Here is a 109,959-nt window from a genome sequence, read left to right on the forward strand (position 1 = left end):
GCGGCCGCGGTTCGAGCGCCGCGACCCGCTCGACGATCTTCTCCAGCCCTTGGCGCAGCAACGGTTCGCCGCCGGTGAGCCGGATGTCGGTGATGCCGAGCCGTTCGACGGCGATCCGCAGCAGCAGCACGAGCTCGTCGTCGGTCAGCACGTCCGCGCTCGGCATCCATTCGAGCCCTTCGGCGGGCATGCAGTAGGTGCAGCGCAGATTGCACTTGTCGGTGAGCGACACCCGCAGGTCGGTCGCCACGCGGCCGAAGGTGTCGATCAGAGCGGGGTTGTCCGGCCTGGGCACGCTGGGGCGACCGCGTGTACCGGGGACACGGGGAAACCCGAGATCGACTGCTGTCATTGACACCAGACTAACCCCGGAACGGCCGAAAACCGACTGTCTAGAATCTCTTTTCGCACCGAATCGGAGGGGTTTCCGGATGGCGAAATATCCGCTCTCGGCGGAGGAATTGGCCCGGTTCGCCCATCTCGGCAGGGAAAGCAGCACCCTGACCGTTCTCCGGCACGCGCGCATCGCCGAGCGGATGGGCCTGTCCGCCACCGACCACAAGGTGCTCGAACTCGCCGGACAGGCGCCGGGACCGTTGACAGCGGGCAGGATCGCCGAGCTGACCGGGCTGTCGACGGGCGCTGTGACCGGCGTCATGGACAGGCTCGAAAAGGCGGGTCTCGCCCGCCGCGTCCGCGACACCGCCGACCGCCGGAAGGTGCTGATAGAGGTCGTTCCCGGTGCCATGGAGCGGTACGCGCCGCTCTTCGAATCCGCGTACACGAACATGAAGACGGTGCTCGAACAGTTCTCCCCCGAGGAGCGGAAAGTGCTGGAGCGATTCCAGAGCGCGTTGCTCGATGGCCTCCGGGACGAGTTGCCTGGCACCGCATAGCTTTTCCGCATCTGCGGAAGTAATCTGCCAGGCATGCCGCAATTCCGGTTGTCTGAGGCCGCTCGTCTGCTCGGCGTCAGCGACGACACCGTCCGCCGCTGGGTCCGTGCCGGCCAGCTGACCGCGTTCGACGACACGGCGGGCCGCAAGGTCGTCGACGGCGCCGAGCTCGCCGCGTTCGCCAAGGCGCAGGCCGAACAGCCCGAGGATCCCTCGGCCGTCGGCCGCTCCGCGCGCAACCGCTTCGTCGGCCTCGTCACCGAGGTCGTCACGGACAAGGTGATGGCGCAGGTCGAGCTGCAGTGCGGTCCGCATCGCGTGGTCTCCCTCATGAGTGCCGAAGCCGTCCGCGAGCTCGGGCTGCGGCCCGGCGTGCTCGCGGTCGCCGTCGTCAAGGCGACCACCGTCGTGATCGAAACCCCGGAAGGAAGCCGATGAGGAGAGTCGTCCCCGCCCTGCTCGCGCTGGCGCTGGCCGCGACGGCGTGTGGTTCGGATCAGCCCGTCACCGCGACCATCGAGCAGAGGACGCTGACCGTGTTCGCGGCGGCGTCGCTCACCGAGTCGTTCGGGGCGCTGGGCAAGCGGTTCGAGGCGCAGAACTCCGGGGTGAGCGTGAAGTTCAGCTTCGAGGGCTCCTCGGCGCTGGTCCAGAAGCTGACCCAGGGCGCGAAAGCGGACGTCTTCGCTTCCGCCGACAAGACCAATATGGACAAGGCCGCCAAGGGCGAGGTACTCGACGGGCAGCCGTCGGTGTTCGCCACGAACCGGCTCGCCATCGCGGTCGGGAAGGGCAACCCCAAGGGCATCAAGGGGCTGGCCGACCTCGCGAAGGACGGGCTGACCGTGGTCGTCTGCGCGCCGCAGGTGCCCTGCGGGTCGGCGGCGAAGAAGGTCCAGCAGTCGTCCGGGGTCACGCTCAAGCCCGCCAGCGAGGAGCAGGACGTCAAGTCCGTACTCGCGAAGGTGCAGTCGGGCGACGCCGACGCCGGGCTCGTCTACGTCACCGACGCGACCTCGGCGGCCGCGAAGGTGGACAAAGTGGACTTCCCCGAGGCCGCGGGCGCGATCAACGAGTACCCGATCGCGGTGGTGAAGGACGCTCCGCAGGCTCAGCTCGCCGGGCTCTTCAGGAGCTTCGTCCTCGGCGAGGAAGGCAAGAAGGAACTCGCGAAGGTCGGTTTTGGCACGCCCTGACCCCGCGTTTCGTCCTCTGAATGCGGTAGATGCACGCGCAACGACCGCATTCAGAGGACGAAACGCGCGTGGTGGGGTCCCCTGGATCCTCTGGCCGCCGGCGATCTGCGCGCTGGCGCTGGTGGTGCTGCCGGTCGTCGGCCTGCTGGTGCGTTCGGATCTGACGCGCTTCCCGAGCCTCATCACCTCGCCGTCGTCGCTGAACGCGCTCAAGCTCTCGCTGCTCACCGCCGGACTGTCCACTGTGGCCTGTGTGCTGCTGGGTGTCCCGCTCGCGGTGGTGCTCGCCCGCTCGGGGGCGCGCGGTGTCCGCGTGCTGCGCGCGGTGGTGCTGCTGCCGCTGGTCCTGCCGCCGGTGGTCGGCGGGCTGGCGCTGCTGTACCTGCTGGGCCGCAAGGGTTTCCTCGGCATCCTGGTGACCACGCTGACCGGTGAGCAGGTGCCGTTCACCACGGCCGCGGTGGTCATCGCGCAGACGTTCGTCGCGATGCCGTTCCTGGTGGTCAGCCTCGAAGGAGCCCTGCGCGGCGCCGGTGACCGGTACGAACGGGTCGCCGCGACGCTGGGCGCCAAGCCGTGGACGGTGTTCCGCCGGGTCACGCTGCCGCTGCTGTTGCCCGCGCTCGGATCGGGCATCGTGCTCAGCTTCGCGCGGGCGCTGGGCGAGTTCGGCGCGACGATCACCTTCGCGGGAAGCCTCGAAGGGGTGACGAGGACCTTGCCGCTGGAGGTCTACACCCAGGCCGAGGTCGACGTCGACAGCGCCGTGGCGCTCGCGCTGCTGCTCATCCTGGTCGCCGTCGCGGTGATCGCGCTCGCCCGGCCGCGTGCGCTCGAAGGAGTCCGGTCGTGACCCTTTCGGCCGAGATAGCCCTCCGGCGCGGCGAGTTCACCTTGGACGTCGGGTTCGAAGTCCCCGACGCCCGCGTGCTCGCGCTGCTCGGCCCGAACGGCTCGGGGAAGTCCAGTGTGCTCGGCTGCCTCGCCGGTCTGCTCCGGCCGGACCGGGCACGGATCACGCTCGGCGGGCGCGGCCTGGCGGGCCTGCCGCCGCACGCGCGCGGGATCGGCCTGCTCTCCCAGGACGCCCTGCTCTTCCCCCATCTGTCCGCTTTGGACAACGTCGCCTTCGCGCCGCGCTCGACCGGAGCCGGCCGCGCCGAGGCGAAGCGGCGCGCGCGGGAGTGGCTGACCGAAGTGGACGCGCTCGAACTGGCCGGACGACGGCCCGCGCAGCTCTCCGGCGGGCAGGCGCAACGGGTCGCGATCGCGCGGGCGCTGGCCGCCGAGCCAGGGCTACTGCTGCTCGATGAGCCCTTCGCGGCTCTGGACGTCGACGCGGCACCTGCCATCCGAGGGCTGCTTCGCCGGGTGTTGCGGTCCGGACCGCCGACCGTCCTGGTCACGCACGACCCGCTCGACGCGCTGGCGCTGGCCGATCACGTCGCCGTCCTCGACGGCGGCCGGATCGTCGAACGCGGCGAGACCCGCAAGGTCCTTTCCGCGCCGCGCACGGCGTTCACCGCGCGGATCGCCGGGCTGAACCTGGTGCCCGGCGTCGCCGTCGAAGGCGGTTTGCGCACGTCAGGCGGGCAGCTGGCCGGAATCCCGTCCGAGGACGTCGTCGAAGGTGAAGCGGCCGTCGCCGTCTTCGCGCCCAGCGCCGTCGCCGTCTACCTGCGCGACGGCGAGCACCGGGGCAGCCCGCGCAACACCGTCGAGGGAATCGTCGACGCGCTCGAACCACACGGGCCGGTGATCCGCGTCCGGGCCCGCGGTGACGACTGGGCGGCCGGTCTCGCCGCCGACCTCACCCCGGCCGCGGTCGCAGAACTGGCGCTCGAACCCGGGACACCGGTCAATCTTTCGGTCAAGGCGGCGTCCGTGGCTGTTCACGCCGTCTCCGATCATTAGGGTGGGACCCATGAACGAGCGCCGTTGGACATACCTCAGCGACATGGATGGCGTGCTGGTCCAGGAGGAGCACCTCGTGCCCGGCGCGGACGAGTTCCTCAAGGAGCTGCGTGCCAACGACATCGGCTTCCTGGTGCTGACCAACAACTCGATCTACACCCCGCGCGACCTGCGGGCGAGGCTCGAGCGGACCGGTCTCGACATCCCCGAGGAGGCCATCTGGACCTCCGCGCTGGCGACCGCGAAGTTCCTCGCGTCGCAGCGGCCGAACGGCTCGGCGTTCGTGATCGGCGAGGCCGGGCTCACCACGGCGCTGCACGAGGTCGGCTACGTGCTGACCGAACGCGACCCGGACTACGTCGTCCTCGGCGAGACGCGCACGTACAGCTTCAGCGCGATAACCCGCGCGATCAGGCTGATCGAGGGCGGCGCGAAGTTCATCGCCACCAACCCGGACGCCACCGGCCCGAGCATGGAGGGCTCGATGCCCGCCACCGGTTCGGTCGCCGCGCTGATCGAGAAGGCGACCGGCCGCTCGCCCTACTACGTCGGCAAGCCGAACCCGCTGATGATGCGCTCCGCGCTGCGGCGGCTCGGCGCGCATTCGGAGTCGACGCTGATGATCGGCGACCGGATGGACACCGACGTCCACTCGGGAATCGAGGCCGGATTGCAGACGATCCTGGTGCTCACCGGCATCTCCACGCGGGAGAGCGCGGAGCACTACCCGTACCGGCCGACCAAGATCATCGACTCGATCGCCGATCTCGTCGGGCGCACCGGCGACCCGTTCGGCGAAGGCTGAGCGACACGACGGCGGGCGGAGGGCTTATCGTCAGACGATGCACGACGATCAGCCCACGTCCCCGACCTATGTGGTCGGTGACGTGCACGGACACCGGGACGAGCTGGCCGAGGCGCTCCGGGAGAAGGGGCTGCTCGACTCCGACGACGACTGGGCCGGCGGTGAAGCGACGCTCTGGTTCCTCGGCGACTTCGTCGACCGGGGGCCCGACGGCGTCGGCGTCATCGACCTGGTGATGCGGCTGGAACGCCAGGCCGCGACGGCAGGCGGGCACTGCGGGACGCTGCTGGGCAACCACGAGATCCTGCTGCTCGGGATGTACCACTTCGGCGACACCGAGGTGCCGTCCGACTTCGGGCCGCGCAGCTTCGCCCGCAGCTGGGAGATCAACGGCGGGCTGCTCGAAGACCAGGACAGGCTCACCCCTCAGCACATCGAATGGCTGACTTCGCGCCCGATGCTCACGCTGGCCGCGGACCACCTGCTGATGCATTCGGACACGCTCGAGTACCTCGGCTGGGGCGAGGACATCGACGGGATCAACGCGCGTGGCCGCGAGATCCTCGAAGGCAGCGACATCGAGGCCTGGTGGGACGTGTGGCGGCGGATGACCACGCGGTACGCCTTCCGCGGCCCGGAGGGCGCCGACGTCGCGCAACAGCTCATGGACCGCCTCGGCGGCGAGCGGATCGTGCATGGGCACAGCGTCATCGCGGACCAGCTGGGGATCCACCCCGCGCAGATCGAGGGACCGTATCTCTACGCGGGCGGGAAGGCGCTGGGGATCGACGGCGGGTTGTTCGTCGGCGGCCCGTGCTTGATCATTCCGCTGCCGTGGGAGCCCGAGGACTGAGCCTTACGGCAGCTCGACGATCTCCTTGCCCAGCGGCATCAGCGACACCGGGATCATCTTGAAGTTCGCCACGCCCAGCGGGATCCCGATGATCGTGATGCAGAGCGCGACCCCGGTCAGCACATGCCCGATGGCGAGCCAAAGCCCGGCGAAGAGGAACCAGATGACGTTGCCGATCGTCGACGCGGCCCCGGCGTCGCGCCGGTCCACCACGGTGCGGCCGAACGGCCAGAGCGCGTACGCCGCGATCCGGAACGACGCCAGCCCGAACGGGATGGTGACGATCAGGATGCAGCAGATGATGCCGGCCACGACGTAGCCGAGCGCCATCCACAGGCCGCACAGCACGAGCCAGATGACGTTCAGGATCAGGCGCATCAGACGTGCAACTCCCCGCTGGCCACGGTGACCGCCTGCCCCGAAAGCAGGGCACGGTCGCCTTCGAGACTCGTCCGGACGATGCCGCCGCGGGCCGAGGCCTGCTCGCCGACCAGCTTGTCGCGGCCGAGCCGGGCGGCCCAGTACGGCGCGAGGACACAGTGCGCGGAGCCGGTGACCGGGTCTTCGTCGATGCCGACACCCGGCGCGAAGAACCGGGTCACGAAGTCGATCCCGGCCACGTCACCCGGTGCGGTGACCATGAGCCGTCCGTTCCAGTGCGCGCGCAGCGCGGCCAGGTCCGGGGCGAGCGAGCGCACCACGGAAGCGTCGTCGACCACCGCGAACAGGTTGTGCTTGCTGCGCCCGACGTACTCGAACTCCAGGCCCGGCAGGATCGACGACAGATCGTCGTCCGACTCGCGGGGCGGATCCGACGGGAAGTCCATCGACACCCAGCCGTCTTCGGCGCGACAGCGCAACTCGCCGCTTTTCGTCATGAAGGTCTGCTCGCCGCCGAGGACGTGCGTGGTCGCCAGCGTCGCGTGCCCGCACAGGTCGACTTCGGTCTCCGGCGTGAACCAGCGAAGCGGCTTCGGCCCTTCAGCGTTGACCTCGACGAAGGCCGTCTCGGCGTGCTTCAGCTCGGCGGCGACGGACTGCATCCAGCCCGCGTCGCCCGGCGAGTCCAGCAGCACCACGCCGGCGGAGTTACCGGCGAAGGCTTCGGAGGTGAAGGCGTCGACGATGTAGAGGCGCATGTCCTCGACGATATCGGCCACCGCCGGAGCGGGCCTCCGGGTTTCCCCTGAGGTGGTCTCCACTTGCAGGTGGCCGCCGTCACGCGACGTTCCTAAACTCGACGCGTCGATGCCGCCGAACGCAGGAGTTCTCCATGTCCGACGCCCCCGCAGTACCGAGCTACGCATCGGGAATCTCGGACACCCCGCTGCTGGGGGACACCATCGGCGACAACTTCGATCGCACCGTCGCCGCCTTCGGTGACCGGGACGCGCTCGTCGACCGCGCGGCCGGGAAACGCTGGACCTACACCGAACTCGCGGCCGAAGTGGACGCGCTCGCGCTGGGCCTGCTCGACCTCGGGATCGCCAAGGGCGACCGCGTCGGCATCTGGTCGCCGAACCGGTGGGAGTGGACCTGCGTCCAGTACGCGACCGCGAAGATCGGCGCGATCCTGGTCAACATCAACCCGGCGTACCGCTCGCACGAACTCGAATACGTGCTGAACCAGGCCGGGATCAAGCTCGTCGTGGCCGCGAACTCGTTCAAGACCTCGGATTACGCGGGCATGATCGCCGAAGCGGGCCCGAAATGCCCGGCGCTGGAACATGTCGTGCTGCTGGACGGCCCCGAGTGGCCGTCGATCCTGGAGATCGGCCACAAGGCCGACCGCGCGCCGCTGGTGAAACGGCAGGCCGAACTCTCCGCGGACGACCCGATCAACATCCAGTACACGTCCGGCACCACGGGGTTCCCCAAGGGGGCCACGCTCAGCCACCACAACATCCTCAACAACGGCTACTTCGTCGGCGAACTCTGCAACTACACCGAAGCCGACAAGATCTGCATCCCCGTGCCCTTCTATCACTGCTTCGGCATGGTGATGGGCAATCTCGCGGCGACGAGCCACGGCGCCTGCATGGTCATCCCGGCGCCCGCGTTCGAGCCGAAGGCCACCCTCGAAGCCGTCGCGGCCGAGAAATGCACGTCCCTGTACGGGGTTCCGACGATGTTCATCGCCGAACTGGCCGACCCGGACTTCGCTTCCCACGACCTGTCGTCGCTGCGCACCGGGATCATGGCGGGCTCGCCGTGCCCGGTCGAGGTGATGAAGCAGGTCATCGACCGGATGGGCATGGCGGAGGTGTCGATCTGCTACGGCATGACCGAGACGTCGCCGGTTTCGACGCAGACCCGCGCGGACGATTCGGTGGAGCGGCGGGTGTCGACGGTCGGCCGGGTCGGACCGCATCTGGAGGTCAAGGTCGTCGATCCGGAGACCGGGCTGACCGTGCCGCGCGGCGAACCGGGCGAACTCTGCACCCGCGGCTACTCGGTGATGCTGGGCTACTGGGAACAGGCCGACAAGACGGCCGAGGCGATCGACGCGGCGCGGTGGATGCACACCGGCGACCTCGCGATCATGGACGCCGACGGCTACGTCAACATCACCGGCCGCATCAAGGACATGGTCATCCGCGGCGGCGAGAACCTGTACCCGCGTGAGATCGAGGAGTTCCTCTACACCCACCCGGACATCCTCGACGCGCAGGTGATCGGTGTCCCGGACGAGAAATACGGCGAGGAACTCATGGCCTGGGTCCGCATGCGCGAGGGTGCGGAGCCGCTGACGGCCGAAGCGGTGCGGGAGTTCTGCGAGGGCAAGCTGGCGCGCTACAAGATCCCGCGCTACGTCCACGTCGTCGAGGAGTTCCCGATGACGGTGACCGGCAAGGTGCGCAAGGTCGAGATGCGGGCGGAATCGATCAGCATCCTCGGGCTGGAAAAGGCGGCGTCGACCAAACACGCCTGACACTTCGAGGCAACCTGTCACAGCTTTGTCGCGTGTTCCCTTCGCGGTGGACCCGAACCACCGCGAAGGGGAGAAAGTCATGACACTCAAGCGAAGCAGAAGAGTTCTCGCTCTGGCCGGCTCGCTCGCGGTGCTGCCGCTGACGCTGCCCGGCGTCGCGGTCGCCGCCACCGCCCCGATCGATCTGGGAACGCTGCCCGGGGATCAGTACAGCCAGGTCGAAGCGATCAACGACGACGGCGTGATGGTCGGTTCGTCGACGCCGCTGGAAGGCCAGATCAAGTACCACGCGGCGAAATGGGACGCGCTGGGCCGGATCTCCGCGTTGCCCGGTCTCGGCGGCGAGCAGAGCAAGGCGACGGACGTCAACCGCGGTGGGGTCGCGGTCGGCTGGGCCCACAAGGACGCGGACTGGAACCAGGCGGCGGTCAAGTGGGCACCCGACGGCACGGTGACCGCGTTGCCGTACCTGCCCGGCGGGGATTACGCGATCGCGAACGCGATCACCGACGGTGGCGTGATCGTCGGCGCCGGGCGGGCCGCGGACGGGACGACGCACGCCGTCCGGTGGAACCCGGACGGCAAGGTGGTGGACCTCGGCGGGCTGCCGGGCGGCGCCTACGCGAACGCGGAATGGATCACCCCGGACGGCAGGACCGTCGCGGGGATGGCATCCGACGCCGCCGGGAACAACCACGTCGTGCGCTGGGATCTCGCCGGTGCCATCACCGATCTTTCGCCCGGCAATCCGTACAGCACGCCGGAGGGCATGAACGATTTCGGCGTGATCGTCGGAAGCGCCGACGTGAACGGCAACCCGAAACCCGTGCGGTGGGAACGGGACGGCCGGATGACCTGGCTCGACTGGCCGGAACGGGATCCGGGCTGGGCGCGTGCGGTGAACAACGCCGGTGTCGCGGCCGGCGGCGGCTACCTGGTGTTCGGCACGGAGAGCCCGGTCAAGTGGAACCGCGCGGGGACCCGTACGACGCTTTCGACCGCGCGCGGACTGGGTTACGACATCGACCGGCTCGGCACGGTCGTGGGCCTGGAGAACAACATCGCGACGAAGTGGTCGGCCGGCGGCACTCCGACGGTCCTCGGCGCGTTGCCGGGCGGTTCCTACAGCGTCGCCACCCACATCGCGGCGAACGGGACCATCGTCGGCTTGTCCGACAACGAGAACGGCCGCACGCACGCCGTGTACTGGCCCGCGGGGTAGGGGCTGAAGGACGCTTTCCTCGCATCGCACGCGGCGAAGGACGCTTTCACTGCATCACATGCGGTGAAAGCGTCCTTCAGCTCTCCCTAGGCCGCGGTGTTGGCGGCGGCCGCGGCGATCGCCTTCGCGTCTTCTTCGCCGAAGGTCTCTTCGAGGTTCTCCGGCGAGTAGTCGAGGTCGATCTGCTCCACCGGCATCCCGCGCGCGGACTCGATCGCGCCGAGGCGCCGCTGTGCCCGGTCCGCCGCGTACTGGATGATCTCCTCGGGATCGTTGTCGAACGGGATCTCCTCGAACTGGTCCTGCACCCACTGGATCATGCCCAGCGCGTGGGGGAGCAGTTCGCCCATCCGCTGCTGCACCGCGTCCCACAGCGAATCGTCCGCGGCCACGTGACGGCGGCAGGTGAAGGTGCCCCAAGCCATGTGGCGGCGTTCGTCGTCGCCGATCCGGCGCACCAGTTCCTGCATCCCCGGCAGGATGTCGTGCTGGGTGCAGATCAGCTGCCACGAGTAGTACCCGGTCAGCGCGAGACTGCCTTCGATGACGTGGTTGTAGGTGACGCTCGCGCGGATCTGGTTGAGCGGGCTGGGATCGTCCTCCAGCGCCCGCAAGGACTGCGGCAGCTCTTCGTAGAAAAGCTTGCGGTAGTGGGGATTCTCCGCGACGTACGGATGCAGGTCCTCGGTCAGCCCGACGGCGTCCATCCAGCGGCGGAACACCTCGGTGTGCTTGGCCTCCTCGAAACAGAACTGCGTCAGGTACATCTCGTCGCCGAAACGGCCGGTCGCGGACATCGCCCGCATGAACGGCTGGATGTCTTCGGTGACCGCCTCTTCCCCGGCGATGAACTGCGCCACCAGATAGGTCGTCGACCGCTGCTGTTCCGGGTTGAGGGAGTCCCAGCCCTCGCGTTCACGGGAGAAGTCGATGTCGGCCGGGTTCCAGAACTTCTTGTTCCCCTTGACGAACAGCCGCAGCGGGAACGAGTCCCAGTTCAGCCCGCCCTTGCGCAGCGAGGAGAAACCGGTCCGCAGTTCGGAGAGCGTGTCGGTCATGATGTCCCCTTCGAATCGGTGGTCAGCGCCCGTATCGCGGGTGCCAGCACGGCGACGACCGCCGCCGCCGCCTCGTCGGCCGAATGCGTCGGCATGACGAGATGGGACAGGGAAAGCCGCACGACGGTCTCCGCCAGCAGCGTGGCGGATTCCCGGGAGAGCGACGGCTCGAACTCGCGGTACTGCCCGGCCGCGACCTCGGTGGCCGCGGTCAGGATCGGTTCGCCCTTGGTGGTGAGCAGGGGAAGAAGGTCCTCGCCCGCTTCGGTGCCCAGCGTGGTGGCGACGAGCCGGTTCTCGCGGGCGTGCTCGATCGTGTACACGACCGCCTCGCGGATCCCGTCGCGCAGGTCCGGCGCGTCCTGGACGCGCAGGCGGATGCCTTCCAGGAACTCCGAGGTCGTCCGGAGGACCACGGCCTCGGCGAGCGTGCTCTTGTTGCCGAACTCGTTGTAGACGGTCTGCCTGCTCACGCCGGCGCGGGCGGCGACGTCCGCCATCCGCAGGGCCGTGTAGCCGTGTTCGGTGAGCAGTTCGGTGGCCGCGTCGAGCAGCGCCTCTCGCAGAGAGGCCTTGGTCCGATCGGAGAAGCTAGTGATCTCGCCCACACTGTCAGCTTGACACAGATCATGCTCATGTCAAAGAAGTTGACGGGTGTCCGTCCGGTGTAAATCTGTCGGTGGTGGCGGCTACCGTGATCGTGTGGGCATCACCGTGGGGTTCGACCTCGACATGACACTGATCGATCCGCGGCCGGGCATGGTCGCGGTGATGAACGCGCTCGGCGTGGAATCCGGCCTGCCGCTGGACGGCGAATACTTCGCGGCCAACCTCGGCCCGCCCCTCGACGCCAGCCTGCGGGGTTTCGGCGCGCCGGAGGAGCGCATCCCGGAGCTGGTGGCGCGCTTCCGCGCGATGTATCCGGACACGGTCGTGCCGGTGACGGTCGCGATGCCCGGCGCGGCCGAAGCACTGCACGCGGTCCGTGCGGCGGGCGGGCGCACCGTCGTCGTCACCGGCAAATACGCGCCCAACGCGAAACTCCACCTGGACGCGCTCGGGATGGAGGTCGACGTCCTGGTCGGGGAGCTGTGGTCGACGGAGAAGGCCGCGGCGCTCACCGAGCACGGCGCCCGCGTCTACGTCGGGGATCACCTCGGCGACATCCGCGGCGCGCTGGCCGCGGGCGCGGTCCCAGTCGGGGTCACGACCGGCCCGTGCTCCAAGGAAGAGCTGCTCGCGGAAGGAGCCGACGTGGTGTTCGACTCGCTGACCGAGTTCCCCGGCTGGTTCAGCTCTTTCGGCGAGCCTCGCGGATCAGGGCGATCAGGCCGAGGGCCAGCCCCAGCGGAGTGATCACGCCCGCCGCGGCGGACAGCCACACCGGCAGGTTCTCGAGCCCGGCGGCGAACATGACGAAAACCGCTGTGACGGCGATCATGCCGAGCGCGAACAGGCCGATGCCGACGCGCATGAGGATCGGTTTGCCGGGCTTTTCGGGGACGGCCACAGCGGCCTCCTTTACTGCGGTCTCCATGACGGAGAGGGTATCCGCCGGTATCCGCTTCTCCACAGGGCCTGTGGCGAGATACGCTTATGGGACGCGCGCCCTGGGTACGCCCCCGGGCGCGTTCGTTGTGAGCGGGACAGCAAAGGATTGGTGAGAGAAGTGCCGACCGGCAAGGTCAAGTGGTACGACGCGGAGAAGGGTTTCGGTTTCGTCACCCAGGATGGGGGCGCCGACGTCTACATCCGCAAAGCCGCGCTGCCGCAGGGCGTCGAAGGGCTCAAGGCGGGCCAGCGCCTCGAGTTCGGTGTCGCCGACGGCCGCCGCGGCCCGCAAGCGCTCTCCGTCCGGCTGCTGGACCCGCCGCCCTCGGTCGCCGAGGCGCGCCGCCGCCCCGCCGAGGAGCTGCACGGGCTCGTCGAGGACATGATCAAGCTGCTCGAGCTCAAGGTGCAGCCGGATCTGCGGCGCAACCGCTACCCGGACCGCAAGAACACGAAGCAGATCGCCGAGATCATGCGCGCCGTCGCGCGGGACCTCGATCCCTGATCCGGCACCCCCTCCCGATGGTCGGTCGGGACAGTCCGTGAAGGCCTCCCTGAGGGACCCAGAGTCCCTCAAGGAGGCCTTCACTACCTCTCGGGTTGCCACCCGCGCTACAGCAGAGGCCCGCGTGGTAGCAAAGGTCCCTTGCTCCCTCAGGCGGACGGCGGCTCGACCTGCAGCGACCAGATCGCCGTCGTGAGCGCCTCCGCGTCCTCCGGACGCCCGGTCCGGCTGACCACCGAAGCCTGCGCCACCTCGACGACGAGGATCTGGTCGTCGGGCCGCGGCGTCGTCACGGTGTAGGCGAACCGGTCCAGCGACGTGATGATGTCCTGCTTGAGCTCCTGCGGCTCGCCCTTGCCGTTCACGTACTGCACCGTGACCTTCCACGGCGTTTCCGCGATCGCGCTCGGCACCGAGATCTGCACCGGCTTCCCCGGCCGGATCCGCAGCTTGCCCGCGGCGTCGGGCTTGGTGGTGCACTGGGCGGTCTTGATGTCGCACGACGCCAGCGGGGCGACGTTCACCGTCTTGCCGTCGGCGAAGAAGGTCACCTCTTCGGGGCCGGGGGCCGTGCAACCGGCCACCACGAAACCACCCGCCGCGAGCAGGGCCAAAATACGAAGTCGCCGCATACGGTGAAGATTACGAGCCCGGCCGCCACCGGGAGTCACCGGGCTGCGAGGGGACCGGCGATTCGCTGGTCGGCTCCGGACGCAGCGGCCGGTCGCCGCCGAGACCCGGGACCAGCGAAGTCCCGCGCCGGACCATGAACGTCTGCGTGAACCCGACGGCCAGCAGGATCGAAAGCACCAGGAAGCCGATCCAGTACGTCGGCGGCAGCAGCAGGCCGACGGCACCGCCGAAGCACCAGGACATCTGCAGCACCGTCTCCGACCGCCCGAACGCCGAAGCGCGCGACTCTTCCGGCAGGTCCTCCTGGATGACGGCGTCGAGGCTGATCTTCGCCAGCGCGCTCGCGGTCGCGCCGACGAGCGCCACGATCGCCGCCGTCGCCAGACCCGCCGCCACGGTGGCGATGATCGCGATGCCGAGACAGGCTCCGACACACGCCAGGATCACCTGATCCGGTTTGCCGAAGTGCAGCCGCGAACCCAGCGCGTTGCCGAGGAAACCGCCGACCCCGGCCGCGGCGCCGATGATGCCGAGCAGCAGCAGCTGCTCGAACGGGCTCTGCCCGCTGCCTTCGGCCTGCGCCTTCACCGCGAACGCGGAGAACATCATCAGGAAGCCGGTCAGCACGCGGACGGTGCCGTTGCCCCACAACGAGACGACGATCTGCCGTCCCATCGGCTGCCGCTGTTTCTTGACCCGTCGCTCGGGATGCGCGGACAGCGACGCCGGCACCTCGCCCTCGGTCTTCTCGACCCACGACGGGATGCGCATCGACTGCACCGCGGCGGCGACACAGATCAGCATGGTGAACCACAGCGCGCCCTGCGAACCCCAGATCGCGTTGACCCCGCTCGCCAGCGCGCCGAACGCGCCGGCCGCGATCAGGCCGAACACGGTCAGTCGCGCGTTGGTCTTGGACAGCGTGATCTCGGGCGGCAGCACCCGTGGTGTCACGGCGGCCTTGAGCACGGTGAACGACTTCGAGAGCACCATCATGCCCAGCGCCGCCGGGTACAGGAGCCAGTCGTCGAAGTGCAGCGCCATCACGATCGCCATCATCGCCTGCCCCGCCGACGACACGCACATCGCCAGCCGCCGTCCGCGCTGGATCTTGTCCAGCGCCGGGCCGATCACCGGCGCGACCAGCGCGAACGGGGCGATCGTGATGAGCAGGTAGAGCGCGACCTTGCCCTTGCTCTCCCCGCTGGTGGCGGCGAAGAACAAGGTGTTCGCCAGCGCGATCGCCATCGCGGCGTCGCTGGCGTAGTTCAGCATCACCGCGTACGTCAGCGAAGTGAGGCCCGACTTGTCGGCGCCGTCCGCCTTCGTCGCGCGCTGGAAGGCGCCGACGGCCTGCCCGGTGAGCTGACGGCTGCGCATCGCCGCGACCCGGGTGACCGTGATCTTCTTCGGCATCTTCGGCAGGGCGCCCGCCCGCGGCGGCGCCGCGGGCGTCGGATGCTCGTGGGGCTGTTCTTCGGCGACCCGGGGCTCGCCCGCGTAGCCGCCGGTGTCGTAGTGCTCGTACTCGCCGCTTCCCGGCGGGTGCTCGTCGTAGAACCCGCCCGGACGACGCCGGACGGGTTCGGTCTGACGCTGCGAAGGATCCGGGTACGGCCGCGCGCCACGGGGAGGCGTCCTCGGCGGCGGCGGAGGCGGCGGTGGCTGGTGGTGTCCCATCGGGATCGCGCTCGTGCGCGCTTCGTCGGCGGTGGGCCCGGCCGGATGCGGCTGGTACTGGGGCTGGTGCGGCGGCTGGGGGCGCGCCGCGCGCGGCGCGGGCGGCGGCACCGGCTGCTGATCGACCCTGGTCGGCGGCGGTGCGGACCAGCTGCGAGCCTGGGCGGCGCCGGGCTCCGGCGTCCACTTCCGCTTGCTCTTGCGGCCACGCTCCTTGCCCGGCCGGCCGGAACGCGTGCCGTCGGGTCCAGAGTTCGAGCCGAAGATTCCCACGCTTCAATCCTGCCTTACGCGAGGTCCGCTTCGCGCGTTCACCACTGCTTTCTAGGGGTTCGCGACGAACTTCACCCGGAACATCCTCGGCCAGAGCTTGCCGGTGATCAGGAATTCGTCGGTCCCGGGCACCGCCGCGATGCCGTTGAGGACGTCCGCGGAACCACGCTCGGCCTGGTCGAGCAGCCCGGAAGCGTCGATTTCGCCGGTGACCCGCCCGGTCGCGGCGTCGATCCGCAGGATCCGGTCGGTCTGCCAGACGTTGGCGTACACGGAGTCGCCGACGCATTCGAGCTCGTTCAGCCGGTCACGGCCGACATCGACGCCGCCTGTCGGCGCGAAGGACACAGGGTCGCGGAAGGTCAGCTTCGACGAGCCGTCGCTCATCACCAGCTTCCCGTCGCGATGGCACAGCCCCCAGCCCTCGCCGGTGTACGTCACCCGCCTCAGCTCGGCCAGCGTCTTGGCGTCGCGTTCGATCGCGACCCCGTCCTGCCACGTGATCTGCCAGGCCGTCGCCCCGAGCACGGTGATGCCCTCGCCGAACAGGCCGGGCAGCTCCTGCCGGACCGTCGGCGCCGCGCCCGCGGGCCCGGCCAGCATCGACGACTTCCCGACCAGGCCGGTGCCCTCGTACAGCGTCTCGCCGGAGAACTCGAGGCCCTGGGTGAAGGCGGCCGGGTCGTGGGGCAACGTCGAGAGCACCCGCACCTTGAGTTTCTCCGGCGCGGGCGGCGCGGCGTCGCTCACCGGCGCGGCGGCGCAGCCACCGAGGACGGCGGCCAGCAGGAGCGAGGTGGTCATCAGCGTGCGCACGCGGACAGCCTGACACGGACCGCGATATCGCGTGCGGCAGAATGGGGGTATGACCCTGCTGTTGACCCTGGACGACGGCTCCATCCAGCGCAAACTCGCCGAGGCGGTCGATCTGGCCCGCGCGGCGGTGCTGGAGGACGCCGGTGCCGAACAGGTCGGCGCGCACGTCGGCGTCGACCGGGAGGACGCGGTCTCCGCGAGCCACCTGTTCGAGGCGACCGTGACGGGGTATCGAGGCTGGCGCTGGTCGGTGACGGTCGCGCTCGCCGGTGAGGACGAGCCGATCACGGTCAGCGAGGTCGTGCTGATCCCGGGCCCGGACGCGCGGGTCGCCCCGGCTTGGGTGCCGTGGGACCGCCGGGTGCAGGCGGGCGACCTCGGCGTCGGCGACATCTTCCCGGTGGAGAAGGACGACCCGCGGCTCGCCCCGGCGTATCTGGAGTCCGACGACCCGGCGGTCGAAGCGGTCGCCAAGGAGACCGGTCTCGGCCGGGTCCACGTGCTGTCCCGGCACGGCAGGCTCGACGCCGCCGCCCGCTGGCACGGCGGCGAGTTCGGCCCGCGGTCGGATATGGCGCGCAGCGCGCCGGACGTCTGCGGGAGCTGCGGGTTCTTCGTGCCGCTCGCCGGGTCGCTCAGCGCGGCCTTCGGCGCGTGCACCAACGACATCTCCCCGGCGGACGGCCACGTCGTCGACGTCGAGTACGGCTGCGGCGCGCATTCCGAGATCGAGGTCGAGGTGACCTCTTCGGTGCCGGTGGCGGAACTGGTCTACGACGACTCTCTGATGGACTTCGAGCCGGCGCCGGAGGCCCCTGCCGAGGCTCCCGAACCCGAGCCCGCCGAAGCCACGGTCGTCGACGAGTCCGAGGCCCCGGTCGCCGAGGCGCCCGAGACCGCCGAGGTCCAGCCGGAGGTCGAGCCCGAGGCCGCCACTGTCGAGACCACCGAGACCGCCGACGAAGCGCAGGTCGAGGCCGAAAGCGCCAGTGAGCACTGACCCGTTCGGCACCGAGCGGCTCCGCGCCGCCGTCCTGCGGGCGTGGGCCGATTCGCCGACGCGGTTCACCGAGGACACGAACACCGAGAACGATCTGCGGGTCGGTGGCTACCGTGACCGGCTGTTCGTCGAGCTGGCGCAGAACGCCGCCGACGCCGCGCTGGCCGCCGGTGACCGCGGCAGGCTCCGGGTGTCCGTTGTGGATGGTGAGCTGAGGTTCGCCAACACGGGGGCGCCCCTGGACGCCCGCGGGGTCGAATCCCTTGCCTCCCTTCGCGCTTCCGGCAAGGGGGAGGAGACCGTCGGCCGGTTCGGCGTCGGGTTCGCCGCCGTGCTCACGGTTTCCGCCGAGCCGAGGATCGTTTCGGTGACCGGCGGGGTCGCGTTCTCCGCGGACCGCACGCGCGCCGAAGCCGGCCGCGACGGCGACGTTCCCGTGCTGCGGCTTCCGTGGCCGGTCGGCCACGACGAGCCTCCCGTGCCCGAGGGTTTCACCACCGAGGTCCGGCTTCCGCTGCGCGAGGGTGTCGACGCCCAGGCCCTGCTGGCGGACCTGAAGAACGACATCGGCGATCTCCTGCTCACCTTGCCCTGGCTGGAGAGCGTGGAGGTCGAAGGCGGTCTCTGGCGCCGCTCCGATCTCGGTGACGGCGTTGTCGAGCTCGCGTCGCCCGACGGTTCCGAGCACTGGCAGGTGCATCGCGGCGAGGTCGTCTGGGCTGTCCCGCTGGACGGATCCGGTTCGCCCCGGCCGCTCGGCGAAGACGTCCTGCACGCGCCGACCCCGACCGACGACGAGCTTTCCCTGCCCGCGAGGCTGATCGCGACGCTCCCGATCGAGCCGTCCCGGCGCCGCGCGCTGCCGGGGCCGGAGCTGACCGCGGCGTTGAAGAACGCCGCGCGGGAATACGTCGATCTCGTCTGTTCCTTGCCCGGCAAGGAACGGCTGGCGCTCGTGCCCGGCGCGGGCTTCCCTCGTTCCACTGTGGACGGAACGCTGCGCGAGGCCATCCTCGAAAACCTCGCCGATTCGCCCTGGCTTCCCGCGCAAGCGGGCGACGACTTGCCGGGGCGTCAGGCGCGTGTCCTGTCGGTGGACGTCCCCGGGCTGGCTCCGTTGCTGGCCGACCTCGTGCCGGGGCTGATCTCACTGTCCGGTGTGGACCTTCGCGCGGTCGGCGCGCGGTCGCTTTCGCCGGCCGAAGCCATCGAGCTGCTGACCGGGGCGCAACGCGAGCCCTCGTGGTGGCGTTCGCTCTACGACGTGCTGCTCCCGGCGCTCGAAGCCCACGACCTCACCAAGGACGATCTCGGCGCGTTGCCGGTGCCGATGTCGGACGGCCGCACCTTGCCCGGCGTCCGCGACGCGTTGCTCGTCGGCGGTTCGGCCGAACTGCTCGAACTTCTGTCCGATGTGGACATCATCGGTTTGCGGCTGGTGCACCCCGCCGCCGCGCATCCGCTGCTGGAACGCTTGGGAGCCAAGCACGCCGAGGCGGGCGATCTGCTGGAAGCCGACGCGCTGAGCGCGGCCGTCGAGCGCAGTGTCGAAGACGTCCGGTCCGGTTTGGACGGTATGGCGCTCGCGGGCGCGGTGCTGCGCCTGATCGCCGAGGTCGGCGACGAAGCCCCGGAATGGGCGGGCGCGCTGGCCCTGCCGAGCGAGGACGGCTGGCGTCGCGCGGACGAGCTCGTCCTCCCGGCGTCGCCGCTGGGCGACATCTTCGACCCCGAGGTGTTCGAAGAAGACGGCGCCTTGTCCGTGCTGGACGAGGAATTCGCCGAAGACTGGCCGGTGGGCACGCTGGTGGCGGTCGGCGTGCTCGATTCGTTCGCGGTCATCACCGACGACGAACCGCTCGAACCCGAACACGGCCTGCCCGAGGAACACGAGTGGTGGGACTCCCGGGAACGGCCGCCGTCGCGGGTGCTCGCCGTGCGCGACCTCGACCTCGTCGGCGACGACGCGTGGCCGGAGGCGCTGCGCCTGCTCGCGGCGCGGCCGGAGACCTGGCGTGCCCTCACCGAACCTGGTGGGCACACCGGCTGGTGGCTGGCGCGCTACGCGTTGCTGGACGGGCACGCGCCGCTCGATTGGCGGATGCCGGAAGCGTCCGCGCTGGCCGGGCTCTACGACGTCGTCCCGGATTCGGGGCTGAGTAAGGAGATCCTGCTCGCCGCCGGGGTCCGGACGGAGCTGGGAGCGGACGCCGAAGACGTCGAGGACCTCCTGGAGCGGCTCGGGGACCCCGAGCGCAAGGTGAGTCCCGGGCTCGCTTCCCGGGCGCACGCGGCGCTCGCCGAGTACACAGTGGACGTTCCCGCGCCGGATCGGGTCCGCGCCGCGGACGGCTCGGCCGTCGACGCTCGCGATGCCGTCGTGCTCGACGTGCCGTGGTTCGCGGCCGTGCTGGCGCCGGAGCGGATGGTCGTCTCGGCGAGCGGCGCCGCCGCGCTGGCGGAACTGCTGGACCTGCCCGTGGCGAGCGGTCTCGACGCCAAGGTCACCGAAGACGGTGAGTACGTGCCGTGGACGGAGCTGTCCGCGCTCCGGCTGGCCGCCGATCAGCTGGGCGTCGAACTGCCCGAGGGCGGTGTGCTGCTGCACGAGGCGCTGACGGTGACCTTCGAGGACGCGGAGCACGAAGTCGCCTGGTGGTCCGACGGCAGGCTGCACGCCGCCGACACCCCGGAAGGCCTCGGCCGGGCCTTCGCCTGGGCCACGGACCGTTGGGCCGACCGCCACGTCCTGACGGCCCTGCTCGACGACCCCTCGCCCTCCTCGCTCCTGAACTGACCGCGTTTCGTCCTCTGAATGCGGTACTTGCGTGTGCAACTACCGCATCCAGAGGACGAAACGCGGACGGGGCCTAGAGGCGCTGGGCGCTCTTCGAGCCCCGGCGGGCGGCTGCGCGCTGCCAGGCGATGATCGCGAGACCGATGAAGCCGAGCACGACGCCGGAGAACGCCGTCTGCACCCAGATGCCGTCGGTCACAAAGAACAGGACCACGGTCGCGACCGCCCACAGCGAGGTACCTACGATCACGACCGGCGTCAGGTCGGTCAGCCGCTTCGGCAGCTCCGGCGTTGGCCGCAATGAACCGTTTACTTCCCCGGAATTGATCGATTCGCCCACGTGGGGAAGGGTACCCGGCAACGGGCGAAGGGTGGTACGCGATGGCGGAGCAGCGCACCCGGTCCACACTGGACCGGTTCTTCAAGATCAGCGAGCGCGGCTCGACACCGGGGCGTGAGATCCGCGGCGGGATCGTCACCTTCTTCACGATGGCCTACATCGTGGTGCTGAATCCGCTGATCCTCGGCAGTTTCTCCGCCGAAGACGCGGGCGCGCACAAGGACGTCCTCGGCAACATCCTCCCGGTGCCGCAGGTCGCCGCGGTGACCGCGCTGGTCGCCGGGGTGCTGACGATCATCATGGGCCTGGTCGCGAACTACCCGTTCGCCATCGCCACCGGCCTCGGCATCAACAGCCTGATCGCGGTCACCTTCGCCTCCCAGATGACCTGGCCGGAGGCGATGGGCCTGGTGGTGATCGAGGGTCTGGTCATCGTCCTGCTGGTGTTCGCCGGCATCCGGACGGCGGTGTTCAACGCCGTGCCGCCGCCGCTGAAATCCGCGATCGCGGTCGGCATCGGCCTGTTCATCTGCCTGATCGGCCTGGTCGACGCCGGCTTCGTCCGCCGCGTCCCGGACGACGCGAAGACGACGGTGCCGGTCGGGCTGGGCATCAACGGTTCGATCGCCACGTGGCCGACGCTGGTGTTCGTCGTCGGTCTGCTGGTCACCGGCATCCTGGTGGCGAAGCGGGTCAAGGGCGCGATCCTGATCGGTGTCCTCGCGTCGACCGTGCTGGCGATCGTCGTCGAGGCGATCACCAAGGTCGGCCCGTCGAAGGGCGTGAACCCGCAGGGCTGGAACCTCGGCTACCCGGCGCTGCCGGATCAGGTCCTCGGCCTGCCGGATCTCTCGCTGGTCGGCGACATCTCCTTCGGCGCCTGGACGCGGCTGCCGATCATCACCGTGGTGCTGCTGGTGTTCACCCTGGTGCTGGCGGACTTCTTCGACACCATGGGCTCGATGACCGGCCTGGCGAAGGAAGGCGGCCTGCTCCCGGCGGACGGCAAACTCCCGAACGTCGGCAAGGCCCTGTTCGTCGACGGCACCGCCGCCGTGGCGGGCGGGTTCGCGTCTTCGAGTTCGAACACCGTCTTCGTCGAATCCGCGTCCGGTATCGCCGAGGGCGCCAGGACCGGGCTCGCGAACGTCGTCACCGGCGTGCTCTTCATCGCGGCGATGTTCCTGACCCCGCTCTACCAGGTCGTCCCGGTCGAGGCCGCCGCTCCGGCGCTGGTCGTCGTCGGCGCGCTGATGATGAGCCAGGTCAAGGAGATCGACTTCGCCGACTTCACCGTCGCGCTGCCCGCGTTCCTGACCATCGTGGTCATGCCGTTCACCTACTCGATCGCGAACGGCATCGGCGCCGGCTTCGTCAGCTACGTCGTCATCCGCGCGGTCACCGGGAAGGCCAAGGGCGTGCACCCGCTGATGTGGGGTATCGCGGCCATGTTCGTGGCCTATTTCGCGGTCGGCCCGATCCAGGCCGCGTTCAGCTGACCAGCGGTTATGTCATCCGTGGGCGATCTCACGGGCCGATGATCCGATCGTGAGGTATGCTAACTATATGTCCGGAGACACGCACGAGCGCTCACTGGCGAGCCGCCTGCGTCTCGCGGTGGTGCGGCTCAATCGACGGCTACGGGCCCAGCGTGCCGGCGACGGCATCTCGCTGACCCAGGTTTCCGCGTTGTCGACGTTGCACAAATGCGGTGCGCTGACCCCCGGCCAGCTCGCCGCGAAGGAAGGCGTCCAGCCGCCTTCGATGACGAGGGTGATCGCCGCGCTCGAGGAGATGGGTTACGTCGAGCGCAGGCCGCATCCGACGGACGGCCGCCAGGCCATCGTCGAACTGTCCGACCGCGGCCGGGCCTACGTGATAGAGCAGATCACCGCACGGGAGATCTGGCTGGACAAGCAATTGGCGGAGTTGAGCGCCGAAGAACGTGAAGTGCTCTCTCGCGCCTCCGAGATCATCGACAGGATGGCGGGGAACTAACAGCGGTGACGACCACGGGTAACGAAACACAGTGTCCTTCCAAGACCACCGTTACCCGGGAACCCGCTCCACCGCCACCACCCGCGCGCGAGAAGCCGCGCGGGAGCATGTTCTCCTCGTTGAAGGTGCGCAACTACCGGCTCTTCTTCACCGGCCAGGTCATCTCGAACATCGGCACCTGGATGCAGCGCATCGCGCAGGACTGGCTGGTGTTCACCCTCAGCGGCAACGACCCGATCGCGCTCGGCATCGCGGTCGCGCTGCAGTTCGCGCCGACGCTGTTCCTCTCGCTGTGGGCGGGCGTGCTGGCCGACCGCGTCGACAAACGGCGGCTGCTGATCGGGATCCAGATCGCCGTGCTGGCGCAGGCGGTGATCCTCGGCGCGCTCGATCTCGGCGGGATCGCGGCCCTCTGGCACGTGTACCTGCTTTGCTTCACCCTCGGCGTGACGGCCTCGCTGGAGGTGCCCGCGCGGCAGTCGTTCGTCGCCGAGATGGTCGGCCGGGACAAGGTCACCAACGCCGTCGCGCTCAACTCGTCGATCTTCAACATGGCCCGCATCATCGGCCCGGCCATCGCGGGTTTCGCGATCACCTGGGTCGGCACCGGCTGGCTGTTCATGGCGAACGCGGTGAGCACGGGCGCCGTCATTGCCGCGCTGGTGCTGATGAACCCGGACAAGCTCTTCCGCGGCCCCGCCATCCCGCGTGAGAAGGGGCAGCTCGTCGAGGGGCTGCGGTACGTCCGGCGGCGCAGTGACCTGATGACCGTGATGGTGCTGGTGTTCTTCGTGAGCACGTTCGGCATCACGTACTTCACGTCGCTGCCGATCGTCGCCGCGAACGTCTTCCACACCAACGCCGACGGCTACGGCCTGCTGTCGACGCTGGTCGCCGTCGGCACCTTCACCGGCGCGCTGATGTCGGCCCGCCGCAACACCCGCGGCGGTCCGCGCGTGCGGCTGCTGCTGATCTCGGCGTTCCTGCTCGGCGCGTTCGAGGTGATCACCGCGTTCATGCCGACGTACCTGACCTTCGGCCTCGCGCTGATCCCGCTCGGCTTCGCCACGATCACCTTCCTCAACACGGCGAACGCGCTCGTGCAGACCGCGGTCAGCCCGGAGATGCGTGGCCGCGTGATGGGCCTGTACGTGCTGGTGCTGATCGGCGGCAACCCCATCGGCGGCCCGATGACCGGCTGGATGGCCGACGCTTTCGGCGGCCGGTCGCCGTTCTACATCGGTGGCGCGATCTCGGCGGTCGCCGCGGTGGTGTGCGCCGTCGTGCTGATCCGGCGCGGCGGGGTGAGCCTGCCGGTGCGGCGGTTCGGGAACGGCCTGCGGGTGCTGAAGCGGGAACGGGTGTGAACCGGCTCGGCGTCGAACCGTCGGTGACCCGGTGGAACGACGGCGAGGCCCGGTTCCTCGACTGGACGATCGACGGCGTCGCGCTGCGCGAGATGGTGCCCACTCAGCATCTGACGCCACTGTTCATGGACGACGAGCGGTGGCGGGAGGCGGCGGTCGAGACGCTTTCCCGTCTCCTGGGCGGTCTGCCGGGCGATTTCGACGACGGCAGGGTCGCGCTGCTGATGTGTCCGCTGTGCGGCGATCTCGGCTGCGGTGGATTCAGCGTCGAGATCGTCTTCGGCGACGACGTGGTCGAGTGGCGGGCCTTCGGCTGGCAAACCGACTACGAGCCGTTCGACGACCCGGAGGAGTACCGGTTCACCGGCGCCCGTTTCGAGCGGAAGGCGTACGAGACGCTTCTCGGCGACCTGCTGTCGAACTACCGCGCCTAACGGCCGAGCAGCGGCGGCACCATCTTCTCGGCGAGCGCCACGAGATCGCCGGTGCCCTTGAATTTGAGCGTCTGCCCGGCCGGATCGTCGGTGAGCTGCACGACGACGCCTCGTCCGTCGACTTGGGTCGGCAGCCCGGCGACGGTCGTGGTCGGGGCGACGGCGGTGGACCGCTCGCTGTAATCCGCGGTCACGCCGTTCAGCTCGCATCCGGCGAAGAACGTCGGCTTCGCCGTGTCGGCCGGAACGCCGAGCGCACGGCCGAGTTCTCCGCACAGCAGCCACGAGATCACCGGGAGCGGCTTGTCCTTGATCGGGCCGGGTTCGGTCTTCTCCAACGGGATCTCGCCGTTCTCGCCGATTTTCGGCAACTTCGATCCCGGTGGCGTCGCGCCCGCGATCAGCGCTTCGGCGAGCGCTCTCGCCTTCGTCTCGGTTTCAGGGCCCCGCACGATCCGGCTGCGGATCGAGACGTGCAGCACCGGCGAGGCGCCGTTGTGCGGCGCGACCTCGACGAGTTCGACGCCGAGGCTGGTGCCGTCCTTGTCCGTGGCGATGACCGCGAGCTTGCCCGCGACCGTGGTCTTCGTGGGCACGCCCCGGCTCGTGTCCTCGGGCAGCGCGGGGATCATGTGCGCGCTGACGTCGAGCTGAGCGGTGACCGCGTGGCAGGACTGGCCGGCCTCGCGAAGCGTGGGACCGCCGAGGATCTCCTCCCAGCGTTGCTCCGGGATCGCCTGGCACAGCACCTGCGCGCCGGTTTCGTCCGTCAGCGCGGCCACCATCTCGCCCGTCGGCATCGTGACCGGGCGGAGCTCCTGGCCGGGCTTGGACGGCCAGACCGAGGGGAGCTCGGCTTCGGGCTCATCGTCCTGGCTCAGCATGGTGATCGCGACGACGATGCCGGCACCGAACAGCAGCAGGACGCTGACCAGCGCGCAGCCCGCCCAGATCCACATCGGACGGTCGGTCTTGCGCGCGATGGCGCGGTAGTCGTTCGGGGTGGCCACGGGGTGAAGTTAGTCCGTCGGGCGCCCGCTGTCCGGCGAAACGCCAACCCGATGGGCGGATCCAGGGAGTGGGCGTTCGGGGAGGGGTGCGGTAAACTTCGAATCAGCGCTGGTTAGTAAACCGGCGAAGTGGACCCGGCAGCCTTCCGGACGGTGGGTGGGCCGGGTTTCGCGTATCCGGACCTCATACGGTTCTGACCTCTTCCGCCATTTCCCGCACTCTGGCCTTCCAGTGGCCGCCACGTTGCCAGCACCAGGCGAGGGCGTCCGGTACGGCCAGCAATGGTTCTTCGAAGGCACGTAAGTGCCGGTATTCGAGAGTCTCGTGGCATCCGTGCCGTCGGACAGAGCGATACAGCGTCTTCCTGTCCAGCTCCACGATCGACTCGTCGCTCTCCAGGACCAGCATCCGTGTCCCGGTGCTCGAAAGGTCCTCGACCAGCGCGTCGAGGCACGCTTCGCGCTGACAACGTCGATGATGTGCGGAAGCGTCGTAGATCGTCACCGTCGGCCCGAGCCCGGCGATGGTGTCCAGGATCCGTTTCCGGCGTCCGTCGTTCTCGTGGGTGAAATGCAGGCGCCGTTGCCCTGGAAGTACCAGACCGTGGATGGCGCGCCGGGCGGACGTGAGGTCGCCGGAAAGCAGCGCGGCGGCGGTCACCAAGTAGCCGCGCTCTTTGCTTTCGTCGACGAACACGTGGCTGGTCATCCGTTCATTGTTCCGGCGGGTGCCGACAAGAAGATCATCGGCCGAGTGTGATGCAGTTGCTTGTACGCAAGGAAGACGATCTCGTTCCCCTCCCGTGGGGGAGGCCGAAGGACCGCAGGAGGGAATCGTCCCGAAGCGCATCCGGCGATGCTTCGAACCATGAACACCACAACGTTTCGCAGCGTCCCAGGCGTGCCCGGCTGGGCGAAGTCGGCGGCGCACACCGTCGCGCTGGTGAACGTCCCGTCCGGCCTGTGGCGGCTGGGGCTCGCGGCCGGGATCCCGTTCGGCCTGGCACAGTCCGAAATGGACGTCATGATGACGCCCGGCTGGGGCTCGCTGTATCTCGTGTTCCTCGCCGTGTTCTCCGAGGCCGTCGCCTTCCTGGCGCTCGGTCTCATCCAGCCGTGGGGCGAGACCTGGCCGAGATGGCTTCCGTTCGTCGGCGGCAAACCCGTTTCCGCCCGCAAGGTGGTAGTCGTCTCGTCGCTCGGTGCGCTGGCCACGACGGTTTACGGCGGCTTGTTCGTGTACACGACCTTCAACGCCGACCTGGCGGGCGAGCCTTGGGCGTACTGGCTGGTCATCGTCCTCTACGCGCCGTTGCTGCTTTGGGGGCCGCTGCTCGCGGCGGTGACGTGGCATTACCACCGGCGCCGTGCACAGGGTTCGTGAGCGTTCCCTCGACGATGGAGGATTTGGGACACTCAACGTCCCAAATCCTCCATCGTCGACACCGGCACGCCATGCGGACCTCGCCGCGGCCGTCCACCGACGCCGCGATGCCTTCGACGGACCAGCACGGGGTCCTCCATCGTCGACACCGGCACGCCCGGGACCTCGCCGCGGAACCGCAGGATCTGCCCGCCGAGCCCCGTGAACAAGTCCGCCGTCACCCGGAAGGGTGAGATCGGCATCTCTCGGCCGAACCCCTTGTCCGGGAAGATGAGGTTAGGCTAACCTCATACATGTCCGCTTCGTGGTGGGAGCGGCAGTCAGTTCGGGAACGGACGAAGCCCCGCAACCGGGTTACCCCCGGAGGCGGGGCTTCGTTCATTCCGGAAGGGTTCATGGTCGATGACCGCGCCGGTCAGGTCAAGGCACCCGGTCGAGTGCGATCCCGAACTCCTTCCGATAGGCGTTCAGGATCTCCTGATCACCCGAAAGCCTGGTCTCCTCGCGGATGCCGTGGGTGGTGACGATCAGCTTGTCACCCGCGAGCGTGACGCGGCCGTGTTTCGTCGGCAGCGAGCAGGTCGGCCCCTGCGTGAAATGCGAGTCCGGGGAGGTCGCCTGCCAGAACGCCGTCGGGACGAACTCGTCCAGCGCCCGCGGCCGCCGCTCGATCCGGTACTGGGGTTTGCCGTCCATGAGGACGTCGATGTCGCCGTGGGGCGCGTCGAGCACCAGGAACTCGCCGTCCGGGTCGGCCTGCGCCTCGGTGGCGGACAGCCGCAGCGGGAACCGGCTGAACCGGCCGAAGCCGACATCGGCCAGGCACGGCTCGTCCAGCTCGACGCGGACGACGGCGTGGTCGAACGGCGGCCCGAGGGTGCCGTCCGGCCGGAAGACCTTCGCCGCCTGCAGGGTGACGTCGAAGCCCAGCTCTCCCAGCAACGCGGCGAAGAGCCCGTTCAGCTCGTAACAGAAGCCGCCACGGCGCCGCCGCACGATCTTGCCGAACAGCGCCTCGGTGTCCAGGACGATCGGTTCGCCGAGGTGGATGCTCAGATTCTCGAACGGCACCACCGCGAGGTGGCGTTCCTGCAGTGTCCGCAGCGCGGCGACGTCCGCGGCGGCGGGGCGGTCGAGCCCGAGTCGGTCGAGGTATGCGGCGACGTCCATGCGTCCACCTTGACACCTCGACTTCGCTGGAGGTCAAGAAACGAAGAACGGGGCCCTCCCGGAAGGAGAGCCCCGCTTCGTGGCGAGAAGTCAGCCGAGCAGCAGGCCGTTGCCACCGGCGACGGCGTTGTCGAACCGCTTGGAGATCTCGGCCCAGTTGAAGATGTTCCAGAGCGCCTTGACGTAGTCCGGCTTCACGTTCTTGTAGTCCAGGTAGAACGCGTGCTCCCAGACGTCGACCAGCAGGATCGGCGTGGTCGGGAGGACCAGGTTGTTGTGGTGGTCGCGCAGCTGCTGGGTGATCAGCGTCTTGCCGATCGGGTCCCAGGAGAGCGCGGCCCAGCCGTTGCCCTGGATCGTGGTGGCGACCGCGGTGAACTGCGCCTTGAACTTGTCGAAGGAGCCGAACGCCTCGTCGATCGCGGAGGCCAGCTCGCCGGTCGGCTTGTCGCCGCCTTCCGGGGAGAGGATCTTCCACCACACGACGTGGTTGGCGTGCCCGGCGAGGTGGAACGCCAGCGTGGTCTGCAGGCCGACGATGTCACCGAAGTTGCCGGCCTCGCGGGCCTCGGCGATCTTGTCGAGCGTGTCGTTCGCGCCCTTGACGTAGGTCGCGTGGTGCTTGCTGTGGTGCAGCTCGTTGATCTCGCCGGAGATGTGCGGCGCCAGGGCGCCGTAGTCGTAGTCGAGATCGGGGAGCACGTAGCGGGCCATCGGCCCTCCTTCTGTCTTCGACACAAGTTTCCAAGGACGAACTTAGTCGTCTTCACCCGTTTGCGGCGACCGGGGGCGCCGCGTTTCTCCCCAGGTGGAACGACCCGTTCGTAGCGGCTGTACCCGGTGGGGCCACCGCCTGAAACCCACCTTGCTAGCTCCAGTTAGCTGGAGGTCAAGGCGATGTGACGGCGGTCATCACGCCAGATAGGGCAGCCCGACCAGGTGATAGGAGGCGATTACCCCGAGGAAGGCGAGCAGGGCGACGGAAACCACCGTGTAGGTGATCCTGGCGGGGTGTTCCACCAGCCGCGGACCCAGGCGAGCACCGCGCAGACGACGGCGGCACCGGTCAGGAGCAGGACGGCGTTCGGCAGGAGCAAGGTGACGCTCAGCAACGGGGAGTGCCCGGACGTCAACGCCACGGCGGCGGCGCTCAGATCGCTCATGAGCAGGGCGAAACCGGCCGTGAACAGCAGCACCGACAGCGCCGCGGACCAGGCGGCGACGGTCGCGAACCGGGCGCCCGAAGGGTTCCGCTCCCGGCCGCGCCGGACGAACGCGCGGATCGGCCACCACACCAGCGCGCCCAGCAGGAGCAGCAGCGCGATACCGAGGATCAGCAGATGCGTGGAAGGCGAGCCGAGCCACGACACGCGTTCGTAGGAGGAGTTCGGGTCGTCGCCCGCGAAGAGCAGGACCTCCCCGCCTGCCTCGCGGAACGCGATCCGCTCACCGGCGGCGTCGGCGAACAGGCCGGGTTCGGTCTGCGTCCAGCGCCGCGTCCCCTCGCCGAGACCGGAGGTCGTCAACGCGCCGTCGCCGTCCGCGGTCACCGTGACGCCGCCCGCGAGCGCACGGACCTTCGTGAAGCTGTCGTAGTCCAGACGGGTGTTGCCGTAGCTGCCTTCGAACCTCGAGACGTCGCCCGCGAGCGTCACGGGCGCGGGAACGGGAGTGGCGGGCTGTAGCCGGTCGACGAAGGCCTTCAGCACCTCGGCGGTCACCGCGGCGGCGTCGCCGGAGAACGCGCCACCGTTGAACGCCAGGTACACGCCGGTGTTCTTCTCCGGCACGAGTTCCAGCACGCTGAAGAAACCCGGCGAGTCACCGGTCTTCTCCACCAGGCGCAGGCCGTTCAGGTACCGCTCGGAGAAGCCGAACCCCATCGCGGGCAGCCGCGGGTCGTTGCGGAACCGCGCGCCGTGCAGCTGGTCGAGCAACGGGCGGCCGAACACGCCGGGGACGAGGTTCGCGGACAGGTAGCGGCCCATGTCGGCCGGGGTGGCGACGTTCCCGTCACCGGCGGGCGGTTCGGGGCCGAAATTGGCGGGCGGGACGACCTGCGCGGAGCCGTCCCAGCGGTACCCGGTCGCCAGCGGGACATCGGGGGTGGGCTGGGCGACGCTGCTGTCCTTCATACCCGCCGGTTCGAAGATGTGTCGCCGCACATAGTCCGAATAGGACTGTCCAGAGGCGAGTTCCACCAGATGCCCGGCCAGCGCGTAGCCGTAGTTCGAGTAGAGGGCGACCTCGCCGGGCGGGCGGATCCGGGTGGGCATCTCGGTCGCGAGGTGCTCCGCGAGCGCGGGCAGCTTCTCGTCCCGTGGCGTGAACATCCGGTACACGCGGTCTTCGAAACCGGCGGTGTGGGTCAGCAGGGAGGACAGGGTGACCGGCCGGCCATGGAAGGTTTCGGGGATCTTGAACGATTTCAGGTATGTGTTGACGTCGGCGTCCAGTGCGAGCTTGCCCTGCTCGACCAGCTGCATCGCGGCGGTCGCGGCGATCGACTTGCCGACGGAGTTGATCAGGAACCCGGTGCGCGCGGGGTCCACTTTGGCTTGAGTGTCCACTGAGGACACTCCGTAGCCCGCCGAGAACACGGTCTTCCCGCCTTCGACGACCACTACGGCGGCGCCGGGGATGTGGTGCTCGGCAAGGCTTCGCGGAAGGATCTCGTCGAAGACGCCGGCCGCGGACGCGGGAGTCGTCGCCGCTTGGGCGGTGGGCGCGGTCAGGACCGTCGCGATGGTCAGCAGGGCGGCGGTGGCCGCGATTCGGAACATACCTGGAAAGTTAGGGATTTCCCCGGGCGAGGGGATCCGGCGGGCCGCCGATCGCGGGGTGGGGTCGTCCCTACCCCGCGACCGGCCCGCCATCAGGAGAAGGAGACCGGGATGAAGACGTCCGAGTTCCGGTCGTTCGAGGCGAAGTGGTCGCGGCGCGAGACGATCGCGCACGTCACCGAAGGATTCGAGCAGTCGAGACCGGAGTTGACCTCGGCGATCCGGATCTGCGTGGTGAAGGTGCCGTTCGAGGCGATCGGCGAGGAGCCGCCGGGGAAGTTGGTGACCCAGGCGGACGGCCCGACGCCGGTGCCGCCCTGGCCGTCGCCGCCCGCGCAGGGGCTCGGCTTGGTGCCGTAGCTGTAGTCCTCGGGAACGGCGCACAGCGCGACGTAGTAGCCCTCGGCGGAGCTGTAGCCGCTGCCCGTGATGGTGATGGTCTCGCCGGCCGCGGCGAGGCCCGTGGCGTTGGAGGCGGAGAGGGTCTTGCCGTTGTTGGTCGCACTGCCCGGCGCGGCCGAGGCGGGGGCGGCGAGCGTGGCGACGGCCGCGGTCGCGGCGGTCGTGACGAGTGCGGCGCGGAGCAGGACCGATCTCTTCGACATGAAGGTTCCCTTCGATCACAAGGAGGTCACAGGCTTAGGTGAGCCTTACCTATCTGTCGGTAAATATGGTTAGCCTTGCCTAATGTTGTCAAGGGGGTCGCTGCCCACGGTCGCTCTGCTCCTGGCCATCGTTGTCACCGGATGTTCGGCACCGCCGCTGGCGGCCACGAAAGCCGCCGAGACCGGCGCGGACCTCCGCCCGCTTTCGCAGGTCAAGCCGTTGGCGGAGCCCAAGAATCACGCCGGACCGACCACCGCGCGGCTCGCGCGGGCCGACATCACGGGCGACAAACCGGTGGTCCAGCGCCTCCCGGCGACCATCACCGATCACCAAGGCACCCAGGTCACCGTCGCCGACACCAGCCGGATCCTCGCCTTCGACATGTCCGGCACGCTCGCCGCGACCGTGTTCGGGCTCGGCCTCGGCGGCAACGTCGTCGGACGGGACGTCTCCACCGGCTTCCCGTCGGCCCGGAACCTTCCGCTGGTCACCGTGAACGGCCACCGGCTCAACGCCGAGGCGATCCTGGCGCTGCGGCCGACCGTGGTGATCACCGACACGACACTGGGCCCCTGGGACGTGGTGCTGCAGTTGCGCGCGTCCGGCGTTCCCGTGGTCGTCGTCGACGCGAAACGCTCGATGGAGAACGTCGGAGACATCGTCCGCCAGGTCGCCGCCGCGCTCGGCGTGCCCGAAGCGGGTGAAAGCCTCGCGACCCGGCTCGCGGCCGACGTCGAGGCCAAGAAGGCGGAGATCGCGAAGCTCGCCCCCGCCGATCCGGGCCGCAAACTCCGTGTCGTCTTCCTGTACATGCGCGGACAGGCGGGGGTGTATCACCTGTTCGGCAAGGGATCGGGCGCCGATTCGCTGATCGGCGCGCTCGACGCGGTCGACGTCGCCACCGAGGCGGGGATCGAGGGTATGCGCCCCGTCAATCCGGAGGCGCTGGCCAAGGCCAGGCCCGACGTGATCCTCATGATGACCAAGGGGCTCGAATCCGTCGGCGGGGTCGACGGCGCGCTCCAGGTGCCGGGTGTGGCGCAGACACCGGCGGGGTGGCATCGCCGCATCGTCGACATGGAGGATTCGCAGATCCTGAGCTTCGGCCCGCTCACCGCCGGCGTGCTCGACGCGCTGGCACGGGCCCTCTACGCCCCCGGCGACGCCGGATGAACCGCGGTTTCCGGGTGACGGCGGTCTTCGCCGTGCTCATCGCCGGTGTCGTGGCGATCTCCCTCGTCTCCGCGGGCAGCGGGCAATACGGCATTCCGCTCTCGCAGGTTTTCGATTCGGTGCTGCACCGGCTCGGGCTCTCGGAAACGCGGCTGGACCCGTTCGCCGAGGGCGCGCTATGGCAGGTCCGGTTCCCGCGTGTGGTGATGACCCTGCTGGTCGGCGGGGTCCTCGGCGTCTGCGGCGCGCTGATGCAGGGTGTGTTCGGCAACCCGCTCGCCGAGCCGGCCGTGGTCGGCGTCTCGTCCGGTGCGGCCGTCGGCGCGAGTCTGTCCATTGTGGCCGGTTGGACGTTCTTCGGTGCCTTCACCACACCGGCGCTGGGTTTCGCGGGCGGGCTCGTCACCACCCTGCTGGTCTACGCGCTTTCGCGGTCGCGCGGGCGCTCCGAGGTGGTCACGCTGATCCTGACCGGCGTCGCGGTCAACGCGGTCGCGATGGCGATCATCTCGTTCCTGATGTTCGCCGCCGATCAGGCCGCCCGCGAGCAGATCGTGTTCTGGCAGCTGGGTTCCCTCGCCGGTTCGCGCTGGCCGTACGTGGTGACCGTGCTGCCGCTGGTCGCGGTCGGCGTCGTCGTTTCCCTCGTGCTGGCCCGGAAGCTCGACCTTCTCGCGCTCGGGGAACGGCAGGCCAGGCATCTCGGCGTGGACGTCGAGAAGCTGCGGCTCGGCGCGGTGGTGGTCGTCGCGCTGATGGCGGCCGCGGCCGTTTCGTATTCGGGGATCATCGGGTTCGTCGGCCTGATCGTGCCGCACGGGCTGCGCATGCTGCTCGGCCCAGGACATCGCGTGCTGATCCCGGCGAGCCTCTTCGGCGGCGCGTTGCTGCTCGCCGCGGCGGATCTCGGCGCCAGGACCCTGTTCACCTACGCCGATCTCCCGATCGGCATGCTGACCGCGCTCGTCGGCGGGCCGTTCTTCTTCTGGCTGCTGCTGCGCACCCGGCGTCGTTCGGGAGGCTGGGCATGAATGGTGCCGAACTCGACCACGTTTCCTATACGGTCGACGGAAAGACGCTGCTTCGCGAAGTATCGCTGCAGGTGCGCCCTGGTGAGGTCCTCGTGGTCGTCGGACCGAACGGCGCGGGCAAGTCGACCACGCTCGGTCTGCTCGCCGGAGACCTTCGCCCGGATTCGGGACGGGTCCTCGTCGCCGGAGCCGAACTCGGTACCTGGAGCGGGATCGAACTCGCGCGACGGCGCGCCGTCCTGCTCCAGCAGAACACCGTGACCTTCCCGTTCACCGTCGCCGAGGTCGTGCGGATGGGGCGGACCCCTTGGCGGGGAACGGAAGCCGAGGACTTCGACGACACCGAGGTCGAAGCCGCGCTGAAGGCGACCGGCATGACCGAATTCGCCGAGCGCCGGTTCACCACGCTGTCCGGTGGCGAGCAGGCACGGGCCGCGCTCTCGCGGGTGCTCGCCCAGCGGACGGGAATCCTGCTGCTCGACGAACCCACCGCGGCGCTGGATCTCCGGCACAGCGAGGAAATCCTGACGCTCGCGACCGCGCGGGCCGAAGCGGGGGACGCGGTGCTCGTCGTCCTGCACGACCTCGGGCTCGCCGCCGCGTACGCGGACCGTGTCGCGGTGCTGTCCGAGGGGCGGCTCGCCGCCGAGGGCGCGCCCGCCGAAGTGTTGACGGAGTCGTTGCTCAGCGAGGTCTACCGGCATCCCGTGGAGGTCTTAGTCCATCCCCGCACCGGGAAACCGATCGTCCTGCCCCACCGAGCGGCCGAGGAGCGCCGATGAAACAGCTGATGAGAGTGGCCGTCGCAGCCGGGCTGCTCGTGATCGCCGCACCCGTGCCCGCCTCCGCCGCGGGCGCGGCCGTGACGTTCTCGCCCGGCTCCGCGGATCCGGAGTACGCGACCTCCTTGCAGGTCGAGGGAACCGGATTCCAGTCCGTGCCGAAGGGATACGGCGGGATCTACCTGCTGTTCGGCTGGGTCGCCGACGGCGCGTGGCAGCCGAGCCAGGGCGGCGCGGCCGGCGCGACCTACCGGTACGTCAAAGACAAGGAAGCCAAGGACAACAACGGTTTCCAGCGGTTCCTGGCCTTTCCTGGCAGTGACACGGCGTCCGCGGCCAACGGCGAGATCGCCGCGGACGGGACGTGGTCGGCGAAACTGGTGATCCCCGGCGCGCGGTTCAAGGCCGCCGACCGGACCGGGAAGATCGTCGACGTCGACTGCCTGAAGGTCCGATGTGGACTGATCACGGTCGGTGCGCACGGAGTCGTCAACGCGAACAACGAGACCTTCACGCCGGTGGCGTTCGCGGTGCCGAAGGCGCCCACGACACAGGCCGTCGCCCCGCCGCCGCCCCCTTCGTCTTCGCCGGTGCCGCCGCCCTCCTCCAGCGCGGCACCGGCGTCCTCTTCGGCACCCCTTGTGTCCACTGTGGAGTCCCCGGAAGCGGTGCCGGTCGCCAAGCCCGCCGCGCGGAGCGGGGAAACCGGCTCGTGGTGGTGGATCGCCGTCGTGGCGGGTGTGGCGCTGATCGCCGCGCTCGCCGTCCCCCTGATCCGGGCCCGCAAGCGGACCCGCAACGCGGAAGGTGAATGAAGTGTCCTTGCGAAGATGGGGCGCCGTGCTGGCGGGCGCCGCGCTGGTGGCGGGAGTCGCCGTCACCCCGGCGCTCGCCGCCGACCCGGTCACGCCCAAGGTGACCGTGACCCCGAGCGCCGGACTCGACCCGGCGGGCGCGAAGATCGTCGTCAAGGGCACCGGCTTCGATCCGGCGGCCAACGACGGCAAGGGCTTCGGCCTCCGCGTGGGCCCGGCGAAGGCCGACGTCCGCGACCGGGCCGGTAAGGACTTCCAGGTCAGCCGTCTGATCAAGAAGGGCGCCGTCGGCAGCCAGATCCCGGTGGACGACAACGGGAACTGGGAGTATTCGGTCACCGTCAAGGCCGAGTACGTCGCGAGCGGGACGACCTACAGCGCGAAGACGCAGCCGTTCAGCGTCTTCGTCTTCGGCTGGGACACCCCGGTGCTCACCTGGGACAGCACGACCCCGTTGAAGTTCACCGAAGCCGGCGACGCCGCGACCGGTCTCGCCTGGGGGCTGCGGCATTCCTGGCGGAACTACATCACCCGGGGCGGCGGCACCGTGACGCCGTCGAACGGGGCGACGCTGGACGCCGCGGCGCCGAATGTCGAGCCGTACCCGTACAAATGGAAGTACGGATCGTCCACAGTAGACTCAGGCAAGGGCACGGTCTCCTACACCGGCCAGGTCACGTACACCTTCGAGGCGCATACGATCTGGGACTTCACCATCGCCGACCTGCGGATCACCTTCGGCGGCGACGGCACCGGGACGCTCACCGCGAAGATCGGCTATGCCTTCTACGGGACCAAAACCGCGCCCGAGAAGGTGCGGGCGCCGTCCGACGTCGTGCTGGCGGACCTCAAGCTGAAGGCTCCGGCGCAGGCGGGGGACAACGTCGCCGTCGACATCGAGTCGGCGAAACTGACCGCCGCGGGCGCCGCCGCGTTCGCCGACTTCTACAAGGCGGGCGAGGCCCTCGACACCGGGCGGCTCGTCTTCCCCGGCAAGAGCGGGCCAGCTCCCACGTCGAGCACGGTTCCTTCGAGTTCGGCTCCGGCCCCGACGACGACGACCTCCGCGGCGTGCGTGCTCACCCCGGACTCGGTGAAGCAGGGAAACCTGTTGTGGGGCTTCAAACAGAGCTTCCGCCGCTATGTCGGGACCGGATCGGGCACGTCGATCACCGCCTCGGACGGTGTCGAGATCACCGACATCGACAAGATCGAAGGAACGGGGCCGCCGAGCGGTGCGTACCGGTGGGGTTTCGAAAGCGCTCAGTACAAGTCGGCGACCGAGTTCACGACGCAGTTCCGGGGCAAGGTGACCTTCGCCTACCCGAGCCATTCCTTCGAGTTGTCGATCGGACGGCCGAAGGTGGTCGTGGCGCAGGGGAAGGGCAAGCTCTACGCCGATGTGGAACTGAAGACGACCAGCGGGGCGCCGTCACCGCCGATCAGCCAGCCGGGTGTCGAGCTCGCTTCGCTGGACCTCGCAGCGGCGAAGACGACCGAAGGGACGGGGCGCTGAGCGTCGCCGGGATCAAGGTCACCTTGGGCAACGCGGAGGCGTTCGCGAAGTTCTACAAGGTCGGCGAGGTGCTCGACGAGGCGACGGTGAGCCTGGGTGCCTCGTGTGCTCACCTGCCGGCGCCGGGTGGCTCCGGGCCCGGAGCCGGGCCGGGTGCCTCCGATGACCTGGTGCCGGACGTGAAGTACCGGCCGAATTCGGCGCTGGCTTCGACCGGTGTCGACGGCGGCGTCTGGCTGCTGTGGGGTCTGGTGCTGCTGGGTGCCGGGGTGGGCCTGGTGACGGTGGTGACGCGACGCAGGAGGGCATAGGGGCACGTCTCGTGAGTGGTAAGGATGGTTAGAACCGTCCTTACCACTCACGAGGTCAGGCGGCCCGGTACTCGTCCAGCTCGCTCGCCAGCTCGTCGAACACCGCGATGTTGCACTCGAAGGCCACGATCGCCTCCTCGATCAGCCGCGCGCGTTCGTCCTCGGTCCACGGTGCCGCGTTCAGCTGTTCGCGGTAGTTGTCCCGGAACTTGGGCGCGCTGCCCAGCTGGTCGAAGTGGTAGAACAGCGAACCCGCTTCGTCGAGCTGGTACTTGCGCTCCAGCAGCCGCCGGATGACCTGCCCGCCGGCGATGTCGCCGAGGTAGCGCGTGTAGTGGTGGGCGACGAACCCGCCGGACCAGTCCGACGCCTCGGCCACGCGCCGCGCGTAGCGCTCCGTCGACGGCAGCGGCCGGATGGTCTCGCGCCAGTCCGGGCCGACGAGGTGTTCGAGGTCGCGTTCGAGGCTGGGCAGCCGACGCAGCTCCTCGAAGACGAACTTGCCCGCCACCGGGTCCTTCGCCAGCCTGTCGGCGGCCTGCTCGATGGCCTGGTAGATGAAGTAGTACTGGATCGCCAGCCGCGTGTACCCGTCGCGCGTGAGCTCGCCGCCGAGCAGCGCGTTCATGTACTCGGAGTGGTTGGCCCGCTCGTGGGCGGGCAGGGTGGAGGCGCGCAGGGCCGCGGAGAACGGCCCGGATTCGACGTCGGTGGTCACCGGCATGGACAGAGCCTCCAAGCATCGATCTGACATGCTGTCAGAAAGAGCGTAAGGCACAATCACGGGTTAGGCTACCCTAATTTACGGGTTTCCGTCATCCCGACCGCTCTGAGCACGAAGCGGACGGCTCCTTCGATCGCGTCGTCCAGCCGTTCGGGTGGCACGTCGACGACCTGACGGCTGCCCAGCGCGGCGGTGATCATCGGGATCAGGACGTCGGGATCCTCGTCCGGTACGCCCGCGGCGAGGATCTCGCGCAGCTGGCCGGTGATGGGGTCGGCGTGCGCGCTGATCCGCCGGTACGCGGCCGGCGCCAGCGCCGACGCGAGCGCCGTCCCCGGCGGCAGGTGGTACTCGGCCAGCACCCGCAGCTGGAGCCGGACGAACGTCGAAAGCTTCTCGACCGGGGTGTCGGCGGTGGCGACGGCCGCCGTCAGCCGTTCGACGTACCGCGTCGCCTCGTCCTCGACGAAGGCCACCAGCAGGCTTTCCTTGTCGGGGAAGTGGTTGTACATCGCCGTCCGGCCGAGGCCCGCTTCGGCGGCGACACCCGCGAGCGTGATCGCGTCGAACCCGCGCTCGTACAGCTGGCCGCGCAGGACTTCGAACACCCTGCTGCGGACCTCGCGCCGGTGCTCCTCCAGCGAACGGCCGATGATCTTGGGCACGAGCCACCTCCCTGGGAGGAAACTCTAGGCCTCCAGCGACCAGGTGTGCACCGGTGTCTCCGTGGCGGACAGCTCCAGGTACCGGCCCAGCATCCGGTTCAGCGCGGTCTCCCGTTCGGCGCCGCGCTCCTCCGCGCGCAGGACGTACTCCCGCTGCCACGCCGCGCCGGTCCGCCTGGTGAGACACCGCTGCTCGATGATGCCCAGATAGCGCTCTCTGGCCTCGTCCGAAACGTCCGACCGGCGCAGTCCCTCGTGCGCGAGCGGCAGCAGGATCCGCAGCACCAGCTCGTCCGGCGGGATCCAGCCGATCCCCGGCCAGTACAGCTGCGCGTCGAAACCCCGGCGCGCGCCCGCGTACATGTTCTCCTCGGCCGCCTGGAACGACATCTGTGTCCACACTGGACGGTCAGCCTCGGCGAGCGCCCGCTGCGCGCCGTAGAAGAAGGCGGCGTTCGCGACCATGTCGACGACGGTCGGGCCCGCGGGCAGCACGCGGTTCTCCACCCGCAGATGCGGCAGGCCGTCGACCACGTCGTACACCGGCCGGTTCCAGCGCCAGACGGTGCCGTTGTGCATCCGCAGCTCGGTGAGTTTCGGCGCCTGCCCGGAATCGAGCGCCTCGATCGGATCCTCCCGGTCGGTCTCGGGCAGGAGACCGGGGAAGTACCGGACGTTCTCCTCGAACAGGTCGAAGATCGACGTGATCCACCGCTCGCCGAACCACACCCTCGGCCGCACGCCCTGGTTCTTCAATTCTTCGGGGCGCGTGTCCGTGGCCTGCAGGAACAGCGGGATCCGGGTCTCGTGCCACAGTGCCTTGCCGAGCAGGAACGGCGAATTCGCGCCGACGGCGACCTGGACGCCCGCCAGCGCCTGTGCCGCGTTCCAATGCGCCGCGAACTCCTCCGGCGCGACCTGCAGATGCAGCTGGACAGAGGTGCACGCGGCCTCGGGGAGGATCGATTCGGAGTAGCTGCGCAGCCGCTCCGGCTGCCTTCCCGGCAGCGGCGCGCCCTCCATCGAGAGCACGGTGCGCTCGCCGCGCGCGGCGAAGATCCGGTCATTGAGCAACGAATAACGAGCGTTGTTGGTGAGCCACTTCTGGTCGAAGTGCTCGTGCCGCAGCGTCGGGAGGATGCCGATCATCGCCAGTGAGGCGCCGGATTCCTCGGCCGTGCGTGAAGCGGCGCCCAGATACGCGTTGAGGTCGTCCTCCAGCTGCAGCGCGGATTCGCCGGCCAGTGGCCGAGGCGGCACGTTGAGCTCCAGGTTGTGCTGGCCGAGCTCGGTGGTGAACGACGGATCGTTCAGCGCTTCGAGCACCGTGGTGTTCGTCATCGACGGGCGCAGCTCCGCGTCGACGAGGTTCAGCTCGACCTCGAGGCCGATGTTCTTGCGTGGGAAGGAAAAACTTCCGTCGGTGAGCATGCGGGCCAAGGTGTCGAGGCAACGCTGGACCTTTCGGCGATAGCGGCCGCGATCCTGCGGCTCGGAGGGGTCCGCCGAAAGATTCTTACCCATGTTCGTCGAGCTCCTCATTGGCCACGCTCCGCGGGATCCAGGCGGGACTGCCAGGCGGCCCAACGGTTTCACGCATCGCTGTCGCCCGGCTAGCGGCCAAACTGGTGCTCTCTGTCACTAGGGGTTAACTGACAGCAAAATACCTCCGTTCGTACCACCTACCCTTCGACGTTCGGGCGTAAACGCCGCGCAGTGGGCGGATGACACACTCTCCTGGTGGCCGAACTGATCACCATCGACGACCCGGGCGACCCGCGGCTCGACGATTTCCGCGACTTGTCCACAGCCGATCGGCGTCCCGATAGGCCGGGTGGGCGTGGCTTGGTGATCGCCGAAGGCATCGTCGTGGTCGAGCGCCTGCTCAAATCCCGCTATCCGGTCCGCTCCCTGCTCGGCGTGGAGCGGCGATTCCACGAATTGGGCGGTGACCTGGACGCGGTCGACGTCCCCGGTTACGTGACTTCGGCCGAGACGATGGCCGATGTGGTCGGCTTCCACCTGAACCGGGGCATCCTGGCCGTCGCGGACCGGCCGGTTCCGCCGCCGACGGTGGAGGAGGTCGTCGACGGCGCACGGGTGCTCGCGGTGCTCGAAGGCGTCGGCGACCACGAGAACCTCGGCTCGCTGTTCCGCAACGCGGCCGCGCTCGGTGTCGACGGGATCCTGCTCGGCGCCGGCTGCTCGGACCCGCTGTACCGGCGCAGTGTCCGCGTCTCGATGGGGCACGTCCTGCGCGTCCCGTTCGCCACCTTCGGGTCTTGGCCCGGCGACCTGGAATTGCTACGAGACAGCGGTTTCCGCATCGCCGCCCTGACCCCTCGTACGGATTCCGTTTCGCTGCGCCAGTTGCGGGACCAGACACCGGAGAAGGTCGCGTTGATGCTGGGCGCGGAAGGCCCCGGCCTGACCGCCGAGGCCATCGCCGCCGCCGACGTCGCGGTGCGGATCCCGATGCCGGAAGGCGTCGATTCGCTGAATGTCGCCACGGCGGGCGCGATCGCGTTCTACGAGACGCGTCCACCGCTATCGTGAGCACCCGAGCGATCACGAGGAGAACCCATGGAATTGCGGATCCGTGAGGGACGCGCGGTGCTGGCCGGTCCGGGCGGCGACAGCGCGCGCGAGGTGGACCCGCACTCGCTCGCGATCGGTTCGGATCTCGCCCAGGCGTTGCACGAATGGGCCAGGGTCGCGTCCGCCGTCGGCTCCTCCGGCACCGAAGCCGCTTCCGTGGTCTCCCAACGAGGGCGTCAGCTCGCCCAGCGGGTCGCCGCCACGATGGGCACGTCGGTGCGGTTCGTCGACCCCGTCTCCGGCGACGGCGTCATCATCGACCCGCCGGCCCCCGCACCCCGCAACGAACTCGCGCGCCGTCTTTTCGGCACGCCGGACCCGGCCGGGGAGCCGACACCGTGGCTGACCGGGCTGACGGTTTCGGCGTTCGTCGCGGCCGTGGTCGTCGTGGCGATGCTGGCATTGGCGAACACCCTCGCGCGCGAAACCAACGGCTGGCTCGCGCTGCTCGCGTCCGCCGTCGTGACCGCCGGGATCACGCCGTCGCTGTGGCTCGCGCGGCGGGTGCCGATCGTGCGGTGGGCGTCGTTCGGCGCGGCCGCGGGGATCGTGATCGCGTGGATCGGCGTGCTGATCGTCGTCTTCTAAAGATCGAACACGGGTCACACGCGTTTGCAGAACCTCAGAGCCGGCAGAGGCGCCTGTGGCGCGGACTGCCCGTAAAGCTCATATCCGTGGTACGCGGCGATCTGCACGACCAGGTCGGCGGGGATCTGATAGGTGCGTATCGCGAATTCCACGTGATGGCTGCCGTCGAATTCCCGGGCCAGCCAGCCGACGCGGGTGGTGCGCGGGAACAGGGTGGTGGTGAACGCGGCCGGGATGGCGCCGGCGAAAGCCGCCATGAACAGGAGGCCGACGATCGGGGCTTCGTGGCCCGACGGGATTCCGGCTATCACCGCCGCCGCGCCGAGGAGGACGAGGACGGTCGCGGGGGCGATGTAGTTCAGCCAGGCGTAGCGGAACCGGAGTCCCGTGCGCGCGGGCAGGGGAAGCCGCGGCGGCGACGGATCCCGGCTGAGCAGGAGGAGCCGGTCGCCCGGGTCGGTGAGGTCGGCGGCGACACGCAGACCTTCCGTCTCGGCGACCTCCGCGACACGCCGGGCGGAGAGGTTCGCGTGCTTGAGGCTGATCCAGACCCGGTCGGAGCCGCTGAGCTGGTTCAGCAGCCACCGTTCGCGGTCTTTGTCCGGTCTGTCCGGCCCGTCGAAGACGGGGACCGGCGGGACGTGCCCCGGCGCGAACTGGAAGCTCAGGCAGCCCTGGAACATCGGCGCGATCTCGGCGTAGCCGCGGCTTCGGGCGATATCGCGGAGGGCGCCGGGATCGATCCGCCATTCCATCGGTGAGACGTGCGTGTACGGCGTCCCGGTGAAAACCTGGAAACGCAATCGGGCGGTGCGTGTGTACCAATCCTGCATGAAATCCCCCTGGCCCGAGGATACTGAGATCCATGGCCGGAGATCCGCTCGATTCACTCAGACGGCTTTGTCTCGCGCTGCCGGAAGTCTCCGAGCGGCTCAGTCACGGCGAGCCGACCTGGTTCGTGCGCGGCAAGAAGACGTTCGTCATGTACGCCGACCGCCATCACGACGACAAGGTCGCCTTCTGGTGCCCGGCGCCACCCGGGGTGCAGGAGGAGCTGGTGGCCGCCGAGCCGGAGCGGTTCTTCCGGCCGCCGTATGTCGGCCATCGGGGGTGGCTCGGGGTGCGGCTGGACACCGACGTCGACTGGGCCGAGATCGACCAGATCGTCACCGACGCGTATTGCCTCGTGGCGCCGAAGTCGCTGATCGCGCAGGTCCCCGGACGCACGTAATGGCCCCTCCACCGGAAGGGGCCACTACGTGCGGATTCAACCTCGTTGTGATCGGACGCCCAGGAGGACGTCTTCCCAGGATGGAACGATGGGGTGGTTCTTCTTCCCCTTCGCCCGTGGGGCGGGTTCGGCCACTTCCTCCGGCTCGTCAGCCGGAAGTGGTGGCTCGGCATCTTCTTCGGGCTCGGCTATCGGCGCGTCGATCACCTTCGCGACCGGCTCGTCCGGGACCGAATCGAGAGTGGGCTGGACGACGGCATCCTTGCCGGGGTCCAGTGCCCGTACCGTGCGCGGGGCGCGGTAGGCGTTGGGGTTGAGCAGGACTTCGGCGTTCTCGTCGAGGGCCTGCACGGTGCCGCCGTGCGCGCCGGGCGCGAACGACCAGTGCGCGCGGTTGTCCGAACGGCCTGCCTTCCAGCTCAGCACGACGACCCACTTGCCGTCGTCGCCTCGCCAGGAGTCCCAGGTCGCCTGGCTGTAGTCGTGGCCGCGCTGCCCGAAGGAGTGCGCGACGACCTCGCCGAGGGTCTGGACGTCGGGGCCGTCCTCGCGGACCGGATGCGCCCGCTGGGCGAGCTCGGCGGTGCGGGATCGTTCGAGCAGGACGGGGTACGCGAACCGCTCGACGCGCTGCACGGTGACGCCGGCGCTGCTCGCGACCTGCTCCACGGACTCACCGGCCCGGATTCGTGCCTGGATCTCGCGTGGCCGCATTTGGCTCTCCAACTCGATTTCGATCTGGCCGAGGCGGGTGATGTCACCCCTCGCCGCCGCTCGCAGCCTCTCATCCGCGGGGAGCAGGAAGCGCGTGCGGCTCGCCGGGTCTTCGCACACGATGGACTTACCGTCCTCGTGCAGCCCGACCACCCGTAGCGCTCGCATTCTCGCCTCCCCGATTCTTCACCTTTGTGGGTGTCCACGTTAAAACGGCGCGTCGCCTTGACGTGTGAGGCGCGCCGATGTCATGTGTCCTGCTCACTATTTTGTTCATGACGGCAAGGGGAATTCTGCGGCAGCGACGGGCCGCCCGCCGCGTGACGCGCCGGACACGCACAGTCACGATCGGGGGAATCTACGGCAGCCGTACCCGGACGACCAGTCCGCCGCCGCGGCCGCCCGGTTCCGCGCCCGCGGTCCCGCCGTGCGCCTGCGCGATGGACCGGACGATCGACAGGCCGAGCCCGGCGTTGCGGGAATCGCCGGTGCGGTCGCCCGAAAGCCTCCGGAACGGCTCGAACAGGGCGGGTACGGCGTCCAGCGGCACCTGCGGGCCGGTGTTGCGCACCACCAGTGCCGGATCGCCACCGATGTCGACGTGGATCCAGCCGCCCTTGCGGTTGTAGGTGATGGCGTTGTGCACGAGGTTCGTGACCAGCCGCTCCAGCAGCACGGGGTCGCCGGAGACCGTCCGCGGCCGCAGCCGCGACTCCACGGTGACCCCCGCTTCCTCGGCCATGGCCGACGCCGACCGGATCACCGTCGCCGCGACCTCGTCCAGCCGGACGGGCGCACGCGCGGCCAGGCCGCGGTCGCTGCGGGCCAGCACGAGCAGGCCTTCGATCATCCGTTCGCTGCGTTCGTTGGTGTAGATCAGATGTTCGCCGAGCTTCCGGACCTCGGGGCTCGCGTCGGGATCGGCCATCGCGACCTCGACCAGCGTCCGCTGCACCGCGAGCGGGGTCCGCAATTCGTGGGAAGCGTTGGCGACGAAGCGTTTCTGGCTGTCGAACGACACGGCGAGCCGGTCGAGCATGCCGTCGAAGGTGTCCGCGAGCTCCTTGAGTTCGTCGTCGGGGCCGTCGAGATCGATCCGCCGGTCGAGGTTCTCGACCTCGAGTTTCCGTGCCGTGGAAGTGATCGCGTGCAGCGGCCGCAGCACGCGGCTCGCCATCAGCCAGCCGAGCAGCACCGCGAGTGCGCCGGCGATCGCCAGTGCCACCAGTGATTGCCACAGCAGGGCCGAAAGGACGTCCGAACGGTATTCGGTGATCGACGTCGCGACGAGCTGGGTGGCTTCGGCGCGTTGCGCCGGCATGATCGTGGTGTCCACCGGATACGGCCGGGCCATTTCGAGCTGGACTCCGGCGGTCGCCCCGTTCGCGAACGCGGCCGAGTCCGGCAGGGACGAGCTCACCAGCAGGTAGTTGACGATGAGCAGGGCGAGCCCGACGATCAGGAACGCGCCGCCGTAGAGCGCCGTCAGCTTGGTGCGGACGGAGAGCCGGAGCGGTTTCACGACCCGAACCGGTAACCCGCGCCGGGCACGGTCTCGATCAGCGGTGGTTCACCGAGTTTGCGCCGCAACGTCATCATCGCCACCCGGACGGCGTTCGTGAACGGGTCGGCGTGTTCGTCCCACGCCTTCTCCAGCAGTTCTTCCGCGCTGACCACGGTCCCTTCGGCGCGCATGAGCACCTCCAGAACCGCGAATTCCTTGGGGGACAAGGGAAGGAACCGGCCGTCGCGGGACGCCTGGTGCCGGGGCAGGTCGAGGACGACGCCGCCGCGTTCCAGCACCGGCGGCAACGCCGGCCGCGCGCGCCGCGAGAGCGCTTGTACCCGGGCGACGAGCTCGGCGAACGCGAACGGTTTCGTCAGGTAGTCGTCGGCGCCGAGGCCCAGCCCGGCGACCCGGTCGTCGACGTCGCCCGCGGCCGTCAGCATGAGGACCCGCGCCTCGCCGCCGGTCCCGATCACCGCGGCGCAGACCTCGTCGCCGTGCACGACGGGGAGGTCCCTGTCGAGCACGACGACGTCGTAACCGTGCACCCCCACCCGGTCCAGGGCCTGCGCGCCGTCGTAGCAGACGTCGACGGCCATGGAGAACCGTCGCAGGCCCTCGGCGATCGTGTCCGCCAGTAGCCGCTCGTCTTCCACCACCAGCACTCTCACCTGGCCAGTCTGCCCCGGGAGGGGGTAAGCGGGAGATAAGCGCGGATCCACCGGCCGGGTGACGTCGAAGACCGAACTCGTGTGCTTGGGGACGTAACTCGCGTGCTTGAAGCCGTAACTGCGTGATACGACTGGAAGCACGCGAGTTACGGCTTCAAGCACGCGTTATCCGGCCGGGTGCAGCTGCCGCCCCGGGATCACCTGCTGGGGAGTGTTCGGGCTGGACCACAGCAGTTTCATCGACGCCTCCCCGCCGCGTTCGGTGTGGTCGAGCCGGATCGCGTAAGACCGACCGGCGACCAGGTCGAGAGTCGCTTTGTCGACACTGGGGCCGTGTGGTGTGGTGTTGTCGATCAGGAGTTTCCCGTCGACCCACAGCCGCACGGTGTCGTCCGAGACCGTGGTGAACGTGTACTTCCCGGTGTCGCGCGCGGTGACCCGCCCGGTCCAGCGCGACGAGAAGGACTCCGCCGGGATCTTCGCGTCCGGTGAGCCGGTGAACTTCCAGTTGTGGTTCACGCCCGGCTCGGCCCGGCGCACCGACGGTGTCCCGGTGAAGTCCGCGTTCGGCCAGTACTCCGCGGTCAGCCCGGTCCCGCGGCCGGCGGGCGCCTGTGGCAAGGGGGCGACACTCAGCTCGATGACGGTCGCGATGTCGTTCGTCCGGCCGCCCGACGGCGTGAGCTTCACGCTTCCGGGCGACTGTTCGACCCGCACGCGCTGACGGCTGCCGAGCACCCGCGCGTCGCGGACCCGGAACGGCGCCAACGCGTCGAGCGTCAGCGAACCGCCCGAAGCGGGCCAGTCGAACACCGACGCGTAGAGCTTGTCACCGCGACGGCTGACGACACCCCAGGCCGGTTCGGCGACCAACCCCGGCGCGCCCGCCCCGTAGACGGCGGCGGACTGGCCGTTCGTGCGCAGCCACTGGCCCATCTGCTTCAGCCGGTCGATGGATTCCCGCGGCACGCGGCCGTTGCGATCGGGCCCGACGTTGAGCAGGAAGTTGCCGCTGCGGCCGGCGATCGAAAGCAGCTTCCTGGTCAGATCCGCCGAGGACTTCCAGTTGTGGTCCCACTCGGTGTAGCCCCAGCTGCCGTTGAGGGTCATGCACGATTCCCACAGCTGCCCGTCGACCGGCTTGTCCGGGATCTCCTGTTCGGGGGTGCCCGTGTCCCCGTCGACCACTCGCCGTTTGCCGACGCGGTTGTTGACCACAATGGACGGATCGAGGCTGCGGACGTAGGCCTCCAGCTCCTCGCCGTCCCGTTCGGTCCACGGGTTGTTGGGCCGGTCGGTGCTCCATTCGCCGTCGAACCACAGCACCGCCGGGTGGTAGTTGTCGACGAGTTCCTTGAGCTGGGCGTACATCCGCTCCTTGTACTTCGGGAACGTCGCGGGGTCCGGGAAATCGGGGTCGTGCCAATCCCAGATCGAGTAGTAGAAGCCGAGTTTGACGTCGCGCTCGGCCGTCGCGCGTTTCAGCTCGGCGAGGATGTCGCGCTTCTTGTCGAACGCCGAGTGGTCGCGGAGGTTGAACTTGTTGACCTTCGTCGGCCACATCGCGTAGCCCTCGTGGTGCTTCGACGTGATCACCACGTACTTCTGCCCGGCGTCCTTCGCCGACTGCGCGATGGCGTTCGCGTCGAAACCGGCGGGGTCGAACTTCGCGGCGATCTGCTCGTATTCCGCACGCGGGATCTGGCAGTTCCGCTGGATCCATTCGGCGTCCTGGCAAACGCTTCCATCAGGGCGGGTGTACTTCCCCTGCAGCTGGGAGTACGCGCCGAAATGGATGAACTGGCCGAAGCGGTCTTCGCGCCACCAGCGCGTCCGGTCGGCGGTGAACGGGTCGTCGTAGGCGTGGTCGGACGGGAGTGGCGCGGCTTCCGCGGCGGGCGCGACGCCCAGTGCGGTGGTCGCGATGACGAGGGCCGCCAGGGCCCGGAGTGGCTTGCGGCGATTCATGCACTCCTCCTCGCTGAGGTGTGGACGTCGGGGACTTTAGGAAGCCAGAGGTCGGATGTGAACCCCCGAAAGGCCCATCGATGAGCTAGTTCACCCGGAAAGACGGCAGAAAGATCGGATCTCTGTCCCGCTGATCGGGACTGTAAGCGCGACATAAGCAACATCGCTTACCGCCCCGGAATCGCCGTCTCCGTAGAAATCGGTGCGCCAAGACGACCGAAGGAGCAGCGATGCGGAAACGACCCATGGCGGTACTGATCGCCGGAGCGGTCTTCGCGCTGGTGGCCGGTTGCGGTGGTGGCGGGGACGGCGGCGACAAGGTCGCCTCGATCTCGTCGCCGCCGGCTCCCGGCGCCGCCGGCGACGGGAAGCAGGCCGACAACGTGTCCGACGAGGACAAGATGCGCAACTTCGCGAAGTGCATGCGCGAGCACGGGATCGACATGCCGGATCCCCAGACCAGCGGCGACGGGAAGGGAATGATCTCCATCGAGGCGGGCGAGGCCGGGCGCGACGAGAACAAGATGAAGGCCGCCAGCGACGCGTGCCGCAAGCTGCTGCCGAACGGTGGCGAGATCAAACCGCCCACGCCGGAAGAGCTCGACAAGATGCGCAAGGAAGCCAAGTGCATGCGCGAGCACGGCATCGACTTCCCGGATCCCGATCCCAGCGGCAAGGGCGCCGCGATGACGATGGACGCGGGCGACCCCAAGAAGTTCGAAGAAGCGGCGAAGGCCTGCGGTCTCGGCATGAGCATGAGGGCGGCCCCGGCGAAATGAGCGAACACGAAGGACCCGGCGGCGCACGGCGTTCGCGCCGGGCACGCTGGTTCATCATCGCGGCGGTGCTCGTCGTCGTGGTCGGGACGATGTCCGTGGTCGTGCTGACCAGGGTCACCTCCGAAGCCCAGCAGGTCGGGCAGGCACCACCGCCGGTCGAGACCGCGAAGGTCGAGAAGACCGACCTGCAGGAGGAAGAGGAAGCGAACGGGAAACTGGGCTACGGCGGGGAAAGCTCCATCGCCGGCCGGAAACAGGGCACCATCACGTCCCTGCCGGAGGCGGGCGCCGTGCTCACCCGCGGCAAGGCCGTGTACGGGGTCGACGCCAAACCGGTCCCGCTGTTCTACGGCACGCTGCCGTTCTTCCGCGACCTCGCCGACGGGGCCACGGACGGCCCGGACGTCAAGCAGCTGGAAGAGAACCTGAAGGCGCTCGGTTTCGGCGGTTTCGGCACGCCCGACAAGAAGTTCACCTCCGCCACCGCCGCCGCGATCAAGAAATGGCAGAAGTCGCTCGGCCTGGAGCAGACCGGCGCGTTCGGCCAGGGCGACGTCGTCCTCGCGCCGGGTGAGATCCGGGTTTCGCAGCTCGCCGCGCAACTCGGCGGCCCCGGTGGGGGCGACCTGCTGAAGTACACCGGCACCGAACGGCTCGTCGAGGTCGAACTCGACGCCGCCAAGCAGGCCATCGCCAAGGCTGGGGACAAGGTCGGCGTCGACATCACCGGCGGCAAGACCACGACCGGCGTGATCACCGACGTCGGCAAGGTCGCGGAGAACGGCAAGGACGGCGCAGGGCAGGACGACGGCAAGCCGAAGATCAAGGTGAAGATCAAACTGGACGATCCGGCCGCGGCGGGATCTCTCGACTCGACACCGGTGTCCGTGCGGTTCACCAAGGAAGTCCACAGTGGAGTGCTGGCGGTCCCGGTCGGGGCGCTGCTCGCGCTCGCCGAGGGCGGATACGCCGTCGAGGTCGACGAAGGCGGCAAGCGGCGCCTCATCGCGGTGAAGACCGGCCTGTTCAGCAATGGCCGCGTCGAGGTCACCGGCACCGGCCTCGCCGCCGGGATGCGGGTGGTGACGACGTCGTGACCCCGGTGCTGGCCGTGCGCGACGCCTCGCGCACCTACCCCGGCGGTGTGCGCGCCCTGCACGAGGTGACACTGTCCATTGAGGACAGAGAAATGGTCGCCATCCTGGGGCCGTCCGGTTCCGGCAAATCGACGCTGCTGCAGCTGATGGGCACCCTCGACCGGCCGACGAGCGGCGTCATCGAACTGCGCGGGCACGACGTGGCGAAGCTGCCCGACCGCAAGCTTTCGGCGTTGCGGTCGCGCTGGATCGGGTTCGTGTTCCAGCAGTTCTTCCTCAGCGAGGGGGTGAGCGCGGTCGACAACGTCGCGACGGGCCTGCTGTACGCGGGGGTGCCGCGGCGGAAACGGCGCGAGCGGGCGCTGGCCGCGCTCGACCGGGTCGGTCTCGCGCATCGGGCGGGGCATTTCCCGAACGAGCTCTCCGGCGGGGAACGGCAGCGGGTGGCGATCGCGCGGGCGGTCGTCAACTCGCCGTCGATCCTGCTGGCCGACGAGCCGACCGGGAACCTCGACACGGGCAACGGGGCGGCGATCCTCAACCTGCTGGCCACGCTGAGCTCGCAGGGGACGACGGTCGTGATCATCACGCACGACCGCGAGATCGCGGCGGGTATCCCGCGGCGCATCGAGCTGCGCGACGGCCGGATCCGGCTCGACACCGGGACGGGGGTGCTCGTGTGAGCGCGCCCGTCCTCGAAAAGACACCGGATCCGGCCCGCCTCGGCCCGCGTGACGTGCTGAACCTCGGCGCGCACGGGATGCGGACGCGGCCGATGCGGGCGGTGCTGTCCGCGCTCGGCATCGGGATCGGGATCGCGGCGATGGTGGCCGTGCTCGCGATCCCGGCGTCGGGCGCGAAGGCGTTGCAAGACCAGTTGGCCGCCCTCGGCACCAACCTGCTCACGGCGGGGCCGGGCAAGACGATGTTCGGCGGCGACGCGACCCTGCCGGACAGCGCGGTGCCGATGGCGAAACGGATCGCCCCGGTGACGGCGGCGTCCGCGACCGGGACCACCGGCGCGACCGTGCGGCGCACGGACAAGGTCGACAAGGACGAGACGTCCGGCCTCGGCGTCTACGCGGCGACGCCGGATCTTCTCGACGTCATCGGCGGCGCCGTCCGCGACGGGCAGTTCCTCCGCGACGCCACTCGCGGCTATCCGGTCGTCGTGCTGGGTTCGGTCGCGGCCGCGCGGCTCGGGATCGACCACATCGACCCGGCCAAACCGCCGCAGGTGTACATCGACGGGAAGTGGTTCACCGTGGGCGGGATCCTCGGGCCGACGCCGCTGGCGCCCGAGATCGAACGCTCGGTGCTGGTCGGCTGGGAAGCGGCCGAGCGGCTCCTCGACTTCAAGGGCCATCCGACGACCGTGTATGTGCGGGCGAAGGACTCGCAGGTCGAGAACGTGCGTTCGGTGCTCGCGCAGACGATGAACCCGGAGGCGCCGAACGAGGTCGAGGTCCGTCGTCCGTCGGAGGCGCTGGAAGCGCAGAAGCTGACGGAGAACACCTACAGCGCGCTGTTCCTCGGGCTCGGCGGGGTGGCGTTGCTGGTCGGGGGTGTCGGGGTGGCCAACACGATGGTGATCTCGGTGCTGGAACGGCGCAGGGAGATCGGCCTCCGCCGGGCGCTCGGCGCGACGAAACGGCAGGTGAGAGGCCAGTTCCTGGCCGAGTCGGTGCTGCTGTCCGGGCTCGGCGGGATCGCCGGGGTCCTGGTCGGGGTGCTGGTGACGTCCGGGTACGCGCTCAGCCAGGGCTGGCCGGCGGTGCTGCCCGTCGGCGCCCTGCTCGGCGGGGTCGGGATCTCGGCACTGGTCGGTGCCGTCGCCGGTGCCTACCCGGCGATGCGCGCGGCGCGCCTGCCCCCGACCCAGGCCCTCGCCTAGCTCGCGGGGCTGAAGGGAGCTTTCCCCGCATGTCACGCGGTGAAAGCTCCCTTCACCGCGTGACATGCGGTGAAGGTCCCCTTCAGCCCCGGGAGGCGGTGGGTAATCTCGCCGGGTGCTGGTGGGATTGTCGGGGCGGAAACTCGCGGGGGCGTTGATCGCGCTCGAAGCCGTCGTGGTCGGCGTGCTGTTCACGCTCAAGGTGTTCGACGGCCAGGATCTCGAGGTCTACATCGGCGGCGCGCGGCTGCTCGTCGACTCGGGCGACCCGTACGGCGCGTGGGTGCAGACGCACGGCGGCTGGCTGCCCTTCACCTACACACCGTTCGCGGCGGCGGTGTTCCTGCCCGGCACGCTGCTGTCCGCCGCGCTGGCCACGAGACTGGTCGGGCTCGCGTCGATCATCGCGGGCGGGGTCGTCGTCTACCTCTTCGTCGCGACGCTCAACGGCTCGCTGACCGACCGCGCGAACGTCCGGGGCCGCGCCATCGCCGTCCTGGCGGCGATCGGGGCACAGGCCGTGGGCGGGCTCATGGAGCCGGTCCGCTCGACGCTCGGCTTCGGCCAGGTGAACACCCTGCTGATGCTGATCGTCGTCCTCGACGCCCTGCTGCCGGGCCGCGCCCGCACGAAGGGACTGCTGATCGGGATCGCCGCGGCGATCAAGCTGACCCCGGCCTTCTTCATCCTGTTCTTCTTGTTCCGCAAGGACTTCCGCTCCGCGGCCCGGGTGGTGGCCGGCTTCGTCGGCGCGGGCGCGCTGATGTTCCTGACCGCGCCCGGCGCGTCGGCGAAGTTCTGGACGAACATCCTGTTCGACACCGGCCGGATCGGCGATCGCGGTTACGTCGGCAACCAGTCGCTGCGCGGGATGCTCGCGCGGTTCGGGCTCGGCTCGGCGGAAGACGTCGTCTGGGTGCTGGCCTCGATCGCCGTGGTCGCGCTGACCGCGTTCGTGATCGTGCGCGTCGCGGAGCCGGTGTTCGCGCTGACCGCGTGTGCCGTCGGCGGGCTGCTGGTGTCGCCGGTTTCGTGGACGCACCACTGGATCTGGTGCGTGCCGATCCTCGTACTGCTGATCCGGGCGCGCACGGTCGTTTCGTCCGTGCTCGCGGCCGTGACGGTGGCGCTGTTCGTGATCGCGCCGATGTGGCTCGCGCCGCGGCCCGCCGGGAGCTTCGGCTGGTGGCTGGCGACGGAGTCCTACGTGCTGTACGGCCTTCTCCTGCTGCCGGTGCTGCTGTCCGTGAAGGCCTCCTTGAGGGACCCAGAGTCCCTCAAGGAGGCCTTCACGGACAGCTAGCTAAATCAGCCCAGGCGCTCGACGACGTACTCGATGCTCTGGGTCAGTTTCGTGATGTCGTCCGGGTCGATGGCCGGGAACAGGCCGACGCGCAGCTGGTTGCGGCCGAGCTTCCGGTACGGCTCGGTGTCGACGATCCCGTTGGCGCGCAGCACCTTCGCGACCGCCGAGGCGTCCACCTCGTCGGCGAAGTCGATGGTGCCGACGACCTGCGAGCGCAGCGACGGGTCGCTGACGAACGGCGTCGTGTAGCCGGTCTTCTCGGCCCATTCGTACAGCCGGGTCGACGAGTCGCGGGTGCGCGCGGTGGTCCACTCCAGGCCGCCGTTGGAGTTCATCCACTCGATCTGGTCGGCCAGCAGGAACAGCGTCGACACCGCCGGGGTGTTGTACGTCTGGTCCTTGCGCGAGTTGTCGAGCGCCGTGGTCAGCGACAGGAACTCGGGGATCCAGCGGTCGCTCGCGCCGATCTCGCCGATGCGCTCGACAGCGGCGGGCGAGGCCAGCGCGATCCAGAGGCCGCCGTCGGAGGCGAAGGACTTCTGGGGCGCGAAGTAGTAGACGTCGAAGTCCTCGGCCTTGACCGGCAGACCGCCCGCGCCGGAGGTGGCGTCGATGGCGACGAGGGCGCCTTCGCTTCCTGCGGGGCGGCGCACCGGCACCGCGACACCGGTCGAGGTCTCGTTGTGCGCCCAGCCGACCAGGTCGGCGCCGGCCTCATAGGCGATCTTGGGAGCGCTGCCCGGGTCGGCCTTCACGACGATCGGGTCGGCGAGGAACGGGGCGCCCTTGGTCACCGTGGCGAACTTCGAGGAGAACTCGCCGTAGGTGAAGTGCTGCGCACGTTCCCGCACGAGCCCGAACGCGGCGGCGTCCCAGAATGCGGTCGTCCCGCCGTTGCCGAGGACCACTTCGTAGCCTTCGGGCAGGGAGAACAATTCGGACAGACCCGCACGCACGCGGCCGACGAGCGACTTCACCGGCTTCTGACGGTGCGACGTGCCGAGGTAGGTGGCACCGGATTTCGCCAGGTTGGCGAGCTGCTCGTCACGGACCTTGGACGGTCCGCAGCCGAAGCGGCCATCGGCAGGCTTCAGGTCCGCGGGGAGGGTCAACTCAGGTGCGTCGGTCATATGCCCAGTCTCTCAGGTCGGGATGACCCTGCTGAAAGTCGGTGTCGCGTGTCCGGTATGTGGGATCGGAGAACTCGCTCCCGCGGGTGCCACTCGTCCGGGTAGCTTCTCGCGTCATGGCGACAGTGCACGAGCGATTCTCCCTGCCCCCGAGGCGTTGTGGCAGGCCCTCCCGAACGGGGTCGCGGCGGTCAAGGGGAAGAACCCCTTCTACGACGCGGCCGCGGGCTACGTCACCTTCTCCACCAGCATGGGCCTCTTCAGCTATGGGCAGACGGTCACCGTGAAGGTGGAGCGGACGACGGAGGGCTCCGGGCTGGCGATCCAGACGAGCTTGAAGTTCGGTTTCGTCGACTGGGGCGAGGGCAAGCGCATCGCGCGCAAGTTCATCGCGGCGGTCGGGCAGCCCCCGGCGGCCTGATGCCCGAACCGTGGAGACCCCGGTGGGGGTTTCTGTTCCTGTACTTCCTCGTCTTCGTCATCCACTGGGTCTTCCGCGACTGGGACGACACCGCCACCATCGGCGCGACTGCCGGTTTCGTGGCGACGCTGGTGCTGGTGTTCGTTCCCGGCTTGCCGCGCTGGGTACACGGAGACGGGCCGGACGAGATCTCCTCACCGAAGACCCGTCAGTGGTGGGCGGCGCTGCGGTTCACGATCCGGCGTCGTGAAGGTGTCCTCGACGTCGTGCTCGGCCCCTGGACGCCGGCCACCGCCACCCTGGACCCGGCCGCCGGCACCGCGCGCGGGTGGGCCGTCCTCGACGGCCGCCCGGCGAAGTTCGTCATCGAGCATTGCCCGGAGGAGCTTGCCGACTCGCTGCGTGGCCCGCGCCGGATGTGGGTCGTCGGCGACGCCGACTGGAGCGACGTCCTCGTATGCGCCGACGGCGGCCGCGAGTTCACGACCGCCGCCGTCCGCTTCCGTTAGCGCCAGCCCTCGGGGTCGACGCCGCCCGGAATGGGCGCCGCCGGGTCGAACGGGGTCCGCGAGAAGATGAACGTCGCGAGGTCGAGGTGGTTCGGCTTGCCCGCCGAATCCCGGCCGACCCGCAGCGTTTCGCCCGCGTAGTAGGCGTCGAGGCCGACCCAGGTGTCGTCGCCCACCGGCGCGAACCGCGACGCGCGGCCAGGGCCGTCGGACGGCGCGAGGGAGAACAGGCCGCCCGGGAGAAGGCGCAGGTGGTACGGCGTCGGGCCCCAGTGCCACAGCCCGGTCAGCTCCAGCAGCTTCGGGTCCACAGTGGACGGTTGCCATTCCGCGGGCATGGACGGCTCGTGCTGTTCGGTCAGGTTCATCAGGTCGAGGCACAGCTGCGTGATGCCGACGCCCGCGGTCGAGTTCGTCAGCACCAGCGCGCCGATCCCGGCGTTCGCGTCGACCAGCGAGCAGGCGAGGAAGCCCGGCATCGATCCGGTGTGCCCGGCCAGCCGCCTGCCCTCCGTGCGGACCAGCATGACGCCGAGGCCGAATCCGGTGGTCCAGGTGTCGCCGTCGTCCACGGTGACCATTTCGCGCATCTCCGCGACGGTCTGCTCGCTCAGCACGCCGCCGGTGTGCCCGCCGAGGAACGCCGTCCAGCGGGCGAGGTCGGTGGCCGTCGACCACAGTTGACCGGCGGGGGCCATCGCGCCCGCGTCCGGCGACGGTTCGGGCATGAGGAGATCGGCGAAAGGATGCACGGCGAACCCGTCCGCGTGCGCGCCTTCCGGATGCGGCGAGGTCCGGTTCATCCCGAGCGGGCCGAGGATCTCGGCGCGGACGACGTCGAGCCAGGACTGCCCGCGGTGCCGGGCGACCAGCTCGCCGAGCACGCCGTAGCCGACGTTGCTGTAGTGGAACCTGCTGCCCGGCCGCAGCCGCGTCGCGCCGTCCTTGAGGCTTTCGACGAGCGCGTCCCAGTCCGCGCCCACGGTGCGCTCCCACCAGGAACCGGGCGATTCCGCGGTCAGGCCCGAGGTGTGCGAAAGCAGCTGCGCGATGGTGGCCGAGCCGAACGCGGTGCCGGGCAGGTGCTGCTCCAGCGGGTCGTTGAGGTCGAGCTTGCCTTCGTCGCGCAGCCGCATCACGGCCGTCGCGACGAGTGTCTTGGTGATCGAGCCGAGCCGGTACTGCGTGTCGGCGCCCGGTGTCTCGCCGCCGACGCGTCCGCGCCCTCCTGACCAGGCGAGTTCCCCGTCGCGGACGACGGCGGCGACGATGGACGGGGCGCGGCACGAGGATTGCTCGTGCGCGAGGCGGCGAAGCAGCGCCAATTCGGTCGAGGCAAGCATGGGACGCATTCTGCCTACCCGAGCAGGCCCAGTCGCATAGCGGTGGTCACAGCGGCCGTGCGGTCCGAAACGTCCAGTTTGCCGAACACGCGCAGCAGATGGGTCTTGACCGTCGCCTCGCTGATGTGGAGCGTCCGGCCGATGTCGGCGTTCGTGCTTCCCTGGGCCACCAGCCGGAGTACCTCGATCTCGCGCGCCGACAACGGTGACGCCGTCGGGTTGCGCACCCGGTTCACCAGCTTCCCGGCCACCGAAGGCGCCAACACCGTCTCGCCGCGTGACGCGGCACGGATAGCACCGGCGAGCTCCGCGCGCGAAGCGTCCTTCAACAGATAGCCGGAGGCCCCCGCTTCGACCGCGCGCAGGATGTCCGCGTCCGTCTCGTAGGTGGTGAGCACGACGACCCGCTGGCCCGGCCGGTCGGCGAGGATCTTCCGCGTCGCGCCGACGCCGTCGAGACCGGGCATTCGCAGGTCCATCAGGATCACGTCCGGCTGCTTGACCCGGCTCAGCGCGACGGCCTCGTCGCCGGAGCCCGCTTCCCCGACGACGCTCAGGTCCGGCTCGGCCTCCAGCATGCCGCGCAGGCCTTCCCGCACCACGGGGTGATCGTCGACCAGCATGATCGTGATCACGCGGGCACCTCCAGTTCCACTGTCGTCCCCGCACCGGGTTCGCTCTTCAGCGTCACGATGCCACCGACCTGATCGGTGCGCGTGCGCATCCCCGCCAGGCCGAAGCCTGCGGTGGGCGCGGCGGGGTCGAATCCGGTCCCGTCGTCGGCCACCGTGAGCCGGACCTGTCCATCCATAATGGACAATCGCAGTGCGGCCTTGGTGGCGCGGGAGTGTTTGCGGATGTTGCTCAGCGCCTCCTGCGCCGCGCGCAAAAGGACGACCTCGGTGGCCATCGGGAGCGCGGGCGGCGGGCCGTCGACCTCGATCGACGCCTCGATCCCGGTCTCCTCGGTCAGCCGTTCCACCTGACGGCGCAAGGCTTCCTCCAGAGAAGCGGCGGCGAGAGCCGACGGCACCTGTGCCGCGACCATCGCCCGCGCCTCGGCCAGGTTCTCCCGCGCCGTCCGCGCCGCGAGCTCCAGGTGGCGGCGGGCCGCCTTCGGATCGGTGTCCATTTCGGACTCGATGGCCTGGGTGAGCGTGACGATACTGGTGAAGCCCTGCGCGAGCGTGTCGTGGATCTCGCGGGCCATGCGCTCGCGTTCGGCCGCCGTCCCCGCCTCCCGCGAAAGCCGGGAAACCTCCGCCTGGCTGGCTTTCAGCTGCTCGATCAGCGCGGCCCTGCTCTTGCTCTGCTCGATGATCTGGCTGGTGTAGCGGCCGGCGAGGATGCTGAAGACGATCAGGATCGCCGTCATCGGCAGCAGGATGCGCAGGGCGGGCTGATCGAAGCCGCCCCGCGCGATCGACGACGCCGGGCCCAGCAGCACCCCGATCGTGGTGAAGACCGACGCCGTCTTCGTCGGCAGCGTCATGTAGAGCACCGGGCACACGAAGAACAGGATGAAACTCGCGGTGGTGCTGGCGAAGTTGGCGCCCGCCAGGAAGAGCATCACCACCACGGTGAACAGCCAAGGCGTGTATTCGTAGTCCGGCCCCTTGATGAGACGGCGCCCCCGGACCAGGTACGCCACGGCGATGCCGGTCAGGCACAGGATCGCGACCGTTTTGTCCGTCGTCGTCCCATCGTCGAAGCCGACCAGGGCCGTCGTCGCGGCGAAGGTGATCCCGAAGAGGACCTCCCACAGCCAGTAGAACCGCTCCCAGGCGTTCATTTGCCTTCGTTCGACCAGCGGAACGTCAGCTTCGCCAGCAGCAGCCCCGCGGCGCACCACGCCGTCAGCACCAGTGCCACCATCGGAAGTTCCCATGTCCCCGCCATTTCCTGACTCGCGGCTTCGGCCGGCAGGAACACCGAGCGGAAGCCCTGGCAGATCCACTTCACCGGGAAGAACGAAGCGACGTCGACCATAACCTTCGGCAGAGTGGTGATCGGCGTGACGAACACCCCGGAGATGAACTGCAACGCGATGTAGATCAGATTGGCCACGGCGACCGCGCCGCTGACCGACTTGGTCACCGAGCCGAGCGCGATGCCCAGCAGCGTGCAGCTGGTGACGCCGAGCAGGAAGACCCACAAGGCGGTCAGCAGTTTCACCGGATCGGTGGGCAGGCTCAGGTCGAACAGCAGGACACCGACGACCGACATCAGCACGACCTGGGCGATACTCGTCGCGCCGACCAGGATGATCTTGCCGACGAAGTAGGACGCGGCGGGCATCGGCGTACCGCGAAGCCGTTTCAGCGCACCGGCTTCACGGTCCGCCGCCAGGCCGATGCCGACGCTGTTGAACGACGTCGAGACGATGCCGGAGCCGATCATGCCCGCGGCCAGCACCTGCCCGGTGGTGATCGCCATGCCGGGCATCGAGGAGTTCAGCATCGAGCCGAGCAGGATCATCAGCAGGGACGGGAACGCGAAGGTGAAGATCACCTGTTCCCGGAGGCGGAAGAACTGTTTGATCTCCGCGGCGCCGCGGACGAGACCGAGCGAGAAGGTGCCCGGGAGGGCCTGCGTGCTCATCGGGCTTCTCCGATCAGGTCGAGATAGGTCTCTTCGAGGGTGGGGCGGTGGACGGTCAGCTCCGACGGTTCGCGGCCGTCGGCGGAGAGCTCGCGGATCAGCTTGGCCGGGAAGTGGGTGCGCTCCAGATGGGCGCCGCGCTCGTCGGTCCAGCGGACGGTGGCCTCCGCCGTGGCGCGGCCGCCGAGCGTCCGCGGCGTCCCCTCGGCGACGATCGCCCCGCGCGTGATGACCGCGACCCGGTCGGCCAGCGCCTCGGCCTCGTCCAGATAGTGGGTGGTGAGCAGGATCGTGGTGCCCTCGCGGGCGAGACTCCTGATCAGCTCCCAGAACTGGCGCCGCGCCGCCGGATCGAACCCCGTTGTGGGCTCGTCGAGGAACACCAGCTCTGGCCGCCCGATGATCCCGAGCGCGACGTCCACGCGACGCCGTTGCCCGCCGGACAGGCTTTTGACGCGAGCGCCGGCTTTCTCGGTCAGGCCGACCTGCTCGATCACTTCTTCGGTGTCACGAGGATTCGGGTAGTAGCGGGCGAAGTGCCGGACGGTCTCGGCGACGGTGAGCTCGGCGGCGTCATTGGCCGTCTGCAACACGATCCCCAGCCTGGCCCGCCAGGCCCGGCCCGCCGTGCCGGGATCCTCGCCGAGGACATCGACCTCGCCTTTGGTTCTTTTGCGATGGCCTTCCAGGATCTCGACCGTCGTCGTCTTGCCCGCGCCGTTGGGGCCGAGCAGCGCGAACACCTCGCCGTGTCCGATGTCGAGGTCGATCCCCCGACGGCCGTGTGGCCCGGGTACTCCTTGCGCAGGCCGCGCGCTTTCACCGCTGTGTTCATACGTCGATCGTGCTTCAGCGGCGCGTCGTCCCGGGACGTCCGCAGGACTGAACCCGGCTGTCAACCGATCGATGGACACGGGTGTCATCGCCAGGTTCGTTCTCCGGGATTCCACCGCCCTGTCGGGGGAGTCGCCCGCAGAAGCGGGGTGAGGAAGGCGTCCGCGAGGTCACGCACACCTTCGAGGGTCCGGAATTCGGCGGGCAGGGCGCGGACGCCCTGGGCGGCTTTGCGATAACCGCCCTTCCAAGAACGAGGATCGGGGGCCTCGAACCTGACGGGGGGAATCACCACCATCCCGCGTCTCCGGCGGCGAGCGATCTCGTCGTGCAGGATCTCGTGGGTCTCCCTGCCCGGTAGGGGCGACTTCAACGCGAACAGGGCGAGGTCGACGAGATCCTTGTAACGGCTCGACGGATGGCCGCCGATGCGATGGCGCTCGTACATCGCGCAGATCTTCTCGGCGACGTGGTCTTCGATCGGGAACATCCGGGCTTCCGGCCAAGGGGTGCAGTCACTGGCGAACGGAGGCGCGAGCGGCTCGGTGGTGACGAGTCCGCGTGGCGGGTGCTCGGAGGCGACGACGTCTACGCGGACCCGGTGATTGAGAGGCGCGTTTTCGAACATCGCCATGAACGACACCTTGCGGGTCGGGCGTTCGACATGCGTTTGATCGGAGGTGCCGAGATGGGAGAACCAGAGTTGATCGTCGAGACGCAGCGCGGCCGCCGTTTTGAGCGCGCCGACCGCGACGTCTGTGGTGTCCTCCGCGGAAAGCAGGTCGATGTCGGTCGAGTAGCGCGCCGAGGGCCAACGGACGAGCAGGGCTTGGCCGCCTTTCAGCACCCAGTTCGCGGCGTCGGCGCCATGGAAGACCCGGGCGATCAAACGTCGATGGAAATGCAACTGCAGTAGTTCGCCGGTGGAAGCGCCAGTCCGTTCCGCAGTGTTCTTCGCTCTGCTCTTCTGGGAATCGAGATAACCGCGCGGTGTTTTCGGGCGCTGCGAGGGCATTCCTCCATCGTCGTGCGACCGTACGAACTCGATGGAGAAGGTGTCGCGGTCTCGATTTGCCGCCACGCAAGGTCTAGGGCGGCGGCGGAGCCGGACGTTGGGCGAGACGTGCGATCGAGCCGCCGATCTCGGCGAGTAGCCGATCGAGCAACGCTTCGCCGTCTCCGTGGCGACGGACGCCGTAACGCAAGGCATAGGGGCCGATGCGCTCTGCCAAGACATCAAGGCGAACGAAGCCCGCCTCCACCGCTTCTTGGATGATCGCGGCGACATGGCTGCCATCCGTGTGCTGATCCAGCAGATCGAGGATGGTGCGCAACGCCGTGGTCACGGGAAGTCCGTCGATCGTCGTCACGTCGTCTTCGAGGAGTCCGGCGATCCTGAAGCGCACGTCGTGATCCCGGCTGGTACGACGGCGTGGGGTGGTCAGGACTATCCGATCGTCGACGAGTTCGCCGAGCCCGTGCAACCGGGCGGCCGACTCGTGGGAGATCACCCCACCGTTCGGATCGAGTGAAGCCCGTTTCCACGCGGGCTCGGCTGGGTCGAGCATCAGCCAGGCCGCCTGCTCCTCGCGGGCTTCGGTCACCACGGCGATCGTGGCCGCGTAGACACCGTGACGGACACGGTCGAGGTGGCCGGCCTTCTCCAAGCGATGCAGCGTGACGCCGTCGACACCGGCGCCCTTGGCTTGCCGGGACGTGACCATGCCCCACTGGGCGCTGGTGAACGCACTGAGCAGTCGCAGAGCGTCGCCCGTTCTCATGCAGCGAAGTTTACGCCTAAATGTAACTAATGCTGCATCAGAAGAGTGCGTAGGGAGGTTTCGAGGGAGGGAAGCAGGGCGGCTGGATCGGCGGAGGTGAGCATCCGGTTCGCGAAGCCGTCCGACAGGGCGAGGACGGCGTCGGCTAGGTCGGAGGCCGCCAGGTCGTCACGCACGTGGCCCGCCTCCTGGGCCTTCTCGATGTACTGCGTCGTGATTTCCGCGAGCTCGTCGTAGCCGGTGCGGATCAACTCGGCCCATGACGGCCGGACCGCGGCGCGGGCGGTGAAGGCGTTGACGACGATCACCTCGGCGCGGCGCTGCTGGTCGAGCGGCATCGCCTCGACCAGCAGGCGCAGCAAAAGGTCGAGCAGATCGCCGGACTGATCGAGGGTGTTCCATCGCTGCTCCAGGAACTCGCTCGTCATGTCGAGGGCGAACCGGAACAGGTCTTCCTTGGTGGAGAAGTACTTCTGCACCGCGCCCGCGGACACCCCGGCTTCGACGGCGACCGAGCGCACGCTGACGGCCTCGACGCCTTCGCGCGCGACGATGCGCAGGAGGGCGCCGGCGATCTCCCGGCGGCGCTCGGCGCGGTCCACGATCTTCGGCACGAGGGCATTCTTCCTCTCCTGGGGGCCGCCTTGCCTGCCCGGCCCGCTTTAGAATACAGTCGTATCCGAAAAGGGGGTACTGGGGTGGACGAAGTAACACAAAAGCGACGAGCGGAGGAGAATCAGCTCGCCGCCGCGCTGACCAAAGGTCCGGCGGAGGTTCTCGATTTCCTCCTGCCGTTGTGGGTGGGGAGCCAGCTCGGCGCGTCGGCCGCCGAGGTCGGGGCGCTGACCGCGCTGGAGACGTTGGTGTCGTTCGTGGTCCGGCCGATCGCGGGTTCGCTCGCGGACCGGTTCGACCGTGGCCGGATCGCGGCCATCGGCGCCGTCCTCTATGGACTGTCCTTTGTGGTCTACGCGGTGACGCCGGGGATCGGCGTCGCCTATCTGGCCGCGGTTCTCGGTGGCGCGGGTGGCGCGCTGTTCTGGGTCGCCTTGCGGGCAAGGGTCGGGGAGGGGCTCGCGGCGGACGACGGCGCGTTCAGCAAGCTCTTCGCGGCCGAGGGCGGCGGAACATGGATCGCCTTCGTGGTCGCGCTGACCGCGATCGCCTGGATCGACTATCGAGGCGTGTTCTGGCTCGGCGCGGCGGCCTGCGCGGTGGCCGCGGTGGTCCTGCTGAACGCGAAGTCCGCGCAGGTACGCGAGGAGGGCGCGCCGCGGCTGCTGCAATTGGGTAAGCGGATGCGTCCGATGCTGGCGCTCGTCGCGTTGACCGCGATGGCCGAGGCCGGCGTCGCCCTCTTGCTCCTGATGCATCTGCAACGCGGGCATCAGCTCCAGCTCGGCGAGATCGCCGCGGTGTTCATCCCCGGCTTCATCGTGTACAGCCTGCTCCCGGACTATCTGCACGGGTTCGTCCGCAAGGTCGGCCGGACGCGGGTGCTCGCGCTGGCGATGGTCGCGAGCGCGATCTTCGCCGCCGGACTCTCCTTCGCGCCGAGCCCGCCGGTGCTCGCGGTCATGTGGGTCCTGTCCGCGGCGGCGTTCGCGGCGGCCATCCCGGTCGAGCAGGCGGTGGTCGCCGAGGCGGCCGGGCTGAGCCTCGGCCGGGCGATGGGGATCTACGAGAGCGCGACGCTACTCGGAGCGACGGCCGGAACCTTTCTGGCGGGGCAGCTCTACGGCTCGGACTCGGGATGGCGTATCGCCTGCTTCGGCGCGGCGGCGCTCCTGCTCTTCGGATCGTTCGTGGTTCGTGGCGCCGTACGGCGTGTCGGAGTTGCGGAGTTTCCCGTGGAACCACGAAAAACGGTGTCACAAAAGGAAAAGCCGGTACCCCGCACGATCGAGGACAGTCCACAAGCGGCCGAATCGGTGACCGAGGAGGCGAACAAGCGCGCGAATCCGCTCCGGAACTGGATGATCCACGCCGGGGTCTACGTCGTCGCGCAGGCGGCTCTGGCGGTCGCCGGTCACAGCTGGCCCGTCGAAGCGTTGTTCGGCGGGCCTCACCCCGCCGACTGGTACTGGAACTCCAGCGGTCACTGGCTGTTGAACATCGGCCGCATCTGGACCTTCGTCCTGGTGATCGACACGGCGTGGACCGTCGGCCGCGCGGTGCTGAAAAAGCGGCCTTATTGACAAGTTGTCTAACATGACATCATGTCTTACAAGTGGGTGACGGCCGGCGATGGTGTCCGCCTTTCGGTCCGGGTGACCGGCGTCGACGACGCGCCCACGGTGGTGCTCGTCCACGGTTACCCGGACAACGGCTCCATGTGGGACGGCATCGCCGCCCTGCTGGAACGCCGTTACCGGGTGGTCGTCTACGACGTCCGCGGCGCGGGCCGTTCGGACAAGCCCTCGGGACGTGCGTCCTACAAGCTGGACCAGCTGTCCGAAGACCTCGCCGCGGTCGTCGACGAGGTCCAGCCCGAGGGCAAGGTCCACCTGCTCGCGCACGACTGGGGCTCGATCCAGACCTGGCATTCGGTCACCGGGGACAGGCTGCGCGGGCGGCTCGCGTCGTTCACGTCGATCTCCGGGCCGAGCCTCGATCACGCGGGAGCGTGGTTCCGCGCGCAGGTGCGCCCGAACCCGAAGCGTCTCAAGAACGCGCTCGTCCAGTGGGCGCATTCGACCTACATCCTCGGTTTCCAGATACCGCTGATCCCGCAGCTGCTCTGGCGCACCGGCGCGATGGGCGCGCTGATCGGCCGGATGGATCCGGCCGCCGCCGCACCGTCCACTTCGGACGGCCTGTACGGCCTCAACCTGTACCGAGCCAACATGTTCACGCGCCTCTCCCGGCCGAAGCCGCGGCCCGCCGAAATCCCGGTGCAGGTGCTCGCGCCCACCGGCGACAAGTTCGTCACCACGCCGCTGCAGACCGAGATTGAGCGCTGGGCGCCGGACCTCCGGGTCCGCCGGATCGTCGGCACGCACTGGGTGGTCCGCGAGAAGCCCCAGGTGATCGCCGACGCCACCGCCGAGCTGATCGACCACGTCGAAGGCGGCGAGGAGAGCCGCGCGCTCAAACAGGCCAGGACAAAAGGCTTCGCGCACAAGCTGGTCGTGATCACCGGCGCCGGCAGCGGGATCGGCCGCGCGACGGCGCTCGCGTTCGCGGACAGGGGCGCGGACGTCGTCATCACCGACATCAACGGATCCGCCGCCGCCGACACCGCGAAACTGCTGCGGGACAAGGGCGCGACCGTCGGCGAGTACACAGTGGACTCTTCCGACGCCGAAGCGGTCGAGAAGTTCGCCCAGCAGGTCAAGGAGGAGTTCGGGGTCCCGGACATCGTCGTCAACAACGCGGGGATCGGTCTGTCCGGCCCGTTCCTCGACACGACGGTCAAGGACTGGGAACGCCTCATCGACGTGAACCTGTGGGGCGTCATCCACGGCTGCCGCGTCTTCGCCGAGCAGATGCGCGAGCGGGCCGAAGGCGGCCAGATCGTCAACGTCGCTTCCGCCGCGGCGTACCTGCCGTCGAAGATCCTTTCCGCCTACGCCACCACGAAATCGGCGGTGCTGACACTGAGCGTCTGCCTGCGGGCGGAGCTCGCCGCCGAGAACATCGGCGTCACCGCGATCTGCCCCGGCATCGTGAACACCAACATCACCAGCACCACCCGTTTCGTCGGCGTCGACGACATCGAGCAGAAGCGGCGCCAGAAGTCGAGCAGCAAGCTGTACGCGAAACGCGGCTTCGGGCCGGAGAAGGTCGCACGCGACATCCTGCGCGCCGTCGAGAAGGACAAGGCGATCCAGCCTTCGACACCGGAGGCCAAGGCCGCGCTCGTCCTCTCCCGGCTCACCCCGGGACTGCTGCGGGCCGCGGCGAAACTGGACGTCACCCCGTGACCGGACGCCCGCGCCGGATGTCGCCGGAAGCGCGCCGCGAGGACCTGATCCGCTCCGCGCTGGACCTGTTCGGCTCGCGCGCGCCCGAACTCGTCACGGTCGACGACATCATCGCCCGCGCCGAGGTCTCCCGGCCGCTGTTCTACCGGTACTTCTCGAGCCTGAGAGAACTGCAGGTCGAGGCGCTGAAAACGGTCACCGAAGGGCTCATCGACGGCTTGGCCGGGCTTGAGGAAGGCCCGCCGGAAACCCGGCTGCGGGCCGCCGTCCGCGGGCTGATCGACGTCGCCGACCACTACCGCGCGGGCTATGTCGCGCTGTTGCGCAGCGGCTCGGTGATCGCGACCTCGGAGACGGACGCGGCGATCGACGAGGTCCGCAACCGCGCCGTCGAGCTCATCCTCGGCGCGCTGGGAGTGCCAGAGCCCTCGCCGATGCTCCTGCTGACGTTGCGCTGCTGGACCGCGGTGGTGGAAGGCGCCCTGCTGAGCTGGCTGCAGGAGCGTTCCGTGCCGCGCGAAGCCCTGGACGGCTGGCTGGTCGATCAGCTGACGGCCATGCTCGCGACGACCGAACGACACGAGCAGGCAGTGGGCCTCGTGAGTGGCAAAGACGGTTAGAACCGTCCTTGCCGCTCACGAGACCAGACGCACGGCGCGCGTCAGGACTGCTTGACGACTAGGTCCCAGCCTTCGACGTCTTCCGGCTTCCGCGGCTCCGGCCCGACGTACTTGGCCGACGGTCGCACGAGACGGCCGGTCTTCTTCTGCTCCAGGATGTGCGCGGCCCAGCCGGCGGTGCGCGCCGAGCTGAACATCGCGGGCATCATATGCGGCGGCACCTGGGCGAAGTCCAGGATCACGGCCGCCCAGAACTCGACGTTGGTCTCGATCGGGTGGTCCGGGCGCCGCTCGCGCAGCTCCTTCAGCGCCACCTGCTCCAGCTCCGCGGCCGCCTCGTAGCGCGACGCGCCGAGCTCCTGGCAGGTCCGGCGCAGCACGCGCGCCCGCGGGTCCTCCGCGCGGTACACGCGGTGCCCGAAGCCCATCATCCGTTCCTTGCGGTCCAGGATGCCCTTGACCAGGCCGACCGCGTCACCGGTCTTCTCGACCTCTTCGATCATCGGCAGCACCCGCGCCGGCGCGCCGCCGTGCAGCGGGCCGGACATCGCGCCGATCGCGCCCGACAGCGCCGCGGCGACATCGGCGCCGGTCGAGGCGATGACCCGGGCAGTGAAGGTCGAGGCGTTGAGGCCGTGCTCGGCGGCCGAGACCCAGTAGGCGTCGATGGCCTTGACGTGGGCCGGGTCCGGCTCGCCGCGCCAGCGGACCATGAAGCGCTCGGTGATCGACTTCGCCTCGTCGACCCGGGTCTGGGGGACGGCGGGCTGCCCGATGCCGCGGGCGGACTGGGCGACGTACGAAAGCGCCATCACCGAGGCGCGGGCCAGCTGGTCGCGCGCCTCGTCGTCGGTGATGTCCAGCAGCGGCCGGTAGCCCCAGATGGGGGCGAGCATGGCCAGCGCGGCCTGGACGTCGACCCGGACGTCGCCGGTGTGCACCGGCAGCGGGAACGGCTCGGCGGGCGGTAGCCCATGGCCGAAGCGGCTGTCGACGAGAAGACCCCAGACGTCACCGAAGGTCACCTTGCCGGCGAGATCCTCGATGTCGACACCGCGGTAACGCAGCGCGCCGCCGTCACGGTCGGGCTCGGCGATTTCGGTCTTGAAGGCGACCACGCCTTCGAGACCCGGTCGGAAACCGTCGTCGACCTGCTCGGACGGCTGATTGGTGCTGATCGTGGAGGTACTCACTGTGGTGAAACCTTTCGATGCGCATTCCCCGGCTTTGTGTTCATGCGTGGACGGGATACACGCAGCGAAGGCGCGCCTCATCGCACGGATGGACAAACTTTGCTCCACGTCGAGGCCTGGGGCAATCGAAAGATGTGGTGCTTTCGGTCACGATTACGAGAACGATTCAGTGAAAAGCACCTTCGTACGCGAAGAGTTACGGCGACGTTCACTTTCCGTGTACCACGTGCCGACGTAAATCCTGTGTTTCGAGAACCGGCGGCGGGCGGTTTCCGGTGATAGACCTTTCCCATGCACCTGAGCCCCCAGGAGCGGGACAAACTGCTCATCCACGTCGCGGCGGACGTAGCTCGCAAACGGCTGGAGCGCGGGGTCCTGCTCAACTACCCCGAGGCGGTCGCGCTGATCACCGACCACGTCCTCGAAGGCGCTCGCGACGGCCGGACGGTGAGCGAGCTCGTCGCGAGCGGGCGGTCGGTGCTCGGCCGGGCGCAGGTGCTGGACGGCGTACCGGAGATGGTCGATTCCGTGCAGGTCGAAGCCACTTTCCCGGACGGCACGAAGCTCGTCACCGTGCACGACCCGATCGTCTAGAAAGGGCCGCGAGTGCGACCAGGAGAGATCATCACCGGCGACGCGCCGGTCGAGCTGAACCCGGGCAGGCCGCGGATCCGGCTGCTCGTGCGGAATCTCGGCGACCGGCCCGTCCAGGTCGGTTCGCACTACCATTTCGCGGCGGTCAATCCGGGGCTCGAATTCGATCGCGAAGCCGCCGGCGGCCATCGGCTCGACGTGCCCGCGGGCACGTCCGTGCGTTTCGAGCCGGGGGTCGAACGCGAGGTCGACCTCGTCCCGCTGGCCGGGAACCGCGCGGTGCCGGGACTGCGGAAGGAGTCCTGATGCCATCGATCGATCGTGAGCGGTACGCCGAACTGTTCGGCCCGACCACCGGAGACCGGATCCGCCTCGCCGACACCGATTTGCTCATCGAGGTCACCGAAGACCGCAGCATGGGGCCGGCGGGCAGCGGTGACGAGGTGCTGTTCGGCGGCGGCAAGGTGATCCGCGAATCCATGGGCCAGGGGATGGCGACCCGAGCCGAAGGCGCGCCCGATCTGATCATCACCGGCGCGGTGATCCTGGATCATTGGGGGATCGTCAAGGCCGACGTCGGTGTCCGCGACGGCCGGATCGTCGGCATCGGCAAGGCGGGCAACCCGGACACGATGGACGGTGTCGACCCCGCGCTGGTCGTCGGACCGTCGACCGAGGTGCTGTCCGGCAACGGGAAGATCCTCACCGCGGGCGGGATCGACTGCCACGTCCACTTCATCTGCCCGCAGCTGACCGAAACGGCGCTGGCGTCCGGGCTCACCACGCTCGTCGGTGGCGGGACCGGGCCGGTGGAGGGCAGCAAGGCCACCACGGTCACGCCCGGCGCGTGGAACCTCGGCCGGATGCTGCAGGCGATGGACGGCCAGCCGGTCAACGTCCTGTTGCTGGGCAAGGGGAACACCGTCCGGCACGAGGCACTGCGCGAACAGCTCGCCGCCGGCGCGGGCGGGTTCAAACTGCACGAGGACTGGGGCAGCACCCCGGCCGCGATCGACGCCTGCCTGACCGTGGCCGGCGAATCCGGTGTCCAGGTGGCGATCCACACCGACACGCTGAACGAAGCGGGCTTCCTGGAGTCCACTGTGGACGCCATCGGCGGCCGGTCGATCAACGCGTATCACACCGAAGGCGCGGGCGGCGGGCACGCGCCGGACATCATCCAGGTCGCCGGGCTGCCCAACATCCTGCCGTCGTCGACGAACCCGACGCGCCCGCACACCGCGAACACCCTCGACGAGCATCTCGACATGCTGGTCGTCTGCCACCACCTGAACCCGTCGGTGCCCGAGGACCTCGCGTTCGCGGAAAGCCGCATCCGCCCGACGACGATCGCCGCCGAGGATGTCCTGCACGACCTCGGCGCGATTTCCATGATGAGCTCGGACTCGCAGGCGATGGGCCGCATCGGCGAGGTGATCATCCGGACCTGGCAGACCGCGCACGTGATGAAACGGCGGCGTGGCGCGCTGCCCGGCGACGGCGCGGCCGACAACCTGCGGGCTCGTCGCTATGTCGCCAAATACACGATCAACCCCGCGATCGCGCACGGCATGGAGCGCGAGATCGGCTCGGTGGAGGTCGGGAAACTCGCGGATCTCGTGCTGTGGGAGCCGAAGTTCTTCGGGATCCGGCCGCATGTGGTGCTCAAGGGCGGATTCCCGGCGTGGGCGGCGATGGGCGACGCGAACGCGTCCATCCCGACGCCGCAGCCGGTGCTTGCGCGGCCGATGTTCGGCGCGGCGCCAGTGGTCGCCGCCGCGAGCGCCTTCCATTTCGTGGCCCCGGAAGCGCTGGAAAGTGGCGTGGCGGAACGGTTCGGCATCACGCGGAAGCTCGTCCCGGTGTCGAACACCCGATCCAGGGGCAAGGCCGACATGGTGCTCAACGACGCGTTGCCGGAGATCCGGGTGGAGCCGGACAGTTTCGCCGTGCACGTCGACGGCGAACTGATCGAGCCGCGGCCGGTGACGGAACTGCCTATGGCGCAAAGGTATTTCCTCTTCTGATGGATCTCTCCGCGCTCATCCTCGCCGACTCCCGCTTCCCCGGGGGCGGGCACGTTCATTCCGGCGGTCTCGAAGAGGCCGTCACCCGGAAGCTGATCACGCACGAGCGCGATCTGCCCGGGTTCCTCTCCGGGCGGTTGCGGACGGCCGGTGCACTGGCCGCGGTGTTCGCCGCCGCGTCGGCACACGCGGCCGCGCGGAAGGTCCATAGTGGACACTGGCGGCGGCTCGACCTCGAACTCGACGCCAGGACGCCGTCGCTCGCGCAGCGGGAGGCGTCCCGCGCGCAGGGTCGCGGAACTGCTCGCGCGGGAAAGGCGGCCTGGCCGTCGCCGGTGCTTTCCCAGCTGCTGAAGGAAACTCCGCGACCGCATCATCCGGTGATCGTCGGCGCGCTGGTCGGGGTGCCCTTCGACGCCGCGATGGCGGTGGCCTACCTCGCGATCAGCGGTCCCGCGAGCGCGGCCGTACGGCTCCTCGGTCTCGACCCGTTCGCCGTCAACGCCGTCGTGGCCCGCCTCTCGGAGGAGGTCCGGGAGGTTTCCCGGCGGGCCGCCGAGGTCGCGGGCGACGATCCGGCCGATCTCCCGGCGCCGGGTTCACCGGCGCTCGATCTGTTCGCCGAGGCACACGCCCGGCATCACCAGGAAGAGGTGCGTCTCTTTGCCAGCTGAGCACGGTCACGGACATGGTCACGTCCACCCGGTCAACTTCGACCCGACCGCCGCGGAACCCGACCACTACGAGCAGGCGCCGACCGCGGGCGCGCGTACCGGATCGGGATCGGCGGACCGGTGGGCAGCGGGAAGACCGCGCTCACCGCGGCGCTGTGCCGGGCGCTCGGCGACGAGGTGAACCTCGCCGTCGTCACCAACGACATCTACACCACCGAGGACGCCGATTTCCTGCGCAAGGCCGGGGTGCTCGACCCGGAGCGGATCGAGGCCGTGCAGACCGGCGCGTGCCCGCACACCGCGATCCGCGACGACATCACCGCGAACCTCGACGCGGTCGAACGGCTGGAGGAGCGGTTCCCCGGGCTGGACCTGGTGATCATCGAAAGCGGCGGGGACAACCTCACCGCGGTGTTCAGCCGCGGGCTCGCCGACAGCCAGGTGTTCGTGGTCGACGTCGCGGGTGGCGACAAGGTGCCGCGCAAGGGCGGGCCGGGGGTCACGACGGCGGATCTGCTGGTGATCAACAAGATCGACATCGCGCATCTGGTCGGAGCGGACATGGACGTGATGACCTCGGACGCGCACCGGATGCGCGGTGGCCTGCCGGTGATCACCCAGTCCCTTGTGGACACTCCGAACGCTCCGGCGGTGGCGGACTGGGTCCGCTCGCTGCTCCCGGTCCGCGCGGGGTGAAGGCGCACGCGCGGCTGACCGCCTGCTTCGAGGGCGGCCGGACCGTACTGCGTGAGCTGCGCTCGATGGCGCCGCTCACGCTGCTGCCCAAACGAGGCACCGGTGCGACGGCGGTGGTACACCTGGTCAACTCGGCGACCTCGCCGCTGGGCGGGGACGAGCTGAAGCTGACCATCCGCGTCGGCGCCGGTGCTACGCTGCGGCTTTCCGGGGTCGCGGCGACGATCGCTCTTCCCGGCCTGCACGGTGAGGGCAGCTCGTCCCTTGTGGACATCGTCGTGGACGATGGTGGTTCTTTGGAGTACCTGCCGGAGCCGACCGTGGTGACCGCCCGGGCGCGGCACTCCGCCGTGTTCCGGGCCGCGCTGGCTCCGGAGGCCTACCTGCACACGCGGGAGGTCCTGGTCCTGGGGCGTGCAGGTGAGCGCCCCGGCTCCTTGGTGACCACGCAACACGTGACCCGAGGTGATGTGCCTGTGTTGCGGCAGACGCTGGAGATCGGAGACTCCACTTTGGACTCCAGTCTGGCGCACCTGGCCGGGCGGCGGGTGCTGGCGACCGACCTGGTCGTCGGTGGTCCTTCGCTGCCCGCGGCTTCCGGTGAGTGGTGGTCGCGTACGCCTTTGGCCGCCGGCGGGACGCTCACGACCTCCTTGGCGCCGGATGCCGTGACCGCGCTCCGCGTGTTCGAAGGGAGCTGAAGGACGCTTTCCCCGCGTCTCATGCGACGAAAGGGCCCTTCACCGCATCGCATGCGGCGAAGGGCCCTTTCAGCCCACGTCAGAACTTGGTGCCCAGCCAGGTCATCGCGACCGGGCCACCCGCGGAGACGCCACCGATGTGTTCCAGCAGCGGGAACTCCTGCCAGGTGACGTCGGCGCCGAGGGCCTGGTAGCGGTCGCGCAGGCCCTTGCCGACCGAAAGCGGGATCAGTTCGTCCAGCGACGCGTGGTACAGGAAGACCGGCGCGCCCGGTTTGGTCTTGCCCGCCAGGTTCTCGCCGAGCCGGGCCTGCCAGCGCGGGTCCGACGAGACGTTCGGAACGGTCGTGAAGTCGTTGAGCCGCGCGAAAGGCGTCGCCGCGCCGAGTTCGACGGTGCACGCTTCCTTGACCTTCGCGACGGCCTTCTCGCCCTTCGCGTTGAGCACTTCGGTGAACGGCAGTTCCGGATACGCGGTCGCGTAGCCGACAGCGGCGCCGAGCACCAGCCCGAACGCCGGACCGCCGTCGTTGAACTTCAGGACCGCGTTCAGATCCGCCGGCACCCCGCCTTCCGCGACGCCGACCAGGTTGATTTCGGGTGCGTAGGACGGCTGCAGTTCGCCGGCGAACGCCGCGGCCTGGCCTCCTTGCGAGTAGCCGAAAACGCCGACCGGGCCGGTCTTGGACAGGCCCGCCTCGGGGACGTTCGAGGCGGCGCGTGCGGCGTCGAGGACTGCCCGGCCCTCGGACTGGCCGACGGCGTAGGTGTGCGTGCCCGGGGTGCCGAGGCCTTCGTAGTCGGTCACGACGACCGCCCAGCCGCGCGAAAGCGCTTGGCTCATCAGGAGGACCTCGTTCTCGGACCCGTTCGTCAGCCGGGTCGACGGCGCGCAGCGGTCACCGAGGCCGTGGGTGCCGACGGCGTAGCTGACCAGCGGGCGCGCGCCCTTCGTCCATGGCGTGCGCGGGACCAGCAGGATGCCCGACACCGTGTTCGGCTGTCCCGTCGCCGAAGTGGAGCGGTAGTGGAGTTTCCAGGCCTTCGCCGGGGCGGTGGCGACGACCGGTTTGTAGTCGACCAGGTCACCCGGCGCGCTCGGCGCGGCTTGCGCGGCGGGCGCGCCGATCAGGGTGGCTGCGAGGGCTGAGACCAGAACTGTCCGAAGCACCGTTGCCTCCAGTTTGGTAATCGAGATTTTCGCAATGTAGGCGGTGTTGCTAGCATCTGGCAATCCCTGTTACCGAATCGGGGGAGGTCGAGTGGCCCGCACCTATGGCGGGGTCGCGCCCGAGCAACGGCGCGCCGAACGGCGTGAACGCCTGCTACTGGCGGCCCTGGACCTGTTCACCTCGACGGGCTACCAGCAGGCGAAGATCACCGAGTTGTGCACCCGCGCCGGCGTCTCGACGCGGAACTTCTACGAGGAGTTCGAGAGCAAGGAGAAGGTGCTGCTCACCCTGCACGAGCGCATCAACGCGCTCGCGCTGGAGCACGTCACCGGCACCCTGGACCGTCTGGAAGACGCCGACGCGGTCACCCGGATCGGGACACTGCTGGACGTCTTCGTCAGCACGGTCACCTCGGATCCGCGGATGCCGCGGCTGAACTACGTCGAGGCCGTCGGGGTCAGCGCCGCTTTGGAGGCACAGCACCAGGAATGGGTCGACCGGTGGGCCGCGTTCATCGAAGCCGAGGCCCGGCACGCCGCCGAGCACGGGGTGGCGCCCGACCGCGACTATCACCTGACGGCGATCGCGCTCGTCGGCGCGGCGACCGGCCTGCTGCGCGAGTGGCAGGCGCACACCCCGCCGCTGCCGGTCACCGACGTCGCCGCCGAACTCCGTGCCCTGATGCTGGCCGCGATCACCCGGCCCGCGTGACCCCGCGTTTCGTCCTCTGAATGCGGTCCTTGCACACGCAAGTACCGCGTTCAGAGGACGAAACGCGTCAGGAGGCGGCGGAGGCCCGCCGGAAGGTGTTGTGCAGGACCGCCAGCAGCGCGTCCCGCACCGAGAGGCGCTGCCGCGCGTCGAAGGTGATCAGCGGGACGTCCTCGCTCACCGCGAGCGCCCAGCGCACGTCTTCGAGATCGTGTTTGAGCGAGCCGTCGAAGACGTTCACCCCGACCACGAACGGCAGCCCGGCCTTCTCGAAGTAGTCGACGGCCGGGTAGCAGTCGTCGAGCCGCCGGGTGTCGACGATGACGAGCGCGCCCAGCGCGCCGAGCACGAGGTCGTGCCACATGAACCCGAACCGGTCCTGCCCCGGCGTGCCGAAGAGGTACAGCTTCACCTCTTCGTCGATGGTGATGCAGCCGAAGTCCAGCGCCACCGTGGTGGTGGTCTTCGACGGCACCTCCCCGCCGGAGCCGTCGACGGCCGCGCCCGCCGAGGTCATGGCGGCCTCGGTGGTGAGCGGTTTGATCTCGGAGATCGCGCCGACGGTGGTCGTCTTGCCGACCCCGAACCCGCCGGCGATGACGATCTTGACCGGTGTCGGCGGTTTGGCCGACGCCGGTTCAGCGAATTGCTTCGAGTCCACGAATGACCCTTTCGATCATGCCGAGGTCCTGGGTGAAGGCTCCCGCCGGGCGGCGGAGCACGACGTAGCCGAGCGCGGCGAGATCCGCCACGAGAACCCTGGCCACGCCGATGTGCAGGCCGAGCATCGCCGCCACCTCGGCGACGGATTTCGTTTCCCGGCAAAGGGAAACGATCTCCCGTCGTTCGAAGGTCAGCCTCGCGTGCGACGCCGCGCCGAGCCTGCTCGTGAGCACCTGAGCCTCGATTTCGAGCGTGCCGTCCACCGGCTGCGCGCGGCCGGCGGTGAGCAGATACGGGCGTAGCGGCGAGATGCCCTGTTCGGCGCCTCGCGGCTGGGGTACCTGATCGTCGCTCATTCCCTTGTCCCCTCGTCAGTTCAGCTGCCGACGCTCTTCTTGAGTTCCTCGATCAGCGCGGGGGTGAGCACTTCGGTCGCCCGGTTGGCGAACATCGCCATCTCGTAGGCGATCGTGCCGAGGCTGGCCTGCTTGGTGGCGAGCACGCCGAGCGAGCAGCCGATGCTGATCGTGCAGACCAGCAGGTAGCCCTGCTCCAGCTCGATGATGATCTTGTCGGGCGAACCGAGCGGGTGGCTCTCGGAGACACCGTGCGCGAGGCCGAGCATCGCCGAGCAGATCGCGGCCAGCCGGTCGGCGTTGGCCCGTTCCAGCTCGGACGACATCGCGATCAGCAGGCCGTCGGCCGAGACGGCGATCGCGCCCATCGCGCTCGCCGTGTTCTGCGCGAAGCGCGTCACCAACCAGTTGAAGTTCCGGGCTTCGACGCTGACTCCGGTCGTCATCTCTTGCTCTTCTCTCTCTGTTGCATCTCCGGGTTGACGGCTTTCTCCAACCCGTCACTGAAGGCGTCGAACGCGGCACGCTCGGCCTCGGGGTCACGCATGCCCTTGGGCTTGGTGGTGTTCAGCGCCGCCCGCGCGGTCTGGTGCCGCGCGGCCGGGCCTTTCGCCAGTCCCGGCGCCAGCTGCGCGCCGGGGACCCGTCTGGTGAGACCGCCGCGCGAGGCGGCGGGCACCGGTGTCGGGGTCGGCATGGGCGCCGGGGCGGGCGCGGGCGGTGCGGTGGCTTTCGCGAGTCCGGCCTCGAACCCGTCGAAGGCCGCTTTGGCCGCTTCCGGATCATGCCTGGACTTCTGCCGCGCCGGCGCTTCGGGGGCACCGGGAAGCTGCGCGCCCTTGACCCGCCGCCGCAGCCCGCCGCGGGTCTCGCCGGGGTCGGAGGCGGTGAGCGTCGGCGCGGGAGCCTGGTACACGGGCTCGGGCACCGGTGCCGGCAGGGGCGGTGGCTCCACGATCTCTCCGTCGGTCTTGCGGAACCACCGGAAGTCCCTGGGCTGCTGGCCGTCGCGCGGGATCATCCCGGCGATCGCCAGCGTCGGCGGTTCGCTCGGAGCCGCCTTCTGCCGCGGCTCGGGCAGCGACGGCGGTTCGGGCTCGTCACCCGGTTCCGCCGTCGGCCACACCGGCGGCGCGGGGACGGATTTCGGCGCGGGCGGCCGGTAGGTCAGCAGATTCGGCGGGACGGTAAGCCGCGCGGTGATACCCGCGCCAGGCTCGGTCTCGGTCAGCTCGACCTTGAGCCCGTGCCGCCGCGCGAGGCGGCCGACCACGAACAGGCCGAGCACACTGGTCGGCGCCAGTTCGAGCCGCTCGCGTTCGACCAGCCGCCGGTTCTCCTCGGCGAGCCGTTCCGCGGTCATGCCGATGCCCTGGTCCACGATCACGATCAGGCAGGAGCCGTCCGGCAGGATCTTCGTGCCGACGTCCACAAAGGACTCCGGCGGGGAGAACGACGTCGCGTTCTCCAGCAGCTCGGCGAAGATCAGCACCAGATCGGAGCCGAACGGCGACGACAGCAGGACGTCGCCCATCGAGCCGAGCCGCACCCGCTGGTAGTCCTCGATCTCCGCGAGCGCCGAGCGCAGCGCCGTCGAGAGCTCGATCGGACCGGAAATCCTTGCCTCATCCCGGTTTCCCGAGACGACGAGCAGGTTGTCCGCGTTCCGGCGCAGGCGCGTGGAGAGGTGGTCGAGCCGGTAGAGGCTCGCCAGCAGGGCGACGTCCTGCTCGTTGCGCTCCAGCTCGTCGACCAGCGCCAGCTGCCTGCCCACCAGGTTCTGCGTGCGCTTCGCGACGTTGGCGAACATGAGGCCGACGTTGCGCCGCGTGACGGCCTGCCGTTCCACCAGTTCGGCCGCGGTGGCCTGCACCCGGTTGAACGCCTCGGCCAGTTTGCCGAGTTCGTCCTGCGAGGACACGTCGATGGTGGCGAGCCGCGGCGCGAGCTCTTCGGCCTGCTCGGTGTCGGTGACGCGGACCAGCTCGGTGCTCGCGAGGTCCGCGACCGACGTCGCCGCCGTGGTCAGCTTCCGCAGCGGATCCGCGATCGACCGGCTGACCGCGATCGCGAGACCGCCGACCAGCAGGAACAGCACACCGGCGCCGATACCGATCGTCCACGCCAGGTTCTGCGCGGCGTCCGCTCGCGCGGTCGCCGCGTCGGTGATGCCGGTGGTGACCGCGTCCTGGGCGAGCCGCCGCTGGTTCGACTGGGCGTCGACGGCGCCGAGGATGTCCGGCAGCAGGTTCTGCACGGCCTGCGGCCCCCGGGCCTCGGGGAGCCTGGCCTCCAGCGCGTCGACCCGGCGGCCCGTCTCGCCCTGCTCCACCGCGACGACCTGCGTGGCCTGGGTGACGTCGGCCTGCTGCACGAACCGTTCGAGGAACAGCGAGGACTGCTGTTTCGCGTCGGCCAGCACCGGCGCGCCCGATTCGGGGGTGACCAGCGCGATGATCAACGCCATCCCGCGCAACGAGTTCTCCTCGTTCGCGCGCAGCAGCGCGTCGAGCGCCGTCAGCTGCTGGGTGCCCGCCGCGTCACTGGTCTGCTGCGGGACGAGGCGGAGCGCGTTGATGACCGAGTCGATCACCGCGTGATACGTCCGCGCCACGCTGTCGAGTGAGGCGCCGCGCCGCAGCGCGTTCTCCCGGATCTCGTTCAGCGACCCGATGCGCACCAGCGCCGCCGCGAGTTCTTCCGGCGCGTCGGCGCTCAGCCCCGACCGCACCTGGTTCACCGTCTCCGCGACGACGCCCTGCTGCTTCAGCATCGCCGAACTGCTCGCCGACGTGGACGCGATGTAGTGCGCCGTCAGCAGCCGCTCGCGCTGCAGTTCCCAGGCGAGCGTGCCGAGCGCGCGGGCCTGCGACGCGACGTCGGCGGTGGTGCGGGCGGACCGGGCGTCGTCGATCTCCCCGGCGACGTAGGGCACCGACACCAGGACCACGGCGGTCAGCGGCAGCATCAGGAGCAGGTTGAGCTTGCCCCGGATGCCGAGTCTGCCGAGCAATCCGGACCGCGAGGTGCGGTCCTTCCCGTGCCTCATGGTCACCTTTCTCCCCGGCTCCGCCCGAGGTGTCCGCGGTGCTGTTCCCGGACGAGGTCTTCGATGGACGCGCGCAGCGAGACGAACTCGGGCGCGCGTTTGACCGCGAGGTCGCGTTCACCGGGCAGGTCGACCGCGATGTCGGCGGCCACCCGGCCCGGATCCGAGGCCAGCACCACGACGCGCCCGCCGAGGAACACGGCCTCCTCGACGTCGTGGGTCACCATCAGCACGGTGGTGTGCGTGTCGGCCCAGATCCGGCGGATCAGGACCTGCATGTCCTCTTTGGTCTGGACGTCCAGCGCGCCGAAGGGTTCGTCCAGCAGCAGCACGTCGGGCTCGCACACCAGCGCCCGTGCGATCGCGACCCGCTGCTTCTGCCCGCCGGAAAGCTGTTTGGGCAACGACTTCCGCAGGTGGCCGAGCCCGGTCTCTTCGAGATACCAGTCGATCCGGCGCGCCCGTTCGGCCTTGTCGATGCTCAGCAGTTCGAGTCCGAACGCGACATTGGCCTCCACCGTGCGCCACGGGTACAGCGCGCCGTGCTGGAACACCAGCCCGCGTTCCGGGCCGGGCCCGGTCACGGCGTCGCCGTCGAGGGTGATCAGGCCTTCGGTCGGCTCGGTCAGCCCGGCGATCAGCGACAGCAGGGTCGACTTGCCGGATCCGCTCGCGCCGACGACGCAGACGAAATCGCCGCGCGCGATGTCGAGGTCGATCCCGTCGAGCGCGCGGGTGGTCTCGCCGCGGACCGTGTAGTCCTTGGCGACCGCTTTCAGCTGGAGCGTCATGCCGCCCACTTCCCGACCCTGGCCCGCAGGAGCCGCAACGCGATGTCGATGACCAGCCCGAGCAGGCCGATCACGATCAGCAGCGCGAAGATCCGGTCGGTCTGGGTGAACCGCTGTGCCCGCATGATCCGCAGGCCGAGCCCGGCGGTGGCGTTGATCAGTTCGGCGACCACCACGAAGTTCCACGCGGCCGCCGCGTTGACGCGGGTCGCGTCGATCATCCCGGGCAGCGCATGGGGAACGATCACCTTCCGCAGCACTTCGCCGCGCCGCGCGCCGAGCGTGTACGACACGTCGAGCAGGGACCGCGGCACCCCGCGGACGGCGTCGGCGATCATCAGCGTGTTGAAGAAGACCGTGCCGAGGAAAAGGACCGCGACCTTCGACGGTTCGCCGAGGCCGAGCCAGATCATCAGCAGCGGGATGAACGCGCTCGCCGGCAGATAGCGCAGCATCGCGATGACCGGCTCGAACAGCGCCAGTCCCGCGTCGAACGTCCCCATCACGATGCCGAGCGGCACCGAGACGAGGATCGCGAGCCCGAAGCCGAGCAGCACCCGCTGCGTGGTGGCCCAGAGGTCGCTGAACAGCTCTCCCGACTCGATCATCTTCACCAGCGCGTCGAACACCGCGACCGGCGTCGGGAGGAACATCGGCTTGATCGTGCCCAGCGCGTTCAGCGTCACCCAGATCAGCAACGGGATCACGAACGAGGCCGCCGCCAGCGTCCACCGCCAGCGGGCGGGGATCGGCGTCCGGAGCGAGAACAGCGGGGAGGCGTTCGGTTTGAGGCCCGCCCGGCGGGGCAGCGGCGACCAGTCCGGTCGCGCGCCGCGCCGCTCTTCCTGCGCTTCGGCGAGCCGCTGCTCGTCTTCGAGACGGCGTGCTTCGGCCTCGTCAGCGGCGTCCGTCCGCTGAGCGGCCCGGCCCGTCGCGTCCGTGGCGCTCACTTCACCGCCTTGACGAACTGGTCGTCGAACAGCCCGTCGAAGTTCGGGCGGCTCTGGGCGAGCCCGTTGGAGACGATGAAGTCGGCGATCTTGCCCGCCTGGAAGTTCAGGTGGGCCGGGGTGACGCCCGGGGTGAACGCGTCGAGGTTCTGCTGTTTGGTGAAGATCGTGGTGCCGGCGTCGTAGGACTTGTACTCGTCGATCGACACGGCGCCGCGTTTCGCCATGATCTTCACGGCCTCTTCGCGGTTCTGCTTGATCCAGCCGATCGTCTCGAACCAGGTGTTCACCAGCGCCTGGACCTCCTTCTTGCGCTCCTTCGACATCTGTTCGGAGACGACCAGGTGGTCCGGGATGGCGCCGGGGAACTCGGCGGACGTCGCGATCGCGCGGCTGCCGGGACGCTCCAGCGCCTTCGAGGTGAAGGGGGCGAAGGCGGCGACGGCGTCGACCTGCTCGCCGACGAACGCGGCCGCGGCGGCGTCGGTCAGCAGCGGGACGATTTCGACGTCCTTCTCGGTCAGCTTCGCCTCCTGCAGCGCGAGCAGCAGGAGGTAGTGGTCGACGGTGCCCTGCTCGACGGCGATCTTCTTGCCCTTGAGGTCGGCGACGCCGGTGATCCCCTGGCGGGCGATGATCTTGTCGTTGCCGGTCGAGTTGTCGTTGACCAGCACCACCGACAGCTTCGCGCCACCGCTGACCGAGGCGAGGGTGTCGTTCAGGGTCTGGCTGTTCGCGTCGATCGCGCCGGAGGAGAGGGCGTTGATGCTTTCGGTGTAGCTGTCGAACCACTTCAGGTCGACGTTCACGCCGTTCTTCTCGAAGAGGCCCTTCTCCTGGGCCACCGCCCACGGGAACCACCCCGGCCAGGCGCTGTAACCGATGGTGACCTTGGTGCCGGAAGCGGCCGTGCTGTCGGAACAGGCCGAAAGGGCGGTCACGCCCGCCAGCGAAAGGGCGCACAACAACGCCGTCATCAGACGGCGGGAACGGGAAATCACAACGCACTCCTGGGGAAGGGGAGTAACTCGGGCGTGGAAAGTTCCGGCTGTTCGAGCGCAGGACTGATCGACCGGTGTCGGACTCCCTCCCGGAAGCCCGGCCGGCAATGGCGGAAGGCGCGGCCGCACACCCGGCCGCCCCGTCCAAACCTCTGAACATATTGGATAGAGGTGATCACCCCGTTGCTCTCGGCGGCGATCCTATCGAGTGGCGCAAGGTCTACCTAGTGTGATCGTCGGCGCTTGCACGATTCGCTGTCACATTCTGCTAAATCCGGCCGTTCGCCCCAAAGGGCGGACTCCTGCGGGGCGGACAACCCGGCCCCGGGCGCCGTACGTCCATCGGGTGTCGGGTGAATTTCCGGAGGGAGAAGAAGATGAAACTTCGTGTGGCCGCGTCGTGCGTCGCGGGGGCGGCGATCTTGTCCACCTTGGCCGGTGCGGGGCAGGCGAACGCGACGAGACCGTCCAGTCTGGTCCTGAGCCCGAGCGCCGTCGCCGCAGGTGGGACGGTCACCGCGGATATCTACTGCCTGCGCCCGTCCGGCGCGGGGGAGCTCGCGACGACCCTTGTCGCGGACGGTCTCGCCGCCCCGATCCCCTTGCGGGTGGTCGGCGACGGCGGCACCGGCGGCATCGGTGTCGCGTTGCGCGGCGACGGTCCGGTGGGGACGGTGCCGGGGCGCTACACGGCGGCTTACGACTGCTGGGGCTGGATCGTCCGCGCGGAGTTGACTGTCACGAACTGACAGAAGCGAAGGCCGGTTTCGGGGCGCGAATTGCCGTCACGGAGCCGGCCTTCGCTGACACATCTCGCGAAGATGTTCCGGCGGTAATTTCTGTCAATCGACAGAATTGGCCCGGGTCCGGAAGAATTGTTCGCGGAGTGGCGGAATGCCGGTGAAACAAAAGGGAAAGAATTCCGTGCCTACCCGGTCTGTCCAGGGCATTTCCGCCGTTTGTGCGGCCGGGCGCGATTTCGCGGGACCGACGTTCGACCTTGATCGATCAGGCTCGGCCAGGTAACGAGGAGGTGACGGCTTGCGGTCCAGCGGCTACACGCAGATGATCTGGCAGGGGTGGCGGGTGTCACCGTTCAGTGGGTTTCGCCGCCGCCCTCCAAGCAATACCGTCGGCGGCAAAGCCGAAGTCATGGGCCCCGATCGGGTACGGAGGTTTGGCGGATGATGCCGGAGATCAAGGAAGGCGCTGCCGGGAACGGCGACGCCGTCGTACGCCTGCCCGGGATGCGGGTGGCCTACGAAGGGGCCGCCTTCGACGAATCCGCGCTGGCGGAGACCTGGACCGACCAGCTGCAGGACTGGCTGAACCAGGCCGTCTCCGCCGGGATCGCCGAACCGAACGCGATGGTGCTCGCCACGGCCGACCCGGAGGGCAGGCCGTCCTCCCGGACCGTCCTGTGCAAGGGCCTCGACGAGCGGGGCGTCGTGTTCTACACGAACTACACCTCCACCAAGAGCCACGACCTCACCGCGACGCGCTACGCGTCGGTCACCTTCCCCTGGTACCCCCTGCAGCGGCAGGTCCACGTGCGCGGCGAGGTGGAGAAGGTCAACGTCGCCGAGACCGCCGAATACTGGGCGTCCCGCCCGCGGGGCTCGCAGCTCGGGGCCTGGGCCTCGCCGCAGTCCCGCGTCGTCGACGGCCGCCGCGCCCTCGAGACCGCGTTGCACGGCATCGAGCGCCGCTTCGCCGACGTCGAGAACATCCCGTTCCCGCCGCACTGGGGCGGGTGGCGCATCCGGCCCGACGTCGTCGAGTTCTGGCAGGGCCGCGAGGACCGCATGCACGACAGGCTCCGCTACGTCCGGACCGACGACGGCTGGCAGATCGAGCGCGTCGCGCCGTAATTTTTGTCTGTGTCTTTTTGTCGCGCGCTTCCGAAAACGCGCCGCAGGGGCGCCCGGACCGCTTGCAACTCGCGTTGGGAGCGGAGGGCGCCCCTCCGTCGCGTTTTCGGGGCCTTCGGCCCGAAAGAGGGCGCGCGACGGTGAAGTCTCCCCGTCGCGCTGGCGCGCTCCCGGGAGACCGTTGGGTCACCGAGGCTCGGTGCGGCTGGGAGTGGGCTGAAGGGGCCCTTCACCGCATAGGACGCGGCGATGGGGGCCTTCACCGCGTCTGACGCGGGGAAAGTCCCCTTCGCCCGCCACTGGGTGACTTAAATCGCGCGCGGATGGTTAGTTAGCGCGGCTAAGCTGTCGGGTTGTGAGTGACGACGTGGGGGTTGAACAGCGCAAAGGTGTCCGCAAGCTGTTCGGCTCGATCGTCGTCGACACCCGGCCGCTCAAGATCCCCGCGTTCCGCCGCCTCTGGCTCTCCACCGCGGTCACCGCGATCGGCAGCCAGCTCACCGCCGTCGCGGTCCCCAAACAGGTCTTCGACCTCACCGGCTCGTCGGCCTACGTCGGCCTGACCGGTCTGGTCGCCCTGATCCCGCTGCTCGTCTTCGGGCTCTGGGGCGGTGCCATCGCGGACGCCGTCGACCGCCGCAAACTGCTCCTGGTCACCAACGTCGGGGTCACGCTCACTTCGGCGGTCCTGTGGCTCCAGGCGTTCCTGAACGTCGGCTCCGTCTGGCTCGTACTGGGCCTGCTCGCGGTCAACCAGGCGTTCTTCGCGGTCAACATGCCGACCCGCAGCGCCGTCGTCGCCCGCCTGGTCCCGGACAACCTGATCGCGCCCGCGACCGCGCTGAGCAGCACGATGGCCACCTTCGGCGCGGTCTTCGGCCCGCTGCTCGCCGGTTCGCTGATCCCGATCCTCGGCCTCTCGACGCTCTACCTGATCGACGTCATCGCACTGACCTTGACCCTCATCGCGGTCTACAAGCTTCCCCCGATCCCGCCGCTCGGCGAGATCACGCGCCGCGCCGGGATCCGCGACATCATCGACGGCTTCAAATACTTGGCCACGCAGAAGATCCTGCTGGCCTCGTTCCTCGTCGACATCATCGCGATGGTCGCGGGCATGCCGCGCGCGCTGATCCCGGAGATGGCGGAGCGCACCTTCGGCGACCCGCCCGGCGGCGGTCCGGCGCTGGGCTGGCTGTACGCCGCGCTCCCCGCGGGCGCGATGCTGATCGGTCTCTTCTCCGGCTGGCTGACCAGGATCCGCAACCAGGGCGCGGGCGTGATCGTCTCGGTCTGCGTCTGGGGTGCCGCCGTCGCCGGGTTCGGGCTCGCGAACTCGCTGTGGCTCGCGGTGTTCTTCATGGCGCTCGCCGGAGCCGCCGACATGGTCAGCGCGATCTACCGGATGTCGATCCTGCAGGTCGCCACCACCGACGAGATGCGCGGACGGCTGCAGGGCGTGTTCACCGTCGTCGTCGCGGGCGGGCCGCGGATCGCCGACCTCACGCACGGCTGGGCGGCCGCCGGTGTCGGCACCGCCGCCGCGGCCTCCGGCGGCGGGGTGCTGGTCATCGTGCTGGTCGTCGGCGCGGCGCTGCTGATCCCGTCGTTCTGGCGGTACCGGGCCCCGGCGGACTGAGTCGCCCGGTCTATCGTCGGGCCCATGCGTATTTCACGGGCGATCATCCTGTTCGCCGCTGTCATCGCGACCCTTTCCGCCTGCTCGTCCGGGGACCAGAAGACGGACAACGCGGCCAAGCCGTCGAGCCAGGCCCCCTCGCCCTCCGCCGCGCCGAGTTCCTCGGCCGCGCCCACCGGCGGCGCCGGCTCGAAGGAGCCGTGCGCGCTGCTGCCCGCCGAGGCCGTCGGCAAGGCCGTCTCCATCCAGGGCGTGACGTCGGCGCCGGGCCCGGTGCAGGACAACGCCGCCAACGGGGGCAAGGCCAAGAGCTGCGTCTTCTCGGCCGCCGGCAAGCAGATCGGCGCGCTCGCCGTGACCCGCTTCGAAGGCAACAAGATCAAGCCCGCCGAGATGGTCGCGGCGCTGAAGAAGGCGAAGGCGAACGCGAAGGACGTCGCCGGTGTCGGCGAGGGCGCCATCTACTACACCGACGAGAACAAGACCGCGACGCTGGCGGCCGCCGAACTCGTGGACAACGTCCCGGTGCTGGTCAACTACACCGGCCCGGCGAAGATGACGCAGGACATGATGGTCCCGCTGGTGAAGACCGCGGTCGACGCCAACTGAGCGAATTACCCAAAGGCGCCCTTCGTCAACCCGTGACGAAGAACTGACCAAACCGGACTGTCGGCACCAGACGTGATGCGGCACACTCTTGCCGCATGGCGGACACGACGACAACAGAACAGACCGGTCCGGCCGGTCAGCCGAGCCTCAAACGGGTCATGGGTTCCAAGCTCCTGCTGTTCTTCGTGGTGGGGGACATCATCGGGACGGGCGTCTACGCGCTCACCGGGCAGGTGGCAGGCCGGGTGGGCGGCGCGCTCTGGCTGCCGTTCCTGATCGCGTTCGTGGTCGCGTTCATGACCGCGTTCAGCTACCTGGAACTGGTCGGCAAGTACCCGCAGGCGGCGGGGGCCGCGCTCTACACGCACAAGGCGTTCAAGATCCGCTTCCTCACCTTCATGGTGGCGTTCGCGGTGATGTGCTCCGGGATCACGTCGGCTTCGTCGGCGGCGAAGGCCTTCGGGGAGACCTATCTCAAGGAGTTCATCACCGCGCCGATGCCGCTGGTGGCGATCCTGTTCGTGATCGGTCTCGCGCTGATCAACTTCCGCGGGGTCTCCGAATCGGTGAAGACCAACGTGGTGCTGACCTGTATCGAGATCGGCGGCCTGCTGATCATCATCGGGGTCGGGGTGTGGGCGGTGCTGAACGGCAACGGGGACGCCTCGCGGCTGGTCGAGTTCGACACCGAGAACCAGACGATGCTGGTGGCGATCACGTCGGCGACGTCGCTGGCGTTCTTCGCGATGGTCGGTTTCGAGGACTCGGTGAACATGGCCGAGGAGTGCAAGGACCCGATCCGGATCTTCCCGAAGGCGATGCTGTGGGGCATGGTCATCGCCGCGACCATCTACATCATGGTCTCGGTGACCTCTTCGCTGCTGGTGCCCGCGGACGATCTGGCGGCGGCCAAGAGCAGCGCGCTGCTGAAGGTGCTCGACGTCGGGGCGCCCGGCTTCCCGCGCGAGGTGTTCTCCGCGATCGGTCTCTTCGCGGTCATCAACTCGGCCCTGATCAACATGCTGATGGCCAGCCGGCTGCTCTACGGCATGGCGAACCAGCGGATCATCCCGAAGCAGCTGGGCACCGTGCACCCGTTCCGCCGCAGCCCGTGGGTGGCGATCGTGTTCACCAGCCTGATCGCGATCGGTCTCGTGTCCTTTGTGGACATCGGGGTGCTCGGCGGCACGACGGCGCTGCTGCTGCTGGCGGTGTTCGCCATCGTCAACGTCGCGGTCCTGGTGCTGCGCAAGGAGAAGGCGGCGCACAAGCATTTCCGGGCGCCGACGATCATCCCGGTGCTGGCCGCGATCTTCTGCGTCTACCTGGTGACGCCGTTGTCCGGGCGGCCCGCGCGCGACTACAAGGTCGCCGCGATCCTGCTCGGCGTCGGCATCGTGCTGTGGGGGATCAACTGGCTCGTCATGCGGGCGACGCACAGTGAAGAGGACCGGCAGCCCGTCGAGCCGCCGGTCGGCTGACCCTCGCCGGGCGGTTTCGAGTGGTGTGAAGGGGACTTTCGCCGCATTGGACGCGGGGAAAGTCCCCTTCGCGCTGCCGTCCCACCGTCGCCGGGCTCGATCAACCGCGGCTGAGCGCCTGGTACTCCACTGGGCTGTGTGCCGAGAACACGGTGACCTCGTCGGCGTGGTCCCGGCTCAGCTCACGCAGCCGCTCGACGTTCTCCAGCCGCGGTTTGCGCAGCGTCTGCACCATGTTCTGGAAAGCGGTCATCCCCGGCGGGCAGTGCGGCTTCACGGGATCCATCTGGCCGTGGAAGAAGTACGCGTCACCCGCGTGCAGCAGCCAGCCGTCGCCGGTGTCGACCGCGACGCCCGTGTGGCCCTTGGTGTGCCCCGCGAGCGGTACCAGCAGGATCTCCGGCGGCAGGCCCTTCAGCTCGCGGACGGCCTGGAAGCCGAACCACTCGTCCCCGGCCTCGTCGTACATGCTCCACAGTGGACGGTGGGCGAACTGGTTGGCGCGGAAGCGCAGCTTCTCGCTCTGATTGGACGGCGACGTCGCCGCGTCGTGCTCCGCGGTGCGGACGTGCACGACGGCGTTCGGGAAGTCCGCGAGCCCGCCCGCGTGGTCGACGTCGAGGTGGGTGCAGATGATGTGCCGGACGTCTTCGAGCTTGTGGCCGAGCGCCTCGACGTGGTGGGCCGCCGTCTCCGTCTCGACCGGCTTCGCGCCGACCATGATCGTGAACGGCGTGCCGAGCCACGCGCCGGGGTTCTCGACACCCTTGCGGCCGAACCCGGTGTCCACCAGAACGAGCCCGTCGCCGGTCTCGACGAGCAGGCAGTGCGCCACCAGCTCCGAGCGGCGCAGCAGCCCCGGCTGGCCGTCGAGCAGCTTGCCGCCCGGTGCGCGCATCGTGCCGCAGTTCAGGTGGTGGGCCTTCATAGCCTGCTCCTCTGGCTGAGCCGTTCGAATGCGGCGGCGTCGTGCGCGGCGAAGACCGTCACTTCGGCACCGTTGTTACTGACAAGTTCGCGCAGCCGGCGCTGGTTGTCCAGTCGTGCCGTCTTCTCCGTCTGCATGTACGACTCGAAGAAGCCCAAGGCGAAGGGGATGTGCGGGTTTCGCTCCAGCTCGCCGCCGTGGAAGACGGCGTCGCCGGCGTTGAGGAGCCAGCCGTCACCCGTGTCGACCGCGACGCCGGCGTGGCCGCGGGTGTGCCCGGCCAGGGGGATGATCAGGACGTCCGGGACCCCTTCGAGCTCACGGACGGCGTCGAAACCGAACCACGGCTCGCCGTCGGCGCGGTACGAGCGCCAGAGCGGCCCATGGTCGAACTGGACCTTGCGGTAGCGGCTCGCCTCCTTGCGGTCGATCGGCTTCTCCAGCGCCTGGAGCTCGCGGGCGTGGACGTGGACCCGGGCCTGGGGGAAGTCGACGAGCCCGCCCGCGTGGTCGAGGTCGAGGTGGGTGAGCACGATGTCACGCACGTCGGCCGGGTCGAAGCCGAGCTTGCGGATCTGGGTGGTGGCGCTGAGGTCGTCGTCGCTGTCGGGGTGCACCAGCCGGACGAAACCGGCGCCGAGCCATTCCACCGGCCGGGTGACGGTGGGCGTCCCGACGCCGGTTTCGACGAGCACGAGCCCTGTGTCGGTCTCCAGCAGAAGACAGTGGCAGATCAGTTCGGCGCGGCGGAACAGGCCGGGCTTGCCGTCGATGAGTTTGCCGCCGACCGGCCGCATGGTCCCGCAGTTCAGGTGATGGACGCGCATCAGGAGAGCTCCCGTTCGAGTGTGGTGCGGAGATGAGGGGCGATCGCGCGCAGTGGCGCGGTGTCGTGCAACGTCTTGGCCAGCAGCAAGCCGCCCTCGATGGCGGCGAGGACGACCGTCGCGAGGTGGTCCGCCTTGTCGGTGTCCAGCGCGCCGGCGATGACGGTGTGCCAGGAGTTGTAGCCGTCGGCGCAGGCCTGGCGGATCACCTCGCTGTCCCCGACGCGTCGAGCGCGACCGTCGCGAGCGGGCAGCCGCGCTGGAAATCCGACTCCTCCAGCGAGGTCGCCAGCGCGTCGACCACGGTCTCGATACCGGTGACGATGTCGGGCGCGTTCGCGGCGATCGTGCGCAGCTGGTCGCAGAGCCGGTCGGCGGATTGACGGATGGCCTCGGCGGCCAGCTGCTCCTTGCCGCCGGGGAAGTGGAAGTACAGCGATCCCTTGGGCGCGCCGACGGCGGCGACGAGCTGGTTGAGCCCGGTGGCGTGGTAACCCTGCTGGTGGAAGAGGTCGGCGGCGGAGTCGAGCATGCGCTGCCGGGTGTCGGTGCGGCGAACCATGCGGCCGACTTTAACCCAAACTATGACGACCGGTCTAGTAAGACTAATTACACAATCCTTCTTGTCTGCGAAGGTTTGTGTAAACTCGGTGGCGAACCGATCAGCGATCGAAGGGAGCGGACATGGTCGATTCGGCTCAGTTGCTCCCGGTCGCGCAGGCGGCGCGAGCGCTGGAGATCTCGCGCGAGCGCGTCCGCGAACTCGTGCACGGCGGCGGTCTTGACGCGGTCCGGATAGGCCGTGAACTGCTGGTAGACGCCCGATCGGTCGAGCATCGGAAGAGCGTGGTGAAGCCCGCTGCCGGCCGGCCGTTCTCCGCCCGGATGGCGTGGGGATTCCTGTGGTCGTTGAGCGGCTATCAGCCGTCGTGGATCTCGCCGTCGGAACGAGTCCGGCTCAAGCGCTACGCGCGGGAATACGTGCCGGCCCAATGGCCGCGCCTGCTCTCCGGTCGCGCGCGCGTGCACCGCGTACGAATGCTGGCCGGACCGCTCGCACGCCTACGGGACGATCCGCACGCCGTCGTCAGCGGTCCTGTCGCCGCGGGGCGCCACGGTGCCGACCTGATGGCGGGCGGCGCCGATGAAGAGTTCTACGTGGACGCCGCCCGGTTCGACGAACTCGCGCGGTCACGGCGGCTCCGCCTGGACAGCCCGGAACCCAACGCGGTGATCCGTGTTCCCGCTCTGCCCGGCATTCTGCGTCCGCCGGGCGCGGGCGGCCTTGCGATCCCGGCGGCCGTCGCAGCGGATCTGCTCGACGCGGGTGATGAGCGTTCTATCCTTGCGGCGCAACAACTTCTCACTCGTTTGGGCGAGGTGCATAAGCTCGGCGGATGAGCGATTCCGCGCCGCCGCCCAGCCTGGGGACGCTGGCTTTGCCGCCGTTGCAGGGCGAGGGTGACCGCATCGTCTGGCCAGCGATGTTCGACCTCGCCGATCGGTTGCCGACGCCCTGGGTGATGATCGGCGGGCAGATGGTCATTCTGCACGGACTGCTGGCCGATCGTTCGATCCCACGGGTGACGAAGGACATCGATCTCCTCTTCGACGTCCGTTTCACGCTCGACGCGTTCCCGCGCGCACATGAAGTACTCAAGAAGCTGGGGTATGAGGTCGATGGGATCAGCGCCGACGGCAAGGCGCATCGCTATCTCCATCCGGCGACCGGCATGATGGTCGACCTTCTCGCCCCGGACAAACTCGGCGCCCGTGCTGCCCCGAAGCTCCGGACGCCTGCGGGAAGGATCGTCTCGATCCCCGGTGGCAAGACCGCGCTCGACGATGCACGGCCGCTCACGGCGACCTATGGCGGGAGAACGTCGACCTTGTACCTGCCGGGTCTGGCCGCCGCGCTGGTGGTCAAGGTGAAGGCCTTGATCGACGAGCCGCCGAAGCCGGGGATGTCCAGTCGTCATGTCTCCGACATCGCGTTCCTGGCTTCGCTCGTCGAGGACCCCGATGGACTCTTTCCCGGGGATCCGCCTGCCACTCCTCGTTTCGGATGTTCGGTCGATCCCCTCGACGACCCACTCCATCCTGCCTGGCTCGCGCTCGGCACTCCTCATGCCGAAGACGGGTTCAATGCTTGGGAAATCTTGCGCGAGACCGGGTAGCGTCGCGGTCCGTGTACACGCCCTACACCGAACTCGACCAAGTCCTCACCGAGCTGGTCGCTTCGGCCCGCGAGATCCTCGGCGACACCTACGTCGGCGCGTACGTCCAGGGTTCCTTCGCGCTCGGCGCCGGTGACCTCCACAGCGACTGCGACTTAATCATCGCGACCACCGAGCCGCCGAGTGGCCGGGCCGAAGCGGAACTTCGCGTGCTCCACGACGAGCTCCCCACCAGGGAAGGCTTCTGGTGCAAGGAAATCGAGGGTTCGTATGCGGACATCGCGTCCCTGAAAACGAGTCAAGGGCTGGGCACGCCGTGGCTGTACTGCGATCACGGCCATCGCGTCCTGATCTGGGACACCCACTGCAACAGCCTCCACACGCGCTGGATCCTGCGCCACAAAGGCATCGTGCTCGACGGCCCGCCGATCACGAACCTCGTCGACGAGCCGCCACCGGACGCGATGCGCGCGGCGATGCGTGAGGAGCTGCACGGCCTGGTCGACGGCGTCCGCGCGTGGGCGCCCTTCGACATCGCGTGGACCCAGCGCTACCTCGTGTCGACTTGCTGCCGAGTGCTCTACACGCTGCGCACGGCCGAGGTCGAGTCGAAACGCGGCGCGCTCGAATGGGCGCGCGAGCAGCTGGATCCGCGCTGGCGCCCGTTGCTCACGCAGGTGCTTCGAGACCGCGAACTCGGCTGGGACCCGGAGGATCCACCACGTCCGGGCAGCCTCGAAGCGGCCTGCGAATTCGCCGCGTACGCCGAGTCGCTAGACACCGATCGCGGACGCTGAGCCGCCGAACTGTTGCCGCAGCTCGCGTTTGAGCAGCTTCCCGGACGCGTTCTTCGGCAGTTCGCCGACGAAATGCACCGACTTCGGCACCTTGTGCGCCGCCAGCGACTTCTTGGCGAACTCGATCAGCTCCGCTTCTTCGACGGGTTCCTTCACCACGACCACCGCGGCGATCGCCTCGATCCAGCGTTCGTGCGGCAGACCGACGACGGCGACCTCGGCGACGGCGGGATGGGCGTACAGCGCGTCTTCCACCTCGCGCGACGCGACGAGCACGCCGCCGGTGTTGACGACGTCCTTGATCCGGTCGACGACGAACAGATAGCCCTCCTCGTCCTGCCGCACCAGGTCACCGGAGTGGAACCAGCCGCCCGCGAACGCCTCCACCGACTCCTCGGGCTTGCCCCAGTAACCGGTGCACAGCTGGGGAGAGCGGTACACGACCTCGCCGAGTTCGCCCGGCGGCAGATCGTTCATCTCGGCGTCCACCACCCGTGTCTCGACGAAAAGGATCGGGCGGCCGACGGAATCGGGCCGCTCGTCGTGCTCCTCGGGACGGAGCACCGTTGCGAGTGGACCGATCTCGGACTGCCCGAAACAGTTGTAGAAGCCGACTTCCGGCAGCCGTGCGCGCAGCGCGTTCAACACCGGGACCGGCATGATCGACGCGCCGTAGTAGGCCTTCGTGAGGCAGCTCAGATCCGCGTCCGCGAGCCCGGGATGATTCGCGAGGCCTACCCAGACGGTCGGCGGGAAGAACAGCGAAGTGATGCCCTGGCTGGGAATCCGCGCCAGGATGTCGCCGAGGTCCGGCCCCTCGACGAGATGGTTCGTCGCGCCGACGGCCAGCCCGGGCATCAGGAAGACGTGCATCTGCGCCGAGTGGTAGAGCGGCAACGCGTGCAGCGGTACGTCGCGGTCGCTCAGGTCGAGGGCGGCGATGCAGGACGAGTACTCGTGCACCAGCGCGCGGTGGGTGAGCATCGCGCCCTTCGGCCGCGAGGTCGTCCCGGACGTGTAGAGCAGCTGGACGAGGTCGTCGTCCGACACCCCGGATTCCTCGTGCGGCAAGACGGTCTCGTCCAGAGCCCACTCCAGAACGTCCAGTGTGGACACATGCTCGACCTTGACGTGCTCGGCCAGCGCGGGATCGACGAAGGCGACGGCTGGCTCGGACTGGGTGAGCAGGTACTCGAGTTCCTCGCCGCGCGCGTTGAAGTTCACCGGCACGTGCACCAGCCCGGCTCGCGCGCAGCCGAGGTACAGCAACAGGTACGCGTCGGAGTTCTTGCCGAAGGCCGCGACCCGGTCGCCGTGGACGAGCCCGCGATCGAGCAGCTTGGCCGCGACCCGGCCCGCCGCGCGGTCGAGCTCCGCGTACGTCCACACGCGATCGGCGAAGGTGAGGGCGACCCGGCCCGGGACGCGGCGCGCGCTCCGCTCCAGGACACGGCCGACGGTGCTGGGGTAGCCGGGAACGGTCATCGCGGCGGTCTCCTTCGTCCGGGCGTGGCGTTCTCACAGTAACCTCGTCCGCATGGCCAATCCCACCGGAGAGCAGTTCGAGATCACCCGCGGCAACGCGCGAGCCGTCGTCACCGAGATCGGTGCCGGGTTGCGCGCGTTCGAGGTCGGCGGGGTGCCCTACGTCGAGGCGTTCGCCGAGGACGAGAAGCCGCCGAAGGGTGCCGGGCAGGTGCTGCTGCCCTGGCCGAACCGCACCAAGGGCGGCCAGTGGGACTACCAGGGCGAGAAGCAGCAGCTCCCGATCACCGAAGAGGCGCGCGGCAACGCGATCCACGGCCTGACCCGGCACGAGGAGTGGGAGCTTCTCGAACACGCCGAGTCGTCGATCACCCTGGCCATCGACGTCCCGGCGCAGGAAGGGTGGCCGGTGCCGCTGCGCGCGACGATCACCTACGAGATCTCGCCGCGTGAACTGGTCGTGACGCACGAGATCCGCAACGAGGGCGAGAGCCCCATCGGTGTCGGGCTCGGCACGCACCCGTATTTCCGCATCGGCGACGCGCCCACCGACGAGCTGACCCTGACGCTGCCCGCGAGCCGGGTCCGGCCGTATCTCGGTGACGAGCAGATGCCGTACGCCGACGAACAGGACGTCGAGGGGACCGAGTACGACTTCCGGCCCGGCAAGCTGCTCGAAGGCGTCGACCTGGACACGGCGTTCGGCGGGCTGAGCGTCGCCGAGGACGGCAACCACCACCACGTCCTTTCGCATGGGGACCGGGAACTGCTGGTCTGGGCCGGGCCGGATTTCCGCTGGGCGCAGGTGTTCACGCCGGACGACCTGGTCGGCCGCGGCCGGGCGGTGGCGATCGAGCCGATGACGTGCCCCGCCGACGCGCTGAACACCGGCACCGATCTGATCGACCTGGAGCCCGCGTCGTCGTGGACCGGGAGCTGGGGAATCCGGGTGCGCTGAGATGCCGGTTCTGCGCCTGGGGCCCGCGGACGCGGGTGAGGTGCTCACGTTGCAGCGCGCGGCGTACGTCCCGGAGGCCAGGGCGCACGAGAACATCGACCTCCCGCCGCTGACGGAGACCTTCGAGCAGGCCAAGGCCGCGCTGGCTGATCCCGCGTGTTCCACCTGGGGCATCAGGGAATCCGGGCGGCTGGTGGCGAGTGTCCGGATCGTCGTGGACGGCGACGCCGGTCTCGTCGGCAGGCTCATCGTCGCCCCGGACAGGCAGGGACACGGGCTCGGCAGCTCCTTGCTGCTCGCCGCCGAAGCGGCCGCGCCGCCTTCGGTGACCGTGTTCCGCCTGTTCACCGGGGAGCGGAGCGCCGGTCCGCTGCGGATGTACCGGAAGCTCGGCTACGTCGAGACGCATCGCACTCCCGAGAAGCACTACGAACTGGTCCATTTCGAAAAGCCCCGCGTGCGGACCGGTGGCCCAGTTCGTTAGCGTGTCAAAGTATGTCTGACAAAGCACAGGTCAAGGCCATCGTCGGTGGTTACGTCGTCCCGGTCGACGGTGATCCCATCGACGGCGGCACGGTCCTCATCGAGAACGGGAAGATCGCGGCGGTCGGCGCGGACGCCGAGGTCGACGTCCCCGACGACGCCGAACTGATCGACGCCGCGGGCAGCTGGGTGCTGCCCGGGTTCATCGACGCGCACGCCCACCTCGGCGTCCACGAAGACGGCGAAGGCTGGTCCGGGAACGACACCAACGAGATGACCGACCCGAACGGCGCGCGGTTCCGCGCGATCGACGGGATCGACCCGTACGAGCCCGGCTTCGACGACGCGCTCGCGGGCGGCGTCACCAGCGTCGTCATCAAGCCCGGCTCGGGGAACCCCATCGGCGGGCAGACGATCGGTGTCAAGACCTGGGGCCGGACCGTGCTCGACATGATCTTCGCCGAGGGTGTCAGCGTGAAGAGCGCGCTCGGCGAGAACCCGAAGCGCGTGTACGGCGAGAAGAAGCAGACGCCGTCGACCAGGCTCGGCGTCGCGTCGACCATCCGTGACGCCTTCACCGCCGCGCGCAACTACGCCGCCCAGCGCGAGCACGCCGCCGGCGAGGGCAAGCCGTTCGACGTCGACCTCACCAAGGAGACGCTGGCGAAGGTCCTCGACGGGGAGCTGTACTGGGACCAGCACGTCCACCGCGCCGACGACATGGTCACCGCGATCCGGCTGGCCGACGAGTTCGGCTACAAACTGGTGATCAACCACGGCACCGAAGGACATCTGATCGCGGACCTGCTCGCCGAGCGGGGCGTGCCGGTGATCCTCGGGCCGCTGTTCACCACCAAGTCCAAAGTGGAGCTGCGCAACCGCACCCTGCGCGCCCCCGGCATCCTCGCCAGGGCGGGCGTGAAGATCGCGATCACCACGGACCACCCGGTCGTGCCGATCAACTTCCTGGTGTACCAGGCCGCGCTGTCGGTGAAGGACGGCCTCGACCCGGAGACCGCGCTGAAGGCGCTGACCGTCAACCCGGCCGCGATGCTGGACCTCGACGACCAGGTCGGCTCGCTGAAGCCGGGCCTCGACGCCGACGTGGTCATCTGGTCGGGCGACCCGCTGGACGTGATGAACCGGGCGATGCGCGTGTTCGTGCGCGGTCGTGAGGTCTACCACTTCGACGAGGAGACCGGGGTCGGCGTCACCGAGGAACGCCGGTACCGCGAGGCCTGACCGGCCGGCTCGTGAGTGGCAAGGACGGTTCTAACCGTCCCTGCCAGTCACGAGGGCGTCAGCCTTTCCGCAGTTCCCGCGCGATCACCATGCGCTGGATCTGGTTCGTGCCCTCGAAGATCTGCGGCACCTTCGCCTCCCGCATGTACCGCTCCACCGGGAAGTCCTTCGTGTATCCGGCGCCGCCGAGGACCTGCACGGCGTCGGTGGTCACCTTCATCGCGCCGTCGGTCGCGACGAGCTTCGCGATGGACGCCTGCCGCTGGAACGGCAGCCCGCGGTCACGGCGCCGGGCCGCGTCGAGGTACATCGCCCGCGAGGTCTCGACGGTCGCGGCCATGTCGGCCAGCAGGAATTCCAGGCCCTGGAACTCGATGATCGGCCGTCCGAACTGTGTGCGGCCCTTCGCGTATTCGAGCGCCTCGTCCAGCGCGGCCTGCGCGAGCCCGACGGCGCAGGCGGCGATGCCCAGCCGCCCGGAGCTGAGCGACGACAGCGCGATCTTCAGCCCCTGGCCCTCTTCGCCGATCCGCCGGTCGGCGTCGACGGCGGCGTCCTCGAACATCAGCTGCGCCGTGGTCGACCCGGTGAGGCCCATCTTCCGCTCGGGCGGCGCGGCCGAGAGGCCCGGCGTCGCCGCGTCGACGAGCAGGCAGGAGATGCCCTGCCCGCCGTCGTCGCTGGTGCGCACCATCGTCGTGTAGAAGTCGGCCTCACCCGCATGGGTGATCCACGCCTTCGTGCCGTTCACGACGTACTGGTCGCCGTCGAGCCGCGCGCGGGTGGACAACGCGGCAGCGTCGGAGCCGGCGTGGGTCTCCGAGAGCGCGTACGCGCCCAGCAGGCCGCCTTCGAGCATCGCGGGCAGCCAGCGGTCGCGCTGCTCGTCGGTGCCGTGGTGTGCCAGCGCGAAGCAGGACATCGTGTGCACGGAAAGCCCTACGCCCACCGACATCCACGCCGCGGCAATCTCCTCCAGGACCTGCAGGTAGACCTCGTACGGCAGCTCGCCGCCACCCCAGCGCTCCGCATACGGCAGGCCGAGGAGCCCGGCCTGTCCGAGCAGCCGGAACTGCTCGCGCGGGAAATGCGCGGTCTCCTCGTACTTGCTCGCGATCGGGGCGAGTTCCTCGCGCGCGATCTCCTTGGCCAGGTCGATCAGGTCCTGGGCCTCGGTGCTGGGCAGCAGACGGTCCGCCGGCATGGCTCCTCCGAGCTGAGCGGTACTAAAAACAGTACTGTGGGCTGATTCAGCGTACAGTAGACGGCGCTGGGGGTACACCGTTCGCGTAGGGGATAGTGATCCGATGACCTCGCGCCGCCAGCCCACCGCGCGTCAGAGAGCGCTGCTCTCGGAACTCGAAGCGCTCTTTCTCGCCGAAGGGTTCTCCCAGTTCACGCTGGACGACCTGGCCGCGAGGCTCCGCTGCTCGAAGTCGACCCTCTACGCGCTCGCCCCCAGCAAGGAGCAGCTGGCGGTCAAGGTCGTCACCCACTTTTTCAAGGGCGCCGCCGACCTGCTGGAGGAGCGGATCGCCGGGATCGACGACGCCCGCAAGATCCTCGGCGAGTACCTCGCCGGCATCTCCGAATACCTGAATCGCGCCTCGGCCGCTTTCATGACCGACATCGCCGAATTCGCGCCGGCGCGGGACGCGTATCAGCTCAACAGCCGCGCCGCGGCCGCCCGGATCCGGTCGTTCATCGATCGCGGCGTCACCGACGGTGTTTTCCGTGAGGTGCACGCGCGGCTGATCGCGGAAATGGCGGGACTGATCATCGAGGGAATCCAGACCGGGGTGATCGGGCAGCGCACCGGGGTGACCGACGCCGAAGCGTTCACCGCGCTTTCGGAACTTCTCCTTGGCGGCATCGCGACAAAAAATGTCCTGAACTGACAATTATGGTGGTGGAACCACCGTCTCGGCTAGCATCGCGCCCGTGATCGTGGTGGGTGGAGAGGCGCTGGTCGACCTCGTTCCTGGTGAACCGTTGGATTCCACTGTGGACGGTGGGTTGCGCGCGCTGCTGCCCCGGATGGGTGGTGGTCCCTACAACGTCGCGCTCGCCGCCGGGCGGCTCGGCGTCCCGACGGGCTTCCTTTCGCGCGTCTCGAACGACCGCTTCGGTGTCGCGCTGGTGGACCGGCTGCACGCCTCCGGGGTCGGCACCGCGTTGCTGCAGCGGGGAAACGAGCCGACGACGCTCGCCGTGGTCGCGCTCGACGACAAGGGCTCCGCCCGGTACACCTTCTACACCGAGGGCACCGCGGACCGGCTCGTCGCCGACCCCGGCCCGCTCCCCGAAGATGTGACGGCGCTCTCCCTCGGCACCCTCGGCATGGTCCTGGAGCCGGGCGCGAGCACCTACGAAACGCTGTTGCGCCGCGAATCCGCGCGCGGCGTGCTGACCGTGCTCGATCCGAACATCCGTGCGGCGCTGATCGAGGATCCGGCGGCCTACCGGGCGCGGTTCGAGTCCTGGCTGCCGCATATCCGCCTGCTCAAGATCTCCGACGACGACACGGAATGGCTCGCCGAAGGCGCCGACCCGGTCGACGCGGCAAAGGTCTGGACCTCTTGCGGAGTCGATGCCGTCGTGCTCACCCGCGGCGCGCAGGGGTTGTCCGTCATCACACGAGCGGGCGAAATCGCGCAGGTCCCGTCACGCCGGGTCGACGTCGTCGACACGATCGGCGCCGGTGACACCGTGCAAGGCGCCCTGCTGGCGTGGCTGTACTCGAACGGGGTGCGCGACCTGTCCACTCTCGACGCCGACGGCTGGCGTGCGGCGCTCGAATTCGCGGCGAAAGCGGCGTCGATCACCGTCTCACGGAGCGGGGCGGAACCGCCGACGGCCGAAGATATGGCTTCCGCTGTGTGAACCTGGTCCCAAAGGGGCTGTTGTGAGCAACTCACCCGCTGCGCGTTGACCCCATTCTCGACTAGCGTAGAGGGGAATTCATACCCCAGCGGGGCGGTGTGCAGCGAGGCCGTGGGTCACGCGCGTGAAAGAGGGCGTACCTGTGGAACCTACAGGCGCCGCCGGCCCGTGCTGAACGTGAGAGGGACTTACATGTCCGACGCGACGACGGCTGCGGGGCAGTCCGGCGAGACCGCGACGCTGCGCCTGCCCAACGGCGAGCACGAGTTCAAGGTGATCCACCCGGTCGAGGGCGCGCCTGGCATCGAGCTGGGGAAGCTGCTGGCGACCACCGGGTACATCACCCACGACCCGGGGTTCGTGAACACCGGCGCCGCGTCCTCGGCCATCACCTACATCGACGGTGACGCCGGCATCCTGCGCTACCGCGGGTACCCGATCGAGCAGCTGGCCGAGAAGTCGACCTTCATCGAGGTCTCGTACCTGCTCATCTACGGCGAGCTGCCCACCCAGACGCAGCTGTCGGAGTTCACCGAGAAGATCCAGCGCCACACCCTGCTGCACGAAGACCTGAAGGCCTTCTTCAGCGGCTTCCCGCGCGACGCGCACCCGATGCCGGTGCTGTCCAGCGCCGTATCCGCGCTGTCGACCTTCTACCAGGACTCGCTCAACCCGTTCGACGAACCGAACGTCGAGCTGTCCACCATCCGCCTGCTGGCCAAGGTCCCGACCCTGGCCGCGTACGCGTACAAGAAGTCCGTCGGCCAGCCGCTGCTGTACCCGGACAACTCGCTCGGCCTGGTCGAGAACTTCCTGCGGATGACCTTCGGCTTCCCGGCCGAGCCCTACGAGGTCGACCCGGACGTCGCCAAGGCGCTCGACCTGCTGTTCATCCTGCACGCCGACCACGAGCAGAACTGCTCCACCTCGACCGTGCGCCTCGTCGGCTCCTCCGAGGCGAACCTGTTCGCCTCGATCTCGGCGGGCATCAACGCGCTGTTCGGCCCGCTGCACGGTGGCGCCAACAGCGCGGTCCTGGACATGCTCGAGGGCATCCAGGCCGAGGGCGGCGACGTCGCGAACTTCGTCCAGCGCGTGAAGAACAAGGAAAAGGGTGTCCGCCTGATGGGCTTCGGGCACCGGGTCTACAAGAACTACGACCCGCGCGCGAAGATCATCAAGAACACCGCGGACGAGATCCTCTCCAAGCTCAAGGGCGGCGACCAGCTGCTCGACATCGCGAAGAAGCTGGAAGAGACCGCGCTCTCGGACGACTACTTCATCGAGCGGAAGCTGTACCCGAACGTCGACTTCTACACCGGCCTGATCTACCGGGCGCTCGGCTTCCCGACGAAGTACTTCACCGTGCTGTTCGCGCTCGGCCGTCTCCCGGGCTGGATCGCGCACTGGCGCGAGATGATCCAGGACCCGGCCACCAAGATCGGCCGCCCGCGGCAGATCTACACCGGCTACGCGTCGCGGGACTACGCGCCCATCTCGGAGCGCTGACCTCCCTTCCGCAAGTGCGATGAAGGACGCTTTCACGGCGAATTTCGCCATGAAAGCGTCCTTCATCGCATCCGGGCATGCAGGGGGAGGCGAGGGCGCTTAGGGTTTCGGGAGTGACCAGAGAAGCCCCGGTAGTGCTGTGGTTCCGCCGCGACCTTCGCCTCGGTGACCACGCCGCCCTCCTGGAGGCCTCGAAGCACAGCAAGCACGTGCTCGCGCTGTACGTCCTCGACGACGCGCTCCTCAAACCCTCCGGCGCCCCGCGCGTCGCGTTCCTGCACGGCTGCCTGAAGGCGCTGGACGACCAGCTCGGCGGCCGCCTGATGCTCGTCAAAGGCGACCCGGTCGAGGAGGTCGTCAAAGCCGCTCGCGAGGTCGGCGCCGCGACCGTGCACGTCAGCGCCGACACCGGACCGTACGGCCGCCGCCGCGACGACGAGGTCAAGAAGGCGTTGGCGGAGCACGACATCGCCTGGGTTGAGACAGGTTCGTCGTACGCGATCACGCCCGGCCGCATCACCAAACCGGATGATGACCCGTATCGCGTGTTCACCCCGTTCTACCGCGCGTGGGTGCGCCACGGCTGGCCGCGTCCCGCCGGCACCGGCAAGTCCATTGTGGACTGGGTGGAGCCGCCGCGTTCGGTCAAGCTCCCGAAATCCCCTTCGCTCAAAGGGATGGAGCTGCCGGAACCTGGCGAGAAGGCGGCGTTGAAGCGCTGGCACGAGTTCCTGGACGACGGCCTCGAAACCTACGACGAGGATCGTGACCGTCCCGATCGACCCGGTACGACAAGGCTTTCGCCGTATCTGCGCTGGGGTTGCGTCCATCCGCGCACCCTGCTGGCCGACCTCGCCGGGAACGAGGGCGCCGGCGCCAAGGCGCTGCGGGGAGAGTTCGCCTGGCGCGAGTTCCACGCCGACGTCCTGTGGCACCGCCCCGAAACCGCGCGGAAGAACTACGATTCCCGGTTCGACGCCATGGAATACGAGAGCGACGACGAGGCCTTCCGGCGGTGGTGCGAGGGCCGCACCGGGTTCCCGATCGTCGACGCCGGGATGCGCCAGCTGCTCGCCGAGGGCTGGATGCACAACCGCGTCCGGATGATCGTGGCGAGTTTCCTGGTCAAGGACCTGCATCTGCCGTGGTGGCTCGGCGCGCGGCATTTCATGAAGCATCTGGTCGACGGCGATCTCGCGTCGAACCAGCTGAACTGGCAGTGGGTCGCGGGCAGCGGCACCGACGCCGCGCCCTACTTCCGGATCTTCAACCCGACCACGCAGGGGGAGAAGTTCGACCCCGCCGGTGACTACGTCCGCCGCTACGTCCCGAACTCCGGTCCGTGCAGGGCAAAGCCGTGCACAAACCGGAGGACGTCGAGGACTATCCGGCACCGATGGTCGACCACGCGCACGAACGTCAGGTCGCCCTTGAGCGCTACGGCGCCATCAAAGGTTAGCCGCGCAGGGCTTCCGAAAGCTTGATCCGGCTGCCCACCCGCAGGACACTGTTCTGGTAGATCCGCGCGCCCAGCCAGGTGAAGAGGGCGATGGCGCCCACGGTCAAGCCCAGCGACGCCACGATCTCCCAAACCTCGACGGTGCCCGCCGCGATCCGCGCGGGCATCAGCACCGGGGACAGCAGCGGCACCAGGGAAAGCACCTTCGTCCCCGTGCCTTCCGGTGCCTGTGCCAGCAGGTTGAAGCCGACGACGAAGCCGAGGATCAGCACGATGTTGACCGGCCCGATCACCGACTGGGTGTCCTCCTGCCGGGAGACCAGCGAACCCATGGCGCCGTAGACGGTGGCGTACAACAGGAACCCGAGCAGGTACCACACCACACCCCACAGCAGGGCGCTCGTCGCGACACCGGACAGCGTCAGCACGTCGGTCGCCGAAGCGACGACGAACCCGGCGCCGCCGATGATCACCAGCTGGGTCAGCCCGACCAGGCCGAGCCCGATCACCTTGCCCAGCAACAGATGCCACGGCCGCACCGTGGACAGCAGGATCTCCACCACCCGGCTGGACTTCTCTTCGACCACACCCTGCGCGACCAGCGTCCCGTAGGTCACGATGCTCATGTACAGCAGCACCGCCACGATCAGCCCGATCACCATCCGCTGCGATTTCTCGGGGTCCGGCGGTTTGATCGAGTCGACCTCGACCTGCGTCTGGTGGACCGTGCGCATCACCTCGTCTGGCGTCTTCTGCGCCTCGGAAAGGATGCCGTTCAACACTTCCTGCTGGGAAACGCCGTTCAGCAGCGCACGCAGCTTGGTGTCCAATTCGGACTTGACGAGCACCTTCAGCTCGGTGGCGTTGCCGGACAGCAGCGCGTCGAGATCGCCGTTCTCGACCTGCGACCGGCCCTGCGCCGGATCGGCGACGGTGACGGTCTCGATCTTTTCGCCGATGGCCTCGCCCGCGGTCTTGAGCTGCTGCGCGATCCCGGCGGTCTGGCCGGTGAGGCCGACCTTGCTCTTGTCCTCGTTGCTGATCAGCGTGGACTGCAGCAGGACGTAGCCCATGAGCATGACCAGCAGCACGGCGGTGCCGACCACGAAGGACCTGGTGCGCAGCCGGGTGTTCAGCTCGCGTTTGGCGATGAGCCAGACCGCGCGCCATGAGGAAACGGTGTTCATGCGGAAACTCCCTGTGCCGCCGGCTTCTCGGCGACCGCGTCGCGGAAGAGCTCGGTCAGCGAACGCCTGCGTTTGGTGAACTCGGTGACCGGCCCGGTGGCCAGCGCCGCGGCGAGCACGGCCTGATCGTCGGCTCCCGCTTCGAGTTCGAGGATCGTCGTCTGGCCGTTCTGCTCGACCGTCCGGACACCGGGGACGGCCGAAGCCCAGCCGGGTGCGGCGCCCGGCGCGGTGACGACGAGCCCGTTGCCCGCGCCCGCGGTCAGCTCCCCGACGGTGCCGGAGGCGACCATCCGTCCACTTCGGATGATGCCGACCCGGTCGCACAGCCGCTCGACCAGATCCAGCTGGTGACTGGAGAACACCACCGGCACACCGGTCGCGGCCTTCTCCCGCAGCACCCCGCTCATCACGTCCACGGCCAGCGGGTCGAGGCCGGAGAACGGTTCGTCCAGCACGAGCACCTTCGGGTCGTGCACCAGCGCGGCGGCGAGCTGCACGCGCTGCTGGTTGCCGAGGCTCAGCTTCTGCACCTCGTCCTTGCGCCGTTCGGTCAGCCCGAGCCGGGCGATCCAGTTCTCGGCGCTGCGGTGGGCGTCGTTGGCCGACATCCCGTGCAGCTCGGCGAGATAGACCAGCTGCTCCAGCACCTTCATCTTCGGGTACAGCCCGCGTTCCTCCGGCATGTACCCGATATGCGTGCGGGTCTCGTGGGTGATCGGGGCGCCGCCGAAGCGCACCTGGCCGGAGTCGGCCGCCAGCACCCCGAGCACGATCCGCATCGTGGTGGTCTTGCCCGCGCCGTTGCTGCCGACGAAGCCGAACAGCTCACCGGGCTGGACCTCGAAGCTCACCTCGTCCAGCGCCACCTTCGCGCCGTAGCGCTTGGAGATCTTGTCGATCTCCAGCTTCCCCTCGCTCATTTCCACTTCCCCTCCTCGAAATACCGCACCAGCGCCGCGAATCCCCGATGGACGCCGGAAACCGTGCGGTTCCGTTCGATCAGCCCGTCCAGCTTGACGTTGCTCACCACCGAGGTGGCCCGATACACCAGGACCGCCCGGCCCGCGCCGGCGAGGACCCCACCCGCCACCAGCACGACGGCGACGACGCCGATGGACATCTTGTGCCGCTTCTTGTCCCCGGTCATGCCGGAGCCACCCCTCGAAGTCTTCAGGGTCGTCGTCCGGCAGCCGCCACGCGAGCCACAGCGCCGGTAGCGACGTCCCGAAGACGAACAACGCCGCTGTCATCGCGGACAGCAGCGAACCGGAATCCGGTTGCCCTGCCGCGTAAAGCCCGTACCCGAGATCCACCAGCATCAGCACGCAGATCCCCTGGAACGCAGCGTAGTGTGCGCGGTTTCGCAGCAGCAGTTCGCGTTCGTCGAGATCCTTCGCGGCGGAGCCGGGTCTGCCGACGGCCTTGCGCAGCACCGCCGCGGTGCCGACACAGAGACACAGCCCCGGCCCCATCAGGCCGACCGCGAACCACAACGTCGGCTCGCGCAGCAGCGCGGCACCGGCGATCACGACCAGATGGCCGATCACCGCCGCGACGGCGAGCCGGCGGCGATCCGATCGCGTCCGGGTGGTGGTCATGCGGGGGACACCCCTTCGAAGTCTTCGGGGTCGTCGTCCGGCAGCGACCAGCCCAGGATGACGGCGGAGACCGTGGTGCCGCCGATCAGCAACGCGCAGGCCATCATCGCGCCGCCGCCCTTGGGGCCGGGGACCAGGAGGCCGTACAGCACCGCGAACAGCATCATCGTCACCAGGATCTGATAGCTGACGTAGGTGACGCGGTGACGCATCTCCCGCTCGCGCTCGTCGAGCCGCATCGAGAAACCGCCGCTCATCTTGCCGGTGAGGATCCGCAGCAGGTACTGCGCGCCGCCCGCCACGACGCCTCCGCCGAGCCAGCACACGAGGAAGGCGCCGGTCTGGCCTGTCTGGTAGAAGACGGCTCCGGCGATCAGGACCAGATCGCCCGCCACCACCAGCACACTCAACGCCCGCCGCCGTTTCCGCGTGCGCCACGTCGGCAACTTCAGCGCTCGCTTGCGTTCCACCTCGTCCAGCCGTTCCTGCTGGCGGTCCCAGTACGCCGCGAGACGGCCTCGCTCCTCGCTCATGTTCCCCCCTCCCGGTAGACCTGAGTGGACAGCGGCGTGAACGGTTCGCGGCTGAACACGGCTTCGACCGGGAGGTCGAACACCGCGCAGATGCGGAACGCCAGGTCCAGGCTCGGGTAGTGGTCTCCCCGTTCGAGCGCGCCGATGGTCTGCGGGTTGACCTCGACGGCCGTCGCGAGGGCGGCCCTGCTCAGTCCACGCTCTGCCCGGAGCACGGGAAGCCGGTTGTAGATCGGCAGCTCTTTGCCGCGTCTGACCGGGCTCATAGAACATACTGTTGCAAAAACCCAACGACTCGTCAAGCTGAGGGCATGACTAGCCGCATTGAGAGGACTAAACGCGGGAGGTCAGGCGAGGCCGGCGAGCGATTTGCCGACAAGCTCCTGGACGCGGGCGCGGGCGGCGTCGGCGTCCGGGGTGACCAGGCCGAGCCGGGTGCGGCGCTCCAGGACGTCGTCGACGTCGAGCGCGCCCTCGTGCCGGACGGCCCAGACGACCTCCGCCGCGCTGATGTCCGTCCCGTCGAACAGGGGCAGCCCCAGTTCCGGGTCGACCTCGCCGAGTGCCGCCACCCGCGGCGCCTCGGTGCCGTACTTCGCGACCAGCCGAGCTGGCGCGTCCACAGTGGACAGGCGGTCGCGCGGTGTCGCGCCGAGCAACGGGAGCCGGGACGTGGTCGACGGCCCGGCGAGCAGTCCGGACCGCTTCAGCGCGGCGTCGACGGCGTCTTCGGCCATCTTCCGGTACGTCGTCAGCTTGCCGCCGACGACGGTGAGCACGCCGTCGGACCCGGTCACCACCGCGTGCTTGCGCGAAAGATCCGCGCTGCGTCCACCACCGCCTTCGACCAGCGGCCGCAGCCCGGCGAATGTGCCCGCGACGTCGGCGCGGGTCAGCGGGCGGGTGAACGCCGTCGACGCCACTTCGAGCAGGAAGTCCACATCGGACTCCGGCACGGCAGGCACCCGCGGCACCGGGCCGTCGGTCGGCTCGTCGGTGACCCCGACGAACACCCGGCCGTCCGGTTGCGGCAGCAGGAAGACGAAGCGGTTGTTCTCGCCGGGAACGGGCACGTTGACCGACGTCGCGCCGATCCGCGCCGCTCCTGAGGCCAGGACGAGATGCGAGCCGCGCGACGGCCGCAGCCGCACCGACTCCGCCAGTTCGCCCGCCCAGACACCCGTCGCGTTGATCACCTGCCGGGCGTGGATCTCGATCTCCTGCCCGGTGAGCCTGTCCCGCGCCAGCACTGATTCCGCGTCGAGCCGGAGCGCTTCGACCCTCGTCAGGATCTTCGCGCCGCGTGCGGCGGCCGTACGAGCGAGGCTCACCACCAGGCGCGCGTCGTCGGTCAGCGCGCCGTCGTAGGCCAGCAGCGCCCCGCGCAGGCCTCGCGGGGAAAGTCCGGGCGCGAGCGCCAGCGCCTCCGCGGCCGGGATCGACCTCGGCCGGGGCAGCACCGACGCCGGGGTCCCGGCCGCGCGGCGAAGACCGTCACCGGCCACGAGACCGGTCATGATGAAGGCCTGCTGGCCGCGGGAGGTCTCGCGGTACATAGGGAACAGCTGCGGGATCGCCCTGGTGAGATGCGGGGCGGTGCGGGTCATCAGGATCCCGCGTTCGACGGCGCTTTCGTGTGCCAGCGCCAGATCGCCCTTGGCGAGATACCGGAGCCCGCCGTGGACCAGCTTGCTGGACCAGCGGGATGTCCCGTATGCCAGGTCGTATGCCTCGATCAGAGCGACCGAGAGCCCCCGCGCGGCCGCGTCCAGCGCGATCCCGGTGCCGGTGACGCCGCCGCCGACCACCACCAGATCGACCCGCTCGCCGCCGGCCAGCGCCGTGAGTTCCCGGTCGCGACGCAGAGCGTTGAGCGAGCCCGGCGTCACGGGCGCAGCGCCGCGTCGAGCACGTGGGCGAACTCCGTCATCAGCGCCTTCTCGTTCACGTCCGTGGTGGCGGGACGGTACGAGAACGCGAAGGACTGGATGAGCAGCAGCAAGGTGCGAGCCTGCGAAGCCAGGTCGCCCTTGCGGATCGAACCGTCCTCGTGGCCCGACTTCAGCAGGTGCAGGATCACGCCTTCGGCGAAGCGCTGGGTCTTCCCGAACCGCTCGACGATGTAGGGCAGGACCAGTTCCGAATCGAGGTCCAGCAGGGTGCGGAACAGCGGGTCGCCCGACAGGGCGGCGACGGCGGCCGAAGAACTCTGGACGAGCTTCTCGCGGAAGTGGGCGGGCTCGACCTCGGGTTCCGCGGCGCCCTGCAGCAGGCCGCCGAACTCGCGGGTCATGAGGGTCGCGAGCACGCTGCGCACGTCCGGGAACCGGCGGTAGACGGTCATCCGGCTGACCTTGGCGGTCCGGGCGATCTCGGCGAGGGTGGTCCGCCGCACGCCGACGGCGAGCACGCACTTCTTCGCGGCGTCGAGCAGAACGTCGTCGGACACACGCGTCGAGGCCTGGCGGGATCGGGTGTCCGCCAGCGCCGAAACGCCTGTTTCCGCAGGTGAGTGACGTTTTACGTCCATATGTAACACTGTAGTCGTGACCGAGCTTATTGACCACCGGTTAAGACGATCCTGGACGCCCGAGGCCGGTGACGCCGCCCACCTTCCGGCCAAGGCCCTGAGGTGGCTCGTCCAGCGTATCGGCCCGTTGGGCTCCGCGGCGCCCTTCGCGCCCGATTCGGCGCTGTCCGTTCCCGAACCGGTGCTGGACGAACGGCCCAAGCGAGACCTCGAGGAACTCGTCGGCGCCGAATACGTCCTCACGGCGCCGGGAGAACGGCTCGCGCGAGCCAGTGGTCTGTCCTATCTGGACTTGATGCGGCGGCGAGGGTTCGGTGATTTTCCGGTGCCGGACGCCGTCGTCCTGCCGGAGAATCCCGCCGAAGTCCAGTCGGTGCTGGAAATCTGCGCACGGCACGACGTCGGCGTCGTCCCGTTCGGCGGCGGGACCTCGGTGGTCGGCGGGGTCGCCGCGGTGCGCGGGGACAAGGCCGCGGTGATCGCGCTCGACCTCACCCGGCTCGGTGAACTGGTCTCCGTCGATCCCGTCTCCCGGATCGCCGTACTGCAGGCGGGGGTCACCGGCCCGGAGGCGGATCGGCTGCTCGCCGGACACGGTTTCACCCTCGGGCATGTGCCGCAGTCCTACGAACGCGCCACCATCGGCGGCTTCGCCGCGACCCGGTCCGCCGGGCAGGCCTCGTCGGGCTACGGCCGGTTCGAGGACATGGTCAAGGGCGTCCGGCTCGCGACCCCGCGCGGGGAATGGAAACTCGGCGTCGCGCCGGCGTCGGCCGCGGGACCGGACCTGCGGCACCTCGCCATCGGCAGCGAGGGCACGCTCGGCGTGATCACCGAGGTCGCCCTCCGCGTCCGCCCGGTGCCGGAAGTGCGCCGCTATGAGGGTTTCGTCCTCGACGGCTGGGAGAAGGGCACCGACGCGGTCCGGGAGCTCGCCCAGCGGCACGTGCTCGCGGACGTCACGCGACTGTCCGATGTGGACGAGAGCGAGGTTTCGCTCGCGCTCAACGACAGTTTGAAGACCAAGGCACTCCGCCGGTACCTCAAGGCGCGGGGAGTGCACGCTCCTTGCCTGCTGATCGTCGGCTGGGAAGGCGCTTCGAAACGCGAGGTCGCCCGGCGACGTCGGGAAACCACCCGGGTACTGGAGCGGTTCGACGCCGTCCGTATCGGTGCGGCACTCGGTGAATCGTGGCGCCGCGGCCGGTTCTCCGGTCCCCGGCAGCGGGACGCCTTGATGGACAACGGTGTCTGCGTCGAAACCCTGGAAACCGCCGCGTACTGGGCGGAACTGAGCGACCTGCGGGACGCGGTCCGTGCCGCGCTCACCGCGACGCTCGGCAACGCCATCATCATGTGCCACGTCTCGCACGCCTACGAAACGGGCGCGTCGCTGTACTTCACCGTGCTCACGCCGCGCGACGAGGCCGACCCGATCGCCCAATGGCAGCGGGCGAAGGCGGCGGCGTCGGAGGCGATCACCGGTATCGGCACGATCTCGCATCACCACGCCGTCGGTGTCGACCACGCGCGCTATCTGGCGGCGGAGATCGGCGAGATCGGCGTCGATGTGTTACGAGCGGCGAAGAAGGCCGTCGATCCGAGCGGGATCCTCAATCCCGGGAAGCTTCTCTGATCAGCGTCCCGGCCTCGACCAGCGTGCAGTCCAGGCCGTGCGTTCGGGCGGGGATCCCGTCCAGCGCCGCGGCCCGGCGCTGTTCGAGGTCGGCGACGCGGATATGCCTGCCGTCCACCAGGATCGGCAGGCGGATGTCCGCGGCGCCGACGTAGGCCACCACGTCGTCGAGCACGGTTCCGTCGTCGAGCGTGATGGCCGGGGCGGTCAGCCGCACCAGGTTGTAGCGCATGCCGTTGCCCTCGCATTTGTCGAGCACGGCCAGCTGTTCGGGGGTCGCGAACCACACGGCGTGCTCCTCGACGACACCCGGGGCGGCGGCCAGTGTCGCGGGGCGCTGCCCGTCACGGAACCGCAGCCCGGACGCCCAGACCGCGGCGAGGTCGGTGCAGCGCGCGTGGCAGACGACGACCGGCCCCTCCAGGCCCATGTTCTCCCGCAGCCAGGTGATCTTGGACGGGCACGCGTTCGACCCGTAGGCGAGCACGGCTTGGCGGTGTCGCCAGCCTTCGGGCGCGGTGTCGAGGCTGTGGCCGGCACCGTCGAAATGGACGAAGGAATGTCCCGGCCGCGCGCCTGGATACGGATCGGCCGGGAAATCGGCGTCGGTGAAGAGTTTCACCACGTCACCACGCTGCGCAGGACGTCTCCGTGGTGCATGCGCCCGAAGGCCTGCTCGACGCCGTCGAGGGCGATCCGCTCGGTGACGAACTTGTCGAGCGGGAGCCTGCCCTGCAGATAGAGGTCGATCAGCATCGGGAAATCCCGTGAGGGCAGGCAATCGCCGTACCACGACGACTTGAGCGAGCCGCCGCGTGAGAAGAAGTCGATCAGCGGCAGATCCAGCCGCATGTCCGGGGTCGGGACGCCGACGAGCACCACCGTGCCCGCCAGGTCTCGCCCGTAGAACGCCTGCCGCCACGTTTCGGGCCTGCCGACCGCGTCGATCACGACGTCCGCGCCGAACGAATCGGTGAACTCCCGGATCGCCTCGACGACCTGGTCTTCGCCCAGCCCCTTGCTGTTCAGCGTGTGGGTGGCGCCGAAGTCCTTGGCCCAGGCGAGTTTCCGGTCGTCGGTGTCGACGGCGACGATGGTCTTCGCGCCCGCCAGGTTCGCGCCCGCGATCGCGGCGTCGCCGACACCGCCGCAGCCGATGACCGCGACGGAATCGCCCCGGCTCACCGCGCCGGTGTTCAGCGCGGCGCCGAGACCGGCCATCACCCCGCAGCCGAGCAGCCCGGCGACGGCGGGCTCGGCGGCGGGGTCGACCTTCGTGCATTGTCCACTGTGGACGAGTGTCTTTTCGAGGAACGCCCCGACGCCGAGCGCCGGTGACAGAGCGGTGCCGTCGGCCAGGGTCATCGGCTGGGCGGCGTTGAACGTGGAGAAGCAGTACCAGGGCCTGCCCCGGCGGCAGGCTCGGCAGGTGCCGCAGACCGCGCGCCAGTTCAGGATCACGTAGTCGCCCGGTTCGAGGTCGGTGACGCCGTCGCCGACGGCCTCCACGAACCCGGCGGCCTCGTGGCCGAGCAGGAACGGGAACCCGTCGTTGATCCCGCCCTCGCGGTAGTGCAGGTCGGTATGGCAGACGCCGCACGCCTTGACCGAGACGACGGCCTCGCCGGGCCCGGGATCGGGCACCGTCACGGACTCCAGCGAGACCGGTTCACCCTTGGCGCGGGAAACGACGCCCTGGACCTCGTACGGCATGCCCACCTCCGAGTCGACGAACCTCCGAGCTTGCCATGTGGGCGGCCCGGATCGCGACATCCGCTCGGGTGGGGA

112 protein-coding genes and 4 pseudogenes (1 of these 116 running past the window's edge) are annotated in these 109,959 nt (G+C 69.2%); 60 read left to right on the forward strand and 56 right to left on the reverse strand.

Annotation, left to right across the window (positions count from 1 at the left end):
* A protein-coding gene (moaA, locus tag MJQ72_RS13135; protein ID WP_240599447.1) for a GTP 3',8-cyclase MoaA crosses the window boundary here: on the reverse strand, positions 1-352 show its start. 713 nt of this gene lie to the left of the window's left edge; the window shows 352 of its 1,065 coding nt (coding positions 1-352); it begins with the start codon at positions 350-352; the stop codon falls past the left edge of the window.
* A 79-nt stretch (positions 353-431) separates the two neighbouring features.
* On the opposite strand from moaA, the gene MJQ72_RS13140 reads away from it, so the two are divergent.
* The 7 genes from MJQ72_RS13140 (at position 432) to MJQ72_RS13170 (ending at position 5,664) form a co-directional block, all read left to right on the forward strand.
* Complete coding sequence (locus MJQ72_RS13140; protein ID WP_240599448.1) at positions 432-896, forward strand: MarR family winged helix-turn-helix transcriptional regulator; 465 nt, start codon at positions 432-434, stop codon at positions 894-896.
* Between the two features lie 33 nt (positions 897-929).
* Positions 930-1,334 carry a molybdopterin-binding protein gene (locus MJQ72_RS13145; protein ID WP_240599449.1) on the forward strand — a complete coding sequence of 135 codons (405 nt, stop codon included), beginning with the start codon at positions 930-932 and terminating at the stop codon, positions 1,332-1,334.
* Complete coding sequence (gene modA, locus MJQ72_RS13150) at positions 1,331-2,092, forward strand: molybdate ABC transporter substrate-binding protein (protein ID WP_240599450.1); 762 nt, start codon at positions 1,331-1,333, stop codon at positions 2,090-2,092. The genes MJQ72_RS13145 and modA overlap by 4 nt, the downstream gene beginning before the upstream one ends.
* 85 nt (positions 2,093-2,177) lie before the next feature.
* Complete coding sequence (locus MJQ72_RS13155; protein ID WP_240601314.1) at positions 2,178-2,945, forward strand: ABC transporter permease; 768 nt, start codon at positions 2,178-2,180, stop codon at positions 2,943-2,945.
* Positions 2,942-4,006 (forward strand): sulfate/molybdate ABC transporter ATP-binding protein, encoded by a 1,065-nt coding sequence (locus MJQ72_RS13160; RefSeq protein WP_240599451.1) that lies wholly within the window; start codon positions 2,942-2,944, stop codon positions 4,004-4,006. The genes MJQ72_RS13155 and MJQ72_RS13160 overlap by 4 nt, the downstream gene beginning before the upstream one ends.
* 10 nt (positions 4,007-4,016) lie before the next feature.
* Positions 4,017-4,811, forward strand: coding sequence for an HAD-IIA family hydrolase (locus tag MJQ72_RS13165; RefSeq protein WP_034308369.1), 795 nt, complete (start codon positions 4,017-4,019; stop codon positions 4,809-4,811).
* A gap of 37 nt (positions 4,812-4,848) precedes the next feature.
* Positions 4,849-5,664, forward strand: a complete 816-nt coding sequence (locus tag MJQ72_RS13170) for a metallophosphoesterase (RefSeq protein WP_240599452.1) — start codon at positions 4,849-4,851, stop codon at positions 5,662-5,664.
* A gap of 3 nt (positions 5,665-5,667) precedes the next feature.
* Here MJQ72_RS13170 and MJQ72_RS13175 read toward each other — a convergent pair whose 3' ends face one another.
* Positions 5,668-6,042: a YccF domain-containing protein gene (locus MJQ72_RS13175; RefSeq protein WP_240599453.1), complete on the reverse strand. Its 375-nt coding sequence runs from the start codon at positions 6,040-6,042 to the stop codon at positions 5,668-5,670.
* On the reverse strand, positions 6,042-6,803 hold the full coding sequence (locus MJQ72_RS13180) for a PhzF family phenazine biosynthesis protein (RefSeq protein WP_240599454.1): 762 nt from the start codon (positions 6,801-6,803) through the stop codon (positions 6,042-6,044). The genes MJQ72_RS13175 and MJQ72_RS13180 overlap by 1 nt, the downstream gene beginning before the upstream one ends.
* Before the next feature lie 134 nt (positions 6,804-6,937).
* Between MJQ72_RS13180 and MJQ72_RS13185 the strand changes: the two genes are divergently transcribed.
* Together MJQ72_RS13185 and MJQ72_RS13190 are read left to right on the forward strand one after the other, a co-directional pair.
* Positions 6,938-8,596 carry an AMP-binding protein gene (locus tag MJQ72_RS13185; protein WP_240599455.1) on the forward strand — a complete coding sequence of 553 codons (1,659 nt, stop codon included), beginning with the start codon at positions 6,938-6,940 and terminating at the stop codon, positions 8,594-8,596.
* Positions 8,597-8,675: 79 nt separating this feature from the next.
* The gene (locus tag MJQ72_RS13190) at positions 8,676-9,818 is read left to right on the forward strand and encodes a hypothetical protein (protein ID WP_240599456.1); all 1,143 of its coding nucleotides are present in this window, start codon (positions 8,676-8,678) and stop codon (positions 9,816-9,818) included.
* Positions 9,819-9,904: 86 nt separating this feature from the next.
* Here MJQ72_RS13190 and MJQ72_RS13195 read toward each other — a convergent pair whose 3' ends face one another.
* Positions 9,905-10,876: a R2-like ligand-binding oxidase gene (locus MJQ72_RS13195; protein WP_240599457.1), complete on the reverse strand. Its 972-nt coding sequence runs from the start codon at positions 10,874-10,876 to the stop codon at positions 9,905-9,907.
* Positions 10,873-11,484, reverse strand: coding sequence for a TetR/AcrR family transcriptional regulator (locus MJQ72_RS13200; RefSeq protein WP_240599458.1), 612 nt, complete (start codon positions 11,482-11,484; stop codon positions 10,873-10,875). Before MJQ72_RS13200 ends, MJQ72_RS13195 begins: the two co-directional genes overlap by 4 nt.
* A 94-nt stretch (positions 11,485-11,578) precedes the next feature.
* On the opposite strand from MJQ72_RS13200, the gene MJQ72_RS13205 reads away from it, so the two are divergent.
* On the forward strand, positions 11,579-12,232 hold the full coding sequence (locus MJQ72_RS13205; RefSeq protein WP_240599459.1) for an HAD family hydrolase: 654 nt from the start codon (positions 11,579-11,581) through the stop codon (positions 12,230-12,232).
* Here MJQ72_RS13205 and MJQ72_RS13210 read toward each other — a convergent pair.
* Positions 12,168-12,413: a hypothetical protein gene (locus tag MJQ72_RS13210; protein WP_051972318.1), complete on the reverse strand. Its 246-nt coding sequence runs from the start codon at positions 12,411-12,413 to the stop codon at positions 12,168-12,170. The two genes, MJQ72_RS13205 and MJQ72_RS13210, sit on opposite strands and share 65 nt — an antisense overlap.
* Before the next feature lie 132 nt (positions 12,414-12,545).
* On the opposite strand from MJQ72_RS13210, the gene MJQ72_RS13215 reads away from it, so the two are divergent.
* A complete protein-coding gene (locus MJQ72_RS13215; protein WP_240601315.1) occupies positions 12,546-12,932 on the forward strand; it encodes a cold-shock protein in 387 nt (128 codons plus the stop codon).
* A 149-nt stretch (positions 12,933-13,081) separates the two neighbouring features.
* Here MJQ72_RS13215 and MJQ72_RS13220 read toward each other — a convergent pair whose 3' ends face one another.
* Genes MJQ72_RS13220 through MJQ72_RS13230 form a run of 3 tightly spaced genes read right to left on the reverse strand, consistent with a single transcriptional unit; the run spans position 13,082 to position 16,334 of the window.
* The gene (locus MJQ72_RS13220; protein ID WP_378371749.1) at positions 13,082-13,546 is read right to left on the reverse strand and encodes a DUF2771 family protein; all 465 of its coding nucleotides are present in this window, start codon (positions 13,544-13,546) and stop codon (positions 13,082-13,084) included.
* Between the two features lie 28 nt (positions 13,547-13,574).
* Positions 13,575-15,518 carry an MFS transporter gene (locus tag MJQ72_RS13225; RefSeq protein ID WP_240599461.1) on the reverse strand — a complete coding sequence of 648 codons (1,944 nt, stop codon included), beginning with the start codon at positions 15,516-15,518 and terminating at the stop codon, positions 13,575-13,577.
* A 51-nt stretch (positions 15,519-15,569) separates the two neighbouring features.
* Complete coding sequence (locus MJQ72_RS13230; RefSeq protein ID WP_240599462.1) at positions 15,570-16,334, reverse strand: glutaminyl-peptide cyclotransferase; 765 nt, start codon at positions 16,332-16,334, stop codon at positions 15,570-15,572.
* Positions 16,335-16,383: 49 nt separating this feature from the next.
* Between MJQ72_RS13230 and MJQ72_RS13235 the strand changes: the two genes are divergently transcribed.
* Complete coding sequence (locus MJQ72_RS13235; protein WP_240599463.1) at positions 16,384-17,334, forward strand: DUF3027 domain-containing protein; 951 nt, start codon at positions 16,384-16,386, stop codon at positions 17,332-17,334.
* Entirely contained in the window at positions 17,324-20,131 is a 2,808-nt protein-coding gene (locus MJQ72_RS13240; RefSeq protein ID WP_240599464.1) for a sacsin N-terminal ATP-binding-like domain-containing protein, read from the forward strand. Before MJQ72_RS13235 ends, MJQ72_RS13240 begins: the two co-directional genes overlap by 11 nt.
* A 73-nt stretch (positions 20,132-20,204) precedes the next feature.
* On the opposite strand, the gene MJQ72_RS13245 is transcribed toward MJQ72_RS13240, so the two are convergent.
* On the reverse strand, positions 20,205-20,432 hold the full coding sequence (locus tag MJQ72_RS13245) for a DUF2530 domain-containing protein (RefSeq protein ID WP_037335676.1): 228 nt from the start codon (positions 20,430-20,432) through the stop codon (positions 20,205-20,207).
* 80 nt (positions 20,433-20,512) lie between these two features.
* On the opposite strand from MJQ72_RS13245, the gene MJQ72_RS13250 reads away from it, so the two are divergent.
* From MJQ72_RS13250 to MJQ72_RS13265, 4 genes are all read left to right on the forward strand, one after another.
* Positions 20,513-21,970, forward strand: coding sequence for an NCS2 family permease (locus tag MJQ72_RS13250; protein ID WP_240599465.1), 1,458 nt, complete (start codon positions 20,513-20,515; stop codon positions 21,968-21,970).
* Between the two features lie 67 nt (positions 21,971-22,037).
* Entirely contained in the window at positions 22,038-22,469 is a 432-nt protein-coding gene (locus MJQ72_RS13255) for a MarR family winged helix-turn-helix transcriptional regulator (RefSeq protein WP_016337543.1), read from the forward strand.
* Between the two features lie 107 nt (positions 22,470-22,576).
* Positions 22,577-23,836 carry an MFS transporter gene (locus MJQ72_RS13260; RefSeq protein WP_240599466.1) on the forward strand — a complete coding sequence of 420 codons (1,260 nt, stop codon included), beginning with the start codon at positions 22,577-22,579 and terminating at the stop codon, positions 23,834-23,836.
* Positions 23,833-24,270, forward strand: coding sequence for a hypothetical protein (locus MJQ72_RS13265; protein WP_240599467.1), 438 nt, complete (start codon positions 23,833-23,835; stop codon positions 24,268-24,270). Before MJQ72_RS13260 ends, MJQ72_RS13265 begins: the two co-directional genes overlap by 4 nt.
* On the opposite strand, the gene MJQ72_RS13270 is transcribed toward MJQ72_RS13265, so the two are convergent.
* Both MJQ72_RS13270 and MJQ72_RS13275 read right to left on the reverse strand, forming a co-directional pair.
* Entirely contained in the window at positions 24,267-25,280 is a 1,014-nt protein-coding gene (locus MJQ72_RS13270) for a hypothetical protein (RefSeq protein WP_240599468.1), read from the reverse strand. The genes MJQ72_RS13265 and MJQ72_RS13270 overlap by 4 nt on opposite strands.
* A 184-nt stretch (positions 25,281-25,464) precedes the next feature.
* Positions 25,465-25,989: a hypothetical protein gene (locus MJQ72_RS13275; RefSeq protein WP_240599469.1), complete on the reverse strand. Its 525-nt coding sequence runs from the start codon at positions 25,987-25,989 to the stop codon at positions 25,465-25,467.
* Positions 25,990-26,148: 159 nt separating this feature from the next.
* Here MJQ72_RS13275 and MJQ72_RS13280 point away from each other — a divergent pair, with 159 nt between their 5' ends.
* A complete protein-coding gene (locus MJQ72_RS13280) occupies positions 26,149-26,664 on the forward strand; it encodes a hypothetical protein (protein WP_240599470.1) in 516 nt (171 codons plus the stop codon).
* A 32-nt stretch (positions 26,665-26,696) separates the two neighbouring features.
* On the opposite strand, the gene MJQ72_RS13285 is transcribed toward MJQ72_RS13280, so the two are convergent.
* The 5 genes from MJQ72_RS13285 to MJQ72_RS13305 all read right to left on the reverse strand — a co-directional run bounded on the left by MJQ72_RS13285 (position 26,697) and on the right by MJQ72_RS13305 (position 31,222).
* Positions 26,697-26,906 (reverse strand): hypothetical protein, encoded by a 210-nt coding sequence (locus MJQ72_RS13285; RefSeq protein WP_240599471.1) that lies wholly within the window; start codon positions 26,904-26,906, stop codon positions 26,697-26,699.
* 178 nt (positions 26,907-27,084) lie between these two features.
* A complete protein-coding gene (locus MJQ72_RS13290) occupies positions 27,085-27,834 on the reverse strand; it encodes an arylamine N-acetyltransferase (protein WP_240599472.1) in 750 nt (249 codons plus the stop codon).
* A 90-nt stretch (positions 27,835-27,924) separates the two neighbouring features.
* Entirely contained in the window at positions 27,925-28,548 is a 624-nt protein-coding gene (locus tag MJQ72_RS13295) for a superoxide dismutase (RefSeq protein WP_240599473.1), read from the reverse strand.
* A gap of 239 nt (positions 28,549-28,787) precedes the next feature.
* Entirely contained in the window at positions 28,788-30,617 is a 1,830-nt protein-coding gene (locus tag MJQ72_RS13300; protein ID WP_240599474.1) for a serine hydrolase, read from the reverse strand.
* A gap of 92 nt (positions 30,618-30,709) precedes the next feature.
* Entirely contained in the window at positions 30,710-31,222 is a 513-nt protein-coding gene (locus tag MJQ72_RS13305; RefSeq protein WP_240599475.1) for a hypothetical protein, read from the reverse strand.
* 82 nt (positions 31,223-31,304) lie between these two features.
* Between MJQ72_RS13305 and MJQ72_RS13310 the strand changes: the two genes are divergently transcribed.
* The 6 genes from MJQ72_RS13310 to MJQ72_RS13335 are packed head-to-tail and all read left to right on the forward strand — an operon-like array spanning position 31,305 to position 36,851.
* On the forward strand, positions 31,305-32,396 hold the full coding sequence (locus MJQ72_RS13310; RefSeq protein WP_240599476.1) for a hemin ABC transporter substrate-binding protein: 1,092 nt from the start codon (positions 31,305-31,307) through the stop codon (positions 32,394-32,396).
* The gene (locus tag MJQ72_RS13315; RefSeq protein WP_240599477.1) at positions 32,393-33,427 is read left to right on the forward strand and encodes an iron ABC transporter permease; all 1,035 of its coding nucleotides are present in this window, start codon (positions 32,393-32,395) and stop codon (positions 33,425-33,427) included. Before MJQ72_RS13310 ends, MJQ72_RS13315 begins: the two co-directional genes overlap by 4 nt.
* Positions 33,424-34,209 carry a heme ABC transporter ATP-binding protein gene (locus tag MJQ72_RS13320; RefSeq protein WP_240599478.1) on the forward strand — a complete coding sequence of 262 codons (786 nt, stop codon included), beginning with the start codon at positions 33,424-33,426 and terminating at the stop codon, positions 34,207-34,209. Before MJQ72_RS13315 ends, MJQ72_RS13320 begins: the two co-directional genes overlap by 4 nt.
* Positions 34,206-35,024: a hypothetical protein gene (locus tag MJQ72_RS13325; protein WP_240599479.1), complete on the forward strand. Its 819-nt coding sequence runs from the start codon at positions 34,206-34,208 to the stop codon at positions 35,022-35,024. Before MJQ72_RS13320 ends, MJQ72_RS13325 begins: the two co-directional genes overlap by 4 nt.
* A 1-nt stretch (position 35,025) precedes the next feature.
* On the forward strand, positions 35,026-36,540 hold the full coding sequence (locus MJQ72_RS13330) for an HtaA domain-containing protein (protein WP_240599480.1): 1,515 nt from the start codon (positions 35,026-35,028) through the stop codon (positions 36,538-36,540).
* A 23-nt stretch (positions 36,541-36,563) separates the two neighbouring features.
* Positions 36,564-36,851 (forward strand): hypothetical protein, encoded by a 288-nt coding sequence (locus tag MJQ72_RS13335; RefSeq protein ID WP_240599481.1) that lies wholly within the window; start codon positions 36,564-36,566, stop codon positions 36,849-36,851.
* A 55-nt stretch (positions 36,852-36,906) separates the two neighbouring features.
* Here MJQ72_RS13335 and MJQ72_RS13340 read toward each other — a convergent pair whose 3' ends face one another.
* From MJQ72_RS13340 to MJQ72_RS13350, 3 genes are all read right to left on the reverse strand, one after another.
* Complete coding sequence (locus tag MJQ72_RS13340) at positions 36,907-37,575, reverse strand: heme oxygenase (biliverdin-producing) (RefSeq protein WP_240599482.1); 669 nt, start codon at positions 37,573-37,575, stop codon at positions 36,907-36,909.
* A gap of 68 nt (positions 37,576-37,643) precedes the next feature.
* Positions 37,644-38,240 carry a TetR/AcrR family transcriptional regulator gene (locus MJQ72_RS13345; protein ID WP_240599483.1) on the reverse strand — a complete coding sequence of 199 codons (597 nt, stop codon included), beginning with the start codon at positions 38,238-38,240 and terminating at the stop codon, positions 37,644-37,646.
* Between the two features lie 24 nt (positions 38,241-38,264).
* Positions 38,265-39,764, reverse strand: coding sequence for a glutamate-cysteine ligase family protein (locus tag MJQ72_RS13350; protein WP_240599484.1), 1,500 nt, complete (start codon positions 39,762-39,764; stop codon positions 38,265-38,267).
* Between the two features lie 216 nt (positions 39,765-39,980).
* Here MJQ72_RS13350 and MJQ72_RS13355 point away from each other — a divergent pair, with 216 nt between their 5' ends.
* On the forward strand, positions 39,981-40,796 hold the full coding sequence (locus MJQ72_RS13355) for an RNA methyltransferase (protein ID WP_240599485.1): 816 nt from the start codon (positions 39,981-39,983) through the stop codon (positions 40,794-40,796).
* A 27-nt stretch (positions 40,797-40,823) separates the two neighbouring features.
* The gene (locus MJQ72_RS13360; RefSeq protein WP_240599486.1) at positions 40,824-41,426 is read left to right on the forward strand and encodes a DUF2537 domain-containing protein; all 603 of its coding nucleotides are present in this window, start codon (positions 40,824-40,826) and stop codon (positions 41,424-41,426) included.
* A 14-nt stretch (positions 41,427-41,440) separates the two neighbouring features.
* On the opposite strand, the gene MJQ72_RS13365 is transcribed toward MJQ72_RS13360, so the two are convergent.
* Positions 41,441-42,259 (reverse strand): hypothetical protein, encoded by an 819-nt coding sequence (locus MJQ72_RS13365; protein WP_240599487.1) that lies wholly within the window; start codon positions 42,257-42,259, stop codon positions 41,441-41,443.
* Between the two features lie 32 nt (positions 42,260-42,291).
* On the opposite strand from MJQ72_RS13365, the gene MJQ72_RS13370 reads away from it, so the two are divergent.
* The gene (locus MJQ72_RS13370; protein ID WP_240599488.1) at positions 42,292-42,657 is read left to right on the forward strand and encodes an MmcQ/YjbR family DNA-binding protein; all 366 of its coding nucleotides are present in this window, start codon (positions 42,292-42,294) and stop codon (positions 42,655-42,657) included.
* A 36-nt stretch (positions 42,658-42,693) separates the two neighbouring features.
* On the opposite strand, the gene sepH is transcribed toward MJQ72_RS13370, so the two are convergent.
* The 4 genes from sepH to MJQ72_RS13390 all read right to left on the reverse strand — a co-directional run bounded on the left by sepH (position 42,694) and on the right by MJQ72_RS13390 (position 47,517).
* Entirely contained in the window at positions 42,694-43,539 is an 846-nt protein-coding gene (gene sepH / locus MJQ72_RS13375; RefSeq protein WP_240599489.1) for a septation protein SepH, read from the reverse strand.
* A gap of 190 nt (positions 43,540-43,729) precedes the next feature.
* On the reverse strand, positions 43,730-44,893 hold the full coding sequence (locus MJQ72_RS13380) for an ATP-binding protein (RefSeq protein WP_240599490.1): 1,164 nt from the start codon (positions 44,891-44,893) through the stop codon (positions 43,730-43,732).
* On the reverse strand, positions 44,890-45,549 hold the full coding sequence (locus MJQ72_RS13385; RefSeq protein ID WP_240599491.1) for a response regulator transcription factor: 660 nt from the start codon (positions 45,547-45,549) through the stop codon (positions 44,890-44,892). Before MJQ72_RS13385 ends, MJQ72_RS13380 begins: the two co-directional genes overlap by 4 nt.
* Before the next feature lie 165 nt (positions 45,550-45,714).
* A complete protein-coding gene (locus MJQ72_RS13390; protein ID WP_240599492.1) occupies positions 45,715-47,517 on the reverse strand; it encodes an alpha-L-fucosidase in 1,803 nt (600 codons plus the stop codon).
* Positions 47,518-47,747: 230 nt separating this feature from the next.
* Here MJQ72_RS13390 and MJQ72_RS13395 point away from each other — a divergent pair, with 230 nt between their 5' ends.
* The 5 genes from MJQ72_RS13395 (at position 47,748) to MJQ72_RS13415 (ending at position 52,590) form a co-directional block, all read left to right on the forward strand.
* Complete coding sequence (locus MJQ72_RS13395; protein WP_240599493.1) at positions 47,748-48,296, forward strand: hypothetical protein; 549 nt, start codon at positions 47,748-47,750, stop codon at positions 48,294-48,296.
* On the forward strand, positions 48,293-49,393 hold the full coding sequence (locus tag MJQ72_RS13400; protein WP_240599494.1) for a peptidoglycan-binding protein: 1,101 nt from the start codon (positions 48,293-48,295) through the stop codon (positions 49,391-49,393). Before MJQ72_RS13395 ends, MJQ72_RS13400 begins: the two co-directional genes overlap by 4 nt.
* Complete coding sequence (locus MJQ72_RS13405) at positions 49,390-50,076, forward strand: ABC transporter ATP-binding protein (RefSeq protein ID WP_240599495.1); 687 nt, start codon at positions 49,390-49,392, stop codon at positions 50,074-50,076. Before MJQ72_RS13400 ends, MJQ72_RS13405 begins: the two co-directional genes overlap by 4 nt.
* The gene (locus MJQ72_RS13410; protein WP_240599496.1) at positions 50,073-51,287 is read left to right on the forward strand and encodes an ABC transporter permease; all 1,215 of its coding nucleotides are present in this window, start codon (positions 50,073-50,075) and stop codon (positions 51,285-51,287) included. Before MJQ72_RS13405 ends, MJQ72_RS13410 begins: the two co-directional genes overlap by 4 nt.
* A 115-nt stretch (positions 51,288-51,402) precedes the next feature.
* Positions 51,403-52,590: a glycosyltransferase 87 family protein gene (locus tag MJQ72_RS13415; RefSeq protein ID WP_240599497.1), complete on the forward strand. Its 1,188-nt coding sequence runs from the start codon at positions 51,403-51,405 to the stop codon at positions 52,588-52,590.
* A gap of 5 nt (positions 52,591-52,595) precedes the next feature.
* Here MJQ72_RS13415 and serC read toward each other — a convergent pair whose 3' ends face one another.
* Positions 52,596-53,723 carry a phosphoserine transaminase gene (serC, locus tag MJQ72_RS13420; protein WP_240599498.1) on the reverse strand — a complete coding sequence of 376 codons (1,128 nt, stop codon included), beginning with the start codon at positions 53,721-53,723 and terminating at the stop codon, positions 52,596-52,598.
* A gap of 157 nt (positions 53,724-53,880) precedes the next feature.
* On the opposite strand from serC, the gene MJQ72_RS13425 reads away from it, so the two are divergent.
* Both MJQ72_RS13425 and MJQ72_RS13430 read left to right on the forward strand, forming a co-directional pair.
* Positions 53,881-54,144 (forward strand): hypothetical protein, encoded by a 264-nt coding sequence (locus MJQ72_RS13425; RefSeq protein ID WP_240599499.1) that lies wholly within the window; start codon positions 53,881-53,883, stop codon positions 54,142-54,144.
* Positions 54,144-54,653: a hypothetical protein gene (locus tag MJQ72_RS13430; RefSeq protein ID WP_240599500.1), complete on the forward strand. Its 510-nt coding sequence runs from the start codon at positions 54,144-54,146 to the stop codon at positions 54,651-54,653. The genes MJQ72_RS13425 and MJQ72_RS13430 overlap by 1 nt, the downstream gene beginning before the upstream one ends.
* Here MJQ72_RS13430 and MJQ72_RS13435 read toward each other — a convergent pair.
* The 8 genes and pseudogenes from MJQ72_RS13435 to MJQ72_RS13470 all read right to left on the reverse strand — a co-directional run bounded on the left by MJQ72_RS13435 (position 54,650) and on the right by MJQ72_RS13470 (position 61,826).
* Complete coding sequence (locus MJQ72_RS13435; protein ID WP_240599501.1) at positions 54,650-55,996, reverse strand: serine hydrolase; 1,347 nt, start codon at positions 55,994-55,996, stop codon at positions 54,650-54,652. The genes MJQ72_RS13430 and MJQ72_RS13435 overlap by 4 nt on opposite strands.
* 14 nt (positions 55,997-56,010) lie before the next feature.
* Entirely contained in the window at positions 56,011-56,631 is a 621-nt protein-coding gene (locus MJQ72_RS13440; protein WP_240599502.1) for a response regulator transcription factor, read from the reverse strand.
* Entirely contained in the window at positions 56,628-57,788 is a 1,161-nt protein-coding gene (locus MJQ72_RS13445) for a sensor histidine kinase (protein ID WP_240599503.1), read from the reverse strand. Before MJQ72_RS13445 ends, MJQ72_RS13440 begins: the two co-directional genes overlap by 4 nt.
* Positions 57,785-58,597 carry an ABC transporter permease gene (locus tag MJQ72_RS13450; protein ID WP_240599504.1) on the reverse strand — a complete coding sequence of 271 codons (813 nt, stop codon included), beginning with the start codon at positions 58,595-58,597 and terminating at the stop codon, positions 57,785-57,787. Before MJQ72_RS13450 ends, MJQ72_RS13445 begins: the two co-directional genes overlap by 4 nt.
* Positions 58,594-59,420 (reverse strand): annotated as a pseudogene (locus MJQ72_RS13455) (ABC transporter ATP-binding protein). The gene MJQ72_RS13450 and the pseudogene MJQ72_RS13455 overlap by 4 nt, the downstream one beginning before the upstream one ends.
* Positions 59,421-59,516: 96 nt before the next feature.
* Positions 59,517-60,320: a nucleotidyl transferase AbiEii/AbiGii toxin family protein gene (locus MJQ72_RS13460; protein ID WP_240599505.1), complete on the reverse strand. Its 804-nt coding sequence runs from the start codon at positions 60,318-60,320 to the stop codon at positions 59,517-59,519.
* 199 nt (positions 60,321-60,519) lie between these two features.
* The gene (locus MJQ72_RS13465) at positions 60,520-61,212 is read right to left on the reverse strand and encodes a type IV toxin-antitoxin system AbiEi family antitoxin domain-containing protein (protein ID WP_240599506.1); all 693 of its coding nucleotides are present in this window, start codon (positions 61,210-61,212) and stop codon (positions 60,520-60,522) included.
* A gap of 26 nt (positions 61,213-61,238) precedes the next feature.
* Complete coding sequence (locus MJQ72_RS13470) at positions 61,239-61,826, reverse strand: TetR/AcrR family transcriptional regulator (RefSeq protein ID WP_240599507.1); 588 nt, start codon at positions 61,824-61,826, stop codon at positions 61,239-61,241.
* 84 nt (positions 61,827-61,910) lie between these two features.
* Here MJQ72_RS13470 and MJQ72_RS13475 point away from each other — a divergent pair, with 84 nt between their 5' ends.
* From MJQ72_RS13475 to MJQ72_RS13485, 3 genes are read left to right on the forward strand one after another with little or no spacing between them, the layout of a single operon-like run.
* The gene (locus MJQ72_RS13475) at positions 61,911-63,410 is read left to right on the forward strand and encodes an MFS transporter (protein WP_240599508.1); all 1,500 of its coding nucleotides are present in this window, start codon (positions 61,911-61,913) and stop codon (positions 63,408-63,410) included.
* A gap of 36 nt (positions 63,411-63,446) precedes the next feature.
* On the forward strand, positions 63,447-65,138 hold the full coding sequence (locus MJQ72_RS13480) for an SDR family oxidoreductase (protein WP_240601316.1): 1,692 nt from the start codon (positions 63,447-63,449) through the stop codon (positions 65,136-65,138).
* Between the two features lie 17 nt (positions 65,139-65,155).
* On the forward strand, positions 65,156-65,758 hold the full coding sequence (locus tag MJQ72_RS13485) for a TetR/AcrR family transcriptional regulator (protein WP_240601317.1): 603 nt from the start codon (positions 65,156-65,158) through the stop codon (positions 65,756-65,758).
* A gap of 41 nt (positions 65,759-65,799) precedes the next feature.
* On the opposite strand, the gene MJQ72_RS13490 is transcribed toward MJQ72_RS13485, so the two are convergent.
* Complete coding sequence (locus MJQ72_RS13490; RefSeq protein ID WP_016337507.1) at positions 65,800-66,951, reverse strand: citrate synthase 2; 1,152 nt, start codon at positions 66,949-66,951, stop codon at positions 65,800-65,802.
* A 291-nt stretch (positions 66,952-67,242) separates the two neighbouring features.
* Between MJQ72_RS13490 and MJQ72_RS13495 the strand changes: the two genes are divergently transcribed.
* From MJQ72_RS13495 to MJQ72_RS13520, 6 genes and pseudogenes are all read left to right on the forward strand, one after another.
* Positions 67,243-67,545, forward strand: a complete 303-nt coding sequence (locus MJQ72_RS13495) for an urease subunit gamma (protein ID WP_016337506.1) — start codon at positions 67,243-67,245, stop codon at positions 67,543-67,545.
* A gap of 12 nt (positions 67,546-67,557) precedes the next feature.
* Positions 67,558-67,851 (forward strand): urease subunit beta, encoded by a 294-nt coding sequence (locus MJQ72_RS13500; RefSeq protein WP_240599509.1) that lies wholly within the window; start codon positions 67,558-67,560, stop codon positions 67,849-67,851.
* The gene (locus MJQ72_RS13505) at positions 67,851-69,572 is read left to right on the forward strand and encodes an urease subunit alpha (RefSeq protein ID WP_240599510.1); all 1,722 of its coding nucleotides are present in this window, start codon (positions 67,851-67,853) and stop codon (positions 69,570-69,572) included. Before MJQ72_RS13500 ends, MJQ72_RS13505 begins: the two co-directional genes overlap by 1 nt.
* A complete protein-coding gene (locus MJQ72_RS13510; RefSeq protein WP_240599511.1) occupies positions 69,572-70,246 on the forward strand; it encodes an urease accessory protein UreF in 675 nt (224 codons plus the stop codon). The genes MJQ72_RS13505 and MJQ72_RS13510 overlap by 1 nt, the downstream gene beginning before the upstream one ends.
* Positions 70,236-70,942: pseudogene (gene ureG, locus MJQ72_RS13515) on the forward strand (urease accessory protein UreG). Before MJQ72_RS13510 ends, ureG begins: the two are co-directional and overlap by 11 nt.
* Positions 70,939-71,643, forward strand: a complete 705-nt coding sequence (locus tag MJQ72_RS13520; protein ID WP_240599512.1) for an urease accessory protein UreD — start codon at positions 70,939-70,941, stop codon at positions 71,641-71,643. The pseudogene ureG and the gene MJQ72_RS13520 overlap by 4 nt, the downstream one beginning before the upstream one ends.
* Positions 71,644-71,722: 79 nt before the next feature.
* On the opposite strand, the gene MJQ72_RS13525 is transcribed toward MJQ72_RS13520, so the two are convergent.
* Positions 71,723-72,814, reverse strand: coding sequence for a lipase family protein (locus tag MJQ72_RS13525; RefSeq protein ID WP_240599513.1), 1,092 nt, complete (start codon positions 72,812-72,814; stop codon positions 71,723-71,725).
* A gap of 91 nt (positions 72,815-72,905) precedes the next feature.
* Here MJQ72_RS13525 and MJQ72_RS13530 point away from each other — a divergent pair, with 91 nt between their 5' ends.
* The gene (locus MJQ72_RS13530; protein ID WP_240599514.1) at positions 72,906-73,526 is read left to right on the forward strand and encodes a TetR/AcrR family transcriptional regulator; all 621 of its coding nucleotides are present in this window, start codon (positions 72,906-72,908) and stop codon (positions 73,524-73,526) included.
* Between the two features lie 67 nt (positions 73,527-73,593).
* Here the strand turns inward: MJQ72_RS13530 and MJQ72_RS13535 are convergent, their stop codons facing one another.
* Genes MJQ72_RS13535 through MJQ72_RS13565 form a run of 7 tightly spaced genes read right to left on the reverse strand, consistent with a single transcriptional unit; the run spans position 73,594 to position 80,336 of the window.
* Positions 73,594-74,187 carry an ATP/GTP-binding protein gene (locus MJQ72_RS13535; RefSeq protein WP_038507950.1) on the reverse strand — a complete coding sequence of 198 codons (594 nt, stop codon included), beginning with the start codon at positions 74,185-74,187 and terminating at the stop codon, positions 73,594-73,596.
* Positions 74,165-74,545 carry a DUF742 domain-containing protein gene (locus tag MJQ72_RS13540; protein ID WP_034308529.1) on the reverse strand — a complete coding sequence of 127 codons (381 nt, stop codon included), beginning with the start codon at positions 74,543-74,545 and terminating at the stop codon, positions 74,165-74,167. Before MJQ72_RS13540 ends, MJQ72_RS13535 begins: the two co-directional genes overlap by 23 nt.
* A gap of 20 nt (positions 74,546-74,565) precedes the next feature.
* Complete coding sequence (locus MJQ72_RS13545) at positions 74,566-74,991, reverse strand: roadblock/LC7 domain-containing protein (RefSeq protein ID WP_005156032.1); 426 nt, start codon at positions 74,989-74,991, stop codon at positions 74,566-74,568.
* Positions 74,988-77,594 (reverse strand): nitrate- and nitrite sensing domain-containing protein, encoded by a 2,607-nt coding sequence (locus MJQ72_RS13550; RefSeq protein WP_240599515.1) that lies wholly within the window; start codon positions 77,592-77,594, stop codon positions 74,988-74,990. The genes MJQ72_RS13545 and MJQ72_RS13550 overlap by 4 nt, the downstream gene beginning before the upstream one ends.
* A gap of 2 nt (positions 77,595-77,596) precedes the next feature.
* Positions 77,597-78,385 carry an ABC transporter ATP-binding protein gene (locus tag MJQ72_RS13555; RefSeq protein ID WP_240599516.1) on the reverse strand — a complete coding sequence of 263 codons (789 nt, stop codon included), beginning with the start codon at positions 78,383-78,385 and terminating at the stop codon, positions 77,597-77,599.
* The gene (locus tag MJQ72_RS13560; protein WP_240599517.1) at positions 78,382-79,335 is read right to left on the reverse strand and encodes an ABC transporter permease; all 954 of its coding nucleotides are present in this window, start codon (positions 79,333-79,335) and stop codon (positions 78,382-78,384) included. The genes MJQ72_RS13555 and MJQ72_RS13560 overlap by 4 nt, the downstream gene beginning before the upstream one ends.
* Positions 79,332-80,336 (reverse strand): ABC transporter substrate-binding protein, encoded by a 1,005-nt coding sequence (locus MJQ72_RS13565; protein WP_240599518.1) that lies wholly within the window; start codon positions 80,334-80,336, stop codon positions 79,332-79,334. The genes MJQ72_RS13560 and MJQ72_RS13565 overlap by 4 nt, the downstream gene beginning before the upstream one ends.
* Before the next feature lie 377 nt (positions 80,337-80,713).
* Between MJQ72_RS13565 and MJQ72_RS13570 the strand changes: the two genes are divergently transcribed.
* From MJQ72_RS13570 to MJQ72_RS13590, 5 genes are all read left to right on the forward strand, one after another.
* Positions 80,714-81,085 (forward strand): hypothetical protein, encoded by a 372-nt coding sequence (locus MJQ72_RS13570; protein ID WP_240599519.1) that lies wholly within the window; start codon positions 80,714-80,716, stop codon positions 81,083-81,085.
* A 435-nt stretch (positions 81,086-81,520) separates the two neighbouring features.
* Positions 81,521-82,207 carry a pyridoxamine 5'-phosphate oxidase gene (pdxH, locus tag MJQ72_RS13575; protein ID WP_037348006.1) on the forward strand — a complete coding sequence of 229 codons (687 nt, stop codon included), beginning with the start codon at positions 81,521-81,523 and terminating at the stop codon, positions 82,205-82,207.
* Positions 82,208-82,562: 355 nt separating this feature from the next.
* Positions 82,563-83,846 (forward strand): MFS transporter, encoded by a 1,284-nt coding sequence (locus MJQ72_RS13580; RefSeq protein WP_240599520.1) that lies wholly within the window; start codon positions 82,563-82,565, stop codon positions 83,844-83,846.
* Between the two features lie 24 nt (positions 83,847-83,870).
* Positions 83,871-84,455 (forward strand): DUF3558 family protein, encoded by a 585-nt coding sequence (locus tag MJQ72_RS13585; RefSeq protein WP_240599521.1) that lies wholly within the window; start codon positions 83,871-83,873, stop codon positions 84,453-84,455.
* 95 nt (positions 84,456-84,550) lie between these two features.
* On the forward strand, positions 84,551-85,936 hold the full coding sequence (locus MJQ72_RS13590; protein ID WP_240599522.1) for an APC family permease: 1,386 nt from the start codon (positions 84,551-84,553) through the stop codon (positions 85,934-85,936).
* 100 nt (positions 85,937-86,036) lie between these two features.
* Here the strand turns inward: MJQ72_RS13590 and MJQ72_RS13595 are convergent, their stop codons facing one another.
* From MJQ72_RS13595 to MJQ72_RS44820, 3 genes and pseudogenes are all read right to left on the reverse strand, one after another.
* A complete protein-coding gene (locus MJQ72_RS13595; RefSeq protein ID WP_240599523.1) occupies positions 86,037-86,864 on the reverse strand; it encodes an MBL fold metallo-hydrolase in 828 nt (275 codons plus the stop codon).
* Complete coding sequence (locus MJQ72_RS13600) at positions 86,861-87,691, reverse strand: MBL fold metallo-hydrolase (RefSeq protein WP_240599524.1); 831 nt, start codon at positions 87,689-87,691, stop codon at positions 86,861-86,863. Before MJQ72_RS13600 ends, MJQ72_RS13595 begins: the two co-directional genes overlap by 4 nt.
* Positions 87,691-88,253 (reverse strand): annotated as a pseudogene (locus MJQ72_RS44820) (TetR/AcrR family transcriptional regulator). Before MJQ72_RS44820 ends, MJQ72_RS13600 begins: the two are co-directional and overlap by 1 nt.
* Before the next feature lie 122 nt (positions 88,254-88,375).
* On the opposite strand from MJQ72_RS44820, the gene MJQ72_RS13615 reads away from it, so the two are divergent.
* The 3 genes from MJQ72_RS13615 (at position 88,376) to MJQ72_RS13625 (ending at position 90,665) form a co-directional block, all read left to right on the forward strand.
* The gene (locus tag MJQ72_RS13615) at positions 88,376-89,092 is read left to right on the forward strand and encodes a helix-turn-helix domain-containing protein (protein WP_240599526.1); all 717 of its coding nucleotides are present in this window, start codon (positions 88,376-88,378) and stop codon (positions 89,090-89,092) included.
* 83 nt (positions 89,093-89,175) lie between these two features.
* Entirely contained in the window at positions 89,176-89,868 is a 693-nt protein-coding gene (locus MJQ72_RS13620) for a nucleotidyltransferase family protein (RefSeq protein WP_240599527.1), read from the forward strand.
* Positions 89,869-89,879: 11 nt separating this feature from the next.
* A complete protein-coding gene (locus tag MJQ72_RS13625; RefSeq protein WP_240599528.1) occupies positions 89,880-90,665 on the forward strand; it encodes an aminoglycoside adenylyltransferase domain-containing protein in 786 nt (261 codons plus the stop codon).
* Here the strand turns inward: MJQ72_RS13625 and MJQ72_RS13630 are convergent.
* Positions 90,642-92,150 carry a fatty acyl-CoA synthetase gene (locus tag MJQ72_RS13630; protein WP_240599529.1) on the reverse strand — a complete coding sequence of 503 codons (1,509 nt, stop codon included), beginning with the start codon at positions 92,148-92,150 and terminating at the stop codon, positions 90,642-90,644. The genes MJQ72_RS13625 and MJQ72_RS13630 overlap by 24 nt on opposite strands.
* A gap of 52 nt (positions 92,151-92,202) precedes the next feature.
* Here MJQ72_RS13630 and MJQ72_RS13635 point away from each other — a divergent pair, with 52 nt between their 5' ends.
* From MJQ72_RS13635 to MJQ72_RS13645, 3 genes are read left to right on the forward strand one after another with little or no spacing between them, the layout of a single operon-like run.
* On the forward strand, positions 92,203-93,108 hold the full coding sequence (locus MJQ72_RS13635) for an aldose 1-epimerase family protein (protein WP_240599530.1): 906 nt from the start codon (positions 92,203-92,205) through the stop codon (positions 93,106-93,108).
* Between the two features lies 1 nt (position 93,109).
* On the forward strand, positions 93,110-93,592 hold the full coding sequence (locus tag MJQ72_RS13640; RefSeq protein ID WP_240599531.1) for a GNAT family N-acetyltransferase: 483 nt from the start codon (positions 93,110-93,112) through the stop codon (positions 93,590-93,592).
* 11 nt (positions 93,593-93,603) lie between these two features.
* Complete coding sequence (locus tag MJQ72_RS13645) at positions 93,604-94,833, forward strand: amidohydrolase (RefSeq protein WP_240599532.1); 1,230 nt, start codon at positions 93,604-93,606, stop codon at positions 94,831-94,833.
* Between the two features lie 58 nt (positions 94,834-94,891).
* On the opposite strand, the gene MJQ72_RS13650 is transcribed toward MJQ72_RS13645, so the two are convergent.
* Positions 94,892-96,037, reverse strand: coding sequence for an acyl-CoA dehydrogenase family protein (locus MJQ72_RS13650; protein WP_240599533.1), 1,146 nt, complete (start codon positions 96,035-96,037; stop codon positions 94,892-94,894).
* Positions 96,038-96,140: 103 nt separating this feature from the next.
* On the opposite strand from MJQ72_RS13650, the gene MJQ72_RS13655 reads away from it, so the two are divergent.
* The 4 genes and pseudogenes from MJQ72_RS13655 to MJQ72_RS13670 all read left to right on the forward strand — a co-directional run bounded on the left by MJQ72_RS13655 (position 96,141) and on the right by MJQ72_RS13670 (position 100,684).
* Positions 96,141-96,731 (forward strand): TetR/AcrR family transcriptional regulator, encoded by a 591-nt coding sequence (locus MJQ72_RS13655; RefSeq protein ID WP_240599534.1) that lies wholly within the window; start codon positions 96,141-96,143, stop codon positions 96,729-96,731.
* A gap of 43 nt (positions 96,732-96,774) precedes the next feature.
* Entirely contained in the window at positions 96,775-97,716 is a 942-nt protein-coding gene (locus MJQ72_RS13660) for a carbohydrate kinase (protein WP_240599535.1), read from the forward strand.
* A gap of 192 nt (positions 97,717-97,908) precedes the next feature.
* Positions 97,909-99,225 carry a citrate synthase gene (locus MJQ72_RS13665; RefSeq protein WP_051972324.1) on the forward strand — a complete coding sequence of 439 codons (1,317 nt, stop codon included), beginning with the start codon at positions 97,909-97,911 and terminating at the stop codon, positions 99,223-99,225.
* Between the two features lie 113 nt (positions 99,226-99,338).
* Positions 99,339-100,684, forward strand: a pseudogene (locus tag MJQ72_RS13670) (cryptochrome/photolyase family protein).
* Here MJQ72_RS13670 and MJQ72_RS13675 read toward each other — a convergent pair.
* The 6 genes from MJQ72_RS13675 to MJQ72_RS13700 form a co-directional block, all read right to left on the reverse strand.
* A complete protein-coding gene (locus tag MJQ72_RS13675; RefSeq protein WP_240599536.1) occupies positions 100,681-101,871 on the reverse strand; it encodes an ABC transporter permease in 1,191 nt (396 codons plus the stop codon). The pseudogene MJQ72_RS13670 and the gene MJQ72_RS13675 sit on opposite strands and share 4 nt — an antisense overlap.
* The gene (locus tag MJQ72_RS13680) at positions 101,868-102,794 is read right to left on the reverse strand and encodes an ABC transporter ATP-binding protein (protein ID WP_240601318.1); all 927 of its coding nucleotides are present in this window, start codon (positions 102,792-102,794) and stop codon (positions 101,868-101,870) included. The genes MJQ72_RS13675 and MJQ72_RS13680 overlap by 4 nt, the downstream gene beginning before the upstream one ends.
* 674 nt (positions 102,795-103,468) lie before the next feature.
* Positions 103,469-104,005, reverse strand: a complete 537-nt coding sequence (locus MJQ72_RS13685; RefSeq protein WP_240599537.1) for a hypothetical protein — start codon at positions 104,003-104,005, stop codon at positions 103,469-103,471.
* Positions 104,002-104,271, reverse strand: coding sequence for a helix-turn-helix transcriptional regulator (locus tag MJQ72_RS13690; protein ID WP_005155992.1), 270 nt, complete (start codon positions 104,269-104,271; stop codon positions 104,002-104,004). The genes MJQ72_RS13685 and MJQ72_RS13690 overlap by 4 nt, the downstream gene beginning before the upstream one ends.
* An 81-nt stretch (positions 104,272-104,352) precedes the next feature.
* Entirely contained in the window at positions 104,353-105,894 is a 1,542-nt protein-coding gene (locus MJQ72_RS13695; protein ID WP_240599538.1) for a glycerol-3-phosphate dehydrogenase/oxidase, read from the reverse strand.
* Positions 105,891-106,454 (reverse strand): TetR/AcrR family transcriptional regulator, encoded by a 564-nt coding sequence (locus MJQ72_RS13700; protein WP_240601319.1) that lies wholly within the window; start codon positions 106,452-106,454, stop codon positions 105,891-105,893. Before MJQ72_RS13700 ends, MJQ72_RS13695 begins: the two co-directional genes overlap by 4 nt.
* 97 nt (positions 106,455-106,551) lie before the next feature.
* Between MJQ72_RS13700 and MJQ72_RS13705 the strand changes: the two genes are divergently transcribed.
* Positions 106,552-108,171 carry an FAD-binding oxidoreductase gene (locus MJQ72_RS13705; protein WP_240599539.1) on the forward strand — a complete coding sequence of 540 codons (1,620 nt, stop codon included), beginning with the start codon at positions 106,552-106,554 and terminating at the stop codon, positions 108,169-108,171.
* On the opposite strand, the gene MJQ72_RS13710 is transcribed toward MJQ72_RS13705, so the two are convergent.
* Positions 108,149-108,796, reverse strand: coding sequence for a gamma-glutamylcyclotransferase family protein (locus tag MJQ72_RS13710; RefSeq protein ID WP_240599540.1), 648 nt, complete (start codon positions 108,794-108,796; stop codon positions 108,149-108,151). The genes MJQ72_RS13705 and MJQ72_RS13710 overlap by 23 nt on opposite strands.
* A complete protein-coding gene (locus MJQ72_RS13715; protein ID WP_240599541.1) occupies positions 108,790-109,884 on the reverse strand; it encodes an S-(hydroxymethyl)mycothiol dehydrogenase in 1,095 nt (364 codons plus the stop codon). Before MJQ72_RS13715 ends, MJQ72_RS13710 begins: the two co-directional genes overlap by 7 nt.
* Positions 109,885-109,959 lie beyond the last annotated feature (75 nt).

Origin of the sequence: Amycolatopsis sp. EV170708-02-1 (genome assembly GCF_022479115.1) — a bacterium.
GTDB lineage: Bacteria > Actinomycetota > Actinomycetes > Mycobacteriales > Pseudonocardiaceae > Amycolatopsis.

What these genes read in the sequence shown, in the direction of transcription:
- MJQ72_RS13140 (WP_240599448.1), top strand. Translation starts at nt 432, where the DNA reads ATGGCGAAATATCCGCTCTCGGCGGAGGAATTGGCCCGGTTCGCCCAT.
- MJQ72_RS13145 (WP_240599449.1), top strand. Translation starts at nt 930, where the DNA reads ATGCCGCAATTCCGGTTGTCTGAGGCCGCTCGTCTGCTCGGCGTCAGC.
- modA (WP_240599450.1), top strand. Translation starts at nt 1,331, where the DNA reads ATGAGGAGAGTCGTCCCCGCCCTGCTCGCGCTGGCGCTGGCCGCGACG.
- MJQ72_RS13165 (WP_034308369.1), top strand. Translation starts at nt 4,017, where the DNA reads ATGAACGAGCGCCGTTGGACATACCTCAGCGACATGGATGGCGTGCTG.
- MJQ72_RS13170 (WP_240599452.1), top strand. Translation starts at nt 4,849, where the DNA reads ATGCACGACGATCAGCCCACGTCCCCGACCTATGTGGTCGGTGACGTG.
- MJQ72_RS13175 (WP_240599453.1), bottom strand. Translation starts at nt 6,042, where the DNA reads ATGCGCCTGATCCTGAACGTCATCTGGCTCGTGCTGTGCGGCCTGTGG.
- MJQ72_RS13180 (WP_240599454.1), bottom strand. Translation starts at nt 6,803, where the DNA reads ATGCGCCTCTACATCGTCGACGCCTTCACCTCCGAAGCCTTCGCCGGT.
- MJQ72_RS13185 (WP_240599455.1), top strand. Translation starts at nt 6,938, where the DNA reads ATGTCCGACGCCCCCGCAGTACCGAGCTACGCATCGGGAATCTCGGAC.
- MJQ72_RS13190 (WP_240599456.1), top strand. Translation starts at nt 8,676, where the DNA reads ATGACACTCAAGCGAAGCAGAAGAGTTCTCGCTCTGGCCGGCTCGCTC.
- MJQ72_RS13195 (WP_240599457.1), bottom strand. Translation starts at nt 10,876, where the DNA reads ATGACCGACACGCTCTCCGAACTGCGGACCGGTTTCTCCTCGCTGCGC.
- MJQ72_RS13210 (WP_051972318.1), bottom strand. Translation starts at nt 12,413, where the DNA reads ATGGAGACCGCAGTAAAGGAGGCCGCTGTGGCCGTCCCCGAAAAGCCC.
- MJQ72_RS13235 (WP_240599463.1), top strand. Translation starts at nt 16,384, where the DNA reads ATGACCCTGCTGTTGACCCTGGACGACGGCTCCATCCAGCGCAAACTC.
- MJQ72_RS13250 (WP_240599465.1), top strand. Translation starts at nt 20,513, where the DNA reads ATGGCGGAGCAGCGCACCCGGTCCACACTGGACCGGTTCTTCAAGATC.
- MJQ72_RS13255 (WP_016337543.1), top strand. Translation starts at nt 22,038, where the DNA reads ATGTCCGGAGACACGCACGAGCGCTCACTGGCGAGCCGCCTGCGTCTC.
- MJQ72_RS13260 (WP_240599466.1), top strand. Translation starts at nt 22,577, where the DNA reads ATGTTCTCCTCGTTGAAGGTGCGCAACTACCGGCTCTTCTTCACCGGC.
- MJQ72_RS13275 (WP_240599469.1), bottom strand. Translation starts at nt 25,989, where the DNA reads ATGACCAGCCACGTGTTCGTCGACGAAAGCAAAGAGCGCGGCTACTTG.
- MJQ72_RS13280 (WP_240599470.1), top strand. Translation starts at nt 26,149, where the DNA reads ATGAACACCACAACGTTTCGCAGCGTCCCAGGCGTGCCCGGCTGGGCG.
- MJQ72_RS13285 (WP_240599471.1), bottom strand. Translation starts at nt 26,906, where the DNA reads ATGCCGATCTCACCCTTCCGGGTGACGGCGGACTTGTTCACGGGGCTC.
- MJQ72_RS13290 (WP_240599472.1), bottom strand. Translation starts at nt 27,834, where the DNA reads ATGGACGTCGCCGCATACCTCGACCGACTCGGGCTCGACCGCCCCGCC.
- MJQ72_RS13295 (WP_240599473.1), bottom strand. Translation starts at nt 28,548, where the DNA reads ATGGCCCGCTACGTGCTCCCCGATCTCGACTACGACTACGGCGCCCTG.
- MJQ72_RS13300 (WP_240599474.1), bottom strand. Translation starts at nt 30,617, where the DNA reads ATGTTCCGAATCGCGGCCACCGCCGCCCTGCTGACCATCGCGACGGTC.
- MJQ72_RS13305 (WP_240599475.1), bottom strand. Translation starts at nt 31,222, where the DNA reads ATGTCGAAGAGATCGGTCCTGCTCCGCGCCGCACTCGTCACGACCGCC.
- MJQ72_RS13310 (WP_240599476.1), top strand. Translation starts at nt 31,305, where the DNA reads ATGTTGTCAAGGGGGTCGCTGCCCACGGTCGCTCTGCTCCTGGCCATC.
- MJQ72_RS13315 (WP_240599477.1), top strand. Translation starts at nt 32,393, where the DNA reads ATGAACCGCGGTTTCCGGGTGACGGCGGTCTTCGCCGTGCTCATCGCC.
- MJQ72_RS13320 (WP_240599478.1), top strand. Translation starts at nt 33,424, where the DNA reads ATGAATGGTGCCGAACTCGACCACGTTTCCTATACGGTCGACGGAAAG.
- MJQ72_RS13325 (WP_240599479.1), top strand. Translation starts at nt 34,206, where the DNA reads ATGAAACAGCTGATGAGAGTGGCCGTCGCAGCCGGGCTGCTCGTGATC.
- MJQ72_RS13340 (WP_240599482.1), bottom strand. Translation starts at nt 37,575, where the DNA reads ATGCCGGTGACCACCGACGTCGAATCCGGGCCGTTCTCCGCGGCCCTG.
- MJQ72_RS13350 (WP_240599484.1), bottom strand. Translation starts at nt 39,764, where the DNA reads ATGGGTAAGAATCTTTCGGCGGACCCCTCCGAGCCGCAGGATCGCGGC.
- MJQ72_RS13360 (WP_240599486.1), top strand. Translation starts at nt 40,824, where the DNA reads ATGGAATTGCGGATCCGTGAGGGACGCGCGGTGCTGGCCGGTCCGGGC.
- MJQ72_RS13365 (WP_240599487.1), bottom strand. Translation starts at nt 42,259, where the DNA reads ATGCAGGATTGGTACACACGCACCGCCCGATTGCGTTTCCAGGTTTTC.
- MJQ72_RS13370 (WP_240599488.1), top strand. Translation starts at nt 42,292, where the DNA reads ATGGCCGGAGATCCGCTCGATTCACTCAGACGGCTTTGTCTCGCGCTG.
- sepH (WP_240599489.1), bottom strand. Translation starts at nt 43,539, where the DNA reads ATGCGAGCGCTACGGGTGGTCGGGCTGCACGAGGACGGTAAGTCCATC.
- MJQ72_RS13390 (WP_240599492.1), bottom strand. Translation starts at nt 47,517, where the DNA reads ATGAATCGCCGCAAGCCACTCCGGGCCCTGGCGGCCCTCGTCATCGCG.
- MJQ72_RS13395 (WP_240599493.1), top strand. Translation starts at nt 47,748, where the DNA reads ATGCGGAAACGACCCATGGCGGTACTGATCGCCGGAGCGGTCTTCGCG.
- MJQ72_RS13400 (WP_240599494.1), top strand. Translation starts at nt 48,293, where the DNA reads ATGAGCGAACACGAAGGACCCGGCGGCGCACGGCGTTCGCGCCGGGCA.
- serC (WP_240599498.1), bottom strand. Translation starts at nt 53,723, where the DNA reads ATGACCGACGCACCTGAGTTGACCCTCCCCGCGGACCTGAAGCCTGCC.
- MJQ72_RS13430 (WP_240599500.1), top strand. Translation starts at nt 54,144, where the DNA reads ATGCCCGAACCGTGGAGACCCCGGTGGGGGTTTCTGTTCCTGTACTTC.
- MJQ72_RS13435 (WP_240599501.1), bottom strand. Translation starts at nt 55,996, where the DNA reads ATGCTTGCCTCGACCGAATTGGCGCTGCTTCGCCGCCTCGCGCACGAG.
- MJQ72_RS13445 (WP_240599503.1), bottom strand. Translation starts at nt 57,788, where the DNA reads ATGAACGCCTGGGAGCGGTTCTACTGGCTGTGGGAGGTCCTCTTCGGG.
- MJQ72_RS13450 (WP_240599504.1), bottom strand. Translation starts at nt 58,597, where the DNA reads ATGAGCACGCAGGCCCTCCCGGGCACCTTCTCGCTCGGTCTCGTCCGC.
- MJQ72_RS13465 (WP_240599506.1), bottom strand. Translation starts at nt 61,212, where the DNA reads ATGAGAACGGGCGACGCTCTGCGACTGCTCAGTGCGTTCACCAGCGCC.
- MJQ72_RS13485 (WP_240601317.1), top strand. Translation starts at nt 65,156, where the DNA reads ATGTCGCCGGAAGCGCGCCGCGAGGACCTGATCCGCTCCGCGCTGGAC.
- MJQ72_RS13495 (WP_016337506.1), top strand. Translation starts at nt 67,243, where the DNA reads ATGCACCTGAGCCCCCAGGAGCGGGACAAACTGCTCATCCACGTCGCG.
- MJQ72_RS13505 (WP_240599510.1), top strand. Translation starts at nt 67,851, where the DNA reads ATGCCATCGATCGATCGTGAGCGGTACGCCGAACTGTTCGGCCCGACC.
- MJQ72_RS13510 (WP_240599511.1), top strand. Translation starts at nt 69,572, where the DNA reads ATGGATCTCTCCGCGCTCATCCTCGCCGACTCCCGCTTCCCCGGGGGC.
- MJQ72_RS13540 (WP_034308529.1), bottom strand. Translation starts at nt 74,545, where the DNA reads ATGAGCGACGATCAGGTACCCCAGCCGCGAGGCGCCGAACAGGGCATC.
- MJQ72_RS13545 (WP_005156032.1), bottom strand. Translation starts at nt 74,991, where the DNA reads ATGACGACCGGAGTCAGCGTCGAAGCCCGGAACTTCAACTGGTTGGTG.
- MJQ72_RS13550 (WP_240599515.1), bottom strand. Translation starts at nt 77,594, where the DNA reads ATGAGGCACGGGAAGGACCGCACCTCGCGGTCCGGATTGCTCGGCAGA.
- MJQ72_RS13555 (WP_240599516.1), bottom strand. Translation starts at nt 78,385, where the DNA reads ATGACGCTCCAGCTGAAAGCGGTCGCCAAGGACTACACGGTCCGCGGC.
- MJQ72_RS13570 (WP_240599519.1), top strand. Translation starts at nt 80,714, where the DNA reads ATGAAACTTCGTGTGGCCGCGTCGTGCGTCGCGGGGGCGGCGATCTTG.
- pdxH (WP_037348006.1), top strand. Translation starts at nt 81,521, where the DNA reads ATGATGCCGGAGATCAAGGAAGGCGCTGCCGGGAACGGCGACGCCGTC.
- MJQ72_RS13585 (WP_240599521.1), top strand. Translation starts at nt 83,871, where the DNA reads ATGCGTATTTCACGGGCGATCATCCTGTTCGCCGCTGTCATCGCGACC.
- MJQ72_RS13590 (WP_240599522.1), top strand. Translation starts at nt 84,551, where the DNA reads ATGGCGGACACGACGACAACAGAACAGACCGGTCCGGCCGGTCAGCCG.
- MJQ72_RS13595 (WP_240599523.1), bottom strand. Translation starts at nt 86,864, where the DNA reads ATGAAGGCCCACCACCTGAACTGCGGCACGATGCGCGCACCGGGCGGC.
- MJQ72_RS13600 (WP_240599524.1), bottom strand. Translation starts at nt 87,691, where the DNA reads ATGCGCGTCCATCACCTGAACTGCGGGACCATGCGGCCGGTCGGCGGC.
- MJQ72_RS13615 (WP_240599526.1), top strand. Translation starts at nt 88,376, where the DNA reads ATGGTCGATTCGGCTCAGTTGCTCCCGGTCGCGCAGGCGGCGCGAGCG.
- MJQ72_RS13620 (WP_240599527.1), top strand. Translation starts at nt 89,176, where the DNA reads ATGTTCGACCTCGCCGATCGGTTGCCGACGCCCTGGGTGATGATCGGC.
- MJQ72_RS13630 (WP_240599529.1), bottom strand. Translation starts at nt 92,150, where the DNA reads ATGACCGTTCCCGGCTACCCCAGCACCGTCGGCCGTGTCCTGGAGCGG.
- MJQ72_RS13635 (WP_240599530.1), top strand. Translation starts at nt 92,203, where the DNA reads ATGGCCAATCCCACCGGAGAGCAGTTCGAGATCACCCGCGGCAACGCG.
- MJQ72_RS13640 (WP_240599531.1), top strand. Translation starts at nt 93,110, where the DNA reads ATGCCGGTTCTGCGCCTGGGGCCCGCGGACGCGGGTGAGGTGCTCACG.
- MJQ72_RS13645 (WP_240599532.1), top strand. Translation starts at nt 93,604, where the DNA reads ATGTCTGACAAAGCACAGGTCAAGGCCATCGTCGGTGGTTACGTCGTC.
- MJQ72_RS13650 (WP_240599533.1), bottom strand. Translation starts at nt 96,037, where the DNA reads ATGCCGGCGGACCGTCTGCTGCCCAGCACCGAGGCCCAGGACCTGATC.
- MJQ72_RS13655 (WP_240599534.1), top strand. Translation starts at nt 96,141, where the DNA reads ATGACCTCGCGCCGCCAGCCCACCGCGCGTCAGAGAGCGCTGCTCTCG.
- MJQ72_RS13665 (WP_051972324.1), top strand. Translation starts at nt 97,909, where the DNA reads ATGTCCGACGCGACGACGGCTGCGGGGCAGTCCGGCGAGACCGCGACG.
- MJQ72_RS13675 (WP_240599536.1), bottom strand. Translation starts at nt 101,871, where the DNA reads ATGAACACCGTTTCCTCATGGCGCGCGGTCTGGCTCATCGCCAAACGC.
- MJQ72_RS13680 (WP_240601318.1), bottom strand. Translation starts at nt 102,794, where the DNA reads ATGAGCGAGGGGAAGCTGGAGATCGACAAGATCTCCAAGCGCTACGGC.
- MJQ72_RS13685 (WP_240599537.1), bottom strand. Translation starts at nt 104,005, where the DNA reads ATGAGCGAGGAGCGAGGCCGTCTCGCGGCGTACTGGGACCGCCAGCAG.
- MJQ72_RS13690 (WP_005155992.1), bottom strand. Translation starts at nt 104,271, where the DNA reads ATGAGCCCGGTCAGACGCGGCAAAGAGCTGCCGATCTACAACCGGCTT.
- MJQ72_RS13715 (WP_240599541.1), bottom strand. Translation starts at nt 109,884, where the DNA reads ATGCCGTACGAGGTCCAGGGCGTCGTTTCCCGCGCCAAGGGTGAACCG.